The organism is Buttiauxella agrestis (assembly GCF_900446255.1).
Taxonomy (GTDB): Bacteria; Pseudomonadota; Gammaproteobacteria; order Enterobacterales; family Enterobacteriaceae; genus Buttiauxella; species Buttiauxella agrestis.
Window position 1 is genome coordinate 1,379,495 of record NZ_UIGI01000001.1, and the last position, 115,343, is coordinate 1,494,837.

At 50.9% G+C, this 115,343-nt stretch carries 108 protein-coding genes and 6 tRNA genes (2 of these 114 running past the window's edge); 79 read left to right on the forward strand and 35 right to left on the reverse strand.

Going from position 1 to position 115,343, the window contains the following annotated elements; translation table 11 throughout:
* A protein-coding gene (locus DY231_RS06545; RefSeq protein WP_034497311.1) for a YfcL family protein crosses the window boundary here: on the forward strand, positions 1-149 show its 3' portion. The gene continues 127 nt to the left of window position 1, outside the view; 149 of the gene's 276 nt are visible here — the last part of the coding sequence; its start codon lies beyond the left edge, outside the window; it ends in the stop codon at positions 147-149.
* A 98-nt stretch (positions 150-247) separates the two neighbouring features.
* Here the strand turns inward: DY231_RS06545 and mnmC are convergent, their stop codons facing one another.
* Complete coding sequence (gene mnmC, locus DY231_RS06550) at positions 248-2,248, reverse strand: bifunctional tRNA (5-methylaminomethyl-2-thiouridine)(34)-methyltransferase MnmC2/FAD-dependent 5-carboxymethylaminomethyl-2-thiouridine(34) oxidoreductase MnmC1 (RefSeq protein WP_172588661.1); 2,001 nt, start codon at positions 2,246-2,248, stop codon at positions 248-250.
* Between the two features lie 157 nt (positions 2,249-2,405).
* Between mnmC and fabB the strand changes: the two genes are divergently transcribed.
* Positions 2,406-3,623, forward strand: a complete 1,218-nt coding sequence (fabB, locus tag DY231_RS06555) for a beta-ketoacyl-ACP synthase I (RefSeq protein WP_115627711.1) — start codon at positions 2,406-2,408, stop codon at positions 3,621-3,623.
* Positions 3,624-3,701: 78 nt separating this feature from the next.
* Positions 3,702-4,880, forward strand: a complete 1,179-nt coding sequence (locus DY231_RS06560) for an MFS transporter (protein WP_115627712.1) — start codon at positions 3,702-3,704, stop codon at positions 4,878-4,880.
* Positions 4,881-4,913: 33 nt separating this feature from the next.
* Here DY231_RS06560 and flk read toward each other — a convergent pair whose 3' ends face one another.
* Complete coding sequence (gene flk / locus DY231_RS06565) at positions 4,914-5,918, reverse strand: flagella biosynthesis regulator Flk (protein WP_115627713.1); 1,005 nt, start codon at positions 5,916-5,918, stop codon at positions 4,914-4,916.
* 101 nt (positions 5,919-6,019) lie between these two features.
* On the opposite strand from flk, the gene pdxB reads away from it, so the two are divergent.
* The 15 genes from pdxB to hisP all read left to right on the forward strand — a co-directional run bounded on the left by pdxB (position 6,020) and on the right by hisP (position 20,169).
* Positions 6,020-7,156 (forward strand): 4-phosphoerythronate dehydrogenase PdxB, encoded by a 1,137-nt coding sequence (pdxB, locus tag DY231_RS06570; protein WP_115627714.1) that lies wholly within the window; start codon positions 6,020-6,022, stop codon positions 7,154-7,156.
* A 70-nt stretch (positions 7,157-7,226) separates the two neighbouring features.
* Positions 7,227-8,240, forward strand: coding sequence for an aspartate-semialdehyde dehydrogenase (locus DY231_RS06575; protein WP_115627715.1), 1,014 nt, complete (start codon positions 7,227-7,229; stop codon positions 8,238-8,240).
* Complete coding sequence (gene truA / locus DY231_RS06580; RefSeq protein WP_115627716.1) at positions 8,240-9,055, forward strand: tRNA pseudouridine(38-40) synthase TruA; 816 nt, start codon at positions 8,240-8,242, stop codon at positions 9,053-9,055. Before DY231_RS06575 ends, truA begins: the two co-directional genes overlap by 1 nt.
* Before the next feature lie 26 nt (positions 9,056-9,081).
* Positions 9,082-9,741, forward strand: coding sequence for a DedA family protein (locus DY231_RS06585; protein WP_034497296.1), 660 nt, complete (start codon positions 9,082-9,084; stop codon positions 9,739-9,741).
* Positions 9,742-9,879: 138 nt separating this feature from the next.
* Positions 9,880-10,800 (forward strand): acetyl-CoA carboxylase, carboxyltransferase subunit beta, encoded by a 921-nt coding sequence (gene accD, locus DY231_RS06590; protein WP_115627717.1) that lies wholly within the window; start codon positions 9,880-9,882, stop codon positions 10,798-10,800.
* Positions 10,801-10,877: 77 nt separating this feature from the next.
* Complete coding sequence (gene folC, locus DY231_RS06595; protein ID WP_115627718.1) at positions 10,878-12,146, forward strand: bifunctional tetrahydrofolate synthase/dihydrofolate synthase; 1,269 nt, start codon at positions 10,878-10,880, stop codon at positions 12,144-12,146.
* A complete protein-coding gene (dedD, locus tag DY231_RS06600) occupies positions 12,136-12,864 on the forward strand; it encodes a cell division protein DedD (protein WP_115627719.1) in 729 nt (242 codons plus the stop codon). Before folC ends, dedD begins: the two co-directional genes overlap by 11 nt.
* A gap of 165 nt (positions 12,865-13,029) precedes the next feature.
* Positions 13,030-13,518, forward strand: a complete 489-nt coding sequence (gene cvpA, locus DY231_RS06605) for a colicin V production protein (protein WP_034458856.1) — start codon at positions 13,030-13,032, stop codon at positions 13,516-13,518.
* A gap of 34 nt (positions 13,519-13,552) precedes the next feature.
* A complete protein-coding gene (purF, locus tag DY231_RS06610) occupies positions 13,553-15,070 on the forward strand; it encodes an amidophosphoribosyltransferase (RefSeq protein WP_034497284.1) in 1,518 nt (505 codons plus the stop codon).
* Between the two features lie 110 nt (positions 15,071-15,180).
* Positions 15,181-15,750 carry a UbiX family flavin prenyltransferase gene (locus DY231_RS06615; protein WP_115627720.1) on the forward strand — a complete coding sequence of 190 codons (570 nt, stop codon included), beginning with the start codon at positions 15,181-15,183 and terminating at the stop codon, positions 15,748-15,750.
* A gap of 300 nt (positions 15,751-16,050) precedes the next feature.
* Positions 16,051-16,833, forward strand: coding sequence for a lysine/arginine/ornithine ABC transporter substrate-binding protein ArgT (gene argT, locus DY231_RS06620; RefSeq protein WP_115627721.1), 783 nt, complete (start codon positions 16,051-16,053; stop codon positions 16,831-16,833).
* Between the two features lie 295 nt (positions 16,834-17,128).
* Positions 17,129-17,911 (forward strand): histidine ABC transporter substrate-binding protein HisJ, encoded by a 783-nt coding sequence (gene hisJ, locus DY231_RS06625; protein ID WP_034497278.1) that lies wholly within the window; start codon positions 17,129-17,131, stop codon positions 17,909-17,911.
* A gap of 74 nt (positions 17,912-17,985) precedes the next feature.
* A complete protein-coding gene (locus DY231_RS06630; RefSeq protein ID WP_115627722.1) occupies positions 17,986-18,672 on the forward strand; it encodes a histidine ABC transporter permease HisQ in 687 nt (228 codons plus the stop codon).
* Positions 18,669-19,385: an ABC transporter permease gene (locus DY231_RS06635; RefSeq protein ID WP_034497272.1), complete on the forward strand. Its 717-nt coding sequence runs from the start codon at positions 18,669-18,671 to the stop codon at positions 19,383-19,385. Before DY231_RS06630 ends, DY231_RS06635 begins: the two co-directional genes overlap by 4 nt.
* A 10-nt stretch (positions 19,386-19,395) precedes the next feature.
* Positions 19,396-20,169 (forward strand): histidine ABC transporter ATP-binding protein HisP, encoded by a 774-nt coding sequence (hisP, locus tag DY231_RS06640; protein WP_034497324.1) that lies wholly within the window; start codon positions 19,396-19,398, stop codon positions 20,167-20,169.
* A gap of 36 nt (positions 20,170-20,205) precedes the next feature.
* Here hisP and DY231_RS06645 read toward each other — a convergent pair whose 3' ends face one another.
* The 3 genes from DY231_RS06645 to yfcG all read right to left on the reverse strand — a co-directional run bounded on the left by DY231_RS06645 (position 20,206) and on the right by yfcG (position 22,212).
* A complete protein-coding gene (locus tag DY231_RS06645; protein ID WP_115627723.1) occupies positions 20,206-21,099 on the reverse strand; it encodes a TIGR01777 family oxidoreductase in 894 nt (297 codons plus the stop codon).
* 22 nt (positions 21,100-21,121) lie between these two features.
* The gene (gene folX, locus DY231_RS06650; protein WP_115627724.1) at positions 21,122-21,481 is read right to left on the reverse strand and encodes a dihydroneopterin triphosphate 2'-epimerase; all 360 of its coding nucleotides are present in this window, start codon (positions 21,479-21,481) and stop codon (positions 21,122-21,124) included.
* A 101-nt stretch (positions 21,482-21,582) separates the two neighbouring features.
* Positions 21,583-22,212 (reverse strand): GSH-dependent disulfide bond oxidoreductase, encoded by a 630-nt coding sequence (gene yfcG, locus DY231_RS06655; RefSeq protein ID WP_115627725.1) that lies wholly within the window; start codon positions 22,210-22,212, stop codon positions 21,583-21,585.
* 151 nt (positions 22,213-22,363) lie between these two features.
* Here yfcG and yfcF point away from each other — a divergent pair, with 151 nt between their 5' ends.
* From yfcF to yfcD, 3 genes are read left to right on the forward strand one after another with little or no spacing between them, the layout of a single operon-like run.
* Complete coding sequence (gene yfcF, locus DY231_RS06660) at positions 22,364-23,008, forward strand: glutathione transferase (protein ID WP_034497265.1); 645 nt, start codon at positions 22,364-22,366, stop codon at positions 23,006-23,008.
* A gap of 56 nt (positions 23,009-23,064) precedes the next feature.
* On the forward strand, positions 23,065-23,616 hold the full coding sequence (gene yfcE / locus DY231_RS06665) for a phosphodiesterase (protein WP_115627726.1): 552 nt from the start codon (positions 23,065-23,067) through the stop codon (positions 23,614-23,616).
* Positions 23,617-23,672: 56 nt separating this feature from the next.
* The gene (yfcD, locus tag DY231_RS06670) at positions 23,673-24,218 is read left to right on the forward strand and encodes an NUDIX hydrolase YfcD (protein ID WP_115627727.1); all 546 of its coding nucleotides are present in this window, start codon (positions 23,673-23,675) and stop codon (positions 24,216-24,218) included.
* Between the two features lie 81 nt (positions 24,219-24,299).
* Here yfcD and pta read toward each other — a convergent pair whose 3' ends face one another.
* Complete coding sequence (gene pta / locus DY231_RS06675) at positions 24,300-26,441, reverse strand: phosphate acetyltransferase (RefSeq protein ID WP_034458824.1); 2,142 nt, start codon at positions 26,439-26,441, stop codon at positions 24,300-24,302.
* Positions 26,442-26,522: 81 nt separating this feature from the next.
* The gene (gene ackA, locus DY231_RS06680; RefSeq protein ID WP_034497257.1) at positions 26,523-27,725 is read right to left on the reverse strand and encodes an acetate kinase; all 1,203 of its coding nucleotides are present in this window, start codon (positions 27,723-27,725) and stop codon (positions 26,523-26,525) included.
* Positions 27,726-28,060: 335 nt separating this feature from the next.
* Between ackA and yfbV the strand changes: the two genes are divergently transcribed.
* The 4 genes from yfbV to DY231_RS06700 all read left to right on the forward strand — a co-directional run bounded on the left by yfbV (position 28,061) and on the right by DY231_RS06700 (position 31,673).
* Positions 28,061-28,516: a terminus macrodomain insulation protein YfbV gene (gene yfbV, locus DY231_RS06685; RefSeq protein WP_034497254.1), complete on the forward strand. Its 456-nt coding sequence runs from the start codon at positions 28,061-28,063 to the stop codon at positions 28,514-28,516.
* A 76-nt stretch (positions 28,517-28,592) separates the two neighbouring features.
* Entirely contained in the window at positions 28,593-29,087 is a 495-nt protein-coding gene (locus DY231_RS06690) for a YfbU family protein (RefSeq protein WP_034497251.1), read from the forward strand.
* Positions 29,080-29,760, forward strand: coding sequence for a sugar phosphatase (locus tag DY231_RS06695; protein WP_115627728.1), 681 nt, complete (start codon positions 29,080-29,082; stop codon positions 29,758-29,760). Before DY231_RS06690 ends, DY231_RS06695 begins: the two co-directional genes overlap by 8 nt.
* A gap of 80 nt (positions 29,761-29,840) precedes the next feature.
* Positions 29,841-31,673, forward strand: coding sequence for an SLC13 family permease (locus tag DY231_RS06700; RefSeq protein WP_115627729.1), 1,833 nt, complete (start codon positions 29,841-29,843; stop codon positions 31,671-31,673).
* Positions 31,674-31,800: 127 nt separating this feature from the next.
* On the opposite strand, the gene yfbR is transcribed toward DY231_RS06700, so the two are convergent.
* Positions 31,801-32,400, reverse strand: coding sequence for a 5'-deoxynucleotidase (gene yfbR, locus DY231_RS06705; protein ID WP_115627730.1), 600 nt, complete (start codon positions 32,398-32,400; stop codon positions 31,801-31,803).
* A gap of 80 nt (positions 32,401-32,480) precedes the next feature.
* Positions 32,481-33,695: an alanine transaminase AlaA gene (alaA, locus tag DY231_RS06710; RefSeq protein WP_115627731.1), complete on the reverse strand. Its 1,215-nt coding sequence runs from the start codon at positions 33,693-33,695 to the stop codon at positions 32,481-32,483.
* A 1,011-nt stretch (positions 33,696-34,706) separates the two neighbouring features.
* On the opposite strand from alaA, the gene lrhA reads away from it, so the two are divergent.
* From lrhA to DY231_RS06810, 20 genes are all read left to right on the forward strand, one after another.
* Positions 34,707-35,642, forward strand: a complete 936-nt coding sequence (gene lrhA, locus DY231_RS06715) for a transcriptional regulator LrhA (protein ID WP_115627732.1) — start codon at positions 34,707-34,709, stop codon at positions 35,640-35,642.
* A gap of 629 nt (positions 35,643-36,271) precedes the next feature.
* On the forward strand, positions 36,272-36,715 hold the full coding sequence (gene nuoA / locus DY231_RS06720; RefSeq protein WP_034497229.1) for an NADH-quinone oxidoreductase subunit NuoA: 444 nt from the start codon (positions 36,272-36,274) through the stop codon (positions 36,713-36,715).
* Between the two features lie 15 nt (positions 36,716-36,730).
* Positions 36,731-37,405, forward strand: a complete 675-nt coding sequence (gene nuoB / locus DY231_RS06725; protein ID WP_034458804.1) for an NADH-quinone oxidoreductase subunit NuoB — start codon at positions 36,731-36,733, stop codon at positions 37,403-37,405.
* 90 nt (positions 37,406-37,495) lie between these two features.
* Positions 37,496-39,307 carry an NADH-quinone oxidoreductase subunit C/D gene (gene nuoC, locus DY231_RS06730; RefSeq protein WP_115627733.1) on the forward strand — a complete coding sequence of 604 codons (1,812 nt, stop codon included), beginning with the start codon at positions 37,496-37,498 and terminating at the stop codon, positions 39,305-39,307.
* A 2-nt stretch (positions 39,308-39,309) separates the two neighbouring features.
* Complete coding sequence (nuoE, locus tag DY231_RS06735) at positions 39,310-39,810, forward strand: NADH-quinone oxidoreductase subunit NuoE (protein WP_034497224.1); 501 nt, start codon at positions 39,310-39,312, stop codon at positions 39,808-39,810.
* Positions 39,807-41,147 carry an NADH-quinone oxidoreductase subunit NuoF gene (gene nuoF, locus DY231_RS06740; protein ID WP_115627734.1) on the forward strand — a complete coding sequence of 447 codons (1,341 nt, stop codon included), beginning with the start codon at positions 39,807-39,809 and terminating at the stop codon, positions 41,145-41,147. The genes nuoE and nuoF overlap by 4 nt, the downstream gene beginning before the upstream one ends.
* Before the next feature lie 62 nt (positions 41,148-41,209).
* Entirely contained in the window at positions 41,210-43,933 is a 2,724-nt protein-coding gene (gene nuoG, locus DY231_RS06745; protein WP_115631781.1) for an NADH-quinone oxidoreductase subunit NuoG, read from the forward strand.
* On the forward strand, positions 43,930-44,907 hold the full coding sequence (nuoH, locus tag DY231_RS06750; RefSeq protein ID WP_115627735.1) for an NADH-quinone oxidoreductase subunit NuoH: 978 nt from the start codon (positions 43,930-43,932) through the stop codon (positions 44,905-44,907). Before nuoG ends, nuoH begins: the two co-directional genes overlap by 4 nt.
* Positions 44,908-44,921: 14 nt before the next feature.
* Positions 44,922-45,464: an NADH-quinone oxidoreductase subunit NuoI gene (gene nuoI / locus DY231_RS06755; protein ID WP_034458795.1), complete on the forward strand. Its 543-nt coding sequence runs from the start codon at positions 44,922-44,924 to the stop codon at positions 45,462-45,464.
* A gap of 12 nt (positions 45,465-45,476) precedes the next feature.
* Positions 45,477-46,034, forward strand: coding sequence for an NADH-quinone oxidoreductase subunit J (nuoJ, locus tag DY231_RS06760; RefSeq protein WP_115627736.1), 558 nt, complete (start codon positions 45,477-45,479; stop codon positions 46,032-46,034).
* On the forward strand, positions 46,031-46,333 hold the full coding sequence (gene nuoK, locus DY231_RS06765; RefSeq protein WP_034458791.1) for an NADH-quinone oxidoreductase subunit NuoK: 303 nt from the start codon (positions 46,031-46,033) through the stop codon (positions 46,331-46,333). Before nuoJ ends, nuoK begins: the two co-directional genes overlap by 4 nt.
* Entirely contained in the window at positions 46,330-48,171 is a 1,842-nt protein-coding gene (gene nuoL, locus DY231_RS06770) for an NADH-quinone oxidoreductase subunit L (protein ID WP_115627737.1), read from the forward strand. Before nuoK ends, nuoL begins: the two co-directional genes overlap by 4 nt.
* A 206-nt stretch (positions 48,172-48,377) precedes the next feature.
* A complete protein-coding gene (gene nuoM / locus DY231_RS06775; protein WP_115627738.1) occupies positions 48,378-49,907 on the forward strand; it encodes an NADH-quinone oxidoreductase subunit M in 1,530 nt (509 codons plus the stop codon).
* A 6-nt stretch (positions 49,908-49,913) separates the two neighbouring features.
* Positions 49,914-51,371 (forward strand): NADH-quinone oxidoreductase subunit NuoN, encoded by a 1,458-nt coding sequence (gene nuoN, locus DY231_RS06780; protein WP_034497210.1) that lies wholly within the window; start codon positions 49,914-49,916, stop codon positions 51,369-51,371.
* Between the two features lie 131 nt (positions 51,372-51,502).
* Positions 51,503-52,921: a deoxyribodipyrimidine photo-lyase gene (gene phrB / locus DY231_RS06785; RefSeq protein ID WP_115627739.1), complete on the forward strand. Its 1,419-nt coding sequence runs from the start codon at positions 51,503-51,505 to the stop codon at positions 52,919-52,921.
* A gap of 10 nt (positions 52,922-52,931) precedes the next feature.
* Positions 52,932-53,675: a type 2 GTP cyclohydrolase I gene (locus tag DY231_RS06790; RefSeq protein WP_115627740.1), complete on the forward strand. Its 744-nt coding sequence runs from the start codon at positions 52,932-52,934 to the stop codon at positions 53,673-53,675.
* A 20-nt stretch (positions 53,676-53,695) separates the two neighbouring features.
* Positions 53,696-54,352 (forward strand): 5-oxoprolinase subunit PxpB, encoded by a 657-nt coding sequence (gene pxpB / locus DY231_RS06795; protein WP_115627741.1) that lies wholly within the window; start codon positions 53,696-53,698, stop codon positions 54,350-54,352.
* Positions 54,346-55,278 carry a 5-oxoprolinase subunit PxpC gene (gene pxpC, locus DY231_RS06800; RefSeq protein WP_115627742.1) on the forward strand — a complete coding sequence of 311 codons (933 nt, stop codon included), beginning with the start codon at positions 54,346-54,348 and terminating at the stop codon, positions 55,276-55,278. The genes pxpB and pxpC overlap by 7 nt, the downstream gene beginning before the upstream one ends.
* Before the next feature lie 17 nt (positions 55,279-55,295).
* Entirely contained in the window at positions 55,296-56,087 is a 792-nt protein-coding gene (gene nei / locus DY231_RS06805) for an endonuclease VIII (protein WP_115627743.1), read from the forward strand.
* Positions 56,088-56,179: 92 nt separating this feature from the next.
* Entirely contained in the window at positions 56,180-56,809 is a 630-nt protein-coding gene (locus DY231_RS06810) for a hypothetical protein (RefSeq protein WP_256682647.1), read from the forward strand.
* 78 nt (positions 56,810-56,887) lie between these two features.
* Here DY231_RS06810 and DY231_RS06815 read toward each other — a convergent pair whose 3' ends face one another.
* Positions 56,888-58,174 carry a citrate synthase gene (locus DY231_RS06815; RefSeq protein ID WP_034497193.1) on the reverse strand — a complete coding sequence of 429 codons (1,287 nt, stop codon included), beginning with the start codon at positions 58,172-58,174 and terminating at the stop codon, positions 56,888-56,890.
* A 206-nt stretch (positions 58,175-58,380) separates the two neighbouring features.
* A complete protein-coding gene (locus DY231_RS25680; protein WP_425591308.1) occupies positions 58,381-58,539 on the reverse strand; it encodes a hypothetical protein in 159 nt (52 codons plus the stop codon).
* 278 nt (positions 58,540-58,817) lie between these two features.
* Here DY231_RS25680 and sdhC point away from each other — a divergent pair, with 278 nt between their 5' ends.
* The 26 genes from sdhC (at position 58,818) to pnuC (ending at position 80,836) form a co-directional block, all read left to right on the forward strand.
* The gene (sdhC, locus tag DY231_RS06820) at positions 58,818-59,222 is read left to right on the forward strand and encodes a succinate dehydrogenase cytochrome b556 subunit (RefSeq protein WP_034497190.1); all 405 of its coding nucleotides are present in this window, start codon (positions 58,818-58,820) and stop codon (positions 59,220-59,222) included.
* Positions 59,216-59,563, forward strand: a complete 348-nt coding sequence (sdhD, locus tag DY231_RS06825) for a succinate dehydrogenase membrane anchor subunit (protein WP_034497188.1) — start codon at positions 59,216-59,218, stop codon at positions 59,561-59,563. Before sdhC ends, sdhD begins: the two co-directional genes overlap by 7 nt.
* Positions 59,563-61,329 (forward strand): succinate dehydrogenase flavoprotein subunit, encoded by a 1,767-nt coding sequence (gene sdhA, locus DY231_RS06830; protein WP_115627744.1) that lies wholly within the window; start codon positions 59,563-59,565, stop codon positions 61,327-61,329. Before sdhD ends, sdhA begins: the two co-directional genes overlap by 1 nt.
* A 15-nt stretch (positions 61,330-61,344) precedes the next feature.
* Complete coding sequence (locus DY231_RS06835) at positions 61,345-62,061, forward strand: succinate dehydrogenase iron-sulfur subunit (protein ID WP_034497183.1); 717 nt, start codon at positions 61,345-61,347, stop codon at positions 62,059-62,061.
* 205 nt (positions 62,062-62,266) lie between these two features.
* Positions 62,267-65,074: a 2-oxoglutarate dehydrogenase E1 component gene (gene sucA / locus DY231_RS06840; protein ID WP_115627745.1), complete on the forward strand. Its 2,808-nt coding sequence runs from the start codon at positions 62,267-62,269 to the stop codon at positions 65,072-65,074.
* Between the two features lie 14 nt (positions 65,075-65,088).
* Positions 65,089-66,315: a 2-oxoglutarate dehydrogenase complex dihydrolipoyllysine-residue succinyltransferase gene (gene odhB, locus DY231_RS06845; RefSeq protein ID WP_115627746.1), complete on the forward strand. Its 1,227-nt coding sequence runs from the start codon at positions 65,089-65,091 to the stop codon at positions 66,313-66,315.
* Between the two features lie 112 nt (positions 66,316-66,427).
* Positions 66,428-67,594, forward strand: a complete 1,167-nt coding sequence (gene sucC, locus DY231_RS06850; protein WP_034497176.1) for an ADP-forming succinate--CoA ligase subunit beta — start codon at positions 66,428-66,430, stop codon at positions 67,592-67,594.
* Positions 67,594-68,466 (forward strand): succinate--CoA ligase subunit alpha, encoded by an 873-nt coding sequence (gene sucD / locus DY231_RS06855; protein ID WP_034458762.1) that lies wholly within the window; start codon positions 67,594-67,596, stop codon positions 68,464-68,466. The genes sucC and sucD overlap by 1 nt, the downstream gene beginning before the upstream one ends.
* Positions 68,467-69,312: 846 nt before the next feature.
* Positions 69,313-70,881 (forward strand): cytochrome ubiquinol oxidase subunit I, encoded by a 1,569-nt coding sequence (cydA, locus tag DY231_RS06860; RefSeq protein ID WP_034497155.1) that lies wholly within the window; start codon positions 69,313-69,315, stop codon positions 70,879-70,881.
* A 15-nt stretch (positions 70,882-70,896) separates the two neighbouring features.
* Complete coding sequence (cydB, locus tag DY231_RS06865) at positions 70,897-72,036, forward strand: cytochrome d ubiquinol oxidase subunit II (RefSeq protein WP_034497152.1); 1,140 nt, start codon at positions 70,897-70,899, stop codon at positions 72,034-72,036.
* A gap of 14 nt (positions 72,037-72,050) precedes the next feature.
* The gene (cydX, locus tag DY231_RS06870) at positions 72,051-72,164 is read left to right on the forward strand and encodes a cytochrome bd-I oxidase subunit CydX (protein WP_064512614.1); all 114 of its coding nucleotides are present in this window, start codon (positions 72,051-72,053) and stop codon (positions 72,162-72,164) included.
* Positions 72,164-72,457: a cyd operon protein YbgE gene (gene ybgE, locus DY231_RS06875; RefSeq protein WP_034497148.1), complete on the forward strand. Its 294-nt coding sequence runs from the start codon at positions 72,164-72,166 to the stop codon at positions 72,455-72,457. The genes cydX and ybgE overlap by 1 nt, the downstream gene beginning before the upstream one ends.
* A gap of 147 nt (positions 72,458-72,604) precedes the next feature.
* Positions 72,605-73,009, forward strand: a complete 405-nt coding sequence (ybgC, locus tag DY231_RS06880) for a tol-pal system-associated acyl-CoA thioesterase (protein ID WP_034497145.1) — start codon at positions 72,605-72,607, stop codon at positions 73,007-73,009.
* Complete coding sequence (tolQ, locus tag DY231_RS06885; RefSeq protein WP_072009447.1) at positions 73,006-73,692, forward strand: Tol-Pal system protein TolQ; 687 nt, start codon at positions 73,006-73,008, stop codon at positions 73,690-73,692. Before ybgC ends, tolQ begins: the two co-directional genes overlap by 4 nt.
* A 10-nt stretch (positions 73,693-73,702) precedes the next feature.
* Positions 73,703-74,134 carry a colicin uptake protein TolR gene (gene tolR, locus DY231_RS06890; protein WP_034497142.1) on the forward strand — a complete coding sequence of 144 codons (432 nt, stop codon included), beginning with the start codon at positions 73,703-73,705 and terminating at the stop codon, positions 74,132-74,134.
* 28 nt (positions 74,135-74,162) lie between these two features.
* Positions 74,163-75,425: a cell envelope integrity protein TolA gene (tolA, locus tag DY231_RS06895; RefSeq protein WP_115627747.1), complete on the forward strand. Its 1,263-nt coding sequence runs from the start codon at positions 74,163-74,165 to the stop codon at positions 75,423-75,425.
* 131 nt (positions 75,426-75,556) lie between these two features.
* Positions 75,557-76,849 carry a Tol-Pal system beta propeller repeat protein TolB gene (gene tolB / locus DY231_RS06900; RefSeq protein WP_034497136.1) on the forward strand — a complete coding sequence of 431 codons (1,293 nt, stop codon included), beginning with the start codon at positions 75,557-75,559 and terminating at the stop codon, positions 76,847-76,849.
* 26 nt (positions 76,850-76,875) lie between these two features.
* Positions 76,876-77,397 (forward strand): peptidoglycan-associated lipoprotein Pal, encoded by a 522-nt coding sequence (pal, locus tag DY231_RS06905; protein ID WP_034497134.1) that lies wholly within the window; start codon positions 76,876-76,878, stop codon positions 77,395-77,397.
* A gap of 9 nt (positions 77,398-77,406) precedes the next feature.
* A complete protein-coding gene (cpoB, locus tag DY231_RS06910) occupies positions 77,407-78,198 on the forward strand; it encodes a cell division protein CpoB (RefSeq protein ID WP_115627748.1) in 792 nt (263 codons plus the stop codon).
* A gap of 164 nt (positions 78,199-78,362) precedes the next feature.
* Positions 78,363-78,438, forward strand: a tRNA-Lys gene (locus DY231_RS06915).
* A 44-nt stretch (positions 78,439-78,482) separates the two neighbouring features.
* Positions 78,483-78,558 (forward strand) — tRNA-Lys (locus DY231_RS06920).
* 23 nt (positions 78,559-78,581) lie between these two features.
* A tRNA-Val gene (locus DY231_RS06925) sits at positions 78,582-78,657 on the forward strand.
* A 3-nt stretch (positions 78,658-78,660) separates the two neighbouring features.
* A tRNA-Lys gene (locus DY231_RS06930) sits at positions 78,661-78,736 on the forward strand.
* Between the two features lie 45 nt (positions 78,737-78,781).
* Positions 78,782-78,857 (forward strand) — tRNA-Lys (locus DY231_RS06935).
* Between the two features lie 177 nt (positions 78,858-79,034).
* Positions 79,035-80,096, forward strand: coding sequence for a quinolinate synthase NadA (nadA, locus tag DY231_RS06940; RefSeq protein WP_115627749.1), 1,062 nt, complete (start codon positions 79,035-79,037; stop codon positions 80,094-80,096).
* A gap of 23 nt (positions 80,097-80,119) precedes the next feature.
* Entirely contained in the window at positions 80,120-80,836 is a 717-nt protein-coding gene (gene pnuC / locus DY231_RS06945) for a nicotinamide riboside transporter PnuC (protein ID WP_115627750.1), read from the forward strand.
* On the opposite strand, the gene zitB is transcribed toward pnuC, so the two are convergent.
* Together zitB and DY231_RS06955 are read right to left on the reverse strand one after the other, a co-directional pair.
* The gene (gene zitB, locus DY231_RS06950) at positions 80,837-81,769 is read right to left on the reverse strand and encodes a CDF family zinc transporter ZitB (RefSeq protein ID WP_115627751.1); all 933 of its coding nucleotides are present in this window, start codon (positions 81,767-81,769) and stop codon (positions 80,837-80,839) included.
* Positions 81,770-81,892: 123 nt separating this feature from the next.
* On the reverse strand, positions 81,893-82,270 hold the full coding sequence (locus DY231_RS06955) for a YbgS-like family protein (protein ID WP_034497105.1): 378 nt from the start codon (positions 82,268-82,270) through the stop codon (positions 81,893-81,895).
* A gap of 320 nt (positions 82,271-82,590) precedes the next feature.
* Here DY231_RS06955 and aroG point away from each other — a divergent pair, with 320 nt between their 5' ends.
* Positions 82,591-83,643 (forward strand): 3-deoxy-7-phosphoheptulonate synthase AroG, encoded by a 1,053-nt coding sequence (gene aroG / locus DY231_RS06960; RefSeq protein ID WP_115627752.1) that lies wholly within the window; start codon positions 82,591-82,593, stop codon positions 83,641-83,643.
* A 65-nt stretch (positions 83,644-83,708) separates the two neighbouring features.
* Here the strand turns inward: aroG and gpmA are convergent, their stop codons facing one another.
* The 7 genes from gpmA to modE all read right to left on the reverse strand — a co-directional run bounded on the left by gpmA (position 83,709) and on the right by modE (position 91,491).
* Positions 83,709-84,461: a 2,3-diphosphoglycerate-dependent phosphoglycerate mutase gene (gpmA, locus tag DY231_RS06965; RefSeq protein ID WP_034497101.1), complete on the reverse strand. Its 753-nt coding sequence runs from the start codon at positions 84,459-84,461 to the stop codon at positions 83,709-83,711.
* Between the two features lie 209 nt (positions 84,462-84,670).
* On the reverse strand, positions 84,671-85,711 hold the full coding sequence (galM, locus tag DY231_RS06970) for a galactose-1-epimerase (RefSeq protein WP_115627753.1): 1,041 nt from the start codon (positions 85,709-85,711) through the stop codon (positions 84,671-84,673).
* The gene (gene galK, locus DY231_RS06975) at positions 85,705-86,853 is read right to left on the reverse strand and encodes a galactokinase (RefSeq protein ID WP_115627754.1); all 1,149 of its coding nucleotides are present in this window, start codon (positions 86,851-86,853) and stop codon (positions 85,705-85,707) included. Before galK ends, galM begins: the two co-directional genes overlap by 7 nt.
* Positions 86,854-86,856: 3 nt before the next feature.
* Positions 86,857-87,903: a galactose-1-phosphate uridylyltransferase gene (galT, locus tag DY231_RS06980; RefSeq protein ID WP_115627755.1), complete on the reverse strand. Its 1,047-nt coding sequence runs from the start codon at positions 87,901-87,903 to the stop codon at positions 86,857-86,859.
* A gap of 9 nt (positions 87,904-87,912) precedes the next feature.
* Entirely contained in the window at positions 87,913-88,929 is a 1,017-nt protein-coding gene (galE, locus tag DY231_RS06985; RefSeq protein ID WP_115627756.1) for a UDP-glucose 4-epimerase GalE, read from the reverse strand.
* A gap of 212 nt (positions 88,930-89,141) precedes the next feature.
* Entirely contained in the window at positions 89,142-90,623 is a 1,482-nt protein-coding gene (gene modF, locus DY231_RS06990) for a molybdate ABC transporter ATP-binding protein ModF (protein WP_115627757.1), read from the reverse strand.
* A gap of 76 nt (positions 90,624-90,699) precedes the next feature.
* Complete coding sequence (gene modE / locus DY231_RS06995) at positions 90,700-91,491, reverse strand: molybdenum-dependent transcriptional regulator (protein ID WP_115627758.1); 792 nt, start codon at positions 91,489-91,491, stop codon at positions 90,700-90,702.
* A gap of 128 nt (positions 91,492-91,619) precedes the next feature.
* Here modE and DY231_RS07000 point away from each other — a divergent pair, with 128 nt between their 5' ends.
* Positions 91,620-91,769, forward strand: a complete 150-nt coding sequence (locus tag DY231_RS07000) for an AcrZ family multidrug efflux pump-associated protein (RefSeq protein WP_034497082.1) — start codon at positions 91,620-91,622, stop codon at positions 91,767-91,769.
* A 46-nt stretch (positions 91,770-91,815) separates the two neighbouring features.
* Here DY231_RS07000 and DY231_RS07005 read toward each other — a convergent pair whose 3' ends face one another.
* Positions 91,816-93,096: a DUF445 domain-containing protein gene (locus DY231_RS07005; protein ID WP_115627759.1), complete on the reverse strand. Its 1,281-nt coding sequence runs from the start codon at positions 93,094-93,096 to the stop codon at positions 91,816-91,818.
* 216 nt (positions 93,097-93,312) lie between these two features.
* Between DY231_RS07005 and umuD the strand changes: the two genes are divergently transcribed.
* Together umuD and DY231_RS07015 are read left to right on the forward strand one after the other, a co-directional pair.
* Positions 93,313-93,696: a translesion error-prone DNA polymerase V autoproteolytic subunit gene (umuD, locus tag DY231_RS07010; protein WP_370511348.1), complete on the forward strand. Its 384-nt coding sequence runs from the start codon at positions 93,313-93,315 to the stop codon at positions 93,694-93,696.
* A gap of 2 nt (positions 93,697-93,698) precedes the next feature.
* Positions 93,699-94,979 carry a Y-family DNA polymerase gene (locus DY231_RS07015; protein WP_115627761.1) on the forward strand — a complete coding sequence of 427 codons (1,281 nt, stop codon included), beginning with the start codon at positions 93,699-93,701 and terminating at the stop codon, positions 94,977-94,979.
* On the opposite strand, the gene DY231_RS07020 is transcribed toward DY231_RS07015, so the two are convergent.
* From DY231_RS07020 to DY231_RS07035, 4 genes are all read right to left on the reverse strand, one after another.
* Positions 94,944-97,052, reverse strand: coding sequence for an EAL domain-containing protein (locus DY231_RS07020; protein ID WP_115627762.1), 2,109 nt, complete (start codon positions 97,050-97,052; stop codon positions 94,944-94,946). The two genes, DY231_RS07015 and DY231_RS07020, sit on opposite strands and share 36 nt — an antisense overlap.
* A gap of 518 nt (positions 97,053-97,570) precedes the next feature.
* A tRNA-Pro gene (locus DY231_RS07025) sits at positions 97,571-97,647 on the reverse strand.
* A 77-nt stretch (positions 97,648-97,724) separates the two neighbouring features.
* Positions 97,725-99,488 (reverse strand): LPS biosynthesis-modulating metalloenzyme YejM, encoded by a 1,764-nt coding sequence (gene yejM, locus DY231_RS07030; protein WP_115627763.1) that lies wholly within the window; start codon positions 99,486-99,488, stop codon positions 97,725-97,727.
* A 19-nt stretch (positions 99,489-99,507) separates the two neighbouring features.
* Complete coding sequence (locus DY231_RS07035) at positions 99,508-99,735, reverse strand: YejL family protein (RefSeq protein ID WP_034458713.1); 228 nt, start codon at positions 99,733-99,735, stop codon at positions 99,508-99,510.
* A gap of 138 nt (positions 99,736-99,873) precedes the next feature.
* Here DY231_RS07035 and yejK point away from each other — a divergent pair, with 138 nt between their 5' ends.
* Positions 99,874-100,881, forward strand: a complete 1,008-nt coding sequence (yejK, locus tag DY231_RS07040) for a nucleoid-associated protein YejK (RefSeq protein WP_115627764.1) — start codon at positions 99,874-99,876, stop codon at positions 100,879-100,881.
* 49 nt (positions 100,882-100,930) lie between these two features.
* Here yejK and rplY read toward each other — a convergent pair whose 3' ends face one another.
* Together rplY and radD are read right to left on the reverse strand one after the other, a co-directional pair.
* Positions 100,931-101,215 carry a 50S ribosomal protein L25 gene (gene rplY, locus DY231_RS07045; protein ID WP_034497069.1) on the reverse strand — a complete coding sequence of 95 codons (285 nt, stop codon included), beginning with the start codon at positions 101,213-101,215 and terminating at the stop codon, positions 100,931-100,933.
* A gap of 126 nt (positions 101,216-101,341) precedes the next feature.
* Complete coding sequence (gene radD, locus DY231_RS07050; RefSeq protein ID WP_115627765.1) at positions 101,342-103,102, reverse strand: DNA repair helicase RadD; 1,761 nt, start codon at positions 103,100-103,102, stop codon at positions 101,342-101,344.
* 185 nt (positions 103,103-103,287) lie between these two features.
* Here radD and rsuA point away from each other — a divergent pair, with 185 nt between their 5' ends.
* The 3 genes from rsuA to DY231_RS07065 all read left to right on the forward strand — a co-directional run bounded on the left by rsuA (position 103,288) and on the right by DY231_RS07065 (position 105,901).
* Complete coding sequence (rsuA, locus tag DY231_RS07055) at positions 103,288-103,995, forward strand: 16S rRNA pseudouridine(516) synthase RsuA (protein ID WP_034497065.1); 708 nt, start codon at positions 103,288-103,290, stop codon at positions 103,993-103,995.
* A gap of 15 nt (positions 103,996-104,010) precedes the next feature.
* Entirely contained in the window at positions 104,011-105,207 is a 1,197-nt protein-coding gene (locus tag DY231_RS07060; RefSeq protein ID WP_115627766.1) for a Bcr/CflA family multidrug efflux MFS transporter, read from the forward strand.
* A 346-nt stretch (positions 105,208-105,553) separates the two neighbouring features.
* Entirely contained in the window at positions 105,554-105,901 is a 348-nt protein-coding gene (locus DY231_RS07065) for a YejG family protein (RefSeq protein WP_034497123.1), read from the forward strand.
* 12 nt (positions 105,902-105,913) lie between these two features.
* On the opposite strand, the gene yejF is transcribed toward DY231_RS07065, so the two are convergent.
* The 8 genes from yejF to DY231_RS07110 all read right to left on the reverse strand — a co-directional run.
* A complete protein-coding gene (gene yejF / locus DY231_RS07070) occupies positions 105,914-107,503 on the reverse strand; it encodes a microcin C ABC transporter ATP-binding protein YejF (protein WP_115627767.1) in 1,590 nt (529 codons plus the stop codon).
* 1 nt (position 107,504) lies between these two features.
* A complete protein-coding gene (locus tag DY231_RS07075) occupies positions 107,505-108,530 on the reverse strand; it encodes an ABC transporter permease (RefSeq protein WP_115627768.1) in 1,026 nt (341 codons plus the stop codon).
* Positions 108,527-109,624 carry a microcin C ABC transporter permease YejB gene (locus tag DY231_RS07080; protein WP_115627769.1) on the reverse strand — a complete coding sequence of 366 codons (1,098 nt, stop codon included), beginning with the start codon at positions 109,622-109,624 and terminating at the stop codon, positions 108,527-108,529. Before DY231_RS07080 ends, DY231_RS07075 begins: the two co-directional genes overlap by 4 nt.
* Positions 109,625-109,632: 8 nt before the next feature.
* Positions 109,633-111,441 (reverse strand): extracellular solute-binding protein, encoded by a 1,809-nt coding sequence (locus DY231_RS07085; protein ID WP_115627770.1) that lies wholly within the window; start codon positions 111,439-111,441, stop codon positions 109,633-109,635.
* A gap of 89 nt (positions 111,442-111,530) precedes the next feature.
* On the reverse strand, positions 111,531-113,126 hold the full coding sequence (gene pdeN / locus DY231_RS07090) for a cyclic di-3',5'-guanosine monophosphate phosphodiesterase PdeN (RefSeq protein WP_115627771.1): 1,596 nt from the start codon (positions 113,124-113,126) through the stop codon (positions 111,531-111,533).
* Positions 113,127-113,378: 252 nt separating this feature from the next.
* On the reverse strand, positions 113,379-113,945 hold the full coding sequence (mepS, locus tag DY231_RS07095) for a bifunctional murein DD-endopeptidase/murein LD-carboxypeptidase (RefSeq protein WP_034497047.1): 567 nt from the start codon (positions 113,943-113,945) through the stop codon (positions 113,379-113,381).
* A gap of 430 nt (positions 113,946-114,375) precedes the next feature.
* Positions 114,376-115,074, reverse strand: a complete 699-nt coding sequence (locus tag DY231_RS07105; protein ID WP_115627772.1) for a phosphatase PAP2 family protein — start codon at positions 115,072-115,074, stop codon at positions 114,376-114,378.
* Between the two features lie 41 nt (positions 115,075-115,115).
* Positions 115,116-115,343, reverse strand: partial view of a CobW family GTP-binding protein gene (locus tag DY231_RS07110; RefSeq protein ID WP_115627773.1) — the 3' end only. It continues 753 nt past the right edge of the window; only the last 228 of its 981 coding nucleotides appear in the window; its start codon lies beyond the right edge, outside the window; it ends in the stop codon at positions 115,116-115,118.

A 115,343-nucleotide genomic window follows, 5' to 3' on the forward strand; every position in this document is an offset into this window, starting at 1 on the left:
AGCACGGTGAAGATCACAGCCCGGAAGCGCTGCACGGTGCGGTATCCGGCAGCCTGGAGAAAGCGATTCAGGCAGGTGAGCTTTCACCACGCGACCAGTCATTGGTGCTGGAAATGTGGGACAACCTGTACCAGAAAGCGCAATTTTAAGTTACCCCTCACCCTAACCCTCTCCACAGGGAGAGGGGACTGTTCGGTGTTCTCCCTCTCATGGGGGAGAGGGCCGGGGTGAGGGCGTTAAACCCTCATTATTTTACTTCTCTTCCTTTCAGCAGCTTCCGCACCCAAAATCGATTCGGATTAAGAGCCGCCAGCGTTTCGCCATCCATGGGAACAGGTTCATCGCATATCTGTGCTGCCAGAATTTCTGCCGCCAGCGGTGCACTGCATAACCCTCTTGAACCCAACGCCGCCAACATAAACAGATTGGAATAGACCGGTGCAGCTTCGGCATTTTCACGATTTTCTGAAAGTGTCGCATAGGCTTCAAGCGTGGCGTCATAACGCGGAACGCTGCCGATAATCGGTATGTGATCGCGTGTTGCACATCGCACTCCGCATCGGGCCTCACCCGCTGAGACATCGACTTCCTTCGGCCATTCCACATCCGGCAGACAATTCAACAAACGTTGACGGTTATGCTGCTGATCTTCATCGTTATAGCGCATTTCTTCCACGCCACGATGATAGCTTGCACCGATACAATGCTGCTGATTGTGTGGATTTTGCGGCGTCAGATAACCGTCGTAACACAGCACCTGGCGTAATTCAGAAAGCGGCGGACTGGTTGGAATATGGCTCACCTGGCCGCCAACAGCAGAGAACGGCAGCTTCGCGGTTTGGGCGAATTTACTGATTTTGAAGCCGTTAGCCAGCACCATAACCGCATGGCGTTTTGCTTCCTGTTCAGCAAACGTTAATTCCCATCCGTCAGGTGTTTGCGTCAGTTCTTCGACATGATGCTGGTAATAGGTTTTAAGCCCCATTTGTTCTGCCAGCGCCAGCACACCTGTGGTCAATTGTGCCGGGCACAACCAGCCTCCGAGCGGATAGGTTGCGCCACCATGCCCGGTTTCCAGGCCACAAAGTTTTGCAGCAGTTTGTGCATCGACGGCATGAACCAGTCGCTCAGGAAATTCGAGGCTCAGCATTTGTTCGATTTTATGCTGACTCTTCTCATCCCAACCCAGTTGCGTCACGCCACACCAGTCGTGATCAAATTCGACGGGCAACGAGTCGTATAAGCGGCGGGCAAAGGTGAACGCCGCGCTGAAAAAGTTTGTTAGCGAAGCGTCGTGCGTATTCAGCAAGGGATACAGCGCGCCCTGACGATTACCGGAAGCGCCAAGTGCCGGGGCGGTATCCTCGCAGTAAAGCGTGACCTGCCAGCCACGGCGTAGCAAGGCGAGTGAGAGCAGGGCGCTGGCCACACCGCCGCCAACAATAGCGACTTCTTGCCCTTGCGCTGCCGGGCGGGCATACCACGGCGTGCGTGCTGGCGTTTCCAGCGCATGTTCCATTACACCCGTCAGCATTTCACGCTTGCGTCCAAAACCTTTCGTTTTGGTCATAGTGAAACCCGCATCAATCAGGCCACGACGAACAAATCCGGCGCAGGTGAATGTCGCCAGCGTGGCGCCTGGTCTCGCCAGTTTTGCCATGGTGTCAAACAGGTTTTGCGTCCACATATCCGGGTTTTTTGACGGCGCAAAACCGTCAAGGAACCAGGCGTCGACCTGATTATTTAATGTGTCATCTAATTGCGGGATCAGTTCGTTAATATCCCCGAACCACAGGTCGAGAGTCACACGCCCATTAGCCAGTAAAATACGGTGGCAACCGGCAATTGGAAGTGGCCACTGTTGCTGAAGTTGCTGTGCAAAATCGGCCAGTTCTGGCCAATGCGCATGAGCGGCGCGTAAATCTTCGGCAGTGAGTGGGAATTTTTCAAAACTAATAAAGTGCAGGCGCTTGAGTGTGGCTTGAGGCTGGTTTTTGCAAAAGTCTTCAAAAGCTTGCCATAAAGTCAGGAAGTTAAGTCCGGTGCCAAAACCGCTTTCACCAACGATAAATAGCGAGCGATCGTGGGTTATGAAGCGTTCCGATAATCGGTTCCCACCAAGAAAGACATAACGAGTTTCCTCCAGTCCATTATCATTAGAGAAGTACACATCGTCGAAATCTCGGGATACAGGTGTACCCTCTTCGTTAAAGCCAAGGTTGGCAGATTGTATAGTGGACGGTTTCACGTAAGTTACTCGTCTGGCAGGCGGTGAAACGATCATAACGATGTGTGCGAAGCGGCGCAAATTTCAGACCGAATTGGCTGATCGGACTTGTTCGGCGTACAACTGTACGCTATTGTGCCATTCGAAATCCTAAATAGTGTAGTGAAAGAGGTATTGAATGAAACGTGCAGTGATTACTGGTCTGGGCATTGTTTCCAGCATCGGTAACAACCAGCAGGAAGTCCTGGCATCTCTGCGTGAAGGTCGCTCGGGGATCACTTTCTCTCAAGAATTCAAAGATTCTGGAATGCGCAGCCACGTGTGGGGTAACGTTAAACTGGACACCACCGGCCTGATTGACCGTAAAGTGGTCCGTTTCATGAACGATGCCTCTGTCTATGCTTACCTTTCAATGCAGCAAGCTATCGAAGATGCTGGTTTGAAAGAAGAAGTTTATCAAGGCAACCCGCGTGTGGGCCTGATTGCAGGTTCCGGTGGGTCGTCTAAATCTCAGGTGTTCGGTGCAGACGCAATGCGTAGCCCGCGCGGCCTGAAAGCGGTGGGTCCTTACGTTGTGACCAAAGCGATGGGTTCTGCGGTTTCCGCATGCCTCGCGACTCCGTTCAAAATTCACGGCGTGAACTACTCAATCAGCTCCGCATGTGCGACTTCTGCACACTGTATCGGCAATGCTGTTGAGCAAATTCAGCTGGGCAAACAGGACATCGTTTTTGCTGGCGGCGGCGAAGAGCTGTGCTGGGAAATGGCCTGTGAGTTCGATGCAATGGGCGCGCTGTCTACCAAATACAATGAAACGCCAGACAAAGCCTCCCGTACCTATGATGCGAGCCGTGACGGTTTCGTTATCGCAGGCGGCGGCGGTATGGTTGTGGTTGAAGAACTGGAGCACGCTCTGGCTCGTGGCGCACACATCTACGCTGAAATCGTTGGCTACGGCGCAACATCTGATGGCGCAGACATGGTTGCTCCATCTGGTGAAGGCGCAGTACGTTGCATGAAGATGGCAATGCACGGTGTTGATACTCCGATTGACTACCTGAACACCCACGGGACTTCCACACCAGTTGGTGATGTGAAAGAACTGGGCGCAATCAAAGAAGTCTTCGGTAATCACTCACCGTCGATGTCTGCGACCAAAGCAATGACGGGTCACTCTTTGGGTGCCGCTGGCGTTCAGGAAGCTATCTACTCTCTGCTGATGCTGGAGCACGGTTTCATCGCGCCAAGCATTAACATCGAAGAGCTGGATGAGCAGGCTGCTGGTCTGAACATCGTGACTGAAACTACCGAGCGTCAACTGAACACTGTTATGTCTAACAGCTTCGGTTTCGGTGGAACTAACGCAACACTGGTTATGCGTAAAATTAACGCTTAATCCCGGTGATGTTAATAAGCGGGGTGCCTTGTGCACTCCGTTTTTTTTGCATAATGGCTGCTACCAAGGAGCCGCAGTATGTCCTCAATAAGTCATTCTCAGCTAAACAACAAATCCGAAAATAAGTCCTTATTTAGCCTGACCTTTGCGGTGTTCCTCACCTATATGACGGTGGGTCTCCCGCTGCCAGTGATTCCACTTTTTGTCCATCACGAGCTTGGCTTCGGCAATACCATGGTTGGGATTGCTGTTGGGATCCAGTTCCTCGCGACAGTTTTGACCCGAGGTTATGCCGGGCGTCTGGCCGATCAGCAGGGTGCGAAACGCTCGACCATGCAAGGGATGTGCGCCTGTGCCTTCGCCGGTGTGGCCTATTTGCTGGCCGCGTTGTTGCCCGTTGATGCGATGGCAAAATTCGGTTTATTGATAGTGGGGCGTTTGATTCTTGGCTTTGGCGAAAGCCAATTACTGACCGGAAATCTGACCTGGGGTTTAGGCCTGGTTGGCCCGGCTCGCTCCGGCAAAGTGATGTCATGGACCGGGATGGCGATTTATGGCGCATTAGCGGCGGGGGCTCCCGTTGGTTTGCTGTTAAACAGTCAGTGGGGATTCGTAGCGCTGGGCGTGTCAACCATCGCATTGCCGTTGGTAGCGTGGGCGTTTAATGGACGCGTTCGCGCAGTGCCTGCGCATAAAGGCGAGCGTCCTTCTCTGTTTGCCGTGATTGGTCTTATCTGGAAACCAGGGATTGGACTTGCGTTACAGGGCGTAGGTTTTGCCGTGATCGGCACCTTTGTTTCACTTTACTTTGCGTCGAACGGTTGGGCGTGGGCGGGTTTTACGCTCACCGCATTTGGTGGCGCGTTTGTGCTGATGCGTGTCCTGTTTGGCTGGATGCCAGACCGTTTTGGTGGTGTGCGAGTCGCGTTAGTGTCACTGGCGATTGAAACCATGGGGCTGGTTTTGCTGTGGCAAGCACCGGGCGCAGGCATTGCGTTAATAGGTGCGGCGTTAACCGGGTGCGGTTGCTCGCTGATCTTCCCGGCGCTGGGTGTTGAAGTGGTTAAACGCGTTCCGGCACAAGTGCGTGGTACGGCACTTGGCGGATATGCGGCGTTTCAGGATATCTCGTACGGTGTCGCCGGGCCACTGACCGGGCTGCTGGCAACGTCGATGGGATATCCATCTGTATTTTTAGCTGGGGCGATTTCGGCGGGAGTGGGAATCGTTGTTACGCTAATCGCTTTTCGCAAGTAACCTTCAATTGCCACCCGTCGCGGGTGGCAAATTTCATATCACTATCCACAACAAAAGCATCACCACAACCAGCGCGATAAATGCTAATCCTGGTCGTGCGCTTATCGCTTTCAGCGGTTCGATAAACGGTACCCAGATTGGGCTGGCGATCGGCTGAATGTTATGCACTTCTGGCGCTGATAGCTGGCGTTCGGCGCGTTTTAAAAACACCTGATTCAAAATATCCTGCACCTGCGCGGTGGTCAGTAACGTTTGCGGCGTAGCCTGAAAACGTTGCTGCGAATAGTCCGTTATCTCTTTCCATTCAGCAGGTTCGAGCGGCTGCTTCAAAGCCGCCTGAATAGTATGTAGCGTCGGCGTATTTTGCTGACTTAATGTCTGGCGTGCCTGCAACCAGGTGGTCAGCAGCGCGAAATGCTTGGCCGGGATCAGCTCGCCCGTTTTCACACCGCTTAACTCAAGCATCGACTGCCAGATTAACTTACTGGACTCGCCCGTTGCGGCGGCGAGTTTAGCGACCTGTTTATTTAGTGAATTATGTTCAGCGGGCAACAAGGGGCGATCGGTTGCCTGGCGCTGTTGCGGTTGCGGAATAGCCAACTGGTTATTTTGCAAAAGCGTGAGTACGCTTTTTAATTGTTCTGGCGTGAGCTGGCTGAGGGCCGTCTGCCCAAAATTCTGGCGAATATAGTCGCTTACTGCCTGGCGATTATTTCCCTGGGGCAAAAGCTCACTAAGCTGCTGAACAACCTGGCGCGTGCCGTGAGTCGTTTGTGCATGATTCAGGCGCTGATTAAGATTTTGTTCAGCCGCGGGGAAGTGGCGCGACAGCAAAGGCGTTTCACTTTTTAATCCGAGGTCATGTTTCAGACCTGCCCACACTTCGGCGCTTTGCTGCTGGTTTAGCGCAACGATACGGGTAATCAAACGTTCCAGTACGGTACGTTGCACAGTGGAAAGCGGAAACTCGCCTGCCGCAGAATGTGTGGAGGGCGGTTCCCCCGGAGGACGCGCTGTCGCCCCCTGAATGGGTTGCATAGTCTTAATCCTTTGTCAGCCCCCGGCTCAAGTATGCCAGGACGCCAGATTATGGCACACTATCGGGCTTATTCTCGACGATTAACCAACAGGTAACTAACGTGAAAATCCTCGTTGACGAAAATATGCCTTATGCGCGCGAATTGTTCAGCCGTCTTGGCGATGTCACCGCCGTTCCTGGGCGTCCCATTCCCGTTTCTGAATTGGCCGATGCCGATGCATTAATGGTGCGCTCAGTGACTAAAGTGAATGCTGATTTACTCGATGGGAAAGCCATCAAGTTTGTAGGTACGGCGACGGCAGGCTGTGACCATGTTGACGAAACGTATCTTGAGAACGCGGGTATCGCTTTTTCAGCAGCACCAGGTTGCAACGCTATCGCGGTAGTTGAATACGTCTTTTCTTCGCTATTAATGCTCGCAGAACGTGACGGTTTCCAGTTGACTGACCGCACGGTGGGTATTGTTGGTGTGGGTAACGTGGGTTCACGTTTGCAGGCGCGTTTAGAAGCCTTTGGTGTGCGCACGCTGCTTTGCGATCCCCCTCGCGCCGAGCGTGGTGAACCCGGTGATTTCCAGCCGCTGGAAACACTGGTTCGTGAAGCCGATGTGTTGACCTTCCACACGCCGCTGTTTAAAGACGGCCCGTACAAATCGCTGCATTTAGCCGATGAAAAACTCATCTCCAGCCTCAAGCCTGGCTCAATTCTGATTAACGCTTGCCGTGGCCCGGTGGTTGATAACGCCGCGTTGCTGAAATGTCTGGAGAATGGCCAGGATCTGAGTGTTGTGCTCGATGTCTGGGAACCGGAGCCGGAACTCAACGTCGCCTTGCTCAATAAAGTGGATATTGGCACTGCGCACATTGCGGGCTATACGCTTGAAGGTAAAGCGCGTGGCACCACGCAAGTGTTCGAAGCATTCAGTGAATTTATCGGTCATAAGCAGCAAGTGGCTTTAGACACGTTGCTGCCTGCGCCTGAATTTGGTCGTATTACTCTGCATGGCCCGCTCGATCAAGCGACACTCAAAAGACTGGTTCATCTGGTGTATGATGTGCGCCGCGATGATGCATCGCTGCGTAAAGTCGCGGGTATTCCTGGTGAGTTCGACAAGTTACGCAAAAACTATCAGGAACGTCGTGAGTGGTCGTCGCTCTATATTCAGTGTGATGATGAATCGGCCGCAACAATGCTGCAAAAGCTAGGCTTTGGCGCTATCTATCACGCGGTGCGTTAAAACAATCCTTCTCATCTTCCCGGTACTGCTATCGGGGAGATACTGCTATTTAAGTCTGGAGTAAACCAACATGTCTGAAGGCTGGAATATTGCCGTTTTAGGTGCCACGGGTGCCGTAGGCGCAGCTGTGATTGAACTGCTTGCCGAGCGCCAGTTCCCGGTTGGTGAATTGTATGCCCTCGCACGTAATGAAAGTGCGGGTGAAAATATTCGTTATGAAGGCAAAACCGTGATGGTTCAGGATGCTGGATCATTCGACTGGACTCAGGTTCAGCTCGCGTTCTTCGTGGCGGGCGCAGAAGCGTCAGCGCGTTATGTCGAAGAAGCGACAAACGCCGGTTGCCTGGTTATCGACTCAAGCGGCCTGTTCGCGATGGAACACGATGTACCGTTGGTGGTGCCAGACGTGAACCCATTCGTGCTGGGTGAATACCGCAATCGCAATCTGGTGGCCGTGGCCGACAGTCTGACCAGCCAGTTGTTGACCGCTTTGAAACCGCTTATCGAACAAGGTGGTTTATCCCGTATTCAGGTGACTAATTTACTGGCCGCTTCTGGCCGTGGCAAAAGTGCCGTCGATGCGTTGGCCGGGCAGAGCGCTCGTCTGCTAAACGGTTTGCCAATTGAAGATGCCGATTTGTTTGGTCGCCAGTTAGCTTTCAACATGCTGCCATTAATGCCTGACGCAGAAGGCAGCATTCCTGTCGAACGCCGCTTAGTGAACGAAGTGCGTAAAGTCTTGCAGGATGAAGGCGTGATCATTTCTGCAAGCTTCGTCCAGGCTCCGGTGTTTTACGGCCACGCGCAAATGGTGAACTTTGAAGCCATGCGCCCGCTTGCCTCTGAAGAAGCGCGTGATGCGTATATTCAATTTGAAGATATCGAACTTTCTGAAGAGGGCGATTTCCCGACTCAGGTTTCCGATGCTTCCGGCAGCTCACACCTTTCCATCGGCTGTATCCACAACGATTACGGTATGCCAGAACAAATTCAATTCTGGTCTGTTGCCGATAACGTTCGCTTTGGCGGCGCACTGATGGCAGTGAAAACGGCTGAAAAATTAGTGCAGGAGTATATGTACTAATGTCCGACGAGTTGCTGCAAACCCCGCTTCGCAGAATTGCACTTGGCATTGAATACGACGGCAGTAAGTATTACGGCTGGCAGCGCCAGAACGAAGTGCGCAGCGTGCAGGAAAAGCTTGAAAAAGCGCTTTCGAAAGTGGCGGATGAGCCAATCAACGTATTCTGCGCCGGGCGAACCGACGCAGGCGTTCATGCCACCGGCCAGGTTGTGCATTTCGAAACGCGTATGGATCGTAAAGACGCGGCATGGACGCTGGGTGTAAATGCGAATTTACCTGGCGACATTGCCGTGCGTTGGGTTAAAAATGTGCCCGATGATTTTCACGCCCGCTTTAGCGCGACGGCTCGCCGCTATCGTTATGTCATTTATAACCAGCGTCTGCGCCCGGCTGTGATGTCTCAAGGTGTCACGCATTTTTACCATCCGCTGGATGCCGATCGTATGCACCGGGCGGCGCAATGTTTGCTGGGCGAGAATGACTTTACCTCGTTCCGCGCAGTGCAATGCCAGTCGCGCACGCCCTGGCGTAACCTGATGCACATCAACGTGACCCGTTACGGTGCTTACGTGGTGGTGGATATCAAAGCCAATGCGTTTGTTCATCATATGGTACGAAACATTGTCGGCAGCCTGATGGAAATCGGCTGTGGTAATCAGGCAGAAGACTGGATGGCTCAATTGCTGGCAGCAAAAGATCGCAAGCTGGCAGCTGCAACCGGTAAAGCAGAAGGTTTGTACTTAGTTTCTGTGGACTACCCTGAACATTTTGAGTTGCCTAAACCCCCAATGGGACCCCTTTTTTTGGCAGACTGACGCCAGACGAAATAGGTAGATAGCATATGGAATTTATCCGCTTCATTATTGATTTTATTTTGCACATTGATGTGCACCTGGCGGAGTTGGTAGCGCAGTATGGTGTCTGGGTTTACGCCATTCTGTTTTTGATTTTGTTCTGTGAAACCGGACTGGTGGTCACACCGTTCTTGCCGGGTGATTCATTATTGTTTGTGGCGGGTGCGCTGGCTGCATTGCCAACCAACGATCTGAATGTTCACACCATGGTGATTTTGATGGTCATCGCCGCGATTATTGGCGATGCGGTGAACTACACTATTGGGCGGCTTTTTGGCGAAAAGCTATTCAGTAACCCGAACTCCAAAATCTTCCGCCGCAGTTATCTTGATAAAACACACGCTTTTTACGAGCGTCATGGCGGAAAAACGATTATCCTCGCGCGCTTCGTACCGATTGTGCGAACTTTCGCACCGTTTGTCGCGGGCATGGGGCATATGTCTTATCGCCATTTTGCGATGTACAACGTTGCCGGTGCGTTGCTGTGGGTACTGCTGTTTACCTACGCAGGCTACCTGTTCGGCGATTTGCCGATTGTGCAGGAAAACCTGAAATTACTGATTGTGGCGATTATTGTATTGTCGGTATTGCCGGGCGTGGTTGAGATTATTCGCCACAAACGTGCGGCCAAACGCCTGCAAAAGTAACCCCATCGCGCGGTTCGACCACTTTTTTATCCAAAGTCGCGGGCCGTTATGTTTTAATGAGCACCATTTATGGTCTGGGGCAGCTAACACTGCCACAGAAAAACTGGCATCGACCAGGTTCAAGCAGAAAGGTCATCAATGAGCTGGATTGAACGAATTCTCAATAAGAGCAATATCACCCCTACCCGCAAGGCGAGTATCCCTGAAGGGGTGTGGACGAAATGCGACAGCTGTGGCCAGGTTCTGTACCGTGCCGAACTGGAACGCAATCTCGAAGTCTGCCCAAAATGCGATCACCACATGCGTATGTCCGCGCGCGATCGCTTGCACAGCCTGTTAGATGAAGGCTCGATGTTTGAATTGGGTAGTGAGCTTGAGCCAAAAGATATCCTCAAGTTCAAAGACTCTAAAAAATATAAAGACCGTCTGGCATCTGCTCAGAAAGAAACCGGCGAGAAAGACGCGCTGGTGGTCATGAAAGGTACGCTCTACAACATGCCCGTTGTGGCTGTGGCGTTTGAGTTTGCTTTCATGGGCGGTTCCATGGGTTCTGTTGTGGGCGCGCGTTTTGTTCGTGCCGTGGAACAGGCTCTGGAAGATAATTGCCCGATGATTTGCTTCTCCGCTTCCGGTGGAGCACGTATGCAAGAAGCGCTGATGTCGCTGATGCAGATGGCGAAAACCAGTGCAGCGTTGGCAAAAATGCAGGAACGCGGTCTGCCGTATATTTCGGTTCTGACTGACCCAACAATGGGTGGCGTTTCGGCAAGCTTCGCGATGCTGGGCGATCTGAACATTGCTGAACCAAAAGCCCTGATCGGCTTCGCGGGTCCACGTGTTATCGAGCAAACCGTTCGCGAAAAACTGCCGCCGGGCTTCCAGCGCAGTGAGTTCCTGATTGAAAAAGGGGCGATCGACATGATCGTTCGCCGCCCGGAAATGCGCCTGAAACTGGCAAGCGTTCTGGCAAAACTGACAAATCAGCCAGCGCCGAATCCGGAAGAGCCGAGTGAACCGATTGTGGTTCCGGCCGCACCGGAAGAAGGTCACGAGGCCTGATAGTTAATAAGGGCAGGCCAAACAGGTCCTGCCCTTTTTCTTGAACCGTAGCTTGAACCTCAGATAGAGCGGGCATCATGGAAAAAACTCAAATTCCTCAAGCCACGTCGCCCCTGGCCACGTGGCTTTGTTATCTGGAAAACCTCCATTCTAAACCCATCGAGCTTGGCCTTGAGCGCGTAAAAAAAGTTGCCGCGACGCTTGATGTGCTGAAACCCGCACCAACGGTGTTTACCGTGGCGGGAACCAACGGCAAGGGCACAACCTGCCGTACCCTGGAAATGGTGTTGATGGCGGCCGGTTACAGCGTCGGTGTTTATAGCTCACCGCATCTGGTGCGTTACACCGAACGCGTGCGCGTACAAAGTGAAGAGCTGGACGAGGCATACCATACGGCGGCTTTTGCACAAATTGAAGCCGCGCGTGGCGAGACATCGCTGACCTATTTTGAGTACAGCACCTTGTCGGCGCTACTGTTGTTTAAGCAACTGGCGGTGGATGTGGTGATCCTTGAAGTGGGCCTGGGCGGGCGTCTTGATGCCACCAATATTGTCGATGCCGATGTGGCGGTCGTGACCAGTATCGCGCTGGACCACACCGACTGGCTGGGACCAGATCGTGAAAGCATCGGACGTGAAAAAGCGGGTGTGTTCCGTGGCGGGAAACCGGCAATCGTCGGCGAGCCTGATATGCCGCATACCATTGCCGATGTGGCGACGGAGAAGGGCGCGCAACTGCTGTGCCGTGGCGTGGACTGGTCTTATCACGTTGGTGAGAATAGCTGGAGCTTCAAAGATGCTCAGGGCGAACTGAGCGGATTGCCTCTGCCGTTAGTTCCGCAGCCGAATGCGGCGACGGCACTGGCGGCGTTGCGTGCCAGCGGGCTAAATGTCAGCAATGAGGCTATTATTCAAGGCATTAAAGAAGCGACGTTACCGGGGCGATTCCAGGTGATTTCGCGTGAGCCGTTGGTGATCCTTGATGTGGCGCACAACCCTCATGCAGCGGCATATTTGGCCCGGCGTCTGGAGCAGCTCCCTAAACGCGGACGCGTGTTGGCCGTTATCGGGATGCTGCATGACAAAGACATCGCCGGCACGTTGGCATGTTTGTCCCCTCAGGTTGATAGCTGGTATTGTGCTCCATTAGAAGGCCCACGCGGTGCCACGGCGGAACAACTGATTGAACATCTCGGTCAGGGCGAAGTCTATGGCAGTGTGGCGCAAGCCTGGCGTGCCGCAATGAAGGCCGCCGCAGAAAATGATACCGTGCTGGTGTGTGGTTCATTTCATACAGTAGCCCACGTAATGGAAGCGTTGGACGCGGAGAAAGCAGGTGGCGAGTAAGTTTCAAAATCGATTAGTCGGAACCATTATTCTGGTCGCACTGGGGGTCATTATCCTGCCAGGGCTGCTTGATGGTCAGAAAAAGCATTATCAGGATGAGTTCGCAGCGATTCCTCTGGTTCCAAAACCGGGTGACACCGATGAGCCAGACATGCTGCCTGCCGCGACTCAGGCACTGCCTTCGCAACCCCCTGAAGGGGCGGCTGAAGAGGTGAGAGCAGGCACAGCGGCAGCACCAGGGCTTGATATCGCTTCTTTGCCAGGGGATGGAGCAGCGGGCATTGATGAAGTGCCTGTTAACCGTGAACAGCCGAAGCCGAAACCTGTGGCTGAGAAACCAAAACCTAAGCCGGTTGAAAAACCACAGAGCAAAGCTTCTGTTGACCAAACCGAAGAACGTCTGGCAATGATGAACGAACAGCCTCCGGAGCCTGCAAAACCAGCGAAGCAAGAAACTGCCGAGCAAGCACCAACAGGCAAAGCTTACGTCGTGCAACTGGGTGCTTTGAAGAATGCCGACAAAGTGAATGAAATTGTTGGTAAACTACGCGGCGCTGGGTTCCGTGCTTACACCTCACCGTCGACACCAGTTCAGGGAAAAGTCACCCGAATTCTGGTAGGGCCGGATGCCTCGAAAGACAAACTTAAGTCTTCACTGGGCGAGCTGAATTCGCTTTCCGGGCTGAACGGTGTAGTGATGACTTACACGGCCAGATAAACCCGCAGAGGCGGGATTTAGGGCAAATTTTTAATGGCGTTGAGCATTTTTTCAACGCCATTATTTATTTACGCGAGGGAAGGAAATCCCTACGCAAACGTTTTCTTTTTCTGTTAGAATGCGCCCCGAACTGGACGTCAGGGCGATTTGTCGTGGGATTTGTTCATGGTTTGGATAGATTACGCCATCATTGCGGTCATCGGCTTTTCGGCTCTGATTAGTGTTATTCGTGGGTTTGTGCGTGAAGCGTTATCGCTAGTAACCTGGGGCTGTGCTTTCTTTGTCGCCAGTCATTACTACACTTACCTTTCTGTCTGGTTCACTGGCTTTGAAGACGAACTGGTACGTAATGGAATAGCTATCGCGATACTGTTTATCGCGACACTCATCGTCGGTGCGATAGTCAATTATGTGATTAGCGCGCTGGTTGAGAAAACCGGCCTGTCGGGTACAGACAGGGTGTTGGGGATTTGCTTTGGTGCGTTACGTGGAGCACTGATCGTCGCCGCCATTCTGTTCTTTCTTGATACGTTCACTGGTTTTTCCAAGAGTGACGACTGGCAAAAGTCGCAGCTTATCCCGCAATTCAGTTTCATCATCAGATGGTTTTTTGACTATCTGCAAAGCTCGTCAAGTTTCTTGCCCCGGCCATAAGGCAGGGGTTGTGGCTTAATGAGGAAAAGACAACATGTGCGGTATTGTCGGTATCGCCGGTTTTATGCCGGTAAACCAGTCTATCTATGACGCGTTAACGGTGCTTCAACACCGTGGGCAGGATGCCGCAGGCATCGTCACCATCGATGCCTTAAATTGTTTTCGTCTGCGTAAAGCCAATGGGCTGGTGAGCGATGTGTTCGGTGCCATTCACATGCAACGCTTGCAGGGAAACATGGGTATCGGCCACGTACGTTATCCGACTGCGGGTAGCTCTAGCGCTTCTGAAGCCCAACCTTTCTATGTTAACTCTCCGTACGGCATTACTCTTGCACACAACGGCAATCTGACTAACGCCCACGAACTGCGCCAAAAGTTGTTCGAAGAAAAGCGTCGTCACATTAACACCACTTCCGATTCTGAAATCCTGCTCAATGTTTTTGCCAGCGAGCTGGATAACTTCCGCAACTATCCGCTGGAAGCAGACAACATTTTCGCAGCGATAGCCGCAACCAACCGCCAGATTCGTGGTGCGTACGCTTGTGTTGCGATGATTATCGGCCACGGTATGGTGGCGTTCCGCGACCCGAACGGTATTCGTCCGTTGGTGATGGGCAAGCGCGATTTGAATGATGGCCGCACTGAATATATGGTGGCTTCCGAAAGCGTTGCGCTTGATACGCTGGGCTTTGAGTTCCTGCGTGATGTTGCGCCGGGCGAAGCGGTGTACATCACCGAAAAAGGCCAGTTGTTCACACGCCAGTGTGCTGACAACCCAACCAGCAATCCATGCCTGTTCGAGTACGTTTACTTTGCGCGCCCGGACTCGTTCATCGACAAAATTTCCGTTTACAGCGCCCGCGTTGAAATGGGTAAAAAGCTCGGTGAGAAAATTGCTCGCGAATGGGAAGATTTGGATATCGACGTGGTTATCCCGATTCCAGAAACCTCGTGCGACATCGCGCTGGAAATCGCCCGTATTCTCGACAAGCCGTACCGTCAGGGTTTTGTGAAAAACCGCTACGTGGGCCGCACGTTCATCATGCCAGGCCAGCAACTGCGTCGTAAATCTGTGCGTCGTAAACTGAATGCTAACCGCGCTGAGTTCCGTGATAAGAACGTGCTGCTGGTGGATGACTCCATCGTGCGCGGCACCACTTCAGAGCAAATTATCGAGATGGCTCGTGAAGCCGGTGCGAAGAAAGTTTACCTCGCGTCAGCGGCACCGGAAATTCGTTTCCCGAATGTGTACGGCATCGATATGCCAAGCGCCAACGAACTGATTGCTCATGGCCGTGAAGTTGATGAGATCCGTCAGTTGATTGGTGCCGATGGTCTGATTTTCCAGGATCTGAACGATCTGATTGAAGCGGTTCGCGTTGAGAATCCGGATATCACGCAGTTTGAATGCTCGGTGTTCAACGGTATTTACGTGACCAAAGATGTGGATCACGAATACCTTGAGTATCTTGAGTCACTGCGTAATGACGATTCACAAGCGATTGCCCGTCAGAACGAAGTGGAAAACTTAGAGATGCATAACGAGGGTTAACACCATCCTCAACCTAACCCTCTCCTTGAAGGAGAGGGTTACCATTTCTTGCATCCCTGCCCATCTTGCGGCAAAGTCAGCCCAGATAAACTCCTCGGGCGAACTAAAATATGAAACGGTTAATTGTTGGGATTTCAGGTGCCAGTGGTGCAATCTACGGTGTGCGACTACTTCAGGTTCTGCAACAATTACCCGATATCGAAACTCATCTCATTCTGAGTAACGCAGCTCGCCAGACCCTCGCGCTGGAAACCGATATTTCCTTACGAGAAGTTCAGGCCTTTGCTGATGTGGTTCACGACTCGCGTGATATCGCCGCCAGCCTTTCCTCTGGCTCTTTTAAGACGCACGGCATGGTGATATTGCCTTGCTCAATCAAAACCCTTTCTGGCATTGTTCACAGCTATACAGATGGCTTGTTAACGCGTGCAGCGGATGTCGTGCTCAAAGAGCGTCGCCCGCTGGTGCTTTGCGTGCGTGAAACGCCGCTGCATCTTGGGCATTTGCGCCTGATGACCCAGGCTGCTGAAATGGGCGCGGTGATAATGCCGCCGATGCCTGCGTTTTATCATCGCCCACAAAGTGTGCAGGACATTATCGACCAGACGGTAAACCGGGTCATCGATCAGTTCGATATTGAGTTGCCGCAAGATTTGTTTACTCGCTGGAGCGGCGCATAAGCGCGATGCGCCAGTGTGGTGCATCACAAAACCCTGCGCCTCATTATGAGGCGTTTTTGTAACCCCGATCACTTCCAGAACATTTATCCGCTATTTTCCACCGCGAATGCTTTTTCCTCATACCAGACCTGCTATCTTTCATTCTTGTGACAGAGTTGTAACTTTTATTTAACACAATATTGCCCACTTTATTTCACGCAAGAAAAAGTGGCATGAGAACTGCAACTCTTAATCAGCAACACAAAACAAACACAACACGACGTTACACATAATAAGATAAGTCAAACTTGGGAGTTATGTATGAAAAAGCAAGTTCTCGCTCTGTCTTTACTGCTTGGCCTGAGCGCCACCGCAAGCGTCTTCGCAGCACTTCCGCAGAGTATTCGTCTTGGAACGGACACGACCTACGCGCCGTTTTCTTCTAAAGATGCGAAAGGGGATTTTGTTGGTTTCGATATCGATCTTGGTAATGAGCTGTGTAAGCGCATTAATACTAAATGTACCTGGGTCGCAAGTGACTTCGATGCGCTGATTCCTTCACTTAAAGCGAAGAAAATTGACGGTATCATTTCCTCGCTTTCCATCACGGAAAAACGCCAGAAAGAGATTGCCTTCTCAGACAAACTTTATGCTGCTGATTCACGCCTGATTGCTGTTAAAGGCTCCCCGGTTAAACCGACTCTGGATTCCCTCAAAGGTAAACACATCGGTGTATTGCAAGGATCGACACAAGAAGCGTATGCCAACGCTGAATGGCGCAGTAAAGGTGTCGATGTGGTGCCTTACGCAAACCAGGATCTGATCTATTCCGATCTGGCTGCTGGCCGCCTTGATGCTGCATTCCAGGATGAAACTGCTGCAAGCGAAGGCTTCCTGAAACTGCCTGCGGGTAAAGGCTATGAGTTTGCAGGCCCATCGGTAAAAAACAAACAGTACTTTGGCGACGGTACCGGTATTGGCTTGCGTAAAGACGACGCTGAGCTGAAAGCGGCCTTTGATAAAGCGCTGGCAGATATGCGTAAAGACGGTACTTACGACAAATTTGCGAAGAAGTACTTCGATTTTAATGTTTACGGTGAATAAGTTTATCCCGTAGTCTGTAGCCCGGTTATGCTTTGGCGCAACCGGGCTGAATAGAATTGCAATCCAGTTTAAGTTGTCTGCACCCGTTTAGTGCAGTAATTTATCTATGCACCAAAATGGTGGTTTGCTTGCATCTTGTTGGTGCAAGGTGTTTTTCCTGTTTTAAGATGCGCGACAATGCTGCGCCACAATGGGGAAAAAACACTATATTGAGATGCATAAATTGGCATGGAACATGCAATTTTATCCGGTTGAAAAGCAATCACGCATAAAAACAGTGACTTCGAGGATAATTATGAACAAGCAGATCATCGCTCTTTCTTTGGTACTGGCATTTTCCAGTGTTTCCACAGCATTCGCCGCTATTCCCAAGAATTTACGTATTGGTACTGACCCAACTTACGCCCCGTTTGAGTCGAAAAACGCTCAAGGGGAATTAGTGGGTTTTGATATCGATTTGGCAAAAGAACTCTGCAAACGCATCGAAACTAATTGTACCTTCGTGGAAAACCCACTGGATGCGCTGATCCCTTCGTTGAAAGCGAAAAAAATTGACGCGATTATGTCGTCACTTTCCATCACTGAAAAGCGCCAGCAAGAGATTGCCTTCACCGACAAACTGTACGCAGCAGATTCCCGTTTAGTGGTTGCGAAAGGCTCCTCAATTCAACCTACCCTTGAATCCCTTAAAGGTAAGCGTGTCGGCGTTTTGCAAGGCACGACTCAAGAAACCTTCGGGAATGAGCATTGGGCACCTAAAGGTATCGAAATTGTTTCTTACCAGGGCCAGGATTCAATCTACGCTGACCTGACTGCGGGTCGTATTGACGCAGCATTCCAGGACGAAGTTGCCGCCAGCGAAGGTTTCCTGAAGCAACCTGTCGGCGCGAATTACCAGTTTGGTGGCCCGTCAATCAAAGACGAAAAGCTCTTTGGTGTCGGCACCGGTATGGGTCTGCGTAAAGACGATACCGAATTACGTGCAGCGCTCAACAAAGCGTTTGCCGAAATGCGTAAAGACGGAACTTACGAGAAGTTAGCGAAGAAATACTTCGATTTCGATGTTTACGGTGGTTAACAGTCACCAGTGGTTAAACCTGCCCTGAATGGGCAGGTTAAGTTTGTGCAGACACTGACGACAGGATACGCACCATGTTGTACGGTTTTTCTGAAGTAATATTTAAAGGGGCACTCGTCACGCTGGAACTGGCGTTAAGCTCCGTTATCCTCGCCGTTATTATTGGCCTGGCTGGAGCCGGTGCTAAATTATCCAAAAATCGCCCGTTAGCCATATTGTTTGAAGGCTACACCACGCTGATTCGTGGGGTGCCCGACCTGGTGCTGATGCTGCTGATTTTCTACGGTCTGCAAATGGCGCTTAATGTCTTAACCGATTCGCTAGGCGTTGCTCAGTTTGATATCGACCCAATGGTTGCCGGTATTATTACGCTTGGTTTTATCTATGGTGCCTATTTTACCGAAACCTTCCGCGGTGCGTTTATGGCTGTGCCAAGAGGGCATATTGAAGCGGCAACCGCCTTTGGCTTTACCGGCTCGCAAACTTTCCGCCGCATTCTCTTCCCGGCCATGATGCGTTATGCGTTACCGGGCATTGGGAACAACTGGCAGGTTATTTTGAAAGCCACCGCGCTGGTTTCTCTGTTAGGCCTGGAAGATGTGGTGAAAGCGACGCAGCTGGCGGGGAAAAGTACCTGGCAGCCGTTCTACTTTGCGATTGTTGCCGGGATCATCTACCTGTTCTTTACCACGGTATCGAATGGCGTATTGCTCTGGCTTGAACGCCGTTATTCCGTTGGCGTTAAGAGGGCGGAGCTATGATAGAAATCATTCAGGAATACTGGAAAGCCCTGCTATGGACTGACGGATACCGCTTTACCGGCGTGGCAATCACACTCTGGTTGCTGATTTCGTCGGTGGTGATGGGGGGCATTCTGGCGCTATTTTTGGCTATCGGACGGGTGTCGAGCAATAAATATATCGCCTTCCCAATCTGGCTGTTTACCTACATTTTCCGTGGCACGCCGTTGTATGTTCAGTTGCTGGTTTTCTATTCCGGTATGTACACGCTGGAAGTGGTGAAAGGCACTGTGCTGCTCAATGAGTTTTTCCGCAGTGGCCTGAACTGTACCGTGTTGGCGTTGACGTTAAACACTTGTGCGTACACCACAGAAATTTTTGCCGGAGCGATTCGAGCCGTTCCACACGGTGAAATTGAAGCCGGTCGGGCTTACGGTTTTTCGCCATTCAAAATGTATCGCTGCATTATTTTGCCTTCGGCGCTGCGTATTGCGCTGCCTGCATACAGCAACGAAGTGATTTTGATGCTGCACTCCACGGCGCTGGCATTTACCGCTACCGTACCGGATCTGCTGAAAATCGCCCGTGATATCAACTCCGCAACCTACCAGCCGTTTACTGCTTTCGGGATTGCTGCGGTGTTGTACCTGTGTATTTCTTATGTGCTGATTAGATTGTTCCGCAAGGCTGAGCAACGCTGGTTGCAGCATATTAAACCAAGCTCAACACATTGAGTGTGCAATGATGACTGATAAAAAATTAAGCGTTACCGACCTGCACAAGCGTTATGGCCAACATGAAGTGCTGAAAGGCGTCTCTTTACAGGCCAATGCTGGCGATGTGATTAGCATTATTGGTTCTTCCGGTTCGGGGAAAAGTACCTTTTTGCGCTGCATAAACTTCCTCGAGAAACCGAGTGAAGGAACGATTGTCGTCAATAACCAGAACATCAACCTGGTGCGTGATACCGACGGGCAGCTCAAAGTTGCCGATAAAAACCAGCTACGTTTGCTGCGCACGCGCCTGACGATGGTTTTCCAGCATTTCAACTTGTGGAGTCACATGACGGTACTGGAAAACGTCATGGAAGCGCCGATTCAGGTGCTGGGCCTGAGCAAGCAAGAAGCGAAAGAACGTGCGGTTAAGTATCTGGCGAAAGTGGGTATTGACGAGCGCCAGCAGGTGAAATATCCGGTGCATCTTTCCGGCGGCCAGCAGCAGCGCGTGTCTATCGCTCGTGCATTGGCGATGGAACCAGAAGTATTACTGTTTGATGAACCGACTTCCGCGCTCGACCCTGAGCTGGTGGGTGAAGTGCTGCGTATCATGCAGAAACTCGCGGAAGAAGGGAAAACCATGGTGGTGGTGACGCACGAGATGGATTTTGCGCGCCACGTTTCAAACCATGTGATTTTCTTGCACCAGGGGTTAATTGAGGAAGAAGGGACGCCGGAAGAGTTGTTTGGTAATCCGAAGAGTGCGCGATTGCAGCAGTTCTTGTCGGGGTCGCTTAAGTAACACCGAAAGTCCCGCCGTTGCGGCGGGACTTAAATATCACCGCACCACATCCCCTAGCGCCTCCTCCAAATCATACCAACGGAAACCAAACCCGGACTCTTCAAGCCGCTTAGGCAGTGCTCGTTGTCCGCCTAAAACCAACACCGAAGATTCACCCATCATCAGCCTGACTGCCGTAGCAGGGGCGCGCACAAATGCCGGGCGATTCAACACATGGCCCAGCGCGTGAGAGAATTGTTCGTTGCGGACCGGGTAGGGCGAAACCATGTTAAACGGCCCGCGTAAATCGTTATCCAGCAGCCACAAAATGCCATTCACCATATCGTCGATATGAATCCACGCCAGATACTGTCGTCCGTCGCCCATCGGGCCGCCGAGACCCAGGCGGAATATCGGTAATAGTTTTCCCAAAATCCCGCCTTTTGGCGCTAACACCACGCCAGTGCGTAGCAGGCAGACACGTGTTTGCTCGCTCTGTGCGCCGCAGGCGATTTGTTCCCAGCGGGCGCAGAGCTTATGGGTAAATTCATTGTGCGGCGGTTCATCTTCGTTAACGACCACTTCGCCAAGGTCGCCGTAATATCCAGCGGCAGACCCGGAGATAAACACCGCAGGCGGCGTCTGGCTTGCTTTAAACATCTCCACCAGGCGTTCGGTGATTTGCCAGCGGCTTTGGCAAAGGCGCTGTTTTTGTGATTCCGTCCAACGCTTGTCGGCAATCGGTTCACCTGCGAGATTGATTACCGCACCAAAACCATCAAGATTGGGATGCTCACTCAATCCTTTCCACAGCGTGACTTTGGGATCAAATAACGCCCTGGCTTTGTCGGGGGTGCGAGTCACAACGGTCACTTCGTGCCCCAATTCCAACAAACGCGGTATCAGATGGCTGCCAATCAAGCCGGTTCCGCCGGTAATCAGTATCTGCATGCTCGTCTCCAGCTGTTTTCGCCTACCTCCGCCAGCTCATGGTCATAGAGACCGAATCGGCGTAACGCAGCGCGTGTAGTTTATCGATTTCTACTTCAGCATAAGATACCCACGGATGATCGCATGCGATGTCGAGCACATCCTGAGTTAATTTTTCCAGCAATGAGAAACGATTATTCTCAACCAACTGGATGATTTGCTTAGTGATGGTGCGGTAATTCAGTGCGTCGTTGATGTCTTCACTGGCGCGAGCTTTCTCTGCCGGATAATGAATTGCCACATTAATGACAATATCCTGGCGGTTGGAAATCTCTTCATCTTTGATGCCGATAAAAGTGCGCAGGCGTAAGTTTTTGATTCGAATAATTGCGTCTGGCGACATTGCAGGTTTCCTTTATGTATCTATTTCTGGTTATTTCCTGTTGCAGACTATACCCAAAAGAGATGAGGAAAAACATTGCGCCCATCGCGGGCGCACTGACGTTAGTTTTTCTGAGCCTGCTCATAGGCCCGTTCGGTTGCCGGGCGCGAACGAATACGCTCAAACCAGTTTTGCACCGCCGGGAAATTCGCCAGATTAATGCGTTGACGCTCATGAGAAACCGTCCACGGGTAAGTGGCGATATCGGCAATACTGTATTCATTGCCGCCCAGCCACGGGGTTTTCTCGAGCTGTTTGTTGAGGACACCATACAGACGCTGAGTTTCCACCTGATAACGTTCAATGGCGTAAGGGACAGGCTGTGGCGCGAAATGATTAAAGTGATGATTTTGGCCGAGCATTGGGCCAAACCCTCCGACTTGCCAGAACAACCATTGCAGCGTGTGGGTGCGTTCACGCAGATCTTTGCTTAATAGCTCGTTGGTCTTTTCTGCCAGATAAAGCAGGATTTCGCCTGATTCAAAGATACTGAGTGGGCCGCCGCCATCTGCCGGATGGTGGTCGATAATCGCCGGGATTTTATTGTTCGGCGAAATCGCCAAAAAGGCGGGCTGAAACTGATCTCCTTTGCCAATATCTATACGGTGAAGGGTGTAGTCCAGCCCCGTTTCTTCCAGAAAAAGCGTGATTTTGTGGCCGTTTGGCGTCGGTGCGTAGTAAAGGTCAATCATGTTATGCCCATCCTGATGTCAGCATTTTTCGTAAACCTATGGAGTATAGACTTTTTGAAAAACTTGCCGGGTGGATGAGTTTTGTTCAAGTGACAGAAGTTATTTTCCGCTATATGTTCAATAACCTGGAAAGCTAAATTATGGGGATGTTATGAGCCAGCCGACAATCACGCTTTGGTCCGATGCTAACTTTTTTAGTCCGTATGTCATGTCCGTTTATGTTGCACTGAAAGAGAAAGGTCTGAGCTTTACTCTGCAAACGGTTGATTTAAACAGCGGGCAAAATCTGCAACCAGGCTGGAAAGGTTATGACCTTACGCGACGCGTTCCGGTGCTAGCGGTCGATGACTTTTTGCTGACTGAATCCTCCGCCATTGCTGAGTATCTGGAAGACCGTTTCGCGCCTCCTACCTGGGAGCGTATTTATCCCCACGATCTCGAAAAACGCGCTCGGGCCAGACAAATTCAGGCATGGATACGCAGCGATTTAATGCCCATTCGTGAAGAACGCTCAACCGACGTGGTTTTTGCCGGCGTGAAGAAAGCCCCTCTGACCGAGAAAGGGCAGGCGGCGGCGCAAAAACTCATCGCGGCGGTAGAAAATTTACTCCCCGTCGGCCAGCAAAATCTTTTTGGCGAATGGTCGATTGCTGATACCGATTTGGCGCTGATGCTTAATCGCTTGATTCTCAATGGCGATGAGGTTCCGGAGCGTTTGCAGGAGTATGCCGCGTTCCAGTGGCAGCGAGCATCCGTACAGCGTTTTCTGGCACTTTCCGCAAAGCATTCTGGCTGATTGCCCCCATAATTCGTTATGATAATTTGGCTTATCACTAACAGGAATGTGGTTTTATGAAGCTGATGTTTGCCTCTGATATTCATGGTTCGTTACCCGCCACCGAGCAGGTGCTGGCTCATTTTGAACGCAGCGGTGCTAAATGGCTGATATTACTGGGCGATGTATTAAATCACGGGCCAAGAAATGCTTTGCCGGTGGGTTACAATCCTGGGGCCGTTGCGGAGCGCTTTAACAGCATTGCCGATAAAATTATTGCAGTGCGCGGCAACTGTGACAGCGAAGTGGATCAGATGCTGCTACATTTTCCGATTACAGCCCCATGGCAACAAATATTGATGGCCGAGCAGCGTTTGTTTATCACCCACGGCCATTTATACAACCCGGATAAACTGCCGCCGCTGGCAGAAAATGATGTGTTGGTTTTTGGTCACACTCATCTGCCATTGGCTGAAAAGCAAGACTCGATATATCTGTTCAACCCTGGCTCCGTGAGTATTCCAAAAGGTGGGTTTGAAGCGAGTTACGGGATGCTAAACGATGGTGTTCTGAGCGTTCACGCACTGAATAACGATGGGGTTATTGCACAGGTCGAGATTACCCCGTAACTTACCGCTTGTTGAACATAACGCGCCATAAGAGCGCCCTGAATAAGGTTTCCCCAATGGCGGAACAGAGTCATTTTGTTGGCATGGAATGGGTAGACATTGTCAGTGAAGACAATGAAGTCATTGCGCAGGCAAGTCGTGAGCAAATGCGTGCGCAGCGCTTGCGCCATCGCGCGACTTATATCGTCGTGCACGACGGTATGGGTAAAATCTTGGTGCAACGTCGCACTGAGACAAAAGATTTTTTACCGGGCATGCTCGACGCAACTGCGGGTGGCGTGGTTCAGGCCGATGAACAATTACTGGACTCGGCTCGTCGCGAGGCAGAAGAAGAGTTGGGTATTGCCGGTGTACCGTTCGCAGAGCATGGGCAATTCTACTTTGAGGACACCAACTGCCGCGTATGGGGAAGCCTGTTTAGCTGCGTATCACACGGCCCGTTTGCTTTGCAGGAAGATGAAGTCAGCGAAGTGTGCTGGATGTCCCCTGAAGAAATTACCGCACGTTGTGATGACTTCACGCCTGACTCTCTTAAAGCACTGGCGTTGTGGATGACCCGCAATGCGAAGAATGAATCCCAACATGCCGCTGCTGCGGAGTAATTGATTCGGTTTTTCTCGGAACATCGCCAATAAAAAAGGCCGCTAATGCAAATTAGCGGCCTTTTTGCTTCTCAGAAGAACTTAGTCTTGTTGAGAAGACTGAATCGCAGTCAGAGCGATGGTGTAAACGATATCGTCTACCAGGGCGCCACGAGACAGGTCGTTAACGGGTTTACGCATACCTTGCAGCATTGGCCCGATGGAGATCAGGTCTGCTGAGCGCTGTACCGCTTTATAGGTGGTGTTACCGGTGTTCAGGTCTGGGAAGATGAACACGGTAGCGCGACCCGCAACCGGTGAGTTTGGTGCTTTGGATTTAGCAACGTCAGCCATAACTGCGGCGTCGTACTGCAACGGACCGTCGATGACCAGGTCAGGACGTTTTTCCTGAGCAATACGCGTAGCTTCACGTACTTTCTCAACATCACTACCTGCACCAGAAGTACCGGTGGAGTAGGACAGCATTGCAACACGTGGGTCGATACCGAATGCAGCAGCGGAATCCGCAGACTGAATAGCGATTTCTGCCAGTTGTTCAGCAGTTGGATCTGGGTTGATCGCGCAGTCACCGTAAACATAAACCTGTTCTGGCAGCAGCATGAAGAACACAGAAGAAACCAGAGAGCTACCTGGTGCAGTTTTGATCAGCTGCAACGGAGGACGAATGGTGTTCGCTGTGGTGTGAACCGCACCGGAAACCAGGCCGTCAACTTCGTCTTGCTCAAGCATCAAAGTACCCAGCACCACGTTGTCTTCCAGTTGCTCACGCGCAACGGCTTCGGTCATGCCTTTGCTCTTACGCAGCTCAACCAGACGTGCAACGTAGCTCTCGCGAACCACTTCTGGATCAACGATTTCGATGCCAGCACTCAGTTCAACGCCTTGCGCAGCAGCAACGCGGGTGATTTCATCCGGGTTACCCAACAGCACGCAAGTTGCAATACCACGTTCAGCACAGATAGATGCCGCTTTCACGGTACGTGGCTCTTCGCCTTCTGGCAGCACAACACGTTTGCCGGCTTTACGAGCAAGCTCGGTCAGCTGGTAGCGGAATGCTGGCGGAGACAGACGACGGCTGCGCTCGGAAGTTGCAGTCAGAGATTCAATCCAGTTTGCATCAATGTGGCTAGCCACATATTCCTGCACTTTCTCGATACGCTGATGGTCGTCAGTTGGGACTTCCAGGTTGAAGCTTTGCAGGCTCAGGGAGGTCTGCCAGGTGTTGGTATCAACCATGAACAGCGGCAGGCCGGTGGCGAATGCACGCTCACACAGTTTGCTCACGCGTGGGTCCATTTCGTAACCACCGGTCAGCAGAACGGCACCGATATCCACGCCATTCATTGCTGCCAGGCACGCTGCAACCAGCACGTCTGGACGGTCTGCGGAAGTAACCAGCAAAGAACCTGGACGGAAGTGTTCCAGCATGTGCGGAATGCTACGCGCACAGAAGGTCACAGACTTCACGCGACGGGTTTTGATGTCGCCTTCGTTGATGATGGTTGCGTTCAGGTGACGCGCCATATCAATCGCGCGAGTGGCGATCAGATCAAAGCTCCACGGCACACAACCCAGAACTGGCAGCGGGCTGTCAGCAAACAGTGCTTTAGGATCGATGTTAGCGATGCTCGCTTTAGTGGAGTCATCGAAAATTTCAGACAGATCAGGACGGGTACGACCCTGCTCATCAACTGGGGCATTCAGTTTGTTAATGATAACGCCAGTGATGTTGGTGTTTTTGCTACCACCGAAACTGCTACGAGCCAGTTCAATACGTTCTTTCATCTGCTCTGGGGAGTTGTTACCCAGGGACATCACGAAGACGATTTCAGCGTTCAGCGTTTTAGCAATTTCATAGTTCAAAGACTGAGCAAACTGGTGTTTACGAGTCGGAACCAAACCTTCTACCAGAATCACTTCAGCGTCTTTGCTGCTGGCGTGGAAGTTGGCAATGATCTCTTCCATCAGCACGTCTTGTTGGTTGCTCGACAGCAGCGACTCAACGTGGTTCATGTGCAGTGGCTCAGCAGTCGGGATGCTGGAGTTAGCACGAACGATGCTGGTGGTTTGATCTGGAGTATCGTCACCCGTGCGTGGTTGAGCGATAGGTTTGAAAACGCTTAGGCGAACGCCTTTTTGTTCCATAGCACGGATAACACCCAGGCTGACGCTAGTCAGGCCGACGCTAGTTCCGGTAGGGATCAACATAATTGTACGGGACACGGTATAACCTCTTTGTTGCACAAGCGGGGCTTGTGAGACTCAGAAAACAACACCGCCAGCGAAGGCTGGCGGTAAGGAGAATCAAGCGGTCAGGCGAGATGCATCCTGAGCGATAACCAGTTCTTCGTTGGTCGGAATGACCACCGCAGCACGGGTACCCTCTTTGTTGATGAAGCCTGATTTGCCAAAGCGTGCAGCCAGGTTGCGTTCGTGGTCAACTTCGAAGCCCAGAACACCCAGTTTGCCCAGAGACAGTTCACGTACCATTGCTGCGTTTTCACCGATACCACCGGTGAAAACAACTGCATCCAGACGACCGTCCATCAGCGCAGTGTAAGAGCCGATGTATTTAGCCAGACGGTGACAGAACACGTCCATAGCACGTTTAGCATCTTCTTTAGTGGTGTAGTTGTCTTCAACATAACGGCAGTCGCTGGTGACTTCAGTCAGACCCAACAGACCAGATTCTTTGGTCAGCATTTTGTTGATGTCATCAACGCTCATGCCCAAAGAGTCATGCAGGTGGAAGATAATCGCTGGATCGATGTCACCAGAACGGGTGCCCATTACCAGGCCTTCCAGTGGAGTCAGACCCATAGAGGTGTCTACACACTTGCCGTTACGAATAGCAGAAACGGAACCGCCGTTGCCCAGGTGGCAAGTGATGATGTTCACTTCTTCCACTGGCTTGTTCAACATTTTCGCGGCTTCTTGAGTCACATAGTAGTGGCTGGTGCCGTGTGCGCCGTAGCGACGAACGCCGTGCTCTCTGTACAGTTTGTACGGCAGAGCATAGAGATAAGATTCTTCTGGCATGGTCTGATGGAACGCGGTGTCAAACACAGCAACGTTTTTATCAGCCAGTTTAGGGAAAGATTTCAATGCTTCAGCAATACCGATCAGGTGTGCCGGGTTATGCAGTGGTGCAAAAGAAGCAGTATCTTTGATACCCTGAATCACGGTCTCGTCGATAACGACGGAGCTGGTGTACTTCTCGCCGCCGTGAACAACACGGTGGCCGATAGCAGTCAGCTGCTCGGACAATTCAGGTTTTTGTGCCAAAATGGTATTAACCATAAAGTTCAGAGCTTCGCTGTGAGCGGCGCCTGCACCCAAAGCCGCTTCTTGTTTACCGCCATCCATTTTCCACTTGATACGTGCTTCAGGAAGATGGAAACATTCGGCTAAACCAGAGAGGTACTCGTCACCGTTTACAGCATCAATAATTGCGAATTTCAGTGAAGAGCTACCGCAGTTCAGAACCAGTACTAGCTTACTCGACATGGAAGTACCTACTTTTATACGTGGCTAAAAAAACGTCATTTAGTCTCTCAGCGTAGCGCATGATGAGACAGACATTTATGATTAACGTCATGCCGAAAGCGTTTTTTTGGCATGACGAAGAAATACTCTAGAGTTTACGCCATATTGCGTGATATTTCGGCATTGGCGAACTGAGCAAAAAATTGACAACCTGCGGTTTCCCTTCTACGGCCATCAAGGCCGGCACAGGATACCTGATTGCGATGGTTAAAGACAAAAGATTTTGAACCATGTAATTTAGAGTTGTTAAATTGCACAAAAATTTTATTTTTTATATGTGAAGTTGAGGTAACGTCATGTCGACACCCCAAAACAGCCACGCAAGCTGGTTCAGTATGTTCAGTCGCGGGCAGCATTATTCTAAGACCTGGCCTGTCGATAAACGCCTCGCGCCGATCTTCGTTGAAAACCGCGTTATCCGCGCCACGCGCTTCGCCATCCGCTTTATGCCTCCGCTCGCTGTCTTTACGCTGACCTGGCAAATTGCCCTTGGCGGCCAACTTGGCCCCGCCGTTGCTACCGCGTTGTTCGCCTGTAGCCTGCCGATGCAAGGTCTATGGTGGTTAGGAAAACGTTCCGTCACACCACTGCCACCATCCATTCTTAATTGGTTTTACGAAGTGCGTGGCAAATTACAGGAGGCCGGACAGGCGTTATCGCCGATTGAAGGCAAGCCTGACTACCAGGCGCTGGCAGAAGTTCTTAAACGTGCGTTCAAGCAGTTGGATAAAACTTTTCTTGATGATTTGTAAAATCCCTGCCGTTTCGCATATATAGAAAGGATTATTTTTCGTAGGGCAATCTACCCTGCGCAACAGGAGCTAAGAAATGGAAATGACTAACGCCCAGCGACTGATTTTATCTAATCAGTACAAAATGATGACCATGCTCGATGCGGACAACGCCGAGCGTTATCGCCGCCTGCAAACGATCATTGAGCGTGGCTATGGCCTGCAAATGCGTGAGCTGGACAGGGAGTTTGGCGAGCTGACAGAAGAAACCTGCCGCACGGTTATCGATATCATGGAGATGTACCACGCGCTGCACGTTTCCTGGACTAACCTGAAAGACAACCAGCAAATCGACGAACGTCGCGTCACCTTCCTGGGCTTTGATGCGGCCACAGAAGCACGCTTCCTGGGTTACGTTCGTTTCATGGTGAACATTGAAGGCCGTTACGCGCATTTTGATGCGGGTACGCACGGCTTTAACGCGCAGACCCCAATGTGGGAAAAATACCAGCGTATGTTGAAAGTGTGGCAGTCATGCCCACGTCAGTATCATTTAAGTGCGAACGAGATCGCGCAAATTATCAATGCCTGAGGGGAGACTTGTCGTGAAGTGCAAAGGTTTCTTGTTTGATTTGGATGGGACTCTGGTTGATTCCCTGCCAGCAGTCGAACGTGCATGGATTAACTGGGCAAAGCGTTTCGATATTTCGCCGCAAGAAGTATTGGGCTTCATTCATGGCAAACAGGCGATTACTTCGCTGCGTCACTTTATGGCGGGTGCTTCTGAAGAAGAGATCCAGCAGGAATTCTTGCGTCTGGAAAAAATCGAGTCAGAAGATACCGACGGTATTGTCGCTTTGCCTGGCGCTGTTGAACTGTTGACTCACCTGAACGAAGCAGGCATTCCATGGGCAATCGTGACTTCAGGTTCGTTACCGGTCGCCTCTGCTCGCCGTGCTGCGGGTGGGCTACCGGCACCAGAAGTGTTGGTGACGGCTGAACGTGTAGCGCGTGGAAAACCTGAGCCAGATGCTTACCTGCTCGGTGCGCAATTACTTGAGCTTGAGCCTGAAGAGTGCGTGGTGGTGGAAGATGCCCCTGCGGGTGTGCTTTCAGGTCTTGCAGCGGGTTGTCACGTTATTGCGGTCAACGCCCCGGCAGATACGCCGCGCCTTGCACATGTCGATTATGCATTGCACTCGTTAACTGAGTTGCTGGTGCAGAAGTTGCCAGACGGTACAGTCGAAGTGCTTAGAAAACACTAAACACATGATTTAGCCCCGCGATAGCGGGGCTTTTTTATGGCAAGATTTTTACCCCCTGAGACAACCACAAAGGAATTGTTTTGAACTCAGAATTGATTTGGGTCCTGTCACTGTTAGCGATTGCGGTAGTGTTATTCGCCACCGGCAAAGTGCGTATGGATGCGGTTGCTTTGCTTGTCATCATTGCGTTTGTCCTCAGCGGTACACTGACTCTTAGCGAAGCCTTTTCTGGTTTTAGCGACCCCAATGTTATTTTGATTGCAGCGCTTTTTATCATTGGCGATGGACTCGTTCGAACCGGCGTTGCCTCAAAAATGGGCTCCTGGCTGGTGGATGTCGCAGGCAGCAGTGAAACAAAAATGTTGGTTTTGCTGATGTTAACGGTGGCGGGCCTCGGCGCGTTCATGAGTTCAACGGGCGTGGTCGCCATATTTATTCCCGTGGTGCTCAGTGTGTCCATGCGCATGAAAACCTCACCATCACGCCTGATGATGCCGCTGAGTTTTGCCGGGTTGATTAGCGGCATGATGACGCTTGTCGCCACGCCACCAAACCTGGTGGTAAACAGTGAACTGCTGCGCGAAGGTTTACAGGGTTTCCACTTCTTTAGCGTGACGCCAATAGGTCTGGTCATTTTGCTGTTGGGTATCGGTTATATGCTGATTGCGCGGTTTGCGTTAAACGGGCAGAAAAATGATGACGGCAGACAAGACTGGCGACGCCGAACTTTCCGCGACCTGATCAAAGATTATCGGCTGACGGGGCGCGCGCGTCGCCTGGCGATTCGCCCTGGTTCGCCAATGGTTGGTCGCCGTCTTGATGATTTAAAACTGCGTGAGCGTTATGGTGCCAACGTTATTGGCCTTGAGCGTTGGCGTAAATTCAGACGGGTGATCGTGAATGTCACTGGAGTGACCGAGTTCCGCGCCCGCGATGTTTTGCTCATCGATATGTCGGCGTCAGATATGGATCTGCGTGAATTTTGTAGCGAACAGATGCTGGAGCCGATGGTGCTGCGCGGTGAATATTTTTCAGACCAGGCGCTGGATGTGGGGATGGCGGAAGTCTCGCTGATCCCTGAGTCTGAGTTAATCGGGCAAACGCTGCGCGAAATTGGCTTCCGTACCCGCTACGGCCTGAATGTCGTCGGGTTACGCCGTAATGGCGAAGCGATGGAAGGCTTGCTGGTGGATGAAGCCTTACAACTTGGCGATATCTTGCTGGTGGTTGGCGACTGGAAATTGATCAGCCAGTTGCAACTTAAAGGCCGCGATTTCCTGGTGCTTAATTTACCCGTGGAAGAGGGCGAAGCCTCGCCTGCGCATAGCCAGGCTCCGCACGCTATTTTCTGCCTGGCGTTGATGGTGGCGCTGATGCTGACCGATGAAATTCCCAATACCATTGCCGCTATTATTGCCTGTTTGCTGATGGGTAAATTCCGCTGTATCGATATGGAAAGTGCTTATAAAGCGGTGCATTGGCCAAGCATCATCTTGATTGTCGGCATGATGCCGTTTGCGCTTGCGCTGCAAAAAACGGGTGGGGTGAACTTGATTGTGGATGGGTTGATGCGTCTGGGGGGCGGCTACGGCCCGCACTTGATGCTGATCTGCCTGTTCGTGATGTGCGCTGCAATTGGGCTATTTATCTCAAATACCGCCACCGCCGTGTTAATGGCACCTATCGCGCTGGCGGCGGCAAAATCAATGGGTGTTTCGCCTTATCCCTTTGCGATGATTGTCGCACTTGCTGCCTCTGCTGCGTTTATGACTCCGGTATCTTCACCGGTTAATACGCTCGTTCTGGGGCCGGGAAATTATAAGTTCAGCGATTTTGTGAAGATGGGCGTGCCATTTACGGTGATTGTGATGGTAGTAAGCGTGGTGATGGTGCCGATGCTGTTCCCATTCTAATACCCCTCATACTTGAAGCCGCATCTTTGTTGGCTGCGTTCACAAACCCCAGTCACTTACTTTTGTAAGCTCCTGGGGATTTACTCTCTTGCCACCTTGATGCCACTCCAATTATTTTGGGTATAAACTAAAGCGGTGAATCCTGGCTAATCTCATCGAGTGACAGCTGGAAGCTCGGAACAAATACCTTCATGAAATAGTCCATCTCTTCGCTGTGGCGGTCCGCCAGCGTTTTCTCGAGGCGGCTTTTCGCCAGCAAAAACTCGTTATTTCCAGCAGACAGTTCTTCCAGACATTTCAGATAGGCGCATAGCGCATCAGCCTGCTTCACGATGGCTCTTTCTTCATCGCTGCTCTGATGCTCATCAATCAGCGGCGCCCAGATATCGCGTAACTCTTCCGGTACCATATCAATCAGTTTCTGCTGCGCAATTTTCTCGATGGCTTTGTATTCGTGCGCAATCTGCGAGTTGAAATACTTTACGGGAGTGGGCAAATCGCCGGTTAAAACTTCGCTGGCGTCATGATACATCGCCAACAGCGCAACATGTTCGGCGTTAATTTGCCCGTTAAATTTACGGTTTTTAATCACTGCCAGGGCATGAGCGACCATCGCGACTTGTAAGCTATGCTCCGAAACATTTTCGGTACGCACATTACGCATCAGCGGCCAACGATTGATTAATTTCAGACGTGAAAGGTGGGCGAAGAAATGGCTCTGGCTCATAGGTACACTCGGTGTCTACTACAAAGAAAACCATTGTGCAGGGGGGCAGGGGAAGATGCAAACATCTCCCCCCTCAAGGTTTACTGGTGGTAGTGTCCCAGGAAGCGGCCAAATTTATTGATCGCCATTTCCAGTTCGTCAACGCGCGGTAAAGTCACAATACGCACGTGATCCGGCCACGGCCAGTTAAATGCAGTTCCCTGAACCAACAGCACTTTTTCTTGCAGCAAGAAATCCAGCACCATTTTTTGGTCATCATGGATGTTAAAACGTTTCGCATCGATTTTCGGGAACATATACAGCGCACCGCGTGGCTTCACACACGAGACACCCGGGATATCGTTAATCAATTCCCATGCGCGATTGCGTTGCTCATACAGACGCCCGCCAGGCGCGATAAATTCGCTGATACTCTGATAGCCGCCGAGTGCCGTCTGGATCGCATGTTGCGCCGGAACGTTGGCGCACAGGCGCATCGACGCCAGCATTTCCAGACCTTCAATGTAGCCTTTAGCGTGTTTTTTCGGTCCGTTCAGTACCATCCAGCCCTGACGGAAGCCCGCGACACGGTAAGTTTTGGACAAACCATTAAAGGTGACAGTCAGTAAATCAGGTGCGAGAGCAGCAATCGAATGGTGCTGCGCTTCGTCGTAAAGAATCTTGTCGTAAATTTCATCAGCAAAAATAATTAAATTATGCTGACGAGCGATCTCCACGATTTCCAGTAGCAGTTCTTTAGAGTAGACCGCGCCGGTTGGGTTGTTCGGGTTAATAATCACAATCCCGCGAGTACGAGGTGTGATTTTTGCTCGAATATCATCAAGATCCGGGAACCAATCGGAAGACTCATCACATAAATAATGAACAGCTTTACCGCTGGAAAGTGATACTGCCGCCGTCCATAATGGGTAATCCGGAGCAGGGACCAGCATCTCATCGCCGCTATTGAGCAAGGCTTGCATGGATTGAACAATCAGCTCAGAGACACCGTTCCCGATATAGATGTCTTCAACCGTCACATCCCGTATGTCACGAGCCTGATAATGCTGCATGATGGCTTTGCGTGCGGAGTAAAGTCCTTTTGAGTCGCAGTAACCTTGCGCCGTAGGCAGGTTACGAATCACATCGACAAGAATTTCATCCGGCGCATCAAAACCAAATGGCGCAGGGTTGCCGATATTCAGTTTGAGGACTTTATTCCCTTCTTCTTCAAGGCGTTTTGCCTCTTTAAGCACGGGGCCACGGATGTCGTAACAGACGTTATCAAGTTTGCTGGATTTTTCGATAGGGGACATGAACCTGACCTTAAATGTTAGCGTCACTTCCTGCCGTGGAAGCGACCAGGCATCAATGTACTCCTGCCACGCGCAGATTTGAAGGTGGGCGAAGCGCTGAACTGTAATTAATCTTCTGATTTTTTGAGATAGTGATAAAGCCAGGTGGGTGAGGTTTTTGCAGTATTATATATCGTTAAAAATGTATTTTACAATTAAAAATATAACAAAATGAAGTGTTTTTGAGTCTGTTAACTCCCTCTGAGGGTGGTGTTGCAGCAGGTAATGCTGTGTTAATTGCGAATTTAATTGAGTAATAGTTAAGGAAAATTGAATATTCATGCTTAAGGTTAAAATGAATACATTAGAGTGAGTTAATAATATGTATAAAAAATAACAACCGATATAATTAATATAAACAGTTAATAGAGTTGAATTTCTTCTCATTTTACCTTGAAAGAAAATGTCCAATTTTGGTTATAATTGACAGAAGAAAGAATTAAAAAAGAGAATGAGATCAGATAATTCGCAACAAAAGTTATGAGATGGGACGATTTGCGGTAAGATAACCTACAGTTAATGGTAGGTGTTTCTTGTTGAATATTACGCAACTCTATGTTTTGTTGTGGGTTCGTGTGTAGTAATCACGCCCGGTTAATTACCCTTGTTGCGTAGTAACATTAAGAAGATTTTCATCAGTCATACACTCGTTGTTGTTGTGCATCGAATAAATAAAACTCATTATTGAAGTGGATTTACAATAATTACTCAGTTTTAATTTACGCGACTAGTACGTTAAGACGAATGTTTGTATGTTGTTTACGCCAGTATAATAACTCCCGGAATACGCGCTGCACATTATTGGTGCGCGTCGACCAGGGTTAGTGAAAATAAAAAAGTCAGAGCGACTGTCAGGATGATGGTGCAGCCCTACGGGGACGTTCTGTAAAAGGGAATTGCTTTATCTTTTTGATAAATCACAGCAATAAAACTAAGGCAGACTCGTAAGAGCAACCTACTAGTGAAAAAATTATGATTAACGCAAATCGTCCGATATTAAATCTCGACCTCGATCTGCTAAGGACTTTTGTTGCCGTAGCGGATCTCAATACCTTTGCTGCGGCGGCAGTTGCGGTGTGCCGTACTCAATCGGCAGTAAGCCAGCAGATGCAGCGTCTTGAACAGTTAGTAGGGAAAGAGCTTTTTGCCCGTCATGGCCGTAATAAGCTACTGACAGAGCATGGAATCCAGCTTCTGGGATACGCGCGAAAAATTCTGCGTTTCAATGATGAAGCTTGCACCTCGCTGATGTTTAGTAATTTGCAGGGCGTGCTGACCATCGGCGCCTCTGATGAAACAGCGGATACTATTCTGCCATTCCTGCTTAATCGGATAAGTTCCGTTTATCCAAAGCTTGCATTGGATGTGCGTGTTAAACGTAATCCGTTCATGATTGAAATGCTCAACCAGCAGGAAGTTGACTTAGTTGTTACTACAGCGAAGCCTGTGCATTTTGAATCCATTGTTTTACGCACTTCACCGACGTTATGGTATTGCGCGGCAGATTATGTCTTCCAGAAAGGTGAAACCGTGCCTCTGGTGATGCTCGACGATCCGAGTCCTTACCGGGATATGATGCTGGAGCATTTGAATGCAGAGCGCATTCCGTGGCGTATAGCCTATGTTGCTTCCACACTTTCAGCGGTACGTGCGGCCGTTAAAGCAGGCCTGGGTGTTACCGCTCGTCCTGTTGAAATGATGAGTCCTGAGTTGCGCGTGCTCGGTAGCGCTGATGGCTTACCCGTGATGCCAGAGACCCAATATCTGTTGTGCCGCAATATGCAAACGACCAATGATTTGGCGCAGGCTATTTTTAGTGCGCTGGAATCCAACCCAAATCCCTATCGTTATTTGGCTTCATCAGATGAAGATGATGGCACTGTGTTAATGGAACGCGATTTCGAGTAACGCATGGCAGGTTGTTGGTAACAAAATATGAAATTCGAAAACAGGTCACTGAGTTTGTTTTTTGGCTCAGCGGCTTGTTTTTTAATCAATGCAAGATAAGTTTATTGCTGTTTTGTAAAAACATGTTTTAAAACAAACCACTCCGCACCTCCCTCACTGACTGCCTTCATCCAACGTCTTCTGAATCAACTCGTGTTTAAATGTTAAAAAATAGGCCGCAATGTTGTTGGTTTTTGATATGGATTAACAAAAGCGTGTCTCAGATCAAGAAAATACTCCCTATAGGGGGGATGAATAGTTGAGATTTCCTGCCAAAATAGAACAGTAGTTATTTTTTTCCAGCATTACGGACACGATTCACCATCAATAATACCGAGTTAATCACTCGGCGTTACTAACGTTTAAGGCACTAAATGTTAATGAAGGTGGTGTCATGTAAATTAATGTGTGGATACTTTTGTTAAAGTTGACAAAAGGTTATAGAAAGGAGTAAAAAACCCCATCAATTTGCTGGTAAAGTTTTGATTCCAGCAGTTATTGTAAGGTTTATTGTTCCTCCCCATGAATCGATGTGGTGTTCATCTGCCAGCAAGAGTAGAGACTTTGGCGCCACTTTTGATGAGTAAGCAATGAGTATGTCAACATCCACTGAAGTTATCGCTCACCATTGGGCGTTCGCAGTTTTTCTTATTGTTGCCATTGGCCTGTGTTGCGTAATGCTTCTCGGGGCCTGGTTCCTTGGCGGGAGAGCTAAGGGTCGGCACAAAAACACTCCCTTCGAGTCAGGTATCGACTCAGTTGGTACAGCGCGCTTACGTCTATCCGCCAAGTTTTACCTGGTCGCCATGTTCTTCGTCATCTTCGACGTGGAAGCCTTGTATCTCTATGCGTGGTCAGTGTCCATCCGTGAAAGTGGATGGGTAGGCTTCGTCGAGGCCGCAATTTTCATTTTAGTGTTACTGGCAGGCTTGGTGTATCTGGTGCGTATTGGCGCGCTTGACTGGACACCTGCGCGTTCGCGCCGTGCCCAAATCAACCCGGAAACCGACAGTATCACTAACCGTCAGCAGTAACAGCGAGGCAATAAGATGGACTATACGCTCACCCGCATAGACCCCGACGGTGAGAACGACCGTTACCCCCTGCAAAAACAGGAGATCGTAACCGATCCTCTTGACCAAGAAATCAACCGTAGCGTGTACATGGGCAAGCTCGAACATGCCATGCACGATATGGTGAACTGGGGTCGTAAAAACTCAATTTGGCCTTATAACTTTGGCCTTTCTTGCTGCTACGTTGAGATGGTGACCTCGTTTACCGCCGTGCATGACGTGGCACGTTTTGGTGCCGAAGTATTGCGTGCTTCTCCGCGTCAGGCTGACCTGATGGTTATTGCAGGAACCTGCTTCACCAAAATGGCTCCCGTCATTCAGCGTCTTTATGACCAAATGCTCGAACCAAAATGGGTCATTTCAATGGGTGCGTGCGCCAACTCCGGCGGCATGTACGACATCTATTCCGTGGTGCAGGGTGTGGATAAATTCCTGCCGGTTGATGTTTACATCCCTGGCTGCCCGCCGCGTCCGGAAGCGTATATGCAGGCTCTGATGCTGCTGCAAGAATCCATTGGTAAAGAACGTCGTCCGCTCTCGTGGGTGGTTGGCGATCAAGGTGTGTATCGCGCCAATATGCAATCCGAGCGCGAACGTAAACGTGGTGAGCGTATTGCTGTCACCAACTTGCGGACGCCAGACGAGATTTAATTTGCGCCTGTGGTTGGCGTGAGTTTACTTCGCATATCAATAATATTAGCGCGAAGCCGCTGACCAACAGTCACCACAGTACCATTTGCAATGGTGAGAATTATGACCGATTTAACTGCGCATGATGCCAACCAGCAAGCCTGGCAAACCCGTGACCATCTTGATGATCCGGTTATTGGCGAACTGCGTAACCGTTTTGGGCCGGATGCCTTCACTGTTCAGCCAACCCGCACTGGTGTTCCGGTGGCCTGGGTTAAGCGTGAACAATTACTGGAAGTTGTCGATTTCCTGAAAAGACTGCCAAAACCTTACGTCATGCTATTTGACTTGCATGGTATGGATGAGCGTCTTCGTACTCACCGCGACGGTTTACCGGCCGCGGATTTTTCCGTTTTCTACCACCTGATTTCTATCGATCGCAATCGCGACATCATGCTCAAGGTGGCGCTGTCTGAAAACGACCTGAACGTACCAACGATAACCAAACTGTTCCCTAACGCGAACTGGTATGAGCGTGAAACATGGGAAATGTTTGGCATCACCTTTAATGGGCACCCGCACCTGACGCGCATCATGATGCCGCCAACGTGGGAAGGCCATCCGCTGCGTAAAGACTACCCGGCGCGCGCCACCGAGTTCGATCCGTTTGAATTGACTAAACAGAAAGAAGACCTCGAGATGGAAGCGCTGACCTTCAAGCCTGAAGATTGGGGCATGAAGCGCAGCAGTGAACATGAAGACTTCATGTTCCTGAACCTCGGTCCTAACCACCCATCTGCTCACGGCGCATTCCGTATTGTCCTGCAACTCGACGGTGAAGAAATTGTCGATTGCGTTCCGGACATCGGGTATCACCACCGTGGCGCTGAGAAAATGGGTGAGCGTCAGTCCTGGCATAGCTACATTCCTTACACCGACCGTATCGAGTATCTCGGCGGTTGCGTAAACGAAATGCCCTACGTGCTGGCGGTCGAAAAACTGGCGGGTATCAAGGTTCCTGAACGCGTAGACGTTATCCGCGTCATGCTGTCTGAACTGTTCCGTATCAACAGCCACCTGCTGTACATCTCCACGTTTATTCAGGACGTGGGCGCGATGACTCCGGTGTTCTTCGCCTTTACCGACCGTCAGAAAATCTATGACCTGGTCGAAGCGATTACCGGTTTCCGTATGCACCCGGCCTGGTTCCGTATCGGCGGTGTAGCACATGACTTGCCAAACGGTTGGGAACGTCTGCTTAAAGAGTTCCTCGACTGGATGCCGAAACGTCTGGATTCCTACGAGAAAGCTGCGCTGCGCAACACCATCCTGAAAGGCCGTTCTCAGGGCGTTGCTGCGTATGGCAAGAAAGAAGCGCTGGAGTGGGGCACTACCGGTGCTGGCTTGCGTGCTACTGGTGTCGATTTCGATATCCGTAAAGCTCGCCCTTACTCTGGTTATGAAAACTTCGACTTCGAAATTCCGGTCGGCGGTGGCATCAGCGACTGCTACACCCGCGTGATGTTGAAAGTTGAAGAACTTCGCCAGAGCTTGCGCATTCTTGATCAGTGCCTGAAAAACATGCCTGCTGGCCCGTTCAAAGCTGACCATCCGCTGACAACGCCGCCGCCGAAAGAGCGCACGCTGCAACATATCGAGACCCTGATCACTCACTTCCTGCAAGTTTCGTGGGGCCCGGTCATGCCGGCTAACGAATCCTTCCAGATGATTGAGGCGACGAAAGGGATTAACAGTTACTACCTGACCAGCGACGGCAGCACCATGAGCTACCGTACCCGCATCCGCACCCCGAGCTTTGCGCACTTGCAGCAAATCCCGTCGGCGATTCGTGGCAGCCTGGTTTCTGACCTGATTGTCTATCTGGGTAGTATCGATTTTGTAATGTCTGATGTGGATCGCTAACTATGCACGATAAACAACAACCCCAGGCCGAAGCTTTTGAATTGAGTGCGGCCGAGCGTGATGCGATTGAGCACGAAAAACATCATTACGAAGATGCTCGCGCAGCGTCTATCGAAGCGCTGAAAATTGTACAGAAACAGCGTGGCTGGGTGCCAGACGGCGCTATTTATGCCATCGCTGACGTGCTGGGCATTCCTGCCAGTGACGTAGAAGGTGTTGCGACTTTCTATAGCCAGATTTTCCGCCAGCCGGTGGGCCGCCACGTTATCCGCTATTGCGATAGCGTGGTTTGCCATATTACGGGCTACCAGGGCATTCAGTCGGCTATCGAAGCAAAACTGAGCATCAAACCGGGTCAAACCACGTTTGATGGTCGCTTTACCCTGCTGCCAACTTGCTGTCTGGGCAACTGCGACAAAGGGCCGACCATGATGATTGATGATGACACTCACAGCCATCTGACGCCGGAAGCGATCCCTGATTTGCTGGAGCAGTACAAATGAAAACAGTAATTCGTACTGCCGAAACCCACCCGCTGACCTGGCGGTTGCGTGATGACAAACAGCCGGTCTGGCTGGATGAATATCGCAGCAAAAACGGCTACGAAGGTGCTCGTCTGGCGTTGACTGGCCTTGCACCAGATGAAGTCGTTAACCGTGTTAAAGACGCTGGCCTGAAAGGGCGTGGCGGCGCAGGCTTCTCCACGGGTTTGAAGTGGAGCCTGATGCCTAAAGACGAGTCCATGAACATCCGTTACCTGCTGTGTAACGCCGATGAAATGGAACCGGGCACCTATAAAGACCGCTTGCTGATGGAGCAACTGCCGCACCTTTTGGTGGAAGGCATGTTGATTTCTGCGTTCGCGCTCAAAGCGTATCGCGGCTACATCTTCCTGCGTGGCGAATACATCGAAGCGGCTGTGCATCTGCGCCGTGCGATTGCTGAAGCCACCGAAGCGGGCCTGCTTGGCAAAAATATTCTCGGTTCTGGTTTTGATTTTGAACTGATCGTGCACACCGGTGCCGGGCGTTATATCTGTGGTGAAGAAACCGCGCTGATTAACTCCCTCGAAGGCCGCCGCGCGAATCCACGTTCAAAACCGCCATTCCCTGCGTCAAGCGGCGTCTGGGGTAAACCGACCTGCGTTAACAACGTCGAAACGCTGTGTAACGTCCCGGCGATTCTTGCTGATGGCGTGGAGTGGTACCAGGGCATTTCTACCAGCAAAGATGCCGGTACTAAGCTGATGGGCTTCTCGGGTCGTGTGAAAAATCCTGGCGTTTGGGAATTACCGTTCGGCACCACGGCACGTGAAATCCTCGAGGAGTATGCGGGCGGTATGCGTGATGGACTTAAATTCAAAGCCTGGCAGCCGGGTGGGGCAGGGACTGACTTCCTGACCGAATCACACCTCGATTTACCGATGGAATTCGAAAGCATCGGCAAAGCAGGCAGCCGTTTAGGTACCGCACTGGCGATGGCCGTAGACCATGAAATTGGTATGGTTCCGTTGGTTCGTAACCTGGAAGAGTTCTTTGCCCGCGAATCTTGTGGCTGGTGTACACCGTGCCGTGACGGTTTGCCGTGGAGCGTAAAAATTCTGCGTGCGCTTGAGCGTGGCGAAGGCCAGCCAGGGGATATCGAAACACTTGAGCAACTGTGTCGATTCCTTGGTCCAGGTAAAACCTTCTGTGCGCATGCGCCAGGTGCGGTTGAGCCATTGCAGAGCGCGATTAAATATTTCCGCGAAGAATTCGAAGCAGGCATTGCCAAACAAGATTTCGGTAACACCCGTGCCATTAGTGGCATTCAGCCGAACTTGTTAAAAGCACGCTGGTGATATCTGCGCCGATAAAGGTGCAGGTAAGAAAAATTTTATAATTAACTGGAAGCATGCTGACTATGGCTACGATTCATGTAGACGGCAAAGAATATGAGGTAAACGGGTCAGACAACCTGCTACAAGCATGTCTGTCACTCGGCCTCGATATTCCTTATTTTTGCTGGCACCCGGCGCTAGGCAGCGTCGGTGCTTGCCGCCAGTGCGCGGTGAAGCAATATCAGAACGCAGAAGATCTTCGTGGCCGCCTGGTGATGTCTTGTATGACACCGGCCTCGGACGGCACGTTCATCTCTATTGATGACGGTGAAGCAAAAGAATTCCGTGAAAGCGTTGTGGAATGGTTGATGACCAACCACCCACACGACTGCCCGGTTTGTGAAGAAGGCGGCAACTGCCACTTGCAGGATATGACGGTCATGACCGGTCATAGCTTCCGCCGCTATCGCTTCACCAAACGTACTCACCGTAATCAGGATCTCGGCCCGTTCATCTCTCACGAAATGAACCGCTGTATCGCCTGTTACCGCTGCGTGCGTTACTACAAAGACTACGCTGACGGCACCGACTTAGGTGTTTATGGCGCGCACGATAACGTCTACTTCGGTCGCCCGGAAGACGGCACGCTTGAGAGCGAATTCTCCGGTAACCTGGTAGAAATCTGCCCGACCGGCGTGTTCACGGACAAAACTCACTCCGAGCGTTACAACCGTAAGTGGGATATGCAGTTCGCACCGAGCATTTGCCAGCAGTGCAGCATCGGCTGTAACACCAGCCCGGGTGAGCGCTATGGTGAATTGCGTCGTATCGAAAACCGTTATAACGGCACCGTGAACCACTACTTCTTATGTGACCGTGGCCGCTTCGGTTATGGCTACGTCAACCTGAAGGATCGTCCACGTCAGCCGATCCAACGTCGTGGCGACGATCTGATCACCCTGAACGCTGAACAGGCGATGCAGGGAGCGGCGGATATTCTGCGCCAGTCGAAGAAAGTGATCGGTATCGGATCCCCACGTGCCAGCGTTGAAAGCAACTTTGCGCTGCGCGAGCTGGTCGGTGCGGACAACTTCTACACCGGTATCGCAACCGGTGAACAAGCACGCCTGCAACTGATGCTCAAAGTGCTGCAAGAAAGCGGCATTCATACACCGGCACTGCGTGAAATCGAATCTTACGATGCGGTTCTGGTGCTGGGCGAAGATATTACCCAAACCGGTGCACGTGTTGCGCTGGCTGTGCGTCAGGCCGTGAAAGGCAAAGCGCGTGAAATGGCAGCGGCACAGAAAGTGGCTGACTGGCAGATTGCCGCAATCCTGAACATTGGCCAGCACGCCAAACACCCACTGTTTGTCACCAACATCGACAGCACTCGTCTGGACGATATCGCCGCGTGGACTTACCGTGCGCCGGTTGAAGATCAGGCGCGTCTGGGCTTCGCAATCGCCAACGCGCTGGACAGCAACTCTCCAGCAGTTGAATTGGATCGTGACCTGAAAAACAAAGTCGACGTTATCGTGCAAGCGCTGGCGGGTGCGAAAAAACCATTGATCGTATCCGGTACTAACGCCGGTAGCGAAGCGGTGATTCAGGCGGCAGCCAACGTGGCTAAAGCACTGAAAGGCCGTGGTGCCGATGTCGGTATCACTATGGTCGCTCGCGCGGTTAACAGCTTAGGTCTCGGCATGATTGGCGGCGGCTCGCTGGAAGAAGCGTTAAGTGAGCTGGAAAGCGGTGCGGCCGATGCGGTCGTGGTGCTGGAAAACGATCTGCACCGCCATGCTTCAGCGGCGCGTGTTGACGCAGCACTGAGCAAAGCGCCGCTGGTAATGGTTATTGACCATCAGCGCACCGCGATTATGGACAAAGCCCACCTGGTGCTGTCCACCGCAAGCTTTGCTGAAAGCGACGGTACCGTGATTAACAACGAAGGCCGCGCACAGCGTTTCTTCCAGGTTTATGACCCGTCTTACTACGACCATTCAGTGGTGATGCTCGAAAGCTGGCGCTGGTTGCACTCTCTGCACAGCACGGTTCAAAGCCGTGAAGTGGACTGGACGCAACTCGACCACGTTATCGATGCGTGCGTGAAAGCGCTGCCGCAACTGGCCGGAATTAAAGATGCGGCACCAGATGCCAGCTTCCGTATTCGTGGTCAGAAACTGTCGCGTTCACCAATCCGCTCCAGTGGTCGTACGGCGATGCGCGCGAACATCAGCGTGCATGAACCGCGCCAGCCGCAGGATAAAGACACCATGTTTGCCTTCTCTATGGAAGGGAGCAACAGTCCGTCGGCAAATCGCCAGCAAATTCCATTTGCATGGGCACCAGGCTGGAACTCACCGCAGGCATGGAACAAATTCCAGGCCGAAGTGGGTGGCAAACTGCGTCATGGCGATCCGGGTGTACGTCTGATTGAAGCGTCCGAAACGGGGATTGATTACTTCACCGACGTGCCGGAAATCTTCCATGCCGAAGAAGGGAAATGGCGTATCGCGCCTTACTACCATCTGTTTGGCAGCGATGAAATGTCCCAGCGTTCTCCGATATTCCAGAGCCGCATGGCCGAGCCGTACATCAAGCTCAATCCGGCAGACGCTGCAAAACTGGGCGTGAATGCGGGAAGCCTGATTTCGTTTAGTTACGAAGGCCAGACGTTGAGTCTGCCGCTGCAACTTTCCGAAGGTCTGGCAGCAGGGCAGGTTGGTTTACCGATGGGGATGCCTGGCATTGCTCCGGTACTGGCGGGTGCTCGTCTTGAAAATCTCCAGGAGGCTGGCCAATGAGTTGGTTAACACCGGATGTTATCGACATTCTGCTGAGCATTCTTAAAGCGGTCGTGATCCTGCTGGTAGTAGTGACTTGCGGCGCGTTCATGAGCTTTGGTGAACGTCGTTTGCTGGGCCTGTTCCAGAACCGTTACGGACCGAACCGTGTTGGCTGGGGCGGTTCGCTCCAGTTAGTCGCGGACATGATCAAGATGTTCTTTAAAGAAGACTGGACCCCGCGCTTTGCGGACCGCGTCATCTTTACCCTGGCACCGATGATTGCTTTCACCTCGATGCTGCTGGCCTTTGCGATTGTGCCAGTCAGCCCGAGCTGGGTGGTTGCCGACCTGAACATTGGTATCTTGTTCTTCCTGATGCTGGCGGGTCTGGCGGTGTACGCCGTACTGTTTGCTGGCTGGTCAAGTAACAACAAATACTCACTGCTCGGCGCGATGCGTGCTTCGGCACAAACGCTGAGCTATGAAGTGTTCCTCGGTCTGTCGCTGATGGGCGTTGTGGCGCAAGCGGGTTCGTTCAATATGGGCGATATCGTCGATAACCAGGCGAACCTGTGGAACGTGATCCCGCAGTTCTTTGGCTTTATCACTTTCGCTATCGCAGGCGTTGCGGTTTGTCACCGTCACCCGTTTGACCAACCGGAAGCAGAGCAAGAGCTGGCCGATGGTTATCACATCGAATATTCAGGCATGAAATTCGGTCTGTTCTTCGTCGGTGAATACATCGGTATCGTCACCGTTTCAGCGATGATCGTGACCCTGTTCTTTGGTGGCTGGCATGGCCCGTGGTTACCGCCGTTCATCTGGTTCGCACTGAAAACTGCGTTCTTCATGATGATGTTCATTTTGATTCGTGCTTCATTGCCTCGTCCGCGTTATGACCAGGTGATGTCCTTCGGCTGGAAAATTTGCCTGCCGTTGACACTGGTCAATCTGCTGGTGACCGCCGCGGTCATTCTCTATCAGGCACCATAAGGGGTGAAAAAACCATGACATTGAAAGAGTTAGCGGTTGGTTTCGGCACCCAGGTACGCAGTATCTGGATGATCGGTCTGCATGCGTTTGCCAAACGCGAAACGCAGATGTATCCGGAAGAGCCAGTCTATTTACCGCCGCGCTACCGTGGCCGCATCGTGTTAACGCGCGATCCGGACGGCTCTGAGCGCTGCGTAGCCTGTAACCTGTGTGCGGTAGCCTGCCCGGTAGCCTGTATCTCTTTGCAAAAAGCAGAAACAAAAGATGGCCGCTGGTATCCAGAATTCTTCCGCATCAACTTCTCGCGCTGCATCTTCTGTGGCCTGTGCGAAGAAGCGTGCCCAACCACCGCGATTCAGCTGACTCCAGACTTCGAGCTGGGTGAGTTTAAGCGCCAGGATTTGGTGTACGAAAAAGAGGACCTGTTGATCTCCGGTCCGGGCAAATACCCGGAATATAACTTCTACCGGATGGCAGGTATGGCAATCGACGGCAAAGATAAGGGCGAAGCGGAAAACGAAGCCAAGCCTATCGACGTCAAAGGCCTATTACCTTAAAGGAGCAAGGCAATGGAATTCGCTTTTTATATTTGCGCAATCATCGCGGTTGGGACCACCTTACGGGTGATCACACATACCAACCCGGTGCATGCCTTGCTGTATCTGATCATCTCGCTGCTGGCAATCTCCGGGGTGTTTTTCTCCCTGGGAGCGTACTTCGCCGCAGCGCTTGAGATTATCGTTTACGCCGGTGCCATCATGGTGCTGTTCGTCTTCGTGGTCATGATGCTTAACCTTGGTGGCTCGGTTGTTGAACAAGAGCGCCAATGGCTGAAACCACAACTGTGGATTGGGCCTGGTGTTTTGTCTGCTGTCCTGCTGGCGGTGCTGGTTTACGCGATTCTCGGTCTGAATGACCAGGGTATCGACGGCACCTCAGTGAGTGCAAAAGCGGTAGGTATCGCGCTGTTCGGACCGTACGTTCTGGCAGTGGAATTAGCCTCAATGCTGCTGTTAGCGGGTCTGGTTGTGGCCTTCCACCTGGGTCGTGAAGACCGCCCTGGTGAAGTGCTGAGCAATCGCCAGGCTGACGCGGCTGTGAAAAGAAAAACGGAGGAGCACGTATGATTCCGCTGCAACATGGACTAATCCTTGCTGCCATTTTGTTCGTTCTTGGGCTGACTGGCCTGGTGATTCGTCGCAACCTGCTTTTCATGTTGATTAGCCTGGAAGTGATGATTAACGCCGCGGCGCTCGCGTTTGTGGTCGCCGGGAGTTATTGGGGCCAGGCTGACGGCCAGGTGATGTATATTCTCGCGATTAGCTTAGCTGCCGCCGAAGCCAGTATTGGCCTCGCGCTGTTATTGCAGCTCCATCGTCGTCGCCAGAGCCTGAATATCGATTCAGTAAGTGAGATGCGTGGATGAACCTTCTCTGGTTAACCATTCTTTTGCCTTTTATTGGCTTTTTATTGTTGGCGTTCTCTCGTGGCCGTTGGTCAGAAAACCTTTCTGCCACGGTTGGAGTTGGCTCAATCGGCCTTGCGGCGTTAGTCACCGCGATTGTCGGCGTTGATTTCTTCAACAACGGGCAACAAGCCTTCACGCAGCCTCTGTGGACCTGGATGTCAGTCGGTGATTTCAATATCGGCTTTAATCTGATCCTCGACGGTTTGTCACTGACCATGCTGTCTGTGGTGACGGGCGTTGGCTTCCTGATCCACATGTACGCTTCCTGGTATATGCGCGGCGAAGAGGGCTACTCCCGCTTCTTCGCCTACACCAACTTGTTTATTGCGAGCATGGTCGTTCTGGTGCTTGGCGATAACCTGTTGCTGATGTATCTCGGTTGGGAAGGCGTGGGTCTGTGCTCGTATCTGCTGATTGGTTTCTACTACACCGATCCGAAGAACGGCGCGGCGGCCATGAAAGCGTTCGTTGTGACCCGCGTGGGCGACGTGTTCCTCGCTTTCGCACTGTTCATTCTTTACAACGAACTGGGCACGCTGAACTTCCGTGAAATGGTTGAACTGGCACCGCAGCACTTTGCGGCTGGCAACCAAATGCTGATGTGGGCAACCCTGATGCTGTTAGGCGGCGCGGTAGGTAAATCTGCGCAGTTGCCTTTACAGACCTGGCTTGCGGATGCAATGGCTGGCCCAACGCCAGTTTCAGCGCTGATCCACGCGGCAACCATGGTTACCGCAGGTGTCTACCTGATTGCGCGTACTCACGGCCTGTTCCTGTTAACACCTGAAGTGCTGCATTTGGTGGGTATCGTAGGTGCAGTGACGCTGGTGATGGCAGGCTTTGCGGCACTGGTGCAAACCGATATCAAACGTGTGCTCGCGTACTCGACCATGAGCCAGATTGGCTACATGTTCCTGGCACTGGGCGTACAAGCGTGGGATGCGGCGATTTTCCACCTGATGACGCACGCTTTCTTCAAAGCGTTGCTGTTCCTGTCGTCTGGTTCGGTGATTCTTGCCTGCCACCACGAACAAAACATCTTCAAAATGGGTGGCCTGCGTAAGTCCATTCCGCTGGTGTATATCTGCTTCCTGGTCGGCGGTGCTGCGTTGTCTGCTCTGCCAATCATTACTGCGGGCTTCTTCAGTAAAGATGAGATTCTGGCCGGTGCGATGGCAAATGGTCATATGAACCTGATGGTTGCAGGTCTGGTCGGTGCGTTTATGACCTCGCTGTATACCTTCCGTATGATCTTCATCGTCTTCCACGGTAAAGAGCAGATTCACGCGCATGCGCTTAAAGGCATCACTCACCACCTGCCGCTGATTGTGCTGCTGGTGTTGTCCACTTTCGTGGGGGCAATGATTGTTCCGCCATTAGCGGGCGTCCTGCCAGCGACCACAGAGCTTGCTCATGGTAGCGTGCTGACGCTGGAGATTACTTCAGGCGTTGTGGCTATCGCCGGCATCCTGATTGCAGCATGGCTGTGGCTGGGCAAACGCACTCTGGTGACCGCCATTGCTAACAGCGCACCGGGCCGCTTCTTCGGTACCTGGTGGTTCCATGCCTGGGGCTTCGATTGGCTGTATGACAAAGTCTTTGTTAAGCCATTCCTCGGTATCGCCTGGTTGATTAAGAGCGATCCGCTGAATTCACTGATGAACATTCCGGCAGTTCTTTCCCGCTTTGCAGGTCGCGGTCTGTTGGTGAGCGAGAACGGTTATCTTCGCTGGTATGTGGCATCAATGAGTATCGGCGCGGTGGTTGTTCTGGGCTTGCTGCTGGTCTTGCGCTAAGTATTTAAGAGTTAAGTGAATTTTCTCTGAGAATTCGTTGAAAATTAGGTCCTGAAAAACAGGCGTCATCGGCGAAGTCAGACTAAACACCGCCAGCGCGGAGCAACCGGAGCGTACTTGAGTACGTGAGGATTGCGAGCACTGTCGGGGTTCGGTATGACGAGCAAGATAGCCTGAACTGGACTTTAACAAGGATATTTATTGCCATGCTATTACCCTGGCTGATACTAATCCCCTTTATTGGCGGCTTCCTCTGCTGGCAGACTGAACGTTTCGGCGTAAAAGTGCCGCGTTGGATCGCGCTGGTAACGATGGGGCTGACACTGGCTCTCTCTTTGCAACTGTGGTTAGCCGGTGGCTACACACTGACGCAATCCGCAGGTTTGCCGCAGTGGCAGTCTGAATTTGTTTTGCCGTGGATCCCACGCTTTGGGATTGAAATCCATCTGGCGTTGGATGGCCTGTCACTGCTGATGGTGGTCCTCACCGGTCTGCTCGGCGTGCTGGCGGTACTCTGTTCCTGGAATGAAATCGAAAAATATCAGGGCTTTTTCCACCTCAACCTGATGTGGATCCTCGGTGGCGTTATCGGCGTGTTCCTTGCCATCGACATGTTCCTGTTCTTCTTCTTCTGGGAAATGATGCTGGTGCCGATGTACTTCCTGATTGCACTGTGGGGCCACAAAGCCTCCGACGGGAAGACGCGTATCACCGCTGCGACCAAGTTCTTCATCTACACCCAGGCAAGCGGCCTGGTGATGTTGATTGCCATTCTTGGTCTGGTGTTCGTGCATTACAACTCAACCGGCGTCTGGACATTTAACTACGAGCAATTGCTGCACACTGAAATGTCCAGCAGCGTTCAATGGTTACTGATGCTGGGCTTCTTCATTGCGTTTGCGGTGAAAATGCCAGTGGTTCCATTGCACGGTTGGCTACCCGATGCGCACTCCCAGGCACCGACGGCGGGTTCTGTTGACCTCGCAGGTATCTTGCTGAAAACCGCGGCCTACGGTCTGCTGCGTTTCGCACTGCCGCTGTTCCCGGAAGCGTCTGCTGAGTTTGCACCTATCGCGATGTGGCTGGGTGTCATCGGTATCTTCTACGGCGCGTGGATGGCCTTCGCACAAACCGACATCAAACGTCTGATTGCTTATACCTCCGTTTCCCACATGGGCTTCGTGTTGATTGCCATTTATACCGGCAGCCAACTGGCTTACCAGGGTGCGGTAATTCAGATGATTGCGCACGGTCTTTCTGCGGCCGGTATGTTCATCATCTGTGGTCAGATTTACGAGCGTCTGCACACTCGTGATATGCGTCTGATGGGTGGCCTGTGGAACAAAATTAAATGGCTGCCAGGTCTGTCGCTGTTCTTTGCAGTGGCAACGCTGGGTATGCCGGGTACCGGTAACTTCGTTGGCGAATTTATGATTCTGTTCGGCAGCTACCGTGTCGTGCCAATGATTACGATTATCTCGACCTTCGGTCTGGTCTTTGCCTCTGTATATTCTCTGGCGATGATTCATCGTGCTTACTTCGGTAAAGCGAAAAGTGAAATCAGTGATAAACAACTGGCAGGCATGTCGCTGCGCGAGTTCTTTATCATCCTGTTGCTGGTGGTGTTGTTAGTCCTGTTGGGCTTCTACCCGCAGCCAATTCTGGATACTTCGCATTCCGCGATGAGCAATATTCAGCAGTGGTTTACCAGTTCAATTCCAACTACAAGGCCGTAATTCGCCATGACTATAACTCCTCAACAATTGATCGCGCTGCTACCGCTGCTCGTCGTCGGATTGACGGTGGTGGTTGTGATGCTCTCCATAGCGTGGCGACGCGACCATTTTGTCAATGCAACACTGGCAGTAATCGGCCTGAATGCCGCACTCGTTTCACTGTGGTTTGTTGGCCAGGCTGGCGCAATGGACGTCACGCCGCTGATGCGCGTTGATGGCTATGCGATGCTTTACACCGGTTTGGTTTTGCTGGCGAGCCTTGCGACTTGTACGTTTGCTTATCCGTGGTTGCAAGGTTATACCGACAACCGCGAAGAGTTTTACTTACTGGTATTGATTGCCGCTCTCGGCGGTATTCTGCTGGCTAACGCAAACCACCTGGCCGCGTTGTTCCTCGGTATCGAGCTGATTTCTCTGCCGTTGTTCGGTTTGATTGGTTACGCTTTCCGCCAGAAACGCTCGCTGGAAGCCAGTATCAAATACACTATTCTGTCTGCCGCAGCGTCTTCATTCCTGCTGTTCGGTATGGCGCTGGTGTATGCGGAATCTGGCGACCTGTCGTTTGTGAGCCTCGGTAAGAGCCTCGCCGATAACATGCTGCATGAACCGCTGCTGCTGGCGGGTCTGGGTCTGATGATTGTTGGCCTTGGCTTTAAACTGTCGCTGGTTCCGTTCCACCTGTGGACACCAGACGTTTACCAGGGCGCACCGGCTCCGGTTTCCACCTTCCTGGCCACTGCCAGCAAAATCGCCATCTTTGGTGTGGTGATGCGTCTGTTCCTCTACGCGCCAGTTGGCGATAGCGAAGCAGTGCGTGTGGTGCTGGGGATTATCGCCTTCGCTTCTATCATCGTCGGCAACCTGATGGCGTTGAGCCAGACCAACATCAAGCGCCTGCTGGGTTACTCGTCTATCGCGCACCTGGGTTATCTGCTGGTGGCTCTGATTGCGCTGCAAAGCGGCGATATGTCGATGGAATCCGTTGGTGTGTATCTGGCCGGTTATCTGTTCAGCAGCCTCGGTGCCTTCGGTGTTGTCAGCCTGATGTCCAGCCCGTACCGTGGACCGGATGCTGATTCGCTGTACTCCTACCGTGGTCTGTTCTGGCACAAGCCGATTCTGTCTGCGGTGATGACCGTGATGATGCTGTCTTTGGCGGGTATCCCAATGACACTGGGCTTCATCGGTAAGTTCTACATCATCGCCGTCGGCGTGCAGTCTCACCTATGGTGGCTGACCGGTGCTGTGGTGCTGGGTAGTGCGATTGGTCTTTACTACTATCTGCGTGTGACGGTGAGTTTGTATCTGAACGCACCGCAACAGCCAGGCCGTGATGCGCCAACAAACTGGGCATTTACTGCGGGCGGTGTTGTCGTGCTGATCTCCGCCGTGCTGGTGTTGTTGCTGGGTGTTTACCCGCAACCGCTGATTACGCTGGTGCGTATGGCGACACCGATGATGTAGTTCCAACCCGACCTGTGAAAGGGCTGCCCAACAGGGTGGCCCTTTTTGTTTTATGGGCTTGCTACACTTAAGCGAGCATTTTCAAACGTGCGGAAGCATATCTTGCGCCAGGTAATTAAATATGGAGTTTTATGACCACGCATCTGGTCTGGTTTCGCAATGATCTACGGGTAAATGATAACCTGGCGTTAGCTGCCGCATGTCGTGACCCTCACGCTCGTGTCGTCGGTCTTTTTATTGCCACACCAGAGCAATGGCGGCAGCACGATATGGCGCCGCGTCAGGCCGAGTTTATCTGGCAACACGTGCAAAGTTTGTCTCGCGCACTTGCCCAGCGCGGCGTTGAGTTGCGGATTCATGAAGTGGCTGATTTTAATGACTGCGTTGAATACCTGAAGAGTTTCTGCGAACAGCAACACATCGACGCCCTGTTTTATAACTATCAATACGAACTTAATGAACGCCAGCGTGATGCAGCGGTTGAGAAGGCGCTGGGTCGGGATGTGGTTTGCCAGGGTTTTGATGACAGCGTATTACTGCCGCCCGGCAGCGTCACAACGGGCAATAACGAGATGTACAAAGTCTTCACGCCTTTTAGCAAAGCGTTTATCAAACGCTTGCACGAAGGTTTACCGGAATGTGTTCCGGCGCCGAAAGCACGTGAAATCACATTGCCTAAGCCAGAATTACTCCGCGAATTTGATTATCCCCGCCAGCCAATAGATGAAAGTTTGTTCCCCATCGGCGAACAGCAGGCGATTAACCAACTGCGCCAGTTTTGCCACCAGCCGGTTGCTGATTACGAGCAACAACGGGATTTCCCCGCCATCGACGGGACCAGCCGCTTATCGGCGTATCTGGCGACTGGTGTGCTGTCGCCGCGCCAGTGTTTACATCGTCTGCTAAAAGAACATCCCCAGGCGCTGGAGGGGGGAAGTGGGAGTGTCTGGTTAAACGAATTAATCTGGCGCGAGTTCTATCGCCATTTGCTGGTGGCGTATCCGAAACTTTGTCGCCATCAGCCATTTATCTCATGGACAGACAACGTTGTCTGGCGACAAGATGAATCGCAGTTTCTCGCCTGGCAGCAAGGTAAAACAGGTTTCCCGATTGTGGATGCGGCCATGCGCCAGCTCAACACCACAGGCTGGATGCACAACCGTTTACGCATGGTGGTGGCGAGTTTTCTGGTCAAAGATTTATTGTGTGACTGGCGGCGTGGTGAACGTTACTTTATGTCACAGCTGATTGATGGGGATCTCGCCGCAAACAATGGCGGCTGGCAGTGGGCAGCCTCCACAGGCACCGACGCGGCACCCTATTTTCGCATCTTCAACCCGACCACACAGGGTGAGCGTTTTGATGCGCAAGGGGAATTTATCCGCCGCTGGTTGCCTGAGCTGACTGATGTTCCGGATAAATATATTCATACGCCCTGGGTTTGGGCAGAAAAACAACAATTGAAGCTGGACTATCCACGCCCCATTGTTGAACATAAACAAGCACGTATCGCGACACTCGCCGCTTATGAAGCGGCCCGGAAATCTTGAGAGAAAGAAGATGAAAAATAGCGAACTCGAACGTCTGATTAACGAGAAGCTCAATAGTGCTGCGATAAGCGATTACGCACCGAATGGTTTGCAGGTTGAAGGGCGCGAAGAGATTCGCAAAATTGTGACCGGCGTGACCGCAAGCCAAGCGCTGATTGATGAGGCGATACGCCAACAGGCAGACGCTATCATCGTTCACCATGGTTATTTCTGGAAAGGTGAATCGCCGGTGATTCGGGGCATGAAACGCAATCGCCTCAAAGCGCTGCTGGCTCACGATATCAATCTCTTCGGCTGGCACTTGCCGCTTGATGCGCATCCGCAACTCGGTAATAACGCGCAGCTTGGTGCGTTGCTGGGCATTGAAACCAAAGGTGAAATTGAGCCGCTGGTGCCCTGGGGAGAGTTCCCAACGCCACTTTCCGGCGTTGAACTGGCGTCATGGATTGAGATGCGTCTGGGGCGCACACCGCTATGGTGTGGCGATACCGGCCCGGAACACATTCGTCGCGTGGCCTGGTGTACGGGCGGCGGGCAAAACTTTATTGATAGCGCGGCCCGTTTTGGCGTCGATGCTTTCATTACCGGCGAAGTTTCAGAACAAACTATTCACTCGGCGCGCGAACAAGGTCTGCATTTCTATGCGGCTGGCCATCATGCTACTGAACGCGGCGGCATCCAGGCATTGAGCGACTGGCTGAACAGCGAAACCGATTTAGACGTCACCTTCATTGATATTCCGAACCCGGCATAACGCAAGACCGAGGAGAAAAAGTGCAAAGAGCACGCTGTTATCTATTAGGCGAAAGCGCAGTGGTTCTCGAACTGGAGCCGCCATTATCACTGGAAAGTCAGCAACGTATCTGGGGATTGACCCAACGATTACTGGAAGCGCCTTCCGTCTCGGAAGTTATCCCCGGGATGAACAATATCACCGTCGTATTACGTGAGCCGCAGAGCCTGGCGCTGGATGGCATTGAACGCATCCAACGCTGGTGGGAAGAGAGTGAAGCCATGATACCCACTTCGCGCTGCATGGAAATTCCTGTGATTTACGGTGGCAGCCACGGGCCAGATTTGGCAGAAGTGGCCGGGCATTGCGGTTTATCGGTAAGCCAGGTGGTCGAACAACACGCGGCGGTTGATTACGTGGTCTATTTCCTCGGCTTCCAGCCAGGCTTTGCGTATCTGGCAGGGCTTGCGCCCACGCTTGTTACCCCACGACGCGCTGAACCGCGTTTGATGGTTCCTGCCGGTTCGGTGGGGATTGGCGGCAGTCAGACCGGAATTTACCCGCTGGCAACGCCGGGCGGTTGGCAGATTATTGGCCAGACGTCGTTGAAATTATTCAATCCGGCAGAAGAGAAACCGACATTATTAACCCCGGGTGATACCGTGCGCTTTGTGCCTCAAAAGGAGGGCGTGTGCTGAAAATTATTCGTGCCGGGATGCACATGTCAGTGCAAGACACCGGGCGCTATGGCTATCGTCAATTAGGCGTGAGCCGCTGCGGTGCGCTTGATGCACCAGCGTTACAAATCGCTAATTTGCTGGTAGGAAATGCCCCGGAAAGCGCAGCGCTGGAAATCACGCTCGGCCATTGCGTCGTTGAGTTTACTCAGGATACCTGGTTTGCCCTGACCGGTGCGGGTTGCCATGCCGAGTTGGATGGCCGTGCGGTGTGGACGGGCTGGCGTTTGCCGGTGAAAGCGGGTCAGCAACTGAAGCTCAAAAACCCTGAGCGTGGCATGCGGAGTTATCTTGCTGTTGCGGGTGGGCTGGATGTGCCTGAGGTTCTGGGGTCGTACAGTACCGATCTTAAAGCGCAGGTGGGTGGCCTTGAAGGACGCTTACTGAAAGATGGCGATGAGATCCCTGTGCTACCCGCCACACGCCATTTCCGTGAAGCGCGGGGGGTGAAACAGCTGTTATGGGGAAATCGCATTCGGGCTCTGGCGGGACCGGAATATCATGAATTTACGCAAACTTCGCAAGATGAATTCTGGCGTCTGCCGTGGCAGTTAAGCCCCCAAAGTAACCGCATGGGCTATCGCTTACAGGGGCAGCGCCTGGAGCGCACCACTGACCGCGAGTTGCTGTCGCATGGCTTGTTACCCGGTGTGGTTCAGGTGCCGCATAACGGGCAGCCTATTGTGCTGATGAACGATGCCCAGACAACAGGCGGCTATCCGAGAATCGCCTGCGTAATTGAAGCCGATATGTTTAACCTGGCGCAAATACGACTCGGCGAACCCGTGCATTTTGTGCAATGCACGCTTGAGGAAGCGCTGAAAGCGCGTCGAGAGCAGCATATTTATCTCGAGCAACTGGCCTGGCGGCTGAATAACGAAGACTGATTTTCAGGGATAATGTGATGCCAGAAGGCCCGGAAATACGACGAGCGGCGGATAAACTCGAAGCCGCGGTTTTAGGGAAGCCTATCACTGCGGCCTGGTTTGCCTTTCCTGCGTTAAAAGCGTTTGAACAGGCACTTGTCGGCCAAAAAGTTGAGCGTATCGAAACGCGCGGTAAAGCGTTACTGACGCATTTTTCTGCCGGTTTAACCCTCTATAGCCACAACCAGCTTTACGGCGTGTGGCACGTGGTTACTTCAGGGGAAGTGCCTGAAACTAACCGGGTGTTACGCGTTAAATTGCAGACAGCCGATAAATCCATTTTGCTCTATAGCGCCTCGGACATTGAAATGCTCGACGCAGACGGCCTGGCGAGCCATCCATTTTTGCTCCGCGTCGGCCCGGATGTGTTAGATCTCAGCCTGAGTGCTGAACAGGTTAAAGAGCGACTATTATCAGCAAGATTTCGCAAGCGGCAGTTCAGCGGTCTGCTGTTGGATCAGGCATTTCTGGCAGGATTAGGAAACTATCTGCGCGTTGAAATTCTTTGGGCGGTGGGGTTGCTGGCGCAGCATAAAGCGCAGGATTTAACCCCCGGGCAACTCGACAAACTTTCGCATGCACTGCTGGATATTCCGCGCCATTCCTACAATACGCGTGGGAATGTCGATGAAAATAAGCATCATGGGGCGATTTTTAGCTTTAAGGTGTTTCATCGGGCAGGGCAGAAGTGCGAGCGTTGCGGCGGCATAATCGAGAAAACAATGCTTTCATCCAGGCCATTTTATTGGTGCCCGGGCTGTCAGCATTAAACAATCCTGAAGATTGCGTTTATCTCATCGGGCAGAGATCGGGTATATTGGGACGCAGATCACAAAAAAATCTTAAAGGAAGACGTTGTACTATGAGTTATCGTTTCGCCCTGACTGCCATGGCAGCCGTTTTAGCCCTCACGGGATGCACAAAATCGAAAACCGCCGACCAGGCTCCGGCTTTCGATTTCGGCTCCTCGCGGGTGACAGTGACGCATATCCCGACGAAAACTGACGATGGCACCGCAATTTACGTGACTGTCGATAGCAAGGATGCCGGTACGCTGGGGACGAGTGAGAGTCTCGAGGTTCAACTGCCTGAGGGTAAACATAAAGTTGGCGGCTATGCCCGGACGCTGATTGGTCGCGTGACGATAGCGCCTGTCGAAGTATCGACATCGAGCGATATGATCAGCCATGTGACCTATTCTGTGGCGAACGGCAAACCGACATTTATCGTCCGCGCATCAACTCCCGTTCCGAAACCGAAGTCAGAATCGATTCCGGCGGAACCCATTCCGATGATACCGAAACAAATTGAAGAGCCTGCCGCCACCGAACAGACGCAGGCTGAAGCACCTGCCGCGCCAGTAGCGACGCAGGAAACACCGACGCCGAAAGTCACCGAGTTGACGCCAACCATTCAGTCGCCGACAGAGACGCAAACCTCGACACCGCAGGGTGTAAGCATCACTAATCTGACGGATACGCCGCAGGCATAACAATGCGCAGAGTTCAGGAGCTGTTTCAGATATAAAAAAACGCGCCATTTAGCGCGTTTTTACTTTCCAGAAACGAACTTATTTTTTCAAATCAGATTTGAAATCACGCTGTTCGTAGCCGGTGTACAGCTGACGTGGACGGGCAATTTTGATGCCGTCGTCGTGCATTTCGTTCCAGTGTGCAATCCAGCCCACGGTACGCGCCATCGCGAAGATAACGGTAAACATGGAAGATGGAATTCCCATCGCTTTCAGGATGATACCGGAGTAGAAGTCCACGTTCGGGTAGAGTTTCTTCTCGATGAAGTACGGGTCGTTAAGCGCAATGTGCTCAAGTTCCATCGCCACTTCCAGCAGGCTGTTATCTTTCAGATTCAGCTCTTTCAGCACTTCATGGCAGGTTTCACGCATCACAGTGGCACGCGGGTCGTAGTTTTTGTAGACGCGGTGGCCAAAGCCCATCAGACGGAAAGAGTCGTTCTTGTCTTTTGCACGACGGATGAACTCAGGAATGTGTTCAACGCTGCTGATTTCTTCGAGCATCTTCAGTGCCGCTTCGTTAGCACCACCGTGCGCAGGTCCCCAAAGGGATGCGATACCGGCTGCGATACAGGCGAACGGGTTAGCACCAGAAGAACCGGCGGTACGCACGGTAGAGGTTGAAGCGTTTTGCTCGTGGTCGGCGTGAAGGATCAGAATACGGTCCATTGCACGTTCCAGAATTGGGTTCACCACGTACTCTTCGCACGGTGTGGAGAACATCATATTCAGGAAATTGCCCGCGTAAGAGAGGTCGTTACGTGGGTAAACGAACGGTTGGCCGATGGAATATTTGTAACACATCGCTGCCATCGTTGGCATTTTGGACAGCAGACGGAAAGCTGCAATCTCGCGGTGACGTGGGTTATTCACGTCCATGGAGTCATGGTAAAACGCTGCCAACGCACCGGTCACGCCGCACATAACAGCCATCGGGTGAGAGTCACGACGGAAACCGTGGAACAAACGGGTGATTTGTTCGTGGATCATGGTGTGACGGGTAACGGTGGTTTTGAATTCTTCGTATTGTTCCTGAGTCGGCTTTTCACCGTTTAGCAGGATATAGCAGACTTCGAGATAATTGGAATGGGTTGCCAGTTGATCGATCGGGAAACCACGGTGCAACAAGATGCCTTCATCACCGTCGATAAAGGTGATTTTTGATTCGCATGATGCGGTAGAGGTGAAACCCGGGTCAAAAGTAAACACACCTTTAGAACCAAGACTACGGATATCAATTACATCCTGACCGAGCGTGCCCTTTAGCACATCCAGTTCGATAGCATCATCACCATTGTAGGTGAGAGTTGCTTTTTTATCAGCCATTTACGGTCTCCTTAGCGCCTAATTTATCAGACTGCGGGATGCCCGACTTGCTTTCAAACCAACCGTGACGCTTACCCGTTTTTTTATATGCTCGTGGCTCTGTTTTGATTGTGTACAGCAAGGGTACAGAGCGAAGGGCGCTTGCAGGTAACATATGCCACGCAGGCGAAAAATCAGCAAATCAGAGCGTTAGCAGTCCATATCATTCAAACCTGTATACCACTAATAACTGTCCTGATTGATTGGGTCAATACCGATACACTGTTACATAACTTATTCTCAGGTGAAAGGCAGACCCTATAACTTTTACGAATTATACGGCTTTTCTGGCTCTGTTTGTAACAAGAATGTTTAAGTTTTGTCAAATCAGATGATTAAAATTTAAAATAATGTTGTTATCGTGATCCTGCTCACTGTTCCGACCAAAACCCTTCAAACTATATGTAGGTTAATTGTAATGAATTTGTGAAGCGCCTATACTGCCGCCAGGTCTCCGGAATACCCTGCCACCGGGCGCCACCCAGCGTTGTAGCCAGTTTTTTGGCATCTGGATGTAGCTGTTTTTGCATGACGCACAGTTATAGAAAGTTCACGCTGTCTGACCCCGCCTGCAGATCCGGAGGAAGGAAACTATAAGAACAGCATGTGGGCGCTATTCATGATAAAAAATGCGAAAAAACAAAGACCTGTAAATCTCGATCTGACAACGATGAGGTTCCCCGTCACTGCGATCGCTTCCATCCTCCATCGTGTATCCGGCGTGATCACCTTTGTGGCTGTTGGCATTCTACTGTGGTTGTTAGGCCAGTCACTCTCTTCTCCAGAAGGCTTCCTCGTTGCTTCATCCATAATGAGTAGCTTCTTTGTGAAATTCATCATGTGGGGCATCCTCACAGCGTTGGCATACCACGTTGTTGTGGGCATTCGCCACATCCTGATGGACACCGGCTTACTGGAAGAAACCCTTATAGCGGGCAAACGATCCGCAATGATTTCCTTTGTTATTACTGTCGTGCTTTCACTTCTCGCAGGAGTCCTCGTATGGTAAGCAATGCCTCCGCATTAGGTCGCAATGGTGTGCATGACTATATTCTGGTTCGTGCCTCCGCCATCGTAATCACCCTGTACATCATCTATATGATTGGGTTTTTCGCTGTTACCGGCGATTTAACCTACGAGGTCTGGAGTGGTTTCTTCGGCTCCGCCTTCACCAAAGTGTTCACCCTGCTGACATTGTTCTCAATTTTGATCCATGCCTGGATTGGCATGTGGCAGGTGTTGACCGACTACGTTAAACCAGTGGCGATTCGTCTTGGGCTGCAATTCGTGATTGTTGTAGCACTGCTGGTTTACGTCATTTATGGATTCGTTGTGGTGTGGGGTGTGTAATGAGTTTACCAGTCAGAGAGTTTGATGCAGTTGTCATCGGTGCTGGTGGTGCAGGTATGCGCGCCGCACTGCAAATTTCACAAGGTGGCCAGACTTGCGCCTTGCTGTCTAAAGTTTTCCCAACCCGTTCCCATACCGTGTCTGCGCAGGGTGGTATCACCGTAGCGCTGGGTAATACCCACGAAGACAACTGGGAATGGCATATGTATGACACGGTAAAAGGTTCCGACTATATCGGTGACCAGGACGCCATTGAATATATGTGTAAAACCGGGCCGGAAGCGATTCTGGAACTGGAGCATATGGGTCTGCCGTTCTCCCGCCTTGATGATGGCACTATTTATCAGCGTCCGTTTGGCGGCCAGTCGAAGAACTTCGGCGGCGAGCAGGCGGCGCGCACCGCAGCGGCGGCTGACCGTACCGGTCATGCATTGTTGCACACGCTGTACCAACAAAACCTGAAAAACAAAACCACGATTTTCTCCGAATGGTATGCGCTTGATCTGGTGAAAAACGCCGATGGCGCCGTGGTGGGGACGACCGCGCTGTGTATCGAAACCGGTGAAGTGGTTTATTTCAAAGCGAAAGCGACCATCCTGGCAACCGGTGGTGCGGGCCGTATTTATCAGTCCACGACTAACGCGCACATTAATACCGGCGACGGTGTTGGCATGGCGCTGCGCGCTGGCGTGCCTGTACAAGATATGGAAATGTGGCAGTTCCACCCAACCGGGATTGCAGGTGCGGGTGTGCTGGTTACAGAAGGTTGTCGTGGTGAGGGCGGTTATCTGCTGAACAAACACGGCGAGCGTTTCATGGAGCGTTACGCGCCAAACGCGAAAGATCTGGCGGGCCGAGACGTTGTTGCGCGTTCCATCATGATTGAAATCCGCGAAGGTCGCGGTTGTGACGGCCCATGGGGTCCGCACGCGAAACTGAAACTCGACCACCTGGGCAAAGAAGTTCTCGAATCCCGTCTGCCGGGTATCCTCGAACTGTCTCGTACCTTTGCCCACGTTGACCCGGTTAAAGAGCCAATCCCGGTTATCCCAACCTGCCACTATATGATGGGCGGTATCCCGACCAAAGTCACCGGCCAGGCGCTGACCGTGAATGAGCAGGGTGAAGACGTGCTGATTCCTGGTCTGTTTGCCGTCGGTGAAATCGCTTGTGTATCCGTTCACGGTGCAAACCGTCTGGGCGGTAACTCACTGCTGGATCTGGTGGTATTTGGCCGCGCTGCGGGCATGCATCTGCTGGAGTCTATCGCAGAGCAGGGCGAGCTGCGTGATGCGACCGAAGACGAAATTAATGCCGCCCTCGAGCGCCTGAACCGCTGGAACGGTAACCGTAACGGCGAAGATCCGGTGGAAATCCGCAAAGCGCTTCAGGAATGTATGCAGCACAACTTCTCGGTATTCCGTGAAGGTGATGCGATGGCAAAAGGTCTTGAGCAACTGAAAGAAATCCGCGAGCGCCTGAAAAACGCCCGTCTGGATGATACTTCAAGCGAGTTCAACACCCAGCGCGTTGAGTGCCTCGAGCTTGATAACCTGATGGAAACTGCTTTTGCGACCGCTGTTTCCGCTAACTTCCGCACCGAAAGCCGTGGCGCGCATAGCCGCTTCGACTATCCGGAACGTGACGATGCAAACTGGCTGTGTCACAGCCTGTATCTGCCTGAGTCGGAAAGCATGACTCGCCGTGAGGTGAACATGCAGCCGAAACTGCGTCCGGCATTCCCGCCGAAAGTGCGTACTTATTAATAGCGGAGCAAAGTGATGAAACTCGAATTCTCAATTTATCGCTACAACCCGGATGTTGACGATGCTCCGCGTATGCAGGAGTACACCCTGGAAGGGGAAGAAGGGCGCGACATGATGTTGCTTGACGCGCTGATGCAACTGAAAGAAAAAGATCCGACGCTGTCTTTCCGTCGCTCGTGCCGTGAAGGGGTCTGTGGCTCCGATGGCGTGAACATGAACGGTAAAAATGGCCTGGCTTGTATCACCCCGATCTCCGCATTGGGCAACGGAAAGCAGAAGATTGTGATCCGTCCACTACCTGGATTGCCGGTTGTGCGCGATCTGGTTGTAGACATGGGGCAATTCTATGCTCAATATGAGAAGATTAAGCCTTACTTGTTGAATAATGGGCAAAATCCACCGGCTCGTGAGCATTTACAATCACCCGAGCAGCGTGAGAAATTGGATGGATTGTACGAGTGTATTCTGTGTGCGTGCTGCTCGACTTCCTGCCCGTCGTTCTGGTGGAACCCGGATAAGTTCATCGGCCCGGCAGGTTTACTGGCGGCATATCGCTTCCTGATTGACAGCCGTGATACTGAAACCGCAAGTCGTCTTGACGGAATCAGTGATGCTTTCAGCGTATTCCGCTGCCATGGCATCATGAATTGCGTCAGTGTGTGTCCTAAGGGATTGAACCCGACGAAAGCCATCGGCCACATTAAGTCGATGTTGCTGCAAAAGAGTGCCTAGCTTTTAGTTCCCTCTCCTTCGGGAGAGGGGAAAATTTGCAGGAAACCTTTAAAAACTGCCCTGTTGCGACAGTTTTTAAAGGTTCCTTCTCGAGCCGCCTGGAAAGGAAAAAGGCTCGTAGTTGTGAACCCCGGTAATGTGTACCACATGTGTACGCAATAGTTATTCACGGCGAAATAAGCATATAAATGCTTAAGGGATCACGATGCAGAACGGCGAAATGAAAGCCTGGCTGGATTCCTCTTACCTGGCAGGTGCAAACCAGTCCTGGATAGAGCAGCTCTATGAAGACTTCTTAACCGATCCTGACTCTGTTGATGCGCACTGGCGCTCAATGTTCCAGCAATTACCTGGAACCGGGGCCAGACCGGATCAATTCCATTCCAAAACACGTGATTATTTCCGTCGTCTGGCGAAGGATGCCTCACGTTATTCCACCGCAATCACCGACCCTGACACCGACGTTAAGCAAGTCAAAGTGTTGCAGCTGATCAACGCCTGGCGTTTCCGTGGTCATCAGGCTGCAAACCTTGATCCACTTGGTTTGTGGAAGCAGGACGCGGTTCCCGATCTTGACCCGGTCTTCCATAATCTGACTGACGCCGATCTTCAGGAAACTTTCAATGTGGGTTCTTTTGCCAGCGGCAAAGAAACCATGAAGTTGTCCGACTTGATCAGTGCGCTGAAGCAGACTTACGGCGGATCTATCGGTGCGGAATATATGCACATCACCAACACCGAAGAAAAACGCTGGATTCAGCAGCGCATTGAATCGGTAGTGGGTCACTCAACATTTACTGTTGATGAGAAAAAACGCTTCCTGCAGGAGCTGACCGCAGCAGAAGGCCTTGAGCGTTACCTGGGTGCGAAATTCCCAGGCGCAAAACGCTTCTCGCTGGAAGGCGGTGATGCACTGGTGCCAATGCTCAAAGAGATGATCCGCCATGCGGGCAAGAGCGGCACACGTGAAGTGGTTCTGGGTATGGCACACCGTGGCCGCCTGAACGTACTCATCAACGTACTGGGTAAAAAACCGCAGGAACTGTTCGACGAGTTCGCCGGTAAGCATAAAGAACACCTCGGCACCGGTGATGTGAAGTACCACATGGGCTTCTCATCTGACGTTGAAACCGAAGGCGGCCTGGTTCACCTGGCGCTGGCGTTTAACCCGTCACACCTCGAAATCGTTAGCCCGGTGGTTATCGGTTCTGTCCGCGCGCGTCTGGACCGTCTGGAAAAACCAGGTATTAACCAGGTTCTGCCAATCACCATTCATGGTGACGCCGCGGTAGCCGGGCAGGGCGTGGTTCAGGAAACCCTGAACATGTCCAAAGCGCGTGGTTACGAAGTGGGCGGTACCGTTCGCATTGTTATCAATAACCAGATTGGTTTCACCACCTCTAACCCGCTGGATGCGCGTTCTACACCGTACTGTACCGATATCGGTAAGATGGTGATGGCGCCAATTTTCCACGTGAATGCAGATGATCCGGAAGCGGTAGCGTTTGTGACTCGTCTGGCGCTGGACTTCCGTAACACCTTTAAGCGCGACGTGTTTATCGATCTGGTTTGTTACCGTCGCCATGGTCATAACGAAGCTGATGAGCCAAGCGCAACTCAGCCAGTGATGTACCAGAAAATTAAGAAACACCCGACGCCGCGTAAGATCTACGCAGACCGTCTGGAGCAGCAAAAACTGGCAACGCTTGAAGATGCCACCGAAATGGTGAATCTCTATCGTGACGCGCTGGATGCTGGCGAATGTGTGGTTGAAGAATACCGCCCAATGAACATGCATTCATTTACCTGGTCGCCATACCTCAACCACGAGTGGGATGAGAGCTATCCGAACAAGGTAGAGATGAAGCGTTTGCAGGAGCTGGCGAAGCGTATTAGCAGCGCCCCTGAAACCGTTGAGATGCAGTCACGCGTAGCGAAAATCTACAGCGACCGCATGGAAATGGCGAACGGCGCGAAGAAATTCGACTGGGGCGCGGCTGAAAATCTGGCGTACGCAACCCTGGTTGATGAAGGCGTTTCTGTACGTTTGTCGGGTGAAGATGTGGGACGTGGGACATTCTTCCACCGCCACGCTGTGATTCACAACCAGACTAACGGTTCAACTTACACGCCGCTGCAACACGTTCACAACAGCCAGGGCGAGTTCAAAGTCTGGGACTCCGTGCTGTCTGAAGAAGCGGTCCTGGCGTTCGAATACGGTTATGCCACTGCGGAACCGCGCACGCTGACTATCTGGGAAGCTCAGTTCGGCGACTTCGCCAACGGCGCTCAGGTTGTTATCGACCAGTTCATCAGTTCCGGCGAGCAGAAATGGGGCCGTATGTGTGGCCTGGTGATGTTGCTGCCACACGGTTACGAAGGCCAGGGTCCGGAGCACTCCTCCGCGCGTCTGGAGCGTTACCTCCAACTGTGTGCTGAACAAAACATGCAGGTTTGCGTGCCTTCTACTCCAGCGCAGGTTTATCACATGCTGCGTCGCCAGGCGCTGCGCGGCATGCGTCGTCCGCTGGTGGTGATGTCACCTAAGTCTCTGTTGCGTCACCCGCTGGCAGTTTCCACCATGGAAGAACTGGCTAACGGCACCTTCTTACCTGCCATTGGCGAAGTTGACGAGCTTGATCCTAAAGCGGTGAAACGCGTCGTCCTGTGTTCTGGTAAGGTTTATTACGATTTGCTGGAACAGCGTCGTAAGAACGATCAAAAAGATGTGGCGATTGTGCGCATCGAACAGTTGTATCCGTTCCCGCACCAGGCGGTGCAGGAAGCATTGAAACCCTTTGCTCACGTACATGATTTTGTGTGGTGCCAGGAAGAGCCGCTTAACCAGGGCGCATGGTACTGTAGCCAGCACCATTTCCGTGAAGTGATTCCATTTGGATCAGCCCTGCGTTATGCAGGTCGTCCAGCCTCCGCATCACCTGCGGTAGGGTACTTGTCCGTTCACCAGAAACAGCAGCAAGATCTGGTTAATGACGCGCTGAACGTCGATTAATTAAAGGATAAAAAATGAGTAGCGTAGATATTCTAGTTCCTGACCTGCCTGAGTCCGTTGCCGATGCGACTGTTGCAACCTGGCATAAAAAACCGGGTGACACCGTGACCCGTGACGAAGTGCTGGTGGAAATCGAAACTGACAAAGTGGTACTGGAAGTACCGGCGTCTGCAGATGGTATTCTGGATGCTGTACTGGAAGATGAAGGCACCACCGTAACTTCTCGTCAAATCCTGGGTCGCCTGCGTGAAGGCAACAGCTCTGGTAAAGAGACTTCTGCAAAAGCAGAAAGCAAAGAGTCTACCCCGGCGCAGCGCCAGCAGGCTTCTTTGGAAGAGCAGAGCAATGACGCTCTCAGCCCGGCTATTCGCCGCCTGATTGCAGAGCATTCTCTGGATGCTAATGCCATTAAAGGCAGCGGTGTTGGCGGTCGTATCACCCGTGAAGATGTGGATAAGCATCTGACTCAGGCGAAAGCGGCTCAACCTGCTCAAGCTAAAGCGGCAGAAGAATCCAAAGCTCCGGTTGCGCCACTGGCTGGCCGTAGCGAAAAACGCGTTCCAATGACTCGCCTGCGCAAACGCGTTGCTGAACGTTTGCTGGAAGCGAAAAATTCCACTGCCATGCTCACGACGTTTAACGAAGTGAACATGAAGCCAATCATGGAACTGCGTAAGCAGTACGGTGAATCTTTTGAGAAACGCCACGGTGTACGTCTGGGCTTCATGTCCTTCTACATCAAAGCGGTCGTTGAAGCACTGAAACGCTATCCGGAAGTGAACGCTTCTATTGATGGCGAAGACGTGGTTTACCACAACTACTTCGACGTGAGCATTGCGGTTTCTACCCCACGCGGCCTGGTGACTCCGGTACTGCGTGATGTTGATACCCTGGGTATGGCTGACATCGAAAAACGCATCAAAGAACTGGCAGTCAAAGGCCGTGACGGCAAGCTGACAGTGGAAGATTTGACTGGCGGTAACTTCACCATTACCAACGGTGGTGTGTTTGGTTCCCTGATGTCAACGCCGATCATCAACCCACCGCAGAGCGCGATCCTCGGCATGCACGCTATCAAAGATCGTCCGATGGCGGTTGACGGTAAAGTTGAGATCCTGCCAATGATGTATCTGGCGCTGTCTTACGATCACCGTTTGATCGATGGCCGTGAATCAGTGGGTTATCTGGTAGCAATCAAAGAATTGCTCGAAGACCCGACTCGTCTGCTGCTGGACGTTTAGTTTAAAAGCATCACCTGCACTGTAGGCCGGATAAGCGTAGCGCCATCCGGCACGAAAACCGCACCGGTCTACAGGTTTGAATAACGATTACCCTGAAGGATGGATAGAACTCATGAACTTACACGAGTATCAGGCGAAACAGTTGTTTGCTCGATATGGCCTGCCGGCTCCAGTCGGTTACGCCTGCAACACTCCACGTGAAGCGGAAGAAGCAGCCTCTAAAATTGGCGCAGGTCCGTGGGTGGTAAAATGTCAGGTTCATGCTGGTGGCCGCGGTAAAGCGGGCGGCGTGAAAGTGGTTAACAGCAAAGAAGACATCCGTGCTTTTGCTGAGCACTGGCTGGGTAAACGCCTGGTCACCTACCAGACAGACGCCAATGGCCAGCCGGTTCACCAGATTCTGGTTGAAGCTGCGACTGACATTGATAAAGAACTGTATCTTGGCGCGGTGGTTGATCGTAGCTCCCGTCGCGTCGTGTTTATGGCGTCCACCGAAGGTGGCGTTGAAATTGAAAAAGTTGCGGAAGAAACCCCGCATCTGATCCACAAAGTTGCTCTGGATCCACTGGCAGGCCCAATGCCTTATCAAGGCCGTGAACTGGCGTTCAAACTGGGTCTGGAAGGTAAACAGGTTCAGCAGTTCACCAAGATCTTCATGGGCCTGGCGAACATCTTCCTGGATCGTGACCTGGCGCTGATCGAAATCAACCCGCTGGTTATCACGAAGCAGGGCGATCTGGTATGCCTCGATGGCAAACTGGGCGCTGATGGCAACGCATTGTTCCGCCAGCCAGAGCTGCGCGAAATGCGTGACCCAAGCCAGGAAGATGCACGTGAATCTCAGGCTGCGCAGTGGGAACTGAACTACGTTGCGCTGGATGGCAACATCGGTTGCATGGTTAACGGTGCGGGCCTGGCAATGGGCACCATGGACATCGTTAAACTGCACGGCGGCGAACCAGCAAACTTCCTCGACGTTGGCGGCGGTGCCACCAAAGAACGCGTTACCGAAGCATTCAAAATCATTCTGTCTGATGACAAAGTGAAAGCGGTTCTGGTTAACATCTTCGGCGGTATCGTACGTTGCGACCTGATCGCAGACGGCATCATCGGTGCGGTTGCAGAAGTGGGTGTTAACGTTCCAGTGGTTGTTCGTCTGGAAGGTAACAATGCGGAACTGGGTGCGAAGAAACTGGCTGACAGCGGCCTGAATATTATTGCAGCGAAAAGTCTGACGGATGCAGCACAGCAGGTTGTAGCTGCCGTGGAGGGGAAATAATGTCCATTTTGATCGATAAAAACACCAAGGTGATTTGCCAGGGTTTCACCGGCAGCCAGGGGACTTTCCACTCCGAGCAGGCGATTGCATACGGTACGCAAATGGTTGGCGGTGTTACGCCAGGCAAAGGCGGCACCGAGCACCTCGGTCTGCCAGTATTTAACACCGTGCGTGAAGCCGTAGAAGCAACTGGCGCTACCGCGTCTGTTATCTACGTTCCGGCACCGTTCTGCAAAGACTCCATTCTGGAAGCAATCGATGCAGGCATTAAACTGATTATCACTATCACCGAAGGCATTCCGACGCTGGATATGCTGACTGTGAAAGTGAAACTGGACGAAGCTGGCGTGCGCATGATTGGGCCAAACTGCCCAGGCGTTATCACCCCTGGCGAGTGCAAAATCGGTATCATGCCAGGTCACATTCATCTGCCAGGCAAAGTGGGTATCGTTTCCCGCTCCGGCACGCTGACCTATGAAGCGGTTAAGCAGACTACTGATATCGGTCTGGGCCAGTCTACTTGTGTCGGCATCGGTGGCGACCCGATCCCTGGCTCTAACTTCATCGATATCCTGAAGATGTTCCAGGAAGATCCGAAGACTGAAGCAATCGTGATGATCGGTGAGATCGGCGGTAGCGCTGAAGAAGAAGCGGCAGCCTACATCAAAGAGCACGTAACCAAGCCAGTAGTGGGTTACATCGCGGGTGTGACTGCGCCGAAAGGTAAGCGTATGGGCCATGCTGGCGCCATCATTGCAGGTGGTAAAGGCACAGCGGATGAGAAATTCGCAGCGCTGGAAGCCGCAGGCGTGAAAACCGTACGCAGCCTGGCTGACATCGGTGACGCACTGAAAGCTATTTTGCCTCAGTAAGCAGAACTAATAATAAATGTTCGACATGGTTGGCCGCTCTTTTGAGCGGCCTTTTTTATGGTTAGTGCTTACGCCGCGCCACCAAGCCTTGTCAGTCGCGGACATTTAGCCTTGCGATAAACCGTTCCAGATAGCGTTATTGTTTCAGTCTTTTTCTCAGGCCACGTTTTTACGTGGCCTTTCTGTTTCTCAGTCCGCAGCAACATTGTGCTAACCCTATCAAAAACAATGAATTGTTAATTATCGAAACATTAAAAGTAAATTATTTGTTAATTATGAGCGGGAAAAGAAATGAACAGCGGAAAATACCGTGGGGTGATTAATGTGGTACGTCATTAATGCGGGAGGATTTAATTTCCGGACCTGGCTTCAAATAAATAACTTTTGTTTATAGATATCATCTATGCATTAACGGAAATGTCTTTTGCAAAACATATCATTAACAACAAGTTCACTATTCATTGCAATGAGAAACTAAATTAACAAACAGGGAATAAATTGCGCTAGATCAATATCTAAAACTAGCAAGTAGGGTGCGAAAGCGCGTAAATTGTTGCAGATCAAGATGGCGGTAAGTGGACATTTTCGCTATAAATTGATCACTGTCGAGAAACGTAAATAAGCCTTAGCAATTACCTATTTATCGTAAGGGATTTGCAGGGTAATATATTTGCGGATTATTTTGGGTTTTTATTAACGTGTTTGTAACCTTTCATCTTCTTCATTACATACAAATAATGAGAGGGTGGAGTTTGGAAGCCAATGTTTTTGTATTAGGGCATGCGTTGTGGTGAACCATCGGGTGAACCACGGTCGGAGTCTTCATGCGAAGAGCAAGGAGTCAAGATGTTTGATATTGTCGAACTGTCGCGCTTACAGTTTGCCTTGACCGCGATGTACCACTTTCTTTTTGTGCCACTAACGCTCGGTATGGCGTTCTTGTTGGCCATCATGGAAACGGTGTACGTTCTGTCAGGTAAGCAAATTTATAAAGATATGACCAAGTTCTGGGGCAAGTTGTTTGGTATCAACTTTGCTTTGGGCGTGGCCACCGGTTTAACCATGGAGTTCCAGTTCGGCACAAACTGGTCTTATTACTCGCATTACGTGGGTGATATTTTTGGTGCCCCTCTGGCCATCGAAGGCCTGATGGCATTCTTCCTTGAATCCACCTTTGTAGGTCTGTTCTTCTTCGGTTGGGATCGCCTCGGCAAAGTCCAACACATGGCGGTAACCTGGCTGGTGGCACTTGGCTCCAACCTTTCCGCGCTGTGGATTCTGGTGGCGAACGGCTGGATGCAGAACCCAATTGCTTCCGACTTCAACTTCGAAACCATGCGTATGGAGATGGTCAGCTTCTCCGAATTGGTGTTGAACCCCGTTGCACAGGTGAAATTCGTTCACACAGTGGCTTCTGGCTACGTATGTGGTGCGATGTTCATCCTCGGTGTTAGCTCCTACTACCTGCTTAAAGGCCGTGACGTCGCATTTGCGAAACGTTCATTTGCCATCGCTGCAAGCTTTGGTATGGCGGCTATCCTGTCTGTCATCGTACTGGGTGATGAATCCGGCTACGAAATGGGTGACGTACAGAAAACCAAACTGGCTGCCATTGAAGCTGAGTGGGAAACACAACCTGCTCCTGCCGCCTTTACGCTGTTTGGTATTCCTGACCAGGACAAGCAAGAAAATAGCTATGCCATTCAGATCCCATACGCGCTTGGCATCATCGCCACCCGCTCTGTGGATAAGCAAGTTATTGGTCTGAAAGACCTGATGGTTCAGCACGAAGAACGTATTCGTAACGGCATGAAGGCTTATAGCCTGCTGGAACAGTTACGTGCCGGTTCGAAAGACCAGGCAGTTCGCGATAACTTTGAATCCGTTAAGAAAGACCTGGGTTACGGTCTGTTGCTGAAACGCTATACGCCGAACGTCGCCGACGCGACGGAAGAGCAAATTCAGAAAGCAACCAAAGACTCTATCCCACGCGTTGCTCCGCTGTACTTTGCATTCCGTATCATGGTCGGTTGTGGCTTCCTGATGCTGTTTATCATCGCGGCTTCGTTCTGGACCGTAACACGTAATGCAATCGGCTCGAAAAAATGGCTGTTGCGTGCGGCGCTCTATGGCATCCCGCTGCCGTGGATTGCGATTGAATCTGGCTGGTTTGTTGCTGAGTACGGTCGTCAACCGTGGGCTGTGGGTGAGGTATTGCCAACCGCGGTTGCTAACTCCTCGCTGACCGTGGGCGATCTGATCTTCTCCATGGTACTGATTTGCGGCCTTTACACGCTGTTTATGGTGGCGGAATTGTTCCTGATGTTCAAATTTGCTCGCCTTGGGCCGAGCAGTCTGAAAACAGGTCGCTATCACTTTGAGCAGTCCAATGTGGCTTCTCAGCCGGCACGCTAAGACAGGAGTCGTCAAATGATCGATTATGAAGTATTGCGTTTTATCTGGTGGCTGCTGGTTGGCATTTTGCTGATTGGTTTTGCGGTCACCGACGGATTTGACATGGGCGTGGGCATGTTGTCTCGCATCATTGGCAAATCTGACGTTGAACGCCGCATTATGGTGAACTCCATCGCCCCGCACTGGGATGGTAACCAGGTGTGGCTCATCACTGCTGGTGGTGCGCTATTTGCTGCCTGGCCGATGGTTTACGCTGCTGCGTTCTCCGGCTTCTATGTAGCGATGATTCTGGTACTGGCTTCTTTGTTCTTCCGTCCGGTAGGTTTTGATTACCGTTCGAAGATTGAAGACATGCGCTGGCGTAACATGTGGGACTGGGGCATTTTCATCGGTAGCTTCGTGCCACCGTTAGTCATTGGTGTGGCGTTCGGTAACCTGCTGCAAGGCGTGCCGTTCCACGTTGATGAGTATCTGCGCCTGTACTACACCGGTAACTTCTTCCAGTTGCTGAACCCGTTTGGCCTGCTGGCTGGTGTCGTGAGCGTATCCATGATCCTTGCTCAAGGTGCTACTTACCTGCAAATGCGTACTGTGGGTGAACTCCATCTGCGTGCCAAAGCCGCTGCGCAAATTTCAGCGCTGGTGATGATGGTGTGCTTTGCACTGGCTGGTGTTTGGGTTATCTACGGGATTGACGGCTATGTTGTGACTTCAGAATTGAATCACCATGCAGCTTCTAACCCGCTGACCAAAGAAGTTGCTCGTCAGGCAGGTGCCTGGATGGTGAACTTCAACAATATGCCGATTCTGTGGCTCATCCCTGCACTGGGTGTGGTACTGCCACTGCTGACTGTGTTGATGTCGCGCCTGGAGAAAGGTGCCATGGCATTCCTGTTCTCTTCACTGACTCTGGCTTGTGTGATTCTGACTGCTGGTGTGGCGATGTTCCCGTTCGTCATGCCTTCAAGCACCATGCTGAACGCGAGTCTGACCATGTGGGATGCAACATCCAGCCAGCTGACGCTGAACGTGATGACCTTTGTTGCTGCGGTATTTGTGCCGATTGTTCTCATTTACACCATCTGGTGTTACTGGAAAATGTTCGGTCGAATCACCAAAGAGCATATCGAAAGCAACACCCACTCTCTGTACTAAGTAAGGAGCTGATTATGTGGTACTTTGCATGGATTCTGGGGACGCTTCTTGCCTGTGCTTTTGGCATCATTACCGCCCTGGCACTTGAGCACGTAGAAGCTGCTAAAGCTGGTAAAGAAGAAATTTGATGGAAGGAATTATCGCAAAGCTGTATGCGGTAATGGATAAGAGCCCGTTAAGGGCTCTTTCCTTGATCATGGCACTTATCCTGGCCGGGTGTATGTTTTGGGACCCGTCCCGCTTTGCGGCAAAAACCAGTGACCTGGCAATCTGGCACGGGTTTTTGTTGATGTGGGCTGTTTGCACCGGTGTGATACATGGTGTGGGCTTTCGTCCACGTAAAGTGCTGTGGCAGGGCGTTTTTAGTCCGTTACCTGCGCTATTAGTCCTCCTGGCAGGACTGGCTATTTTCTTCTTCTGATGCTTCTTTAAGCTTGTAGATTTTTACACAGATTTTATGGGCTTTAAGAAGCCCATAAATATTTACCTAACGTTTAATGCAACCCATTCCCAACCCCCATCCTCTTGCGTATAGTAGCAACGTTTAATTGCATTACCGGGATGTAAAGTGAGTACAACGCTGTTTCGATGGCCGGTTCGTGTCTACTACGAAGATACCGATGCCGGTGGTGTGGTATACCATGCCAGTTATGTTGCTTTTTATGAAAGAGCACGCACAGAGATGCTGCGCCATCACAACTTCAACCAGCAAGATTTGTTGGCGGAGCGCGTCGCCTTTGTTGTTCGCAGAATGACAGTGGATTATCTGGCGCCGGCCAGACTCGACGATTTACTCGAAATCCAAAGTGAAATTACATCGATGCGTGGTACCTCTATGGTATTTACACAGCGAATCGTCAATGCCGATAACCAGGTGCTCAACGAAGCTGAGGTCCTGATCGTCTGTGTTGATCCACACCTAATGAAGCCTCGTGCGCTTCCCAAGTCTATTGTCGCGGAGTTCAAGCAGTGACTGACATGAATATCCTTGATTTGTTCCTGAAGGCAAGCCTTCTGGTCAAATTTATCATGTTGATTTTGATTGGTTTTTCCATTGCATCATGGGCAATCATTATTCAGCGTACGCGCATCCTCAATGCGGCTACTCGTGAAGCAGAAGCATTTGAAGATAAGTTCTGGTCGGGCATTGAATTGTCCCGTCTCTATCAGGAAAGCCAGGGCCGCCGTGACAATCTTGCTGGCTCTGAACAAATTTTCTATTCAGGCTTTAAAGAGTTTGCCCGACTGCATCGTGCTAACACGCACGCACCTGAAGCAGTTGTTGAAGGGGCATCTCGCGCCATGCGTATTTCCATGAGCCGTGAGCTGGAAACGCTGGAAACTCATATTCCTTTCCTCGGAACCGTGGGTTCAATCAGTCCGTATATCGGTCTGTTTGGTACGGTTTGGGGGATTATGCACGCCTTTATCGCACTCGGTGCGGTCAAACAAGCGACATTGCAGATGGTTGCACCAGGTATCGCAGAAGCACTGATTGCAACTGCAATCGGTCTGTTCGCTGCAATCCCTGCGGTTATGGCGTATAACCGCCTGAATCAACGTGTGAACAAACTGGAATTGAATTACGACAACTTCATGGAAGAGTTCACGGCTATCCTGCACCGTCAGGCTTTTACCAGCAGCGATAAGCAGTAAGGGGTAAGTCATGGCCAGACGTGGACGTGGGCGTGGTCGTCGGGAATTAAAGTCCGAAATTAACATCGTTCCTCTGCTGGACGTACTGTTGGTATTGCTGCTTATTTTTATGGCAACAGCGCCAATCATTACACAGAGCGTTGAGGTGGATTTGCCGGATGCGACAGATTCGCAGACGGTGAGCAGTAACGATGAGCCGCCGGTTATTATTGAAGTTTCCGGGGTAGGGCAGTACAGCGTGGTGGTTGAGAAAGACCGTATGGACCAGTTGCCATCTGAACAGGTTATTGCGGAAGCACAGCGTCGTTTGCAGGCAAACCCGAAAACGGTCTTTTTGATCGGTGGTGCGAAAGATGTTCCTTACGAGGAAATCATCAAAGCACTTAACATGCTGCATAGTGCAGGTGTGAAATCCGTCGGTTTGATGACGCAGCCAATCTGATCCATCTCGCGATATTTGGGAACCGATAGTGTCAAAGGCAACCATAGAAAACGATAAGCTCAAGCGCGCGATAATCGTCTCAGTGATCCTGCATATCATTTTGATTGCAGTCCTGATTTGGAGTTCGTTTGACGAGCACATCGACGCCAGTGCTGGCGGCGGTGGGGGTTCGGCTATTGACGCGGTCATGGTCGACCCTGGTGCTGTTGTTCAGCAGTACAATCGTCAGCAACAGCAGCAGGCGAGTAGTAAACGTGCTGCCGAGCAACGCGAGAAACAAGCGCAACAACAGGCTGAAGAACTTCAGGAAAAACAGGCTGCTGAACAACAGCGTCTGAAAGCTCTGGAGAAAGAACGCCTCGACGCGCAGGAACAAGCGAAGCAGCAAGCAGACCAGCAGAAACAGGCACAAGAAGCAGCTAAAGAAGCGCAAGAGCAACAAAAGCAAGCTGACGCAGCTGCGGCGAAAGCCAAAGCAGATGCGAAAGCGCAAGCGGATGCTCAGGCAAAATCTCAGGCTGACGCTCAGGCGAAGGCTGCGGATGAAGCGGCGAAGAAAGCTGCTGCGGATGCACAAAAGAAAGCGACTGAAGAAGCGGCTAAAAAAGCTGCTGATGCAGAGAAAAAGGCGGCTGCCGAAGCTGCCGCTGCGGCGAAAAAAGCTCAGCAGGAAGCCGAGAAGAAAGCTGCCGATGCTGAGAAGAAAGCTACAGCTGAAGCTGCCAAAAAAGCTGCTGCGAAAGAAGCTGCTGAGACTGCTGCGGCAGAAAAAGCGGCTTCTGATAAAGCCGCGGCCGATAAGGCTGCTGCTGCAAAAGCTGCCGGAGAGAAGAAAGCCGCAGCAGATGCGAAGAAAAAGGCTGCTGCCGATAAAGCTGCTGCCGATAAGGCCGCTGCCGAGGGCGTTGACAATCTGTTCGGTGACCTAAGCTCAGGTAAGAATGCACCGAAAACGGGTGCTGGAGCGAAAGGTAATAGCGCAGCTGCTGCCGGAAAAGGGAATACTAAAAATAATGGCGCTTCTGGTGCTGAGATCAATGGTTACGCAGGTCAGATAAAAGCAGCAATTGAGAGCAAGTTTTACCAGGACCCTGCCTTTAGCGGCAAGACCTGTACATTGCGCATAAAACTGGCTCCTGATGGTTTGCTGCTTGATATCAAATCAGAAGGTGGTGACCCGGCTCTTTGCCAGGCTGCCATTGCCGCTGCACGTTTGGCGAAGATTCCGAAGCCGCCAAGCCAGGACGTTTATGAAGTTTTCAAAAACGCGCCTATCGACTTTAAGCCATAGTGAAATTTTCCTCGCGAAAGTGAGGAAAACTAACCAGGCTGAGTCACAGGGTTTTGGTAGTTTTGTGTATTTGAGTTTGTTAACATTCTGCTAAATTATCGTGGGCTTTGGGTCCAGATAAGGGAGATATGATGAAGCAGGCATTTCGAGTTGCATTAAGTTTTTTAATGCTGTGGGCAGCAGTGCTGCACGCAGAAGTTCGTATTGAGATCACCCAAGGGGTGGACTCAGCACGTCCAATTGGTGTGGCGCCGTTTAAATGGGCAGGCCCAGGTGCGGCACCGGAAGATATTGGTGGCATCGTTGCCGCTGATTTACGTAACAGTGGCAAATTCAATCCATTAGATCGTTCGCGTTTACCGCAGCAACCTGGCTCCGCTCAGGAAGTGCAACCGGCCGCGTGGACTGCTCTGGGTATTGATGCTGTTGTTGTTGGCCAGGTCACACCAAATGGTGATGGCAGCTATACCGTGGCTTACCAGTTGGTTGATACCTCTGGTGCACCAGGTACTGTGCTGGCGCAAAACTCCTACAAAGTGAACAAACAGTGGCTTCGCTATGCCGGTCATACCGCCAGCGACGAAGTGTTTGAGAAGCTGACAGGTATCAAAGGTGCGTTCCGTACACGTATTGCGTACGTCGTACAGACCAATGGCGGTCAGTTCCCGTATGAACTGCGCGTTTCTGATTACGATGGCTACAACCAGTTTGTGGTTCACCGTTCTCCGCAGCCGTTGATGTCACCAGCCTGGTCTCCAGATGGTAGCAAACTGGCTTACGTAACATTTGAAAGCGGTCGTTCAGCGCTGGTTATCCAGACTCTGGCGAATGGTGCGGTGCAGCAGGTGGCTTCTTTCCCACGTCACAACGGTGCGCCTACCTTCTCTCCAGACGGCAGCAAACTGGCATTCGCATTGTCGAAAACCGGTAGCCTGAACCTGTATGTGATGGATATTGGCTCGGGTCAGATTCGTCAGGTGACTGATGGTCGCAGCAACAACACTGAACCGACCTGGTTCCCGGATAGCCAGAACCTGGCGTACACCTCCGATCAGGCAGGTCGTCCACAGATTTATAAAGTGAATGTGAACGGCGGTGCTCCACAACGTATTTCCTGGGAAGGTTCTCAGAACCAGGATTCCGATGTGAGTTCCGACGGTAAGTTTATGGTGATGGTTAGCTCGAACGGTGGGCAACAACATATCGCCAAACAGGATCTGGTAGCGGGTGGCGTACAAACTTTATCGTCAACGTTCCTGGATGAAACGCCAAGTCTGGCACCTAACGGCACGATGGTAATCTACAGCTCTTCTCAGGGGATGGGATCTGTGCTGAATCTGGTCTCAACAGATGGGCGTTTCAAAGCGCGTCTTCCGGCAACCGATGGTCAGGTTAAATTCCCTGCCTGGTCGCCGTATCTGTGATAATAAAATATTAAAGGATCAAAGAAATGCAACTGAACAAAGTGCTGAAAGGGCTGATGCTGGTATTGCCTGTTATGGCAATTGCTGCGTGTAGTTCTAACAAGAGCGCCAACAACGAGAGCGGCGAAGGTATGCTGGGCGCCGGCACTGGTATGGACGCTAACGGTAGCAATGGCAACATGTCATCTGAAGAACAGGCTCGCCTGCAGATGCAACAGCTGCAACAGAACAACATCGTATACTTCGGTCTGGACAAATATGATGTTTCTTCTGAATTCGCTGCAATGCTGGATGCGCACGCTAACTTCCTGCGTAGCAACCCATCTTACAAAGTGACTGTAGAAGGTCATGCGGACGAACGTGGTACTCCGGAATACAACATTTCCCTGGGTGAGCGTCGTGCTAGCGCTGTTAAGATGTACCTGCAAGGTAAAGGCGTTTCTGCAGACCAGATCTCCATCGTTTCTTACGGTAAAGAAAAACCAGCAGTTCTGGGTCATGACGAAGCGGCTTACGCTAAAAACCGTCGTGCCGTTCTGGTTTACTAAGAGAACAGTATGAACAGTAACCTCAGACATCACTTGTTGAGTCTGTCGTTACTGGTTGGCATAGCGGCCCCCTGGGCCGCTACTGCTCAGGCGCCAATCAGTAGTGTCGGCTCAGGCTCGGTCGAAGACCGTGTCACTCAACTCGAGCGTATTTCTAACGCTCACAGTCAGCTCTTAACCCAACTTCAACAACAACTCTCTGATAACCAAAATGATATTGATTCCCTTCGTGGTCAAATCCAGGAAAGCCAATATCAGTTGAATCAGGTTGTTGAGCGTCAGAAGCAAATTTTATTGCAGATAGACAGCCTCGGTAGCGGCGCTGCCGCAGGGCAAGCTGCAGGTACAACCGATCAGGGCGCTGCTGCGACAGCAGCACCTGATGCAGGTGCTTCAGCAGCCACACCGGCGGCTCCAGTGCAGGGTGGCGATGCCAACAGCGACTACAATGCCGCTATTGCCATGGTGCAGGATAAGTCCCGTCAGGACGAAGCCATCGCTGCATTTCAGAGTTTTATCAAGAAGTACCCAGATTCAACTTACCAGCCAAATGCTAATTACTGGCTGGGGCAGCTGAATTACAACAAAGGGAAAAAGGATGATGCGGCGTTTTATTTTGCCTCTGTGGTGAAAAATTACCCGAAATCTCCAAAAGCCCCGGATGCAATGTTTAAAGTCGGTGTGATCATGCAAGACAAAGGCGATACCGCAAAAGCGAAAGCTGTGTATCAACAAGTGATCAAACAATTTCCAAATACCGACGGCGCAAAGCAGGCACAAAAACGTCTGAATGCGATGTAGTGAGTGCGGCCTGACCAGATATTGCTGTTTTTCTGGTCAAGCCGAACGAAACGCGAGCCATTAGGTGATCTTGATCGAAATTCTTGTTGCGTCAAAATCTTAAATCAGTAATATATGCCGCCGTTGCCAAGGGATATCAAACAAACCCGAAGTGACTCGAAATTGGGTCGTTAGCTCAGTTGGTAGAGCAGTTGACTTTTAATCAATTGGTCGCAGGTTCGAATCCTGCACGACCCACCAATTTCGAAGCAGTCAGTATTTGAAGAAGCAGTAAACCGCATTGCGGGGCGTTAGCTCAGTTGGTAGAGCAGTTGACTTTTAATCAATTGGTCGCAGGTTCGAATCCTGCACGCCCCACCAGATTTATAGTAGTACCGAAGTTTGGGTGATTAGCTCAGTTGGTAGAGCACCTCCTTTACACGGAGGGGGTCGGCGGTTCGAGCCCGTCATCACCCACCATTCGGGGCGTTAGCTCAGTTGGTAGAGCAGTTGACTTTTAATCAATTGGTCGCAGGTTCGAATCCTGCACGCCCCACCACTCCTTGAGTGAAAGCATTTTCGATTTAGCAGTAAACCGCATAGCGGGGCGTTAGCTCAGTTGGTAGAGCAGTTGACTTTTAATCAATTGGTCGCAGGTTCGAATCCTGCACGCCCCACCAAATTTAGACTAAGGCGCCATTACGGCGCCTTAGTTGTTTCTGAAGATTCAAATTCCCCACGACAATCCCGCCATAATTCGCTATCTTGTTTAGCATACAAAACAACCTTAGCCATTTCTGGTCGATCTTCATCAGAAAAGTGCTAATTTGGTTAAGTCAGTCAAACGAGAAAGCACTATGAGCGTAATGTTCGATCCGGAAGCAGCGATTTATCCTTTCCCACCTAAGCCACAGCCTTTGAGCGCGGACGAAAAGCAATTTTACCGCGAGAAAATCAAGCGTCTGCTGAAAGAGCGGAATGCTGTCATGGTGGCTCATTACTACACCGACCCTGAAATTCAGGCTCTGGCGGAGGAGACTGGCGGCTGTATCTCTGATTCTCTCGAGATGGCTCGTTTTGGGGCAAATCATCCAGCCACTACCCTCCTGGTGGCAGGCGTACGCTTTATGGGTGAAACATCGAAGATCCTGAGCCCGGAAAAAACCGTTCTGATGCCTACGCTTAATGCGGAATGTTCTCTGGATCTCGGCTGCCCAATCGAGGAGTTTAACGCCTTTTGCGATAAGCATCCCGATCGCACTGTGGTGGTCTATGCTAATACTTCCGCTGCGGTGAAAGCCCGTGCGGATTGGGTTGTGACATCCAGTATCGCCGTTGAATTGATTGAACATCTCGATAGCCTGGGCGAGAAAATCATCTGGGCACCGGATCGTCATCTCGGGAATTATGTACAAAAGCAAACCGGCGCTGATGTGTTGTGCTGGCAGGGCGCGTGTATCGTACATGACGAGTTCAAAACTCAGGCGTTAACCCGCATGAAAGCACTTTATCCGGATGCTGCGGTATTAGTTCACCCGGAATCCCCGCAGGCCATCGTTGATTTGGCCGATGCTGTAGGCTCCACCAGTCAGCTTATTACCGCGGCAAAAACGTTGCCCCACAAGAAACTGATCGTGGCGACCGACCGCGGGATTTTTTACAAAATGCAGCAAGCATGCCCGGATAAAGAGTTGTTCGAAGCACCGACTGCAGGCGAAGGGGCAACGTGTCGTACCTGTGCTCATTGCCCATGGATGGCGATGAACGGCCTTAAAGCTATCGCTGAGGGGTTGGAGCAGGGCGGAGCGGCGCATGAGATTCATGTTGACGCTGCACTCCGTGAGGGCGCTCTGGTGCCTTTAAATCGAATGTTAGCTTTTGCCGCTGAATTACGACGGAATATTAAAGGCAACGCATAAGGATCTTATGCTCAGGAGCGAATATGGATTTTTTTAGCACGCAGAACATTTTGGTTCACATCCCCATCGGCGCTGGCGGGTATGATTTATCATGGATAGAAGCTATTGGAACCGTGGCGGGCTTACTGTGCATCTGGTTGGCGAGCCTTGAAAAGATCAGCAATTACGCATTCGGCTTAATTAACGTTACGCTCTTTGCGGTTATTTTCTTTCAGATTCAACTTTACGCGAGCCTGTTGCTACAGCTGTTCTTCTTTGCGGCCAATATTTACGGTTGGTATGCGTGGTCACGGCAGACAAACGATAATCAGGCGGCTCTCCAGATTCGCTGGCTACCGTTGCCCAAAGCCCTCGCCTGGATTGCTGTTTGCGTTGGGGCGATTGGTTTAATGACCGTGTTTATCGATCCGGTATTTGCATTCCTGACCCGAATAGCGGTTTCTGTCATGCAGGGGCTGGGACTGAATGTGACCATGCCTGTGCTTCAGCCTGATGCCTTCCCGTTCTGGGACTCTTGCATGATGGTGTTGTCGATTGTGGCGATGATTCTGATGACCCGTAAGTATGTCGAAAACTGGCTGCTATGGGTGATCATTAACGTGATTAGCGTGGTGATTTTCGCCCTGCAAGGCGTCTATGCGATGTCGCTCGAATATATGATTCTGACGTTTATCGCGCTCAATGGCAGCCGCATGTGGATCAAAAGTGCGCGTGAACGTGGCTCACGCGCCTTGTCTTAATCAATGATGATGATGAGCATGGTCGTGCTGACCATGCTCGTTTAAATCACAATCTTGCCCATGGCAAAGCTGATACTCCATCTGCACCGTCGCATGTTCAATCTGATACTCATCTTTTAGAAAATGATGGATGCGCTCTAACAGGGCGTCGTGGTCGTGTGGTGGCACCACCTGAACATGCATTGTCATTAACGGCTTTTCGCCAACCAGCCAGATGTGTACGTGGTGAACATTACGAACTTCCGGGATTGTTCTGGCTAATTTCCGCTTCAAAACAGGGATATCAATGGAGTGAGGTGCGCCTTCGAGCAGCTCGTTGACACTCTCTTTAAGTAAATTCCACGCACTGCGCAGCACCAGGCACGAAACCAAAATAGAAAGGATCGGGTCAATGGGCGTCCATCCCGTCCACAGAATGATCAGTGCCGCAGCAATCGCGCCTACAGAACCCAGTAAATCCCCCAGAACATGCAGTGCCGCAGCGCGCACGTTAATATTCTTTTCTTCATTTCCGCGATGCAAAATCCAGAAAGAAAACAAATTCGCCAGCAATCCTGCAAACGCAATAATCAGCATTGTCCAACCGGCGATCGGTTGCGGATGATAGAAACGGCTTATCGCTTCCCAGACAATCAATACGGTAATGACCACCAGAGCAATGGCATTCACAAACGCAGCAAGCGTGGTCAGTCTTAACCATCCGAAGGTATGACGGGCATTGGGTGGACGCCTGGCAAACTGCACAGCCAGCAACGCGACTAACAATGCTGCGGCATCAGTGAGCATGTGGCCTGCGTCGGCAAGCAAAGCAAGCGACCCGGAAATAATCCCGCCGATGACTTCTGCCACCATAAAGAGGGCCGTGATGACAAACGCCCAAAGCAGGCGTCTGGAATTGGTATCACCGGAGGAATGTTGATGTGTATGCGCCATGGTTTCTTCTGTTTTCGCAAAACAACGATGCGCTAATTATAACCACTAATGCTGATTAACTTATTGAATAAAGCTCATAAAAAAGGAGAGCCTTAGCTCCCCTCATGTTTAGCGGTGTTTCTTTTACTGTGAAGTGCCGTCCACTTTCGTGTTCACATCATCACCGCTACCGGTTTCAACCTTTTGGTTGGTATCCGGGCATTTGCCGTCTTTACACATCGAATTTTTATGGATTTCATCTTTGCTCATCCCGTCGCTGGTCATACCGCTACTGCTGGTTGAGCCATTTGGATGAAGCATCGTGCCGCCATTGTTGATATTGCTATTATCAACGCCTTTAGGCGCAAGGTTCTGATTCGCATCCGGCGCAACCTGGCCTGCTGATGCTGCGGCGTTTGCCTGGCCATTATTGTCACCGCTAGTATCTGCGGCCATTGCCAGACCACTGGCGACTGAAAGGGTTGCTGTCAGGAAAAGTGCGGTTAATTTTTTCATCATCATGCTCCTGTTCTGGTTGTTATTGCTGGATAACTTCTTCCAACAGTGCACTTGCTTTATTCTGAGATTGCGGCCTTTATCAACTAAATATGTCACCGATTAAGATCGCGTCAGAATACAATTTTGCTAAAGGACTACTTTTTAGTGTTAACAATTAAAAATTGTAGCGGTAAACCGGGGTTTTACCATTTTTTGACGCTTTTTAGGTCGTTTCCAGGAATATTCCGCCTGAAGTGTAAAAGCCCGTTTACACTTCAGGCTTGAAGCGATAGATTGAAGGGATTGCAACTAAGCTAAATCTCAAGGCCATTCCCGGACATATCATGAATTATCAGAACGACGACTTACGCATCAAAGAAATCAACGAACTGTTACCGCCAGTAGCGCTGCTCGAAAAATTCCCCGCCACTGAAAAAGCTGCCGCCACCGTATCTGGCGCGCGCAAAGCGATTCATAAAATCCTGAAAGGAAATGACGATCGTCTGCTGGTGGTTATTGGCCCTTGCTCCATTCACGACGTTAAAGCGGCGAAAGAATATGGCGCACGCTTGCTTGAGCTGCGTGAAGAGCTGCAAGGTGAGTTAGAAATCGTTATGCGCGTTTACTTCGAAAAACCGCGCACCACGGTTGGCTGGAAGGGTTTGATCAACGATCCAGAAATGGATAACAGCTATAAAATCAACGATGGCCTGCGCATTGCTCGTAAGTTGTTGTTAGATATCAACGACTCCGGCCTGCCTGCTGCGGGTGAGTTTTTAGATATGATTACCCCGCAGTACTTGGCGGACTTGATGAGCTGGGGTGCTATCGGGGCACGTACTACAGAATCTCAGGTTCACCGTGAACTCGCCTCTGGTCTGTCTTGCCCGGTGGGTTTCAAAAATGGCACTGACGGCACCATGAAGGTTGCGATTGATGCGATCAATGCGGCTGGCGCGCCTCACAGCTTCCTGTCTGTGACCAAGTGGGGTCACTCAGCTATCGTCACCACCAGTGGGAATGGCGATTGCCATATCATTCTGCGTGGCGGTAAAGAGCCAAATTACAGCGCTGCTCATGTTGCTCAGGTTAAGACTGACTTGCAAAAAGCGGGTCTGCCAGCGCAGGTGATGATCGATTTCAGCCATGCGAATAGCAGCAAGCAATTCAAGAAGCAGATTGAAGTTTGTGCCGATGTTTGCCAGCAAATTTCAGGCGGTGATAAAGCCGTTACCGGTGTGATGATTGAAAGTCACCTGGTAGAAGGCAATCAGAGCCTCGAGAGTGGCGAACCGCTGGTTTACGGCAAAAGCGTTACCGATGCGTGTATCGGCTGGGAAGATACTGAAACTGTTCTGCGCCAGTTGGCTGATGCGGTTAAAGTTCGCCGCGGTTAATTAGCCGCTCAGTTGCATAAAAAAAGGCGTGGTTTTCATCACGCCTTTTCCACATCTGTTGCGAATTACTTCGCTTTACCCTGGTTTGCTACCGCTGCGGCTTTTGCTGCGATTTCATCAGCATTACCCAAATAGTAGCGTTTCAGAGGTTTGAAGTTCTCGTCAAACTCATATACCAATGGCACGCCAGTTGGGATATTCAGCTCAAGAATTTCTTCTTCGCTCAGGTTATCAAGGAATTTAACCAGTGCACGCAGGGAGTTACCGTGAGCGGCAACAATCACGCGCTCGCCGCTTTTCATGCGTGGCAGAATGGTTTCGTTCCAGTAAGGAATAACACGATCGATAGTCAGTGCCAGGCTTTCAGTCGTTGGCAGTTCTTTGTCGGTCAGACTTGCATAACGCGGGTCATGGCCTGGGAAACGCTCATCATCGCGAGTTAATTCTGGTGGAGTCACAGCAAAACCACGACGCCATTGTTTAACTTGCTCGTCACCGTATTTCTCTGCGGTTTCAGCTTTGTTCAGACCCTGCAACGCACCGTAGTGACGCTCATTCAGCTTCCAGGATTTCTCAACCGGCAGCCAGGCCTGATCCAGTTCATCGAGGATATTCCACAGTGTATGGATGGCACGTTTCAGCACAGAAGTGTAAGCAAAGTCGAAGGAGTAGCCTTCGTCTTTCAGCAGTTTACCTGCAGCTTTCGCTTCAGTTTGACCTTTCTCAGACAGATCAACGTCATACCAACCAGTGAAACGGTTTTCGTTGTTCCACTGGCTTTCACCGTGACGAACCAGAACCAGCTTAGTAACAGCCATAGTTTACTCCTTAATAAGCCTGCGATTAATGATAACGATTATCATTATATTGCCGCAAAGGGGCCAGCGGCAATGCTAAACGTTTAACATAGCGAAAAAGAGTGTGGAGTGTAAGGTGGATGTGAACGGTTGTTATATTTTTGTCGCTAAATGGCGGGAAATCCAGCGATCTGAATAATAATCGCCCTCCATGAAGGAGGGCGAAAAACTTAAAGTGGAGTAAATTCGTACTCTGTAATGCTCAAATATTCATCATTGGGCTGTAACCAGCAATCAGGTTGCGGCCATTCAGGGTGATTTGGGCTATCTGGCAGGAACTCGCTTTCCAGTGCCAGGCCCTGGTATGCGCTGTAAGTACCTTGTTCCCGAGCGGGCGTGCCATCAAGGTAATTACCACTGTAAAATTGCAGCGCTGGTGCCGTGGTGTAGACCGTCATTTGCAGTTTATTGTCGCTCGACCAGACTTGAGCTGCGGGCAGGCTGGCATCGCCTTGCGCCTGTAGCAAGAAAGCATGATCGTAGCCTTTCACCAGCACCTGATCGTCATCACTCAAGAAATCATCAGCGATAGTTTTTGGTGTGCGGAAATCAAAGCTGGTGCCATCGACATCTTTAAGCCCAGCTTGCGGAATACCGCTGCTGTCGACGGGCAAATAGCTGTCAGCCAACAATTGCAGACGATGCTGACGAATATCATTCTGCTGACCATCAAGGTTGAAATACGCATGATTGGTCAGATTCACCGGGCACGGCTTGCTGGTTTTTGCCCGGAACTCAACAGTAATGCAGTTATCTTCGGTTAACGCATAACGCGCCGTAGCGCGTAACTCACCCGGGAAACCCTGGTCGCCATCGTGCGAATCAAGCGTGTACAGCACTTCATGCTCGTTCTGACGCACAATGCGCCAGCGGCGGGTATCAAACCCGTCCGGGCCACCATGCAACTGGTGCGCACCCTGATTTGCCGTCACGTTGATGGTGACGCCATCACGCTCAAACTGGCTGTTAGCAATGCGATTGGCATAACGCCCTACGGTTGCGCCCAGATAAGCCGACTGATTCAGATAATCTTCCGGCGTTTCGCAGCCGAGCAGCGTTTCACGCACGCTGCCATCTTTCATCGGTACGCGACATGAGAGCAGGGTTGCGCCCCAGTCCATTACAGTGACAACCAGCCCCGCGCTATTGCGCAGGGTGGAGATGCGGAAAGGTTGCCCGTCTAGTGCGAGCTGTGGAGTCTCTTTTAGCATTGGCCCGCGCCCTCCGAAGGTTTGCAAACGTAGAAGGTTTCTTTGATACCGGTTTTCGCTTCGTACTGCTTTTCAACAGCTTGCTTGACCACAGGAACCAAATCTTCCGGGATAAGCGCCACGATGCAACCGCCGAAGCCGCCACCCGTCATACGCACACCGCCTTTATCGCCGATAGTCGCTTTCACGATTTCAACCAGCGTATCGATTTGCGGGACGGTGATTTCAAAATCGTCGCGCATCGATGCGTGAGATTCAGCCATCAGCACGCCCATTCGCAGCAAGTCACCTTTTGCCAGCGCGTCAGCGGCTTCAACGGTACGGATGTTTTCAGTCAGGACATGGCGCACGCGTTTAGCCACAACCGGGTCAAGCTCATGAGCCACTTCATTGAATTTGGACAGCTGCACATCACGCAGCGCCCTCTGGCTGAAGAAACGAGCGCCCGTTTCGCATTGCTCGCGGCGGGTGTTGTATTCGCTACCGACCAGTGTGCGTTTGAAATTACTGTTGATGATGACGACTGCCACGCCTTTTGGCATCGAAACGGCTTTGGTGCCCAGCGTGCGGCAGTCGATCAGTAATGCGTGATCTTTTTTGCCTAACGCTGAAATCAGCTGATCCATAATTCCGCAGTTACAGCCGACGAACTGGTTCTCTGCTTCCTGGCCATTTAACGCAATTTGCGAACCATCAAGGGACAGATGATAAAGCTTCTGGAACACCGTACCGACCGCCACTTCCAGAGAGGCTGATGAACTCAAACCCGCACCCTGGGGTACGTTGCCGCTGATCACTAAATCAGCGCCACCAAAGTTCTTGTCACGCTTTTGCAGATGCTTAACGACACCGCGCACGTAGTTAGACCATTGTTGTGTATCGTGGCTCAGAATGGGTTTATCCAGTGAAAACTCATCCACTTGATTGTCATAATCCGCAGCGATGACACGCACCATACGGTCGTCACGTTTCGAGCAACTGATTACTGTCTGATAGTCGATTGCGCAAGGCAGCACGAAACCGTCGTTATAATCGGTGTGTTCGCCAATCAGATTTACGCGCCCCGGAGCCTGAATGGTGTGGGTCGCCGGATAGCCAAACTTTTCGGCAAAGATGTGTTGGGTATTATCTTTCAGACTCATTTTTTATTCTCCGGATTGGCGAAAGTGGATATCGGACACTGCACGCAAGCGTTCTGCGGCTTGCTCTGCGGTTAAATCACGTTGAGTTTCAGCCAGCATTTCATAGCCGACCATGAATTTACGCACCGTCGCACTTCGCAGCAATGGCGGATAGAAGTGGGCATGTAACTGCCAGTGACTGTTTTCTTCACCCGTAAACGGTGCGCCGTGCCAGCCCATAGAATAGGGGAATGAGCACTGGAACAGGTTGTCATAACGGCTGGTCAGCTTTTTCAACGCGACGGCTAAATCACTGCTTTGCTCAGCCGTTAAATCGGTGATGCGCAGGATATGTGTTTTTGGCAGCAGCAGCGTTTCGAACGGCCAGGCAGCCCAGTAAGGCACCACCGCAATCCAGTGTTCGGTTTCAACAACCGTGCGGCTGCCATCTTTAAGCTCGCGCTGTGCGTAATCGAGCAGCATTGGCGAGCCATTTTCCGCAAAGTATTCGCGCTGCAATACATCTTCACGCGCCACTTCATTGGGCAGGAAGCTATTTGCCCAAACCTGGCCGTGCGGATGCGGGTTGGAGCAACCCATCGCCGCGCCTTTATTTTCAAAAACTTGCACCCACGGGTAGGTTTGACCTAAGTCCGCAGTCTGTTCTTGCCAGGTTTTCACCACTTCTTCCAACGCGGCGACAGAAAGTTGCGGCAGCGTTTTACTGTGGTCGGGCGAAAAACAGATAACCCGGCTGGTACCGCGTGCGCTTTCACAACGTAACAGAGGATCGCTGCTTTCAGGTGCATCCGGGGTGTCTGTCATCAGCGCGGCAAAGTCGTTAGTAAAAACAAATGTGCCGGTATATTGCGGATTTTTATCGCCCGTTACGCGCGTATTACCAGGACACAAGAAACAATCCGGATCGTGCGTCGGTAAGGTTTCTTGGGACGGTGTTTCCTGCGCCCCTTGCCATGGGCGTTTAGCCCGATGCGGGGAAACCAGGATCCATTGTCCGGTCAGTGGGTTGTAACGACGATGTGGATGATCCACCGGGTTAAACTGCTCCATCACATTTCCTTAGTCTGGATAACCTTGAGGATGGCGAGATTGCCAGCGCCAGGTATCATCTGCCATTTCTTGCAGAGTCCGGCTGACACGCCAGTTAAGTTCTTGGTCGGCTTTGGTGGCATCTGCCCAATAAGCGGGGAGATCGCCTTCACGGCGCGGGGCAAAGTGATAATTCACCGGTTTCCCGCAAGCGGTACTGAAAGCGTTGATCACATCCAGAACGCTGCTACCAACGCCTGCGCCGAGGTTATAGATATGCACGCCAGGCTTACCTTGTAGCGTTTGCATGGCTGCAACATGACCATCGGCTAAATCCATCACATGAATATAGTCGCGGACACCTGTGCCATCTTCAGTTGGGTAATCATTACCAAACACCGCCAGCGAATCGCGACGCCCGACGGCAACCTGCGCGATATACGGCATCAGGTTGTTTGGAATACCTTGCGGATCTTCGCCCATATCCCCTGACGGATGCGCGCCGACCGGGTTGAAGTAACGCAGCAAAGCCACGCTCCAGTTTGGCTGGGCTTTTTGTAAATCAGCCAGAATCTGTTCAACCATCAGCTTGCTACGACCATACGGGCTTGCAGGCGTACCGGTCGGGAAGCTTTCAACGTAAGGGATTTGTGGCTGATCGCCATAAACGGTGGCGGAAGAGCTGAAGATGAAGTTGGTGACGTTGGCGGCGCGCATCGCAGAAATCAGGCGCAAAGTGCCGGTGACGTTGTTGTCGTAATATTCCAGCGGCTTGTTAACCGACTCGCCTACCGCTTTAAGCCCGGCAAAATGGATAACAGCATCAATTTGATGATCGTGGAAAATTTCAGCCAGTAAGGCTTCATCACGAATATCGCCATCAATAAACAGCGGGTGTTTTCCGCTAAGGCGTTCAATCACCGGCAGCACGCTGCGTTTACTGTTGCAGAGGTTATCCAAAATCACGACATCGTGGCCATTTTGCAGCAGTTGCACACAAGTGTGACTGCCAATGTAACCGCTACCACCTGTTACCAATACTCTCATTTTTCGCTCCATTGCGCGTATGGTATGTAATAAACATAGCATAACAGAGATGCGAAAAGTGTGACACGGGCTAAATTAGTGGAATCGCTTACACTAATGTTTCAGGCACACTCAAAAGCCACAAAAGTGATTATAAAACAAATAGGTGCCGTAGGGATGTTGCGGGTTGTCTGAAAGTAGGGTGGATAAAATCCACCCTACCGATGAAGTGTTTAACGCGCGGCGGGTAAATGTTCAAACTGATAGCGATAAGCGTCGCCGTCAGCCACGAAAGTTAACCGTCTGGTGATGCATTCCGGTGCGTCTTCCGCATGGTGAGAAACAAACAGTAACTGGGTTTCTCCTTCGCCAATCAAGATATCAATGAAACGGCGCACCAGCTGACGATTCAGTGGATCAAGTCCTTGCAGCGGTTCATCGAGAATCAGCAGTGTAGGGTGTTTCACCAGTGCACGCGCAATCAATGCAAGACGCTGTTGGCCCCATGAAAGACTGTGGAAAGGCGCATCTGCAGTCGCGTTGTCCATGCCGAGCATGTTCAGCCATTCACGGCCGAGTTTTTGTTGGCGATCGGAAACAGCCTGATAGATGCCAATCGAGTCAAAATAGCCTGAAAGCACCACGTTTCGCACCGTTGTACTGACGCGGTAATCCAGATGCAAATTACTGCTGACGTAGCCAATATGCTTTTTGATATCCCAGATGGTTTCGCCGCTGCCACGCCGACGACCAAACAGCGTCAGATCGTTGCTGTAACCCTGAGGGTGATCGCCCGTGACCAGACTTAATAACGTCGATTTCCCTGCACCGTTCGGGCCGACGATTTGCCAGTGTTCCCCAGGGTTTACCGTCCAGGACAGTTTGTGCAGGATAGGCCGGTCATTGTATTCCACCACACCATCACGCAGTACAATGCGTGGCTGATTTTCAGGCAGCGTATAACGTGCGCTCGGATCGTCAGCCTCCGGCAGCGCCACGCCTGCCAGTTTTTCGCTGTGAGCCAGTTGTGCAATCAGCGCCTGTTCCAGTAGCTTTTGTTTTTCACCGACTTCAATCAGCGCACAATCTGCCAGCACGCCAGCGTTTTGTATAAAATCAGGGATCTCATCAAAGCGGTTAAGCACCAATACGACGGTGTAGCCCTGCGTACTCAATTCACCTAATAATGCGGCAAGTTGCTCGCGGGATTTCACATCCAGTCCGTCAAATGGCTCATCAAAAATAAGCAAATCAGGCTGAGGCATCAGCGCCTGGCAGAGCAGGGCCTTGCGCGTTTCACCTGTGGAAAGGTATTTAAAACGACGAGTTAATAACGATGTGATGCCGAAAAGCTCCGCTAACTGTTGGCAGCGGACTTCATCTTTGATTTCATCCTGAATAATTTCCGCCGTGGTGCGACCGGTATCGTCTTCATCAGGACTCAATAAATCGGTGTTATTTCGCTGCCATTCATCGCTGACTAACTTTTGCAGTTGCTCAAAAGAAAGGTGGGCAATCCGGGTGAATGTGCACTGGCGCTCGCCCTTTTGCAGGGGGAGTGAACCGGCTAATGCCCGGGCAAGGGCTGATTTACCGCTGCCGTTGGCACCCACAAACGCCCAGCTTTCACCGGCGTTAATGGCTAAATCATTGAGGGCAAGAGTTCGGGTGTCGCTAAGGTGAAAGACTCCTTGCGAAATTTGCAACGTCGACATAAACCATCCCATTTTTTGCAGTGATTAAGCCCAGATTTACGGATTGCCTGTGGTGTTGTCAATTCGCTGCGCGGTTTTAGCACAGAGTGGCGATAATCACGCGATCGGCATTAAAAAATGCTATGACTTCAGCACCTTCCACCAGTTTCTGGATTTCCACTACAGTGTTCGGCACGGTAGCGCACAGCGTTTGCCCGTCAGGCAATTGCACCAGCACTTCGCTTTGCTCAGCCCCTTGCTGAATATTGCTGATAATACCGGGGAGCTGGTTGTCTGCACTGCTGGCACGTTTTGCATCAGTGGTAATTTCCACCCACGGCGCTTTAATCAGTACCAGAACTTCTTTGCCTTCGCTTAAACCCAGGCGTTCTGCGCTCTGGCGCGTAATGGCTGCCTGCAAACGCGTCGAGCCATCAGCCAATAAAATATCAACGTGTTGCTGTACTTGTTCGCTATCACGACGTAAAACGGTGCCGAAAAGCTGGTTGCGAGCGCTGGTTTGTAGAGAAAAACGAGAAATTGCAGCGAGCAAACTATCGAGCGGTAGCGCGTCATCACGCAGCACATCGAAGGCTTTTTGTTGGATTTGCGCGAGCAATTCATAAAGCTGAATCAGACGTTCACCGTAATGCGTAAGAACCGCGCCGCCGCCGCCTTTACCGCCTGTTGCTCTATCAACTAACGTCTCAGCGCTCAGTTGATTCATCTCATTGATGGCGTCCCAGGCACTTTTGTAGCTAATGCCCGCAAGTTTTGCGCCCTGGCTAATTGAGCCGGTATGTTGTATTTGTTTAAGTAGCGCGATACGACGTGGATCGGCGAACAGCCGCTGCTGGAGTTTCAGCGTCAGTAGAATTTCAGCTTGCATAACCTCTCCGCAATAAAGAAAACGCCATTTTCCTCTATTGCGTGGGGTTGGGCAAATCGCACAAAAGGAGAGTGCGTTTTTCTGTCAGGTCGTTAGAATAGCCGCTCTCACTTTTGTTGGAGGCATCCATGTTAGAGTTATTGAAAAGCTTGGTGTTTGCCGTGGTCATGGTGCCAATCGTAATGGCGGTGATTCTCGGTCTTATCTATGGATTGGGTGAAGTCTTTAACGTCTTCTCAAAAGTCGGTCACAACGACCAACCGAAAAAAAACCATTGATTTCCTAACGCCCGCATCAGCGGGCGTTGCATTTCTTCTCTTCCCTTCAGAAATTCAGCAACGGCAATACTGCCGGGATCTGTGAAAGCAGGTACAGCACCAGTCCGATAGAGCCACCAACCAGCGTGCCGTTTATGCGGATAAATTGTAAATCTTTGCCTATGTTCAGCTCGATTTGCCGCGACATATCCTGTGCATCCCAGCTTTTGACCGTATCGCTAATATGGCGAGTCAGGAAAGTGGCGAACTCAGGCGCCATTTTCTGCACCGCTAGCTCCAGATGCTCATTAAGTGATGTGCGCAACGCGCTATCGGCAACCAGTGTCTCTCCCAACCACTGACCAGCCTCTGCAATGCGCTTTTTCACGCGCGAATCTTCAGAATTAACATCCACTTTCAACCATTCGCGCAAATCGCCCCACAGCTCGCCCAGATAGCGGTTAAAAGCCTCATCTTCTTTCAAATAACTTTTTATGCTGTCGGCTTTTTCAGCCATTTGCGGCGAGTTTTTAAGATTGTCGATGAGCTTTAACGTCGCGCGATCAAAAGCCTGACGGATCTGGTGCCCCTGATCGTGGCTGACGTCATCCAGAAACGAATTGACCGCACTGGAAACCAAATCGGCGCTGTGCTCCCCCAGCCATTCGGTGGGTAATACTTTGGCCTTGCGTGGGTGCTCTGTTTCCAGCCAGCGGACAATCTGACGGGCGATAAAGGCCCGCGTGCTTTCACGTTTTATCAGCGCCAGCATCTGGGCAATGACCGAGTCGAGTAACTCCTGATGGCGGTTATTTTTAGTCAGGCTTTCCAGCAGCAGAGCACTGGAATGGGTCAAATCGACCTTATCGATGGCCTTGTGAACCGCCTGGCGGATTAAGCGTTGGATGCGCGTATCGTCAGTTAAGTCTAAAAATGCGCTCATCACCTGCAACAGATGTTGCCCGACGCGTTGCGCATTGTCGGGCTTGCTGAACCACTGACCAATCATGTGCGCCGGTTCGTGGCGGCGAATTAAGGCGATCAGGGACTGGGTATCAAGGAACTTCTCCTGCACAAAAATGCCCAGGTTTTCACCAATGCGATCTTTATTGCGCGGAATAATCGCCGTATGACGAGAGATGAAGGGAATCGGCACGCGATGAAACAACGCTGCCACGGCAAACCAGTCAGCGAGTGCACCCACCATGGCGGCTTCGGCGATAGCTTTTAAGCCGCTCACCCAGAATCCCGGAGGTAAAAAGAGGGTAGTCACAAACGTTACAGCGGCAACCAGCAGTAAGGACAGCGCAAGGCGCTTGGTGCGTTTTAGTTCAGCTATTTTCTCCATTAACTAAGCATAGAACGGCACGGAGCGGATCGGTAGAACAAATTTGCGTTGCGATTAATCTCGCTCGATTTCGAACAACTAAATTTTCCACACCTTCAAATCGTTATAAGAATCTTCCTGCAATCGACTTGCCTGGAGCGTTTATTTAACGATACTGTATGTATATACAGTAATTCTTTGTGAGGATTTTATGGCACCGCTAACTCTTTTTATTTTCTGTTCATCAACAGGTTACGGAGCGTAACTATGGGCGCATTTCCATCACCTGCGCAGGATTATGCCGAACAGAGCGTCGATATTCGTCAATTAGTGGATGAACATCCGACGGCCACATACTACATGCGGGCATCGGATGATTCGATGATTGAAGGGGGGATCAGCAATGGCGATTTGCTGGTGGTCAATAGCGCCAAAACCGCGGTGCATAACGATATTGTGATTGCCGCGGTGAATGGCGAATTCGTCGTCAGACAATTGCAACTCAGACCCGTAATTCAGCTCATGCCGCTTAATCGCGCCTGCAAACCTATTCACCTCGGTTCAGATGAGGCGCTTGAGGTATTTGGCGTGGTGACTTATATCGTGAAATCAACGAGGTAACTATGTTTGCCCTGGTTGATGTAAACAGTTTTTACGCAAGTTGCGAAACCATATTCAGGCCTGACCTGAAAGGCAAACCGGTGGTGGTTTTAAGTAACAACGATGGTTGCGTGATTGCGCGAAACGCCGAGGCAAAGAACTGTGGTGTGCAAATGGGCGGCCCATACTTCAAGCAGAAAGATCTCTTCCGACAACAAGGCGTGACCGCTTTTAGCAGTAATTACGAGTTATATGCTGATATGTCACATCGCGTCATGATGACGCTGGAGGAAATTTGCCCGCGGGTTGAGATCTATTCAATCGACGAGGCTTTTTGTGATTTTTCTGGCATGAGTCATTGCCGCAATCTGAAAGATCTTGGCCGGGAAATCCGTTCTACTCTTTCGCAGCGCACGCATTTAACGGTAGGCGTGGGGATTGCCCAGACAAAAACGTTAGCCAAACTTGCTAATCACGCAGCAAAACAGTGGCCGCTGGAATCGGGTGGCGTTGTCGATCTGTCCGGTCGTGAGCGGCAACGCCAATTAATGGCGGCGTTTCCGGTTGGCGAAGTCTGGGGAATTGGTCGTCGAATCAGTAAAAAACTTGAAGCGATGGGGATTAAAACGACCTTACAACTGGCGGATGCAGATATCCGTTTTATACGTAAACATTTCAGTGTCGTGCTCGAGCGCACGGTTCGTGAGCTGCGTGGGGAATCTTGTCTGGGATTTGAAGAGTTTGCTCCCACGAAACAGGAAATCATCTGCTCGCGCTCATTTGGAGAGCGGCTGACTGAGTATGAACATATGCGTCAGGCTATTTGCAGCTATGCGGCACGTGCCGCAGAAAAGCTCAGGGGCGAACACCAGTATTGTCGTCATATTTCTGCTTTTGTTAAAACATCCCCTTTCACGGTGAATGAACCTTACTACGGCAACCAGGCGATGGTGAAACTCCTTACCCCGACGCAGGACACCAGAGATATTATTGATGCGGCGACACGCTGCCTGAACACCATCTGGAGAGACGGGCACCACTATCAAAAAGCAGGGGTGATGCTTTGTGACTTTTTCAGCCAGGGGATCGCACAACTCAACCTCTTTGATGAAAACCCGCCGCGAGCCAACAGTGAAATGCTGATGCAGGTGATAGACGACATTAATAAGAAGAAAGGCAAAGGGACGCTTTATTTTGTGGGGCAGGGGATTGAGCAGCCGTGGCAGATGAAAAGAGCGATGTTGTCACCGCGATATACGACCCGGCGTTCAGATTTGTTGAGGGTTAAATCGGGGAACATGTGAGGGGCTCATTTTCTTATGCTGTTCCGTTAACAACTGGCACACCACATTGCCCGGTAATGGGCGATGGAAAAAATAACCCTGGCAAAACTCAATACCCGCCATTTGCACTTGAGCTAATTCGTCTTGTGTTTCAACGCCTTCAATAAGAATTTCACATTTAACCACCATACATAACTTCACCACTTGTCGCAGGAAGTTAAATCCATCGGGTTTAGCGAGGCCCAGCACCATTGATCTATCTAATTTTATTTTATCCAGAGGATAACGAGTCAGATAATGCAGGGTTGAATAGCCAGAGCCAAAATCATCCAGCGCGATTTTAATACCCAAACTGCGCATCTTTTCCAGAACCTCTGCGACACGCACCGGCTCCTGCACCTTTTGTGATTCAGTAATCTCAAATTCCAGCTGCCATCCTGTGGGGAGTGGCTTTGTCAGCACCTTGCGAACCACATTCAGCAATCTGTAATCGACCAGTGTCTGAGGTGAAATATTGACGGACAGCGTCATGTCTTCGGCATCAGACATATTCTCCCGAACATAATCTAAAGCATGTTCCATCACCCAGAAATCCATCTCCGGCATCAACCCTGTTCTTTCATAATATTTGAGGAAAACAGGCGGCGTTATTTTCCCGTTATCGCTCTGATGGCGAATCAGAACCTCAAGGGCAACGATTTTATGATCGGATAAACGCACCTGTGGCTGGAAATAGAGAATGAACTGGCCGCTGGTTTGCAGTTTCTCAATTTGTCTTTGGGCTTCAATGTAGCTATTCCCTTCAACAATATGGCTGTAATTCGGCACCATCTCAAAATCGGTAGGCTGAGTCATATTCATCTCACCCGTGAGTAAATCCAGGTCGGGATTGTCGGGAACCGATTGTTTAAGTGAAGTGGTAACGAAGGGGCGATAAATAACGACCCCAAGGCTAATAATCAGAAGATACAAAAACACCGCGCTCACAGAGTGGCCGCTGGCGAGCCAGACTTTGACTGGAGAAGGCGTTGACCAACTGACGATTTCGGAAATCCGTGGAACCATGTCCAGATAAGTTGCGCCGTATGCGACCAGGTAAGACATTAAGGGGACAAGGACAAACGGGATAATCATGACGGGGTTCAGGACAATCGGATAACCAAAAATGAGAGGCTCATTGATATTAAAAAGTGCCATGGGTGCCGCTACGCCTAACAAACGGCGATGGGGGCTTTTGGCTTCCATGAAAATACAAATTATCAAACTCACGGTATTACCCGTTCCGCCAGCATTGCACCACATATCGTAGAATACAGGGCTGAGAATATTCAGCGGGTGATGAAGAGTATGCCAGTCATTGATATTTATTTTTTGTGCCGCAGTAAAAGCAACATCAATATCCAAAAATAGATAATAACCGTGAAGGCCAAAGAACCATGGCACCGTACGCAACAGAACATATGAAATGCCATGTAAAAAATCTTTTGGATAAAAATACATGGACAAGTCACTGAGAAAATCCATCCCGCTTTTCAGCCAAATGGCAGCACCCAGTTTAATGGCACAACTAAAGAGCGCAATAATACCCAGCGTGGCAAAAAAAGAGATGATATTCGTGTAGCTATTGTCTTTCCATGAGCGGAGTTTTAGCAGATTCTCACTCACCACTTCTTGTAGGTAATTGCCGAAGACTCCAGAGGCCAGCGCCATTGGGATACTGATGTCTAAGAAGAACTGTGCATTATCATCAAGGATTCGGCGGAAGATCATCAAGGTGCTGATGCTTAGTGCAATACAGTAAATCTGTGAGAGACGGTTTCTGACAGCCCAGTGAACTGCGACATAGATGTTCATCACCAGCGGTGCCAGCGCTAAAAAACCAACTTGCAGCTGCATGAACCAGACGGCAGCATGATTAAATCCGGTGGTATCACAGATGACTGATGCAGTAATGACGAGTCCCCGGACGATGGATAAAGGGACAATTGCCATGGTGCTGGCAATAATGGCATGAGCAAATCGATTGTTTAATAAACGACTTTGGCTGTTATGCAGGCGATGCAGCAGATTGTTGTACAGCCACAGTTTTCTCACAAAGTTACCTGAAATATTTATGCTTATTGATAATTGTATTTAAATGGACAATTGCGTGACCAAAAAATGGAATAAATTATATTTACTTCATAATTGAATGATTAAATACCGTTTCAATTTATTGTTTAAATACACTTCGATAACAAAGCGACATCTATGGTTTAACTATTACACCCTCTCATAAAAGCAACAACGAGAATGGTACCAATAACAAAAGTAGCCATTACCTTTGAAACTAATCCGGTTATAAAGAAAACAGCCCCTAGCACAAGCAGAATAACAAATGCCTTACAATAGTCTGCGAACATAATTAATATCCTGCTAACCCCAGTCGAAAATATTAAATACCCGCAGTCCTGGGGGTATATTTAATCTAGGGTAACAATTTTTGTACTGCTAAGTAACCCTGGTAAATGTTCAAAATTACACATTCAGGTGTGATTATATGTACGCTTGATATAAGTTAAATTGCAGGCAATAAAAAAGCAGCCATAACAGGCTGCTTTCTAAGGGGATACTGGTCGGCACGGAGAGATTTGAACTCTCGACCCTCGCCACCCCATGACGATGCGCTACCAGGCTGCGCTACGTGCCGACATCGTGCAAATAATACTACCTTTTTCGCGATCGTTTGCAAGACAGCTTTTTGCTAACTGGTTCATAAATAAACAATCAGTTAGCAATGAAACGCTTCTCGTCGGTTAGCACCTGGAGCAACAACCCAAGTTGAGGCTTGGTTTCTTTGATGCGTTCACCCTGCAAATCGTACATCCGATAGTTACCGTTATTATCAAGCACTAACGTCATGTCAGGAAGAGTGACTGCGAGGCTGTTGTTATCCGCACCCACAACCCAATTATTGCGGCGTGTCGCGGCAAATAAGTCCTCACCTTGTGAATACTCGTTGGCCGGATTTTTAACGTGCAACAGGCGCTGCATCAGAGTTGTCATGACATCCTGATGGTCGGTGAGTTTGGTGATGGTTTGCGCTGGTGTGCCAGGCCAATGGATAACTAATGGCACCTCAATACGTGAGCGTGACCATGCAAAGGATTCCTGCTCTTTACCCAGCGGCACGCCATGACCTGCGGTAATAATTACCACCGTATTCTGGAGCTTCCCGGAGGCTTCCAGCGCATCAAGCACACGTTTGATTTGCTCATCAACACTAACCGCTGCGCGAGCATAGCGACGAGCAAAGGCCTGCTGATTGGTGTCTGCTGAGATATTGGTGCCATTAAAAGCAACCCAGGAGAACCAGCGGTTATCTTCAGAAGCGTATTGGTTTAGCCAGTTAACCCATTGCGTCGCAGTTTGCTCGTCAGACTGGCTTTTTGCTGAAGGCAAAGAGAAGTCTGAAAGCAGGGCCTGGCGATACATTGACGAGTCAAAACCATCGGAGGCGAACAGCCCCAGTTGATAGCCTTGCTGGTTCAATGCCGTAATTAAAGCCGCAGGAATTCGGGCGGATAACACGCCATCCATGTAGGCTGGCGAAATACCGTAGAACAGGCCAAAGATACCGTTATCGGTCCCGTTGCCCGCACTCATATGCTGCGTAAAGTTGATATTGCCAGCCGCAAACTCGCTCAGGTTCGGCAAATCTTTCTGCGTATGTTCAGCATTCAGGCCGTCGACCGTAATCAGCAATACGTTGTGACCCGTGCCCATATCGCGGAATTTCAGGTCGCTCAGTGGATATTGCACCGAGACTGCTTCAGGACTCCCTTGTTCCACGAGGCGGCGTTGGTACTCTTTTGCATCCAACAGGCCATGTTTTTCGAGGAAGCGGCGGGCTGTCATCGGGTAAGACAGCGGCAGGTTGGCGCGCTGCATGGTTATCGGGCGATAGAAATTCGCATCGGCCCAGATATACATAATATGGCTACTGAAGAAGGCGACGAAGAACAGCACGACCACAGGTTTTGCATAGTGTTTGCGCCGCCCCAGGCTGCGCAGTTTCTGCCAGCTCCAGGTCGCAAACAGCATTTCAATTAATAAAATCACCGGCACGCTGATAAACATCAGTTGCCAGTCGCGTGCCATCTCACTCTGGTCGGGGTTAATCACCAGTTCCCAGACAATTGGATTAAGGTGGAGATGGAAGCGAGTAAAGACTTCGCTGTCGATAAGCAACAGCGTCATGCCTGCGGTAGCGAGTGCTGCCGAGACAAAGCGCATCAGGCGTTGTGACATCACAACGAACGTTAGCGGGAAGAGAATCAGCAAGTAGGTGGCGAACACCACAAAGCTAAAATGACCGATAACACTCAGCCAGGAATAAATACGACCTGTGAGCGTTGTCGGCCAGTCGGCGACAAACAAATAGCGGCTACCCAGCAGTGTTGCCAGCAGGATATTGAACAAGGCGAACCAATGTCCCCAACTGACCATCTGGGAAACTTTTTCGCGGTAGCGCTGACGGTTAGTCACCATAACGTGTAACTACGATCCCTTAATGAGCTTTGTCTTCGCTCACGGAGGCTTGCAACGCCTCAGCGAAAGAGCGGGCCAACGAGCGGCGTTGAGCAGAAGCTACGCTGGTATTAATCAAGTTGGTGACCATGTTTCCCAGTACCATCAGGGAAAGATCGGTTGGCGTTTGGTGCTTTTCCAGCACGGAAGCCAGTTCACTCAACAGTTCTTCGACGCGTTCGTCACTATAACGGGATATTTGTGGCATAAATTAACAATCAATTAGATTTAGGAAAGGGCGTTATCTTACCGTAGCAGGACCTATTTTTCTTGAATTATTTAGGTGATGTTGCACATGGCTTCAGGCAATGGTTGAATACCGCCGAGTCTAAAAGGAGAGTTTATCATGAGTCTGGATATCGACCAGATTGCCTTACACCAGTTAATCAAGCGCGGCGAGCAGACACTTGAAGTTGTGTTGCGCGATTCTCTGTTGGCAACGAACGGCGCCGTAGAAGAGATGATGGCTGAATTGCATCGTGTCTACAGCGCAAAAAATAAAGCCTATGGTCTGTTCAGCGAAGAGAGTGAATTGGCGCAAGCGCTACGCTCACAGCGTAAAGGCGATGAAGATTTCCTCGCGTTCAGCCGCGCAGCCACTGGCCGACTACGTGATGAACTGGCGAAATATCCGTTTGCGGATGGCGGCATCGTGCTGTTTTGCCAATATCGTTACCTGGCAGTGGAATATTTGCTAGTGGCGGTACTGAATAATTTAAGCAGTATGCGCGTCAACGAAGAGCTGGATATCAGTTCTACGCATCACCTGGATATCAACCACGCCGATATCGTGGCGCGAATTGATCTGACCGAATGGGAAACCAATCCAGAATCCACACGTTACCTGACGTTCCTGAAAGGACGAGTAGGGCGCAAAGTTTCTGACTTCTTTATGGATTTCCTCGGTGCCAGCGAAGGTTTGAACGCCAAAGCGCAGAACAAAGGCTTGTTGCAAGCGTTGGACGATTTCACCAACGAAGCACAGCTGGATAAAAATGAGCGTCAGGCCGCGCGTCAGCAGGTTTATGCCTACTGCAACGAGCAACTCCAGTCTGGGGAAGAGATTGAGCTTTCTTCGCTGGCTGATGAGCTACCGTGGGCGGTTGATGATAAAAACTTCCAGCAGTTCACGGCCGATAAAGGCTATGAACTGGAAGAGAGCTTCCCGGCTGACCGTGGCACATTGCGTCAGTTAACCAAATTCGCCGGTAGCGGTGGTGGGTTAACGATTAGCTTTGATGCCATGTTATTAGGCGAGCGTATTTACTGGGATCCAGCGACTGACACGCTGACCATTAAGGGCACGCCACCGAATTTACGCGATCAATTGCAGCGTAGAAGTTCGGGTAAATAGCCATAAAAAAACCCGCCGAAGCGGGTTTTTTTTCGAACTAAATTCGCGATTAAGCGCGAACGAAGTCGATGTGGCTCAGTTTTGGCTTGAACGGGTGACGCTGAACAGCCTGAACTTTAACCTTAACTTCTTTACCGTCTACAACCAGAGTCAGAACTTCTTCGTAGAAACCTGGTTTAGCTTGCAGGTTCATTACGTTGTCGTGATCCAGTTCGATAGAGATCGCAGCTTCGGAACCACCATAGATGATTGCCGGGAATTTGTTAGCTGCACGCAGGCGGCGGCTCGCACCCTTGCCCTGCTCTTTGCGTTCTACTGCATTGATAGTAAACATTAACTGTTTCTCTCTTAAATAATCCTGTTACAGGCGACCCAGCAACAGGTAAGTGATCTGCTTTGCGGATGCAAAAGCGGGCGGGATTATAGCCATATCTGGCCCCGGCTTCAATGAAAAGAACCTTTAACCGCGCAATTCATTCGCGCGGCGGAAGCGGCCTTCGTAATCAAATACCTTTTCCCGTACGTTCCAGAAGTTGCCATTTTTGCGTGCAACGACAAAATCCGGATGGCGCAGTGCCGATTGCTGGGCGACGACATCGGCGGCGTTTATCCAGCGCAGCGGCACGCCTGGCGCACGGCTGTGTGGTCGAATAAACAGCTGTTCAAATGCCATGCGTTGGGCTGGCGTTTGTAAGCGGAACCGTTCGCTGACATCTGCGCCATCTTCATCAAAATAGGTGATCTTCAGCCAGTCGCCTTTATCGTCGCCCCCGTGTTGAAGCGTCATGCCCCCGCAGCGTAAAACCAGCGCGTCTTTTAATTTCAACGCGGCTTTTAACATATCGTCAGGATCGACCAGAACGTGATCGCACTGGTGGCAGCGACGTGCAGCGATATCGTTTTCAGCATGACATTGCGGGCAATTTTTGAAGCGGAAACGGTAATCGCACTGCTCCCTGGAGCCATCGTCATCTTCAAACCATCCCTGACAGCGGCGGCCAAAGTGTTCAATCAATGTGCCGTCGCTGGTGGTCTTGCCCCAAAAAGTATTGGCAAAACCACAGGAAGGGCAAAAGACTTGCACGGGCACGTTGTCACTTTTGCCTTTTGCAGCGCCGACTTCCGGCGTGAACAAGTCATGGGGATTGCCTGCATAATCGAGGATTAAACAATCTTTTTTGCCAGGCGACAGGCGCAAACCACGACCCACAATTTGCTGGTAAAGGCTGACGGATTCCGTCGGGCGTAAAATGGCAATCAGATCGACGTGTGGCGCGTCAAAGCCCGTGGTGAGCACCGAAACGTTCACCAGAAAACGGAATTGCTGATTTTTGAAGGCTTCAATTAATGTATCGCGCGCCGGTCCTGGGGTATCAGCCGTAATCAATGCGGCATCGTTAGAGGGCAGCAGCGCGGTGACTTCTTTGGCGTGTTCAACGGTGGCGGCAAAAATCATTACGCCGCGCCGGTCAGCGGCAAACTCAACAATCTGGCTGATGATATGCGGAGTAATACGTTTTTGCTGTTTCAGCTCCCGGTTAAGATCCGCTTCGCTAAACAGGCCATTGGATTGCGCCTGCAAGCGGCTGAAATCGTACTGCACTACCGGCATGTCCAGCCGTTCTGGCGGTGTTAAATAGCCATGCTTAATCATGTACCGCAGCGGTAATTCGTAAATACAGTCCCGGAACAGGGCGTTTTCGTTGCCGCGCACCATGCCGTGATAGTGAAAATGGTAAATCCAGCCTTTTCCTAAACGATAAGGCGTGGCGGTCAGACCTAACAGGCGTAGCTTCGGATTCGCAGAGCGTAGATGGGCAAGGATTTGCTGATATTGGCTGTCGTCGGAATCGCCAATACGGTGGCACTCATCGACTATCAGTAATGAAAACTCGCCCTGGAATTGCTCAAGATTACGTGCAACAGACTGCACGCTGCCAAAAACCACTTTGCCGTTGCTCTCTTTACGTTGCAGCCCGGCGGCAAAAATATCGGCTTCCAGCCCTAGCGCACAATATTTTGCATGGTTTTGCGCCACGAGTTCTTTGACGTGCGCCAGCACCAACACCCGTCCGCGAGCCACTCGGGCAAGTTCGGCAATCACCAGGCTTTTCCCCGCACCCGTTGGCAACACAATGACTGCTGGCGTGATGTGTTTGCGGAAATGCGCGAGCGTGGCGTCCACGGCTTCTTGTTGGTAAGGGCGTAAGGTAAAGGACATTATTGATCAGGTCTATGAAACATCAGCGTCGATTATGCCATGAAACAGGGTTTTAGCTTGAGAGAGTTTTCTATCCCGCTATACTGGCAAACTAATTAACAGGCAAATCAATTTTTCCTTATAAAATGGGCGAATGCCCTGCTGGCATTTGGTGCTGGCTCCTCTTTGAAACAGGCAATATTTTAATGCGACTCGATAAATTTATCTCTCAGCAACTTGGCGTGAGCCGCGCTATTTCTGGCCGTGAAATCCGTGCCAGCCGTGTCACCATTGATGGTGAAGTAGTGCGTGACGCCTCTTTTAAACTCAACCCGGAACATCAGGTTGAGTTTGATGGCCGTTCGTTGACTCAGGAAAATGGCCCTCGCTACTTTATGCTTAATAAGCCGCAGGGTTATGTCTGTTCCACCGAAGATCCGGATCACCCGACAGTGCTCTATTTCCTGGATGAGCCGATGGCGCACAAACTGCATGCTGCCGGGCGCCTGGATATCGATACCACCGGACTGGTGCTGATGACCGATGATGGACAATGGTCGCATCGCATTACTTCTCCGCGCCATCATTGTGAAAAAACCTATCTGGTGACGCTGGAAAATCCTGTCTCCGATGACACGGCAGAACAATTCGCCGCAGGCGTTCAATTGCATAATGAAAAAGATCTGACGTTACCGGCGGTTATGGAAGTCATCACGCCGCTTGAGGTGCGTTTGACCATCAAAGAAGGGCGTTATCACCAGGTAAAACGCATGTTCGCCGCAGTGGGGAACCATGTTGTAGGCCTGCATCGTGAGCGCATTGGCGCTGTTGCAATGGACGCCAGTCTCGCACCAGGTGAATATCGCCGATTAACTGAAGAAGAAATTGCAAGCTTTGGCATGCCGCCACGTTAATCCCCGGAGGATGTGTTGAGTAGTAAGCAAAACTCGTCAATTGGTATTGTGGTGATACTTGGCCTGTTGGCCATGTTAATGCCGCTGTCCATCGATATGTATTTACCGGCTCTGCCGGTTATTGCCTCGGAATTTGGCGTGCCGGCTGGCAGCGCGCAAATGACGCTAAGCACCTATATTCTCGGTTTCGCTATCGGCCAGCTATTTTATGGTCCGATGGCTGACAGCATTGGTCGTAAGCCAGTGGTGCTCGGGGGGACGCTCATCTTTGCCGCAGCGGCAATTGCTTGTGCGCTTTCACAGACGATTGATCACCTGATTGCGATGCGTTTTCTTCATGGCCTGTCGGCTGCCGCCGCAAGTGTCGTGATCAACGCCCTGATGCGCGATATTTATCCGAAAGAAGAGTTCTCGCGCATGATGTCGTTCGTCATGCTGATAACAACCATTGCGCCTCTGGTTGCACCAATGGTTGGGGGCGCGGTGCTGGTGTGGTTTAGCTGGCACGCCATCTTCTGGATTCTGGCGCTAGCAGCCCTGCTGGCTTCAGGGATGATTTTCTTCCTGATCCACGAAACGCTACCGGTTGAGCGTCGTCAGAAGTTTCATTTGCGTACGACGATCGGTAACTTCGCCACCTTGTTCCGCCACAAACGTGTGTTGAGTTATATGCTGGCGAGCGGTTTCAGCTTTGCGGCAATGTTCTCATTTTTGAGCGCCGGGCCGTTTGTGTACATCGAGCTGAATCATGTCGCGCCGCAGCATTTCGGCTACTACTTCGCGCTTAACATTGTCTTCTTGATCATCATGACGCTGATTAACAGTCGCTTTGTGCGCCATTTTGGCCCACTGGCGATGTTCCGCTTCGGGCTGTTTGTGCAGTTTGCTATGGCAATCTGGCTGGTGGTGAGCACTGGGCTGGATCTCGGCTTTTGGTCGATGGTGCTGGGGATTGCGGTGTTTGTTGGTTGTGTGTCGATGGTTTCTTCGAATGCGATGGCGGTTATTCTTGATGAATTTCCCCATATGGCGGGAACCGCCTCTTCACTGGCAGGGACATTCCGCTTTGGCATCGGTGCATTAACGGGCGCATTGCTCTCGATTGCGACCTTTAACACCGCGTGGCCTATGATTTGGTCGATTGCGGTATGCGCTACGTGTTCAATCGTTTTCTATGTCTATGCCAGTCGCCCTCGCTTAGCGACGAAATAATCCTAAAGTCATAAAACGGGTATCGTCAGATGCCCGTTCTTTAATCCAAATCAACGAAAATCCCCCACAAAAGCCTACAATTTGTTTCTCAAATGTAAACGCATCAACAACAAAAAGTCACATTCTTGTAGTTAAAAAGGTTGAGTTACATCGCAGAAAGCGTTACATATAGCGCCGAAACGTGTGCAGCTCCACAAAAATAAAACGTTAAATGTGAAATGGTAGACAAATAATTACAACGGATGTAAGCGGTTTCCAGGTTGTTTACACACAATTAACCAACATTGTGTTAACCTTTATGTGAATCGTTTGTGAAATAATTTTGGATTTTTTTGGGGATACCACAGTGAATACGTTACAGCTTTCCATCGTTCATCGCTTACCACATAGCTATCGTTGGCTGGCAGGTTTTGCAGGCTCCAGAGTTGAACCGATTCCGCAAAATGGGCAGGGCGCCGAAAATTGTCTGATTGGCCTTAAATTGCTGAGCGACAGTAACAGTGATTCAGCCTGGCCGACGATGCAAAAATTAAGTCTCGCGTTACGAGATATTGAAGTGGATTCTGCGGTTGTCGAGTGTGAAGGCCAGCCTTGTCTGTTTGTTAATCGCCAGGATGAACAAACCGCAACCTGCCGCCTGAAAAACTTTGGCGTCGCGATTGCTGAGTCTTTCTCCAGCGCTAATCCATTTTAACGCTCACATTCATCAGGCAAGTGCGAGTAACTGGCGTGTATATTCCGCCTGAGGCGCGGCAAAAATTTGCTGACATGCCCCTTGTTCCACCACTTCACCCTGCCGCAACACCACAACCTGATGGCATAAAGACTTCACCACTCGCAAATCATGGCTGATAAAAATGTAGGCCAGCTGATGTTTTTCCTGCAATGACTTCAGCAGTGCAAGAATTTTCGCCTGGACGGAGCGATCGAGCGAAGAGGTCGGTTCATCAAGAATCATCAACTCTGGCTGCAAAATGAGCGCCCTGGCAATCGCAATGCGCTGTCGCTGCCCGCCTGAAAACTCCGCTGGATAGCGGTGCATTGTTTCCGGATCTAATCCTACTTCCTGCATGGCAACGATCACTTTCTGCTCGCGTTGCGCAGCACTTAACGCAGGTTGATGGACGCGCAAACCCTCTTCAATAATCTGTAAAACATCCAGTCGCGGATTTAACGATGAATTCGGATCCTGAAAAACGACCTGAATACGACGGCGCAAAGGCAGCAGCTTTTTGCGATTAAGCTCATGCAACGCGATCCCATCGAACCAAATCTCACCGCTGGAATGAATGAGCCGTAACAGCGCAAGGCCAGTGGTACTTTTCCCCGAACCCGACTCCCCAACCAGACCGATGCTTTCACCGGCTCGAAGCGAAAAACTCAGATCTTTAATCCCATAGTTGTAGCCGATGGTTTTCTTGAGTAGACCCCGACGAACGGGGAAGGCGACTTCTAAGTCATGAACTTTGAGTAGGGGAGGATTCGACTCGTCAACCGGGCGCGGGCTGCCAGAAGGTTCTGCCGCCAGCAGTTGCTGAGTGTAGGCATGTTGCGGCGCGGATAACAATTTCACCGCAGCGTTTTGCTCTACACATTTGCCGTAGCGCATGACCGCCACATTATCTGCCAGCTTTTTGACGATGCTGAGATTATGAGTGATAAACAACAGCCCCATATTCAGCTCTTGTTTGAGTTCTTTGAGCAGTTGCAGAATTTGTGCCTGCACGGTCACGTCCAGCGCGGTCGTTGGCTCATCGGCAATCAACAGCTCCGGGCGTGTGAGCAGCGCCATCGCAATCATCACGCGCTGGCGTTCGCCACCAGAAAGCTGGTGCGGGAAGTCATTTAAACGATTTGCCGCGTTGCGAATACCGACTCGATCGAGGCAGGTCAGCATTTCTGCGCGTGCCGCTTCACGGCGCATGCCACGGTGCAGGGATAACACTTCATAAAGCTGCTTTTCAATACTGTGCAACGGGTTGAGCGAAACCATTGGCTCCTGGAAAATCATGGCGATTTTATTACCCCGCACGGTACGAAGCACTCGTTCAGGTGCGTGTAACAATTCCTGGCCTTTAAAGAGGATTTCGCCAGTGGGATAAAGCACCGGTGGTGCGGGCAATAAGCGCAAAACCGATAACGCCGTAACGCTTTTTCCGGAACCGGACTCGCCAACCAGCGCCAGCGTTTCACCCGCGTTCACCTCTAGTGATAAATCATCCACCACTTGCCGGACGGTATCACCGCTGCGAAAAGCCACGGATAAATTCTTAATGGACAGCAGTGGAGTCGTCATATCAGTGCGCCTTGCTCGGGTCAAAGGCGTCGCGCACTGCTTCGCCAATAAAAATAAGTAACGTCAGCAAAATGGCCAGCGAGAAAAATGCGGTAATCCCAAGCCACGGAGCCTGAAGGTTATTTTTCCCTTGTAACAGCAATTCACCGAGGGACGGAGAACCAAGCGGTAATCCGAAGCCTAAGAAATCCAGCGAGGTGAGAGTGGTAATGGAACCACAAAGGATAAACGGCAAAAATGTCAGCGTAGCCACCATGGCATTGGGCAGCATATGACGCAGGATGATTGACCTGTCACTCACGCCCATAGCCTGCGCGGCGCGAATATAGTCGAAGTTTCGCGTACGGAGAAACTCAGCGCGTACCACACCCACCAGACTCATCCAGCCAAACAAAACGGTAATACCCAGCAGCCACCAAAAATTCGGCTGAATGACGCTCGAAAGCAGGATTATCAGGAATAACGTCGGCATTCCTGACCATACTTCGATAAAACGCTGCCCCCATAAATCCACCCGCCCGCCGTAATAGCCTTGTACCGCGCCTGCAAGAATGCCAATAACGCTGGAAAATAGCGTCAGCATCAGGCCGAAGAGGATTGAAATACGCGTGCCGTAAAGAATGCGCGCCAGCACATCGCCGCCATTAGCGTCTGTTCCAAGCCAGTTCTGGCTGCTCGGGGGGGAAGGAAAAGGAACCGTGGTGGCAAAGTTAATCGCATTAGAACCAAAGCGGATCGGCGCCCACAGCACCCAACCATTTTGGCTCAGGCGCTGCGCAAGCCACGGATCCTGATAATCAGCAGGGGTTGCCAGCGGGCCGCCGAAGTCGCTTTCACTGTAATTGGTGAGAAAAGGAAAATAGAGACGTTCCTGATAATGCACGATGAGCGGACGATCGTTGGCTATCAACTCAGATCCAAGACTGAGCAAGAACAGAACGCCGAACACCCATAGTGACCAGTAGCCACGTTTGTTGTGGCGTAAACGCGCCCAGCGGGCCTGATTAACGGGACTTAAATGGCTCATCCTCGCCCCTCGAAATCAATACGCGGATCAACCAGCGTGTAAGTAATGTCGCTCAGAATATTAAGCAGCAGACCAATCAGAGTAAAAATGTAAAGCGTGCCAAACATCACCGGATAGTCCCGTGAAATGGTCGAGTCATAGCCGAGCAATCCCAGTCCGTTAAGTGAAAACATCACTTCTATCAGCAGCGACCCGGTAAAAAACATACTGATGAACGTGGCAGGAAATCCGGCAATCACTAAAAGCATGGCGTTACGAAACACATGCCGGTAGAGAATCTTATTTTCATCCAGCCCCTTGGCTCGGGCCGTGACGACGTATTGCTTGCGGATTTCGTCGAGAAACGAGTTTTTCGTCAGCATCGTTAACGTCGCAAAACCGCCTACGACGGTCGCCAGCACCGGCAGTGTGATGTGCCAAAGGTAATCAAAGATTTTCCCGTACCACGGTAGGGTATCGAAATTAGTAGAAACCAGGCCACGCAGCGGGAACCAGTCCAGATAACTGCCGCCGGCAAACAAAACAATCAGTAAAATAGCGAACAGGAAGGCAGGGATCGCATAGCCAATAATAATAAAAGTGCTGCTCCAGATATCAAAACTGCTGCCGTTGCTGACCGCTTTGCGTATGCCGAGTGGAATCGACACCAGGTAGATAATTAAGGTGCTCCACAGACCAATCGAGATAGAAACCGGCAGGCTTTCTTTGATGAGATTTAAAACCGATGCGCTGCGAAACAGGCTGTTGCCAAAATCAAAACGCAGGTAATCGCCGAGCATTTTGAAGTAGCGTTCATGAATGGGTTTATCAAAGCCGTAGCGATGGGTGATTTCGGCAATCACTTCCGGGTCGAGGCCGCGAGCACCGCGATACTGGCTGTCAGTTGCGTTAGCTACGCCAACACGGGCATGGCCGCTACCCATGGTGTCTGTTGCCATACCCGGAACGCCGACGCCGTGACCTAACTGAATGGCGGCAATAGCCTGATCAACAGGGCCGCCAGGCGCTATCTGAACAATGAAAAAATTGATGGTGATGATCGCCCATAACGTGGGGATGATTAGCAGCAAGCGACGTAACAGATAACTTCCCATGTGTGCCCTTAACGTCGGTTTTCTGGTAGTTGAGCGGCTTTGTTGACGTCATACCACCAGGTATCAAACCCGGTCGCGTATAACGGATGAATCGCAGGTTTTGAGAATTTACTCCACCAGGCAAAGCGGTCTGCGGCCATGTACCACATCGGAATCATGTAATAATTCCACGTCAGAACACGATCCAGCGCACGGCCTAACGGCAGCAGTTTTTGTTTATTACCTTGATTAGCCACAATCTGAGACGCCAGTTTGTCGATGACCGGGTTTTTTACGCCAGGGGCATTGTAGGTGGAATCGACATATTCGGATGCCCACGCGATTTGTACATCAGCACTGGGGTAAGGCATTGCGCTGTAGAGTGTTGGCATCATGTCATAATCGCGGGTGCGCAGGCGGTTGGTCAGCTGCGAGTTATCGACCTGGCGAATTTCCATCGTGACCCCCAGTCGTTGCAGGTTGTGCTGGAAGGGTAAAATCCATTGTGTATTACCGGTAGTGGCCGTCAGTAATTCAAAGGTGAAGGGTTTCCCCGTTTTAACATTGATAAGTTTTTGGTCTTTAAGTTCCCATCCCGCTTCTTTGAATAACGCCAGAGCTTTGAGGAGATTGTCACGATCAAAGCCATTGCCGTTGGATTTTGGCGGGTTGTAGACAGTCGTGAAGACTTCTGGCGGTAAATCTTTTTTCATCGGGGCCAGTAAAGTCAGCTCATCGGCATCAGGGTAATCACGAGCGGCATATTCGGTGTTCTGGAAATAGCTGTTAGCACGGCTGTAGGCGTTATAAAACAGCGCCTTGTTCATCCATTCAAAATCAAATGCCAGGCCAACGGCTTCGCGGACTTTTCGGTCTGCAAAGATAGGGCGTTGGACGTTAAAAGCCAGCCAGCGCGTATCTTGCGCCGCTTCGTTAGGTTGTTCTTCTTTGACAATGAAATGATTAGCGAAGTTTTTGCCGATGTAACGGGTTGCCCAGTTCTTAGCCGATGCTTCGTTGCGAAAATCAAACGCACCGGCTTTGAAGGCCTCGAAGGCGACATTATCGTCTAGATAATAATCATAGCGGATGGAGTCAAAATTCCAGCGCCCCCGGTTGACGGGCAAATTGGCGGCCCAGTAATCCCTTACGCGTGAATAGGTGATGTACTGTCCCATACGCCACGCGGTAATTTTATAAGGGCCGCTGGCTGGAGGTGGCTTAGAAAGCGGGTCGCTGAGCTTATGGTCTTTCCAGAATTGCTCAGGGAACACTGGCAGAGAGAACAGTCCCAGCATTCGTTCTTTGCTCGGTTCAGCAAGCTCGATGCGTACCGTTAAAGGCGCGATAGCTTTGACCGTCGCCCCTTTATAAATCAGCCGAAACTGCGGTACACCTTCGGTCATGAATTTATTAAAAGTGAAGGCAACATCGCTGGCTTTAATCGGGGTGCCATCATGAAAACGCGCCCGAGGATTAATTTCGATTTCAGCCCAGGCAAAGTTGTCTGGGTAACGCGCCATTTCACCAATCAACGGGTAGTAGCTTCCGGGTTCATCATCGGAAGTGGTAAACAGCGTGTCATAAAGCGTTTCTGTGCGCACACCCGCATTGCCACGTAAGGCATAACGGTTGAAATTATCAAAGGTGCCGAGCGCCGAGAGCGTGATGTTTCCGCCCTTTGGGGCCGCAGGATTGACGTAATCGAAATGGGTAAAGTTGATGGCGTATTTAGGCTCACCTAAAACGGCAAATGAATAACTTTCCTTGATGTTTTCGGCCTGGCTTTGGAAAGTCATCAGGCAAAGGCTTAGCAGAGCGAAGGCGCGAGCTAACATCGTATGGGCCAATCCTTGTAACGTCATGATGATGAATCATAAGTTATACCCACGATACTTCAAGCCGCATCTTTGTCAGTTGTCAGGAGTTACTCTGAAAAACCCACACCTTTAAGCTCATTGTACGTTTTAGTTTGCTCTTCCCATTCTTTCAATTGCTCGAAGGTGAGAGGGCGCGCGAAGTAGAAGCCCTGCAAGTAATTCACCCCCTGTTCAATCAGCCATTTGGCTTGCTCTGGCGTCTCAACTCCTTCTGCGACGGTGGTCATGCTCAGTTTTCGGGCAAGCGTTAACACCGCATCGAGCACCGGAGAAGTCACCGTTTCAAGGCCGATAGAATTCACAAAGCCCCTGTCTATCTTGAGATAATCGAGCTTGAAACGCTCAAGATAAATAAGCGCACTGTGTCCGGTTCCGAAATCATCAACCGCAATTTCATACCCTTGCTCGTGCATCCAGTGGAACAGGCAACTGGCTTCGTTCTCCTTAACCATATCGCGTTCCGTGATTTCAAAAATTAGCTGAAAATGATGAGGGGGTAACGAGGCCGCAAAAGCCTGAATATCCTCTTTGAAAGTGGGGGAGTGCAGATGGCTGGGAGCCAGATTGACACCGAGTCGCGCCCCTGGCGGTAAAATTTGTTGAAGCCTTCTGGCATCACGCGCAATTAACTCAAATAAATGGCGGGTGAGAGGAACAATCAGTTGCTGTGCTTCTGCAAAAGCAATAAACGCATCGGGTGGGATAGACCCGGCAATAGGGTGGTTCCAGCGCATCAAGACTTCTACACCGGACATTTTCAAATTTCTGGCGTCCACCACAGGTTGATAAACGACATAAAACTGCCCGCGTTTTATTCCGGTAAGGATCTCTTTACCGGAACGTAAACGTACCGTCAGGAAGTATGCGCATAACGCTCCGCCGAGTATTCCAAAGACCAGACCCGTCAGAATAGAGATTTGAATATCTTCAACAGGCCAGGTTTTGCCGTACAACGCTATCTTGATGGGATAGCCATTAATAGAGACGACGCGAGTGGGATGCTGCGGCAGCTCAGATACATTCATCACATTGCTGGAAAGGGTGGTCAGCGCTTTGTCGCCAGCGATTATCGCCATCGAAAGCACATCACTTTGGCGAGTAGAGAACAGTAAATAAGGTGTGAGGTTCACATTCAGCGTCGCGAAAACACCTTTCCCTTGAATCACCGGGTTTTTAAACCATGCGGCAATCGTAGGCTTGCCCGGCATCATGGGGGTGCCATGTAAGATATCAATATCGATATCGGCGTAGATGTCTATATCAGGGACAAGTTCGTGCATATCGAGCATCATGCTGCCCGTTGCAGAAGAGCAGTAAGCAAAACCATCACGAACTAAAACAAAAGCGCGAACGTTAGCGTTAAAAGCAGCGCTTGATGTCAACTCGCCCGAAACCTGGTGGCAATCAGAAAGGGTTAATGGCTGAATACCACTGGTCGTGGATTGAAGATCTTGAAAAAAGTTACTCAGATAATCGCGGATATCTGCGGAAAGCGTGTCATAGCTGGCCTCCCGCTTACTGTGTAGCGTCAAACTGGTTATTCCACCGATCAGTAGCGCGCTAAGCACACCAACCAAAATACTGAAGGCGGCGATTTGCCGGACTGAGGTGAAGTATCGTGAGAAAAGTATTTTCGAAAACATGGGTAAATGGTTCCTGCATGAGCAAGAGACTTATTGTTTATAAGTGTTTTTTTCGACTATAACGCAAAAGTTGCAACTGCGTCATAAAGTTTCGAATGTAAATTATAAATATTGTTAAAACGGATAAGAGAATGAATTCTAAGCCAAATTTTAGGCAATAAAAAACGCTGCCTGGGCAGCGTTGTTTTATCGTCTCGTTGTTTTGCTTTTTTTGCAGTACGGCCAAGGGAGTAACTGTCTGCAATCAGTGCATTAACTGCGGCTCAATACACGGCGCGCTTCGTTATAACGCTTTTTCCAATACGGCTCGTCCATGCTTGAAATCGTCACACCACTGCTGGTGGAAGCATGTACAAACTGATTATTACCGATGTAGATACCAACATGTCGACCCGTTGAACCTGCGCGGAACAGAACTAAATCACCCGTACGTAATTTACTACGTGAAATTGATTTACCTGAATCCTGCTGTTCAGAAGTTGAACGAGGCAATTCTAAACCAAATTGTTCGCGGAATGTACGCTGCACGAATGCAGAACAATCAATTCCACTTCTATTGCTGCCACCAAGACGATAACGAACGCCTTTCCAGCTTGCATATTGATCCATGAGACGTGATTTCACATCTACATTACGGACCATCTCTTCGAATTCATCCTGAGAAGCTTGCAGTAAAAAACCATCTTTATTGCCGACTGCATGCTGCTCAGAATGCATATTTGCTGTGTTTGTCGAACTACATGCTGACAGCATTACTGCCACAGCAACGGCGGGAATTACCCGCAAGATATATCTCAAAATAGGCTGAGATTTGACCATTATGTTTGTTATCCCTTGGTGTCCTTAACGATAAATATCGTTATACAAAATGCCAACGTGACGAGACTAATTACCTGGGCTCCATGAAACAATTGCTTAAGAGCAAAACTGTGGCATGACGCACAAATTTATTCACACTGCGAATGTATTGGCTTAAAGCACAAAACGTATCCGAGATTACCCTATCAACACTGGTGTGGCGAGAGCTTTTGAAGGTTTTTTTATAAGAAATTGTGATGTTAAAAGACAATAGGAAATATTGCGCAGTTGTTAAGCAAAATTGGTGTTTCCAGGTGCAGGTGGTTCATTTGCCTGGAGAAGGTGGAAGGTTAAATATTAGCCTTTCAACTACCCTGGATAAAAAAACATCAGTGAACGTTTCCGAACCCTGATGTTTAACATGAAATGATGTTTATAAGATGTTGCTTATTTATTTCTTTTTTCCCGGCAAATATCGGTCCAGCAGACTAATTAACCTGTCGCTTAATGGGGTCAATAATGCCCATGGCAAACAGACAAGCGCCACTGATAACGAGCCAACGAAGATATCGGTAAACCAATGTGCGCCTATCATCACGCGCGGCAGCATGAAGATCAGGAAAATTACTACCGCAATGGCAAACGCTTTTTTGCCGAAATATCGCAGCATGAAACCGGTGAAAATCAGCAGCATTAATCCATGATCGCCAGGGAAACTGTCTGACGAAGCATCCTTAGTGGGGAAATGCAGCAATTCGCTGACGCGATAAATATCGGTGAAATAAAGCGTCGGGCTGACGTGAGATTCCGGAATTAAATGGCCGAGCTGATTAATGATAATTGCGCAAAATAGCATCACAATTCCCATGATCACCATGCGACGACGACCGATTGCGGACTCTTTGCGCCAATACCAGAAAAACAACGAACCCATGGCTAAGAGTGAAATACCATCAAACACCCGGTTATTGGTTATTGCCACCAGTTCCAGAAAGGCGCGGCTTTTAACCAGTGCCTGGTTGAAAAAATGGAAGATCCCGGAATCAAGCACGAACCATGAACCATGGCCCGCAGGCAGATACCAACTAAAAAATAATGCTAATCCCAGGGCGTTAAGCACCAGGATCAGGGGGAGTCGAATATTATTCATGCAAAACCACAAAATCTTTTAACAAAGGTGAAAGGGTAGACTTACAAACTTAAACGTAGCTTCAACAACGAGTTTTGTAACGCGTTCCAGTCCACTTCACCGCTATGAATCAACTCTATACGGCTATCTGGCGGAGCAACGTTCTGCGTCTCGATATGAAAATCCTGTCCCTGGCGATTAATGCGCACTAAACCTTCAGCGATGCGCAGGACTCCTTTCACGCGTTCAACGGGAGCAAGTCTAGCCCATTCCAGAATACCCACTGTGTC

Bases quoted from the DNA above. Each gene is read 5' to 3' on its own strand.
- fabB (WP_115627711.1), top strand. From the start codon at position 2,406: ATGAAACGTGCAGTGATTACTGGTCTGGGCATTGTTTCCAGCATCGGT.
- DY231_RS06560 (WP_115627712.1), top strand. From the start codon at position 3,702: ATGTCCTCAATAAGTCATTCTCAGCTAAACAACAAATCCGAAAATAAG.
- flk (WP_115627713.1), bottom strand. From the start codon at position 5,918: ATGCAACCCATTCAGGGGGCGACAGCGCGTCCTCCGGGGGAACCGCCC.
- DY231_RS06575 (WP_115627715.1), top strand. From the start codon at position 7,227: ATGTCTGAAGGCTGGAATATTGCCGTTTTAGGTGCCACGGGTGCCGTA.
- truA (WP_115627716.1), top strand. From the start codon at position 8,240: ATGTCCGACGAGTTGCTGCAAACCCCGCTTCGCAGAATTGCACTTGGC.
- DY231_RS06585 (WP_034497296.1), top strand. From the start codon at position 9,082: ATGGAATTTATCCGCTTCATTATTGATTTTATTTTGCACATTGATGTG.
- accD (WP_115627717.1), top strand. From the start codon at position 9,880: ATGAGCTGGATTGAACGAATTCTCAATAAGAGCAATATCACCCCTACC.
- folC (WP_115627718.1), top strand. From the start codon at position 10,878: ATGGAAAAAACTCAAATTCCTCAAGCCACGTCGCCCCTGGCCACGTGG.
- cvpA (WP_034458856.1), top strand. From the start codon at position 13,030: ATGGTTTGGATAGATTACGCCATCATTGCGGTCATCGGCTTTTCGGCT.
- purF (WP_034497284.1), top strand. From the start codon at position 13,553: ATGTGCGGTATTGTCGGTATCGCCGGTTTTATGCCGGTAAACCAGTCT.
- DY231_RS06615 (WP_115627720.1), top strand. From the start codon at position 15,181: ATGAAACGGTTAATTGTTGGGATTTCAGGTGCCAGTGGTGCAATCTAC.
- argT (WP_115627721.1), top strand. From the start codon at position 16,051: ATGAAAAAGCAAGTTCTCGCTCTGTCTTTACTGCTTGGCCTGAGCGCC.
- hisJ (WP_034497278.1), top strand. From the start codon at position 17,129: ATGAACAAGCAGATCATCGCTCTTTCTTTGGTACTGGCATTTTCCAGT.
- DY231_RS06630 (WP_115627722.1), top strand. From the start codon at position 17,986: ATGTTGTACGGTTTTTCTGAAGTAATATTTAAAGGGGCACTCGTCACG.
- DY231_RS06635 (WP_034497272.1), top strand. From the start codon at position 18,669: ATGATAGAAATCATTCAGGAATACTGGAAAGCCCTGCTATGGACTGAC.
- hisP (WP_034497324.1), top strand. From the start codon at position 19,396: ATGACTGATAAAAAATTAAGCGTTACCGACCTGCACAAGCGTTATGGC.
- DY231_RS06645 (WP_115627723.1), bottom strand. From the start codon at position 21,099: ATGCAGATACTGATTACCGGCGGAACCGGCTTGATTGGCAGCCATCTG.
- folX (WP_115627724.1), bottom strand. From the start codon at position 21,481: ATGTCGCCAGACGCAATTATTCGAATCAAAAACTTACGCCTGCGCACT.
- yfcG (WP_115627725.1), bottom strand. From the start codon at position 22,212: ATGATTGACCTTTACTACGCACCGACGCCAAACGGCCACAAAATCACG.
- yfcF (WP_034497265.1), top strand. From the start codon at position 22,364: ATGAGCCAGCCGACAATCACGCTTTGGTCCGATGCTAACTTTTTTAGT.
- yfcE (WP_115627726.1), top strand. From the start codon at position 23,065: ATGAAGCTGATGTTTGCCTCTGATATTCATGGTTCGTTACCCGCCACC.
- yfcD (WP_115627727.1), top strand. From the start codon at position 23,673: ATGGCGGAACAGAGTCATTTTGTTGGCATGGAATGGGTAGACATTGTC.
- ackA (WP_034497257.1), bottom strand. From the start codon at position 27,725: ATGTCGAGTAAGCTAGTACTGGTTCTGAACTGCGGTAGCTCTTCACTG.
- yfbV (WP_034497254.1), top strand. From the start codon at position 28,061: ATGTCGACACCCCAAAACAGCCACGCAAGCTGGTTCAGTATGTTCAGT.
- DY231_RS06690 (WP_034497251.1), top strand. From the start codon at position 28,593: ATGGAAATGACTAACGCCCAGCGACTGATTTTATCTAATCAGTACAAA.
- DY231_RS06695 (WP_115627728.1), top strand. From the start codon at position 29,080: ATGCCTGAGGGGAGACTTGTCGTGAAGTGCAAAGGTTTCTTGTTTGAT.
- yfbR (WP_115627730.1), bottom strand. From the start codon at position 32,400: ATGAGCCAGAGCCATTTCTTCGCCCACCTTTCACGTCTGAAATTAATC.
- alaA (WP_115627731.1), bottom strand. From the start codon at position 33,695: ATGTCCCCTATCGAAAAATCCAGCAAACTTGATAACGTCTGTTACGAC.
- lrhA (WP_115627732.1), top strand. From the start codon at position 34,707: ATGATTAACGCAAATCGTCCGATATTAAATCTCGACCTCGATCTGCTA.
- nuoA (WP_034497229.1), top strand. From the start codon at position 36,272: ATGAGTATGTCAACATCCACTGAAGTTATCGCTCACCATTGGGCGTTC.
- nuoB (WP_034458804.1), top strand. From the start codon at position 36,731: ATGGACTATACGCTCACCCGCATAGACCCCGACGGTGAGAACGACCGT.
- nuoC (WP_115627733.1), top strand. From the start codon at position 37,496: ATGGTGAGAATTATGACCGATTTAACTGCGCATGATGCCAACCAGCAA.
- nuoE (WP_034497224.1), top strand. From the start codon at position 39,310: ATGCACGATAAACAACAACCCCAGGCCGAAGCTTTTGAATTGAGTGCG.
- nuoF (WP_115627734.1), top strand. From the start codon at position 39,807: ATGAAAACAGTAATTCGTACTGCCGAAACCCACCCGCTGACCTGGCGG.
- nuoG (WP_115631781.1), top strand. From the start codon at position 41,210: ATGGCTACGATTCATGTAGACGGCAAAGAATATGAGGTAAACGGGTCA.
- nuoH (WP_115627735.1), top strand. From the start codon at position 43,930: ATGAGTTGGTTAACACCGGATGTTATCGACATTCTGCTGAGCATTCTT.
- nuoI (WP_034458795.1), top strand. From the start codon at position 44,922: ATGACATTGAAAGAGTTAGCGGTTGGTTTCGGCACCCAGGTACGCAGT.
- nuoJ (WP_115627736.1), top strand. From the start codon at position 45,477: ATGGAATTCGCTTTTTATATTTGCGCAATCATCGCGGTTGGGACCACC.
- nuoK (WP_034458791.1), top strand. From the start codon at position 46,031: ATGATTCCGCTGCAACATGGACTAATCCTTGCTGCCATTTTGTTCGTT.
- nuoL (WP_115627737.1), top strand. From the start codon at position 46,330: ATGAACCTTCTCTGGTTAACCATTCTTTTGCCTTTTATTGGCTTTTTA.
- nuoM (WP_115627738.1), top strand. From the start codon at position 48,378: ATGCTATTACCCTGGCTGATACTAATCCCCTTTATTGGCGGCTTCCTC.
- nuoN (WP_034497210.1), top strand. From the start codon at position 49,914: ATGACTATAACTCCTCAACAATTGATCGCGCTGCTACCGCTGCTCGTC.
- phrB (WP_115627739.1), top strand. From the start codon at position 51,503: ATGACCACGCATCTGGTCTGGTTTCGCAATGATCTACGGGTAAATGAT.
- DY231_RS06790 (WP_115627740.1), top strand. From the start codon at position 52,932: ATGAAAAATAGCGAACTCGAACGTCTGATTAACGAGAAGCTCAATAGT.
- nei (WP_115627743.1), top strand. From the start codon at position 55,296: ATGCCAGAAGGCCCGGAAATACGACGAGCGGCGGATAAACTCGAAGCC.
- DY231_RS06810 (WP_256682647.1), top strand. From the start codon at position 56,180: ATGAGTTATCGTTTCGCCCTGACTGCCATGGCAGCCGTTTTAGCCCTC.
- DY231_RS06815 (WP_034497193.1), bottom strand. From the start codon at position 58,174: ATGGCTGATAAAAAAGCAACTCTCACCTACAATGGTGATGATGCTATC.
- sdhC (WP_034497190.1), top strand. From the start codon at position 58,818: ATGTGGGCGCTATTCATGATAAAAAATGCGAAAAAACAAAGACCTGTA.
- sdhD (WP_034497188.1), top strand. From the start codon at position 59,216: ATGGTAAGCAATGCCTCCGCATTAGGTCGCAATGGTGTGCATGACTAT.
- sdhA (WP_115627744.1), top strand. From the start codon at position 59,563: ATGAGTTTACCAGTCAGAGAGTTTGATGCAGTTGTCATCGGTGCTGGT.
- DY231_RS06835 (WP_034497183.1), top strand. From the start codon at position 61,345: ATGAAACTCGAATTCTCAATTTATCGCTACAACCCGGATGTTGACGAT.
- sucA (WP_115627745.1), top strand. From the start codon at position 62,267: ATGCAGAACGGCGAAATGAAAGCCTGGCTGGATTCCTCTTACCTGGCA.
- odhB (WP_115627746.1), top strand. From the start codon at position 65,089: ATGAGTAGCGTAGATATTCTAGTTCCTGACCTGCCTGAGTCCGTTGCC.
- sucC (WP_034497176.1), top strand. From the start codon at position 66,428: ATGAACTTACACGAGTATCAGGCGAAACAGTTGTTTGCTCGATATGGC.
- sucD (WP_034458762.1), top strand. From the start codon at position 67,594: ATGTCCATTTTGATCGATAAAAACACCAAGGTGATTTGCCAGGGTTTC.
- cydA (WP_034497155.1), top strand. From the start codon at position 69,313: ATGTTTGATATTGTCGAACTGTCGCGCTTACAGTTTGCCTTGACCGCG.
- cydB (WP_034497152.1), top strand. From the start codon at position 70,897: ATGATCGATTATGAAGTATTGCGTTTTATCTGGTGGCTGCTGGTTGGC.
- cydX (WP_064512614.1), top strand. From the start codon at position 72,051: ATGTGGTACTTTGCATGGATTCTGGGGACGCTTCTTGCCTGTGCTTTT.
- ybgE (WP_034497148.1), top strand. From the start codon at position 72,164: ATGGAAGGAATTATCGCAAAGCTGTATGCGGTAATGGATAAGAGCCCG.
- tolR (WP_034497142.1), top strand. From the start codon at position 73,703: ATGGCCAGACGTGGACGTGGGCGTGGTCGTCGGGAATTAAAGTCCGAA.
- tolB (WP_034497136.1), top strand. From the start codon at position 75,557: ATGAAGCAGGCATTTCGAGTTGCATTAAGTTTTTTAATGCTGTGGGCA.
- pal (WP_034497134.1), top strand. From the start codon at position 76,876: ATGCAACTGAACAAAGTGCTGAAAGGGCTGATGCTGGTATTGCCTGTT.
- cpoB (WP_115627748.1), top strand. From the start codon at position 77,407: ATGAACAGTAACCTCAGACATCACTTGTTGAGTCTGTCGTTACTGGTT.
- nadA (WP_115627749.1), top strand. From the start codon at position 79,035: ATGAGCGTAATGTTCGATCCGGAAGCAGCGATTTATCCTTTCCCACCT.
- pnuC (WP_115627750.1), top strand. From the start codon at position 80,120: ATGGATTTTTTTAGCACGCAGAACATTTTGGTTCACATCCCCATCGGC.
- zitB (WP_115627751.1), bottom strand. From the start codon at position 81,769: ATGGCGCATACACATCAACATTCCTCCGGTGATACCAATTCCAGACGC.
- DY231_RS06955 (WP_034497105.1), bottom strand. From the start codon at position 82,270: ATGATGATGAAAAAATTAACCGCACTTTTCCTGACAGCAACCCTTTCA.
- aroG (WP_115627752.1), top strand. From the start codon at position 82,591: ATGAATTATCAGAACGACGACTTACGCATCAAAGAAATCAACGAACTG.
- gpmA (WP_034497101.1), bottom strand. From the start codon at position 84,461: ATGGCTGTTACTAAGCTGGTTCTGGTTCGTCACGGTGAAAGCCAGTGG.
- galM (WP_115627753.1), bottom strand. From the start codon at position 85,711: ATGCTAAAAGAGACTCCACAGCTCGCACTAGACGGGCAACCTTTCCGC.
- galK (WP_115627754.1), bottom strand. From the start codon at position 86,853: ATGAGTCTGAAAGATAATACCCAACACATCTTTGCCGAAAAGTTTGGC.
- galT (WP_115627755.1), bottom strand. From the start codon at position 87,903: ATGGAGCAGTTTAACCCGGTGGATCATCCACATCGTCGTTACAACCCA.
- galE (WP_115627756.1), bottom strand. From the start codon at position 88,929: ATGAGAGTATTGGTAACAGGTGGTAGCGGTTACATTGGCAGTCACACT.
- modF (WP_115627757.1), bottom strand. From the start codon at position 90,623: ATGTCGACGTTGCAAATTTCGCAAGGAGTCTTTCACCTTAGCGACACC.
- modE (WP_115627758.1), bottom strand. From the start codon at position 91,491: ATGCAAGCTGAAATTCTACTGACGCTGAAACTCCAGCAGCGGCTGTTC.
- DY231_RS07000 (WP_034497082.1), top strand. From the start codon at position 91,620: ATGTTAGAGTTATTGAAAAGCTTGGTGTTTGCCGTGGTCATGGTGCCA.
- DY231_RS07005 (WP_115627759.1), bottom strand. From the start codon at position 93,096: ATGGAGAAAATAGCTGAACTAAAACGCACCAAGCGCCTTGCGCTGTCC.
- DY231_RS07015 (WP_115627761.1), top strand. From the start codon at position 93,699: ATGTTTGCCCTGGTTGATGTAAACAGTTTTTACGCAAGTTGCGAAACC.
- yejM (WP_115627763.1), bottom strand. From the start codon at position 99,488: ATGGTGACTAACCGTCAGCGCTACCGCGAAAAAGTTTCCCAGATGGTC.
- DY231_RS07035 (WP_034458713.1), bottom strand. From the start codon at position 99,735: ATGCCACAAATATCCCGTTATAGTGACGAACGCGTCGAAGAACTGTTG.
- yejK (WP_115627764.1), top strand. From the start codon at position 99,874: ATGAGTCTGGATATCGACCAGATTGCCTTACACCAGTTAATCAAGCGC.
- rplY (WP_034497069.1), bottom strand. From the start codon at position 101,215: ATGTTTACTATCAATGCAGTAGAACGCAAAGAGCAGGGCAAGGGTGCG.
- radD (WP_115627765.1), bottom strand. From the start codon at position 103,102: ATGTCCTTTACCTTACGCCCTTACCAACAAGAAGCCGTGGACGCCACG.
- rsuA (WP_034497065.1), top strand. From the start codon at position 103,288: ATGCGACTCGATAAATTTATCTCTCAGCAACTTGGCGTGAGCCGCGCT.
- yejF (WP_115627767.1), bottom strand. From the start codon at position 107,503: ATGACGACTCCACTGCTGTCCATTAAGAATTTATCCGTGGCTTTTCGC.
- DY231_RS07075 (WP_115627768.1), bottom strand. From the start codon at position 108,530: ATGAGCCATTTAAGTCCCGTTAATCAGGCCCGCTGGGCGCGTTTACGC.
- DY231_RS07080 (WP_115627769.1), bottom strand. From the start codon at position 109,624: ATGGGAAGTTATCTGTTACGTCGCTTGCTGCTAATCATCCCCACGTTA.
- DY231_RS07085 (WP_115627770.1), bottom strand. From the start codon at position 111,441: ATGTTAGCTCGCGCCTTCGCTCTGCTAAGCCTTTGCCTGATGACTTTC.
- pdeN (WP_115627771.1), bottom strand. From the start codon at position 113,126: ATGTTTTCGAAAATACTTTTCTCACGATACTTCACCTCAGTCCGGCAA.
- mepS (WP_034497047.1), bottom strand. From the start codon at position 113,945: ATGGTCAAATCTCAGCCTATTTTGAGATATATCTTGCGGGTAATTCCC.
- DY231_RS07105 (WP_115627772.1), bottom strand. From the start codon at position 115,074: ATGAATAATATTCGACTCCCCCTGATCCTGGTGCTTAACGCCCTGGGA.